The organism is Neolewinella marina, from assembly GCF_002631205.1.
Taxonomy (GTDB): domain Bacteria; phylum Bacteroidota; class Bacteroidia; order Chitinophagales; family Saprospiraceae; genus Neolewinella; species Neolewinella marina.
Genome location: NZ_PDLO01000001.1, coordinates 460,014 through 575,356, shown reverse-complemented (window position 1 = coordinate 575,356; position 115,343 = coordinate 460,014). Strand labels below are relative to the sequence as shown.

General features: G+C 63.0%; 90 protein-coding genes (1 of these 90 only partly in view). 47 read left to right on the top strand and 43 right to left on the bottom strand.

Translation table 11 applies throughout. The annotated features are described in order from the left end of the window. The 4 genes from CGL56_RS02255 to CGL56_RS02240 form a co-directional block, all read right to left on the bottom strand. Window positions 1-397 carry the 5' portion of a gliding motility lipoprotein GldH gene (locus CGL56_RS02255; RefSeq protein ID WP_099104866.1) on the bottom strand. The gene continues 74 nt to the left of window position 1, outside the view, so only the first 397 of its 471 coding nucleotides appear in the window; its start codon is at window positions 395-397; its stop codon lies off the left edge, out of view. Further along, window positions 394-1,557 (bottom strand): molecular chaperone DnaJ, encoded by a 1,164-nt coding sequence (gene dnaJ, locus CGL56_RS02250; RefSeq protein WP_099104865.1) that lies wholly within the window; start codon window positions 1,555-1,557, stop codon window positions 394-396. The genes CGL56_RS02255 and dnaJ overlap by 4 nt, the downstream gene beginning before the upstream one ends. A gap of 44 nt (window positions 1,558-1,601) precedes the next feature. After that, window positions 1,602-2,183, bottom strand: a complete 582-nt coding sequence (locus tag CGL56_RS02245; protein WP_245183942.1) for a nucleotide exchange factor GrpE — start codon at window positions 2,181-2,183, stop codon at window positions 1,602-1,604. 297 nt (window positions 2,184-2,480) lie between these two features. Then, window positions 2,481-3,185: an NUDIX hydrolase gene (locus CGL56_RS02240; RefSeq protein ID WP_099104864.1), complete on the bottom strand. Its 705-nt coding sequence runs from the start codon at window positions 3,183-3,185 to the stop codon at window positions 2,481-2,483. Window positions 3,186-3,369: 184 nt separating this feature from the next. Between CGL56_RS02240 and murQ the strand changes: the two genes are divergently transcribed. Continuing rightward, entirely contained in the window at window positions 3,370-4,167 is a 798-nt protein-coding gene (murQ, locus tag CGL56_RS02235; protein ID WP_222837657.1) for an N-acetylmuramic acid 6-phosphate etherase, read from the top strand. On the opposite strand, the gene CGL56_RS02230 is transcribed toward murQ, so the two are convergent. From CGL56_RS02230 to CGL56_RS02215, 4 genes are all read right to left on the bottom strand, one after another. After that, a complete protein-coding gene (locus CGL56_RS02230) occupies window positions 4,123-5,169 on the bottom strand; it encodes an alpha/beta hydrolase (protein WP_099104863.1) in 1,047 nt (348 codons plus the stop codon). The genes murQ and CGL56_RS02230 overlap by 45 nt on opposite strands. A gap of 81 nt (window positions 5,170-5,250) precedes the next feature. Continuing rightward, window positions 5,251-6,573: a cation:proton antiporter domain-containing protein gene (locus CGL56_RS02225; RefSeq protein ID WP_099104862.1), complete on the bottom strand. Its 1,323-nt coding sequence runs from the start codon at window positions 6,571-6,573 to the stop codon at window positions 5,251-5,253. Between the two features lie 14 nt (window positions 6,574-6,587). Continuing rightward, window positions 6,588-7,313 carry a hypothetical protein gene (locus tag CGL56_RS02220; RefSeq protein WP_099104861.1) on the bottom strand — a complete coding sequence of 242 codons (726 nt, stop codon included), beginning with the start codon at window positions 7,311-7,313 and terminating at the stop codon, window positions 6,588-6,590. Window positions 7,314-7,317: 4 nt separating this feature from the next. Beyond that, complete coding sequence (locus CGL56_RS02215) at window positions 7,318-9,684, bottom strand: P-loop NTPase family protein (protein WP_099104860.1); 2,367 nt, start codon at window positions 9,682-9,684, stop codon at window positions 7,318-7,320. Between the two features lie 142 nt (window positions 9,685-9,826). Between CGL56_RS02215 and CGL56_RS02210 the strand changes: the two genes are divergently transcribed. After that, window positions 9,827-10,255 (top strand): Dabb family protein, encoded by a 429-nt coding sequence (locus CGL56_RS02210; protein ID WP_099104859.1) that lies wholly within the window; start codon window positions 9,827-9,829, stop codon window positions 10,253-10,255. A 27-nt stretch (window positions 10,256-10,282) separates the two neighbouring features. Here the strand turns inward: CGL56_RS02210 and CGL56_RS02205 are convergent, their stop codons facing one another. After that, window positions 10,283-11,017 (bottom strand): DUF3891 family protein, encoded by a 735-nt coding sequence (locus tag CGL56_RS02205; RefSeq protein ID WP_099104858.1) that lies wholly within the window; start codon window positions 11,015-11,017, stop codon window positions 10,283-10,285. 153 nt (window positions 11,018-11,170) lie between these two features. Here CGL56_RS02205 and CGL56_RS02200 point away from each other — a divergent pair, with 153 nt between their 5' ends. The 9 genes from CGL56_RS02200 (at window position 11,171) to CGL56_RS02160 (ending at window position 27,368) form a co-directional block, all read left to right on the top strand. After that, window positions 11,171-11,929, top strand: a complete 759-nt coding sequence (locus CGL56_RS02200) for a bestrophin-like domain (protein WP_099104857.1) — start codon at window positions 11,171-11,173, stop codon at window positions 11,927-11,929. 21 nt (window positions 11,930-11,950) lie between these two features. Beyond that, window positions 11,951-12,709, top strand: a complete 759-nt coding sequence (locus tag CGL56_RS02195) for a bestrophin-like domain (RefSeq protein ID WP_099104856.1) — start codon at window positions 11,951-11,953, stop codon at window positions 12,707-12,709. 99 nt (window positions 12,710-12,808) lie between these two features. Then, window positions 12,809-13,825, top strand: coding sequence for an LLM class flavin-dependent oxidoreductase (locus tag CGL56_RS02190; protein ID WP_099105503.1), 1,017 nt, complete (start codon window positions 12,809-12,811; stop codon window positions 13,823-13,825). 136 nt (window positions 13,826-13,961) lie between these two features. Continuing rightward, window positions 13,962-16,700, top strand: coding sequence for an alpha-L-rhamnosidase (locus tag CGL56_RS02185; protein ID WP_099104855.1), 2,739 nt, complete (start codon window positions 13,962-13,964; stop codon window positions 16,698-16,700). 73 nt (window positions 16,701-16,773) lie between these two features. Then, entirely contained in the window at window positions 16,774-18,738 is a 1,965-nt protein-coding gene (locus CGL56_RS02180) for a ThuA domain-containing protein (RefSeq protein ID WP_167641512.1), read from the top strand. A gap of 30 nt (window positions 18,739-18,768) precedes the next feature. Then, complete coding sequence (locus CGL56_RS02175) at window positions 18,769-20,157, top strand: Gfo/Idh/MocA family protein (RefSeq protein WP_099104853.1); 1,389 nt, start codon at window positions 18,769-18,771, stop codon at window positions 20,155-20,157. A gap of 25 nt (window positions 20,158-20,182) precedes the next feature. Further along, entirely contained in the window at window positions 20,183-21,541 is a 1,359-nt protein-coding gene (locus CGL56_RS02170) for a putative oxidoreductase C-terminal domain-containing protein (RefSeq protein ID WP_209280259.1), read from the top strand. A gap of 63 nt (window positions 21,542-21,604) precedes the next feature. Beyond that, window positions 21,605-23,113, top strand: a complete 1,509-nt coding sequence (locus CGL56_RS02165) for a M20/M25/M40 family metallo-hydrolase (protein ID WP_099104851.1) — start codon at window positions 21,605-21,607, stop codon at window positions 23,111-23,113. Between the two features lie 46 nt (window positions 23,114-23,159). Next, the gene (locus tag CGL56_RS02160; protein ID WP_099104850.1) at window positions 23,160-27,368 is read left to right on the top strand and encodes an ATP-binding protein; all 4,209 of its coding nucleotides are present in this window, start codon (window positions 23,160-23,162) and stop codon (window positions 27,366-27,368) included. 6 nt (window positions 27,369-27,374) lie between these two features. On the opposite strand, the gene pelA is transcribed toward CGL56_RS02160, so the two are convergent. Then, window positions 27,375-28,412 carry a pectate lyase gene (pelA, locus tag CGL56_RS02155; protein WP_209280260.1) on the bottom strand — a complete coding sequence of 346 codons (1,038 nt, stop codon included), beginning with the start codon at window positions 28,410-28,412 and terminating at the stop codon, window positions 27,375-27,377. Window positions 28,413-28,617: 205 nt separating this feature from the next. On the opposite strand from pelA, the gene CGL56_RS02150 reads away from it, so the two are divergent. The 7 genes from CGL56_RS02150 (at window position 28,618) to CGL56_RS02120 (ending at window position 37,628) form a co-directional block, all read left to right on the top strand. Beyond that, window positions 28,618-30,048: a glycoside hydrolase family 28 protein gene (locus CGL56_RS02150; protein ID WP_099104848.1), complete on the top strand. Its 1,431-nt coding sequence runs from the start codon at window positions 28,618-28,620 to the stop codon at window positions 30,046-30,048. A 134-nt stretch (window positions 30,049-30,182) separates the two neighbouring features. Further along, window positions 30,183-31,589, top strand: coding sequence for a pectate lyase family protein (locus CGL56_RS02145; RefSeq protein WP_167641513.1), 1,407 nt, complete (start codon window positions 30,183-30,185; stop codon window positions 31,587-31,589). Window positions 31,590-31,623: 34 nt separating this feature from the next. Beyond that, complete coding sequence (locus CGL56_RS02140; RefSeq protein WP_099104846.1) at window positions 31,624-32,385, top strand: rhamnogalacturonan acetylesterase; 762 nt, start codon at window positions 31,624-31,626, stop codon at window positions 32,383-32,385. 159 nt (window positions 32,386-32,544) lie between these two features. Continuing rightward, window positions 32,545-34,197, top strand: coding sequence for a UxaA family hydrolase (locus CGL56_RS02135; RefSeq protein ID WP_099104845.1), 1,653 nt, complete (start codon window positions 32,545-32,547; stop codon window positions 34,195-34,197). Between the two features lie 38 nt (window positions 34,198-34,235). Continuing rightward, entirely contained in the window at window positions 34,236-35,690 is a 1,455-nt protein-coding gene (locus CGL56_RS02130; RefSeq protein ID WP_099104844.1) for a tagaturonate reductase, read from the top strand. A gap of 2 nt (window positions 35,691-35,692) precedes the next feature. Next, complete coding sequence (locus tag CGL56_RS02125; RefSeq protein WP_099104843.1) at window positions 35,693-36,589, top strand: alpha/beta hydrolase; 897 nt, start codon at window positions 35,693-35,695, stop codon at window positions 36,587-36,589. A gap of 91 nt (window positions 36,590-36,680) precedes the next feature. Continuing rightward, entirely contained in the window at window positions 36,681-37,628 is a 948-nt protein-coding gene (locus CGL56_RS02120) for an alpha/beta hydrolase (RefSeq protein ID WP_099104842.1), read from the top strand. 123 nt (window positions 37,629-37,751) lie between these two features. Here CGL56_RS02120 and CGL56_RS02115 read toward each other — a convergent pair whose 3' ends face one another. From CGL56_RS02115 to CGL56_RS02085, 7 genes are all read right to left on the bottom strand, one after another. Further along, window positions 37,752-39,410, bottom strand: a complete 1,659-nt coding sequence (locus tag CGL56_RS02115) for a DUF4957 domain-containing protein (protein ID WP_245183944.1) — start codon at window positions 39,408-39,410, stop codon at window positions 37,752-37,754. A 46-nt stretch (window positions 39,411-39,456) separates the two neighbouring features. Continuing rightward, window positions 39,457-41,277: a RagB/SusD family nutrient uptake outer membrane protein gene (locus CGL56_RS02110; RefSeq protein WP_099104840.1), complete on the bottom strand. Its 1,821-nt coding sequence runs from the start codon at window positions 41,275-41,277 to the stop codon at window positions 39,457-39,459. Between the two features lie 24 nt (window positions 41,278-41,301). Beyond that, window positions 41,302-44,568, bottom strand: coding sequence for a SusC/RagA family TonB-linked outer membrane protein (locus CGL56_RS02105; RefSeq protein ID WP_099104839.1), 3,267 nt, complete (start codon window positions 44,566-44,568; stop codon window positions 41,302-41,304). Between the two features lie 146 nt (window positions 44,569-44,714). After that, complete coding sequence (locus tag CGL56_RS02100; RefSeq protein WP_099104838.1) at window positions 44,715-45,980, bottom strand: glycoside hydrolase family 88/105 protein; 1,266 nt, start codon at window positions 45,978-45,980, stop codon at window positions 44,715-44,717. A gap of 29 nt (window positions 45,981-46,009) precedes the next feature. After that, window positions 46,010-47,245 carry a DUF4861 domain-containing protein gene (locus tag CGL56_RS02095; RefSeq protein ID WP_099104837.1) on the bottom strand — a complete coding sequence of 412 codons (1,236 nt, stop codon included), beginning with the start codon at window positions 47,243-47,245 and terminating at the stop codon, window positions 46,010-46,012. Window positions 47,246-47,248: 3 nt separating this feature from the next. After that, window positions 47,249-48,205 (bottom strand): pectinesterase family protein, encoded by a 957-nt coding sequence (locus CGL56_RS02090; RefSeq protein ID WP_099104836.1) that lies wholly within the window; start codon window positions 48,203-48,205, stop codon window positions 47,249-47,251. After that, the gene (locus CGL56_RS02085) at window positions 48,202-49,800 is read right to left on the bottom strand and encodes a glycoside hydrolase family 43 protein (protein WP_245851900.1); all 1,599 of its coding nucleotides are present in this window, start codon (window positions 49,798-49,800) and stop codon (window positions 48,202-48,204) included. Before CGL56_RS02085 ends, CGL56_RS02090 begins: the two co-directional genes overlap by 4 nt. Before the next feature lie 252 nt (window positions 49,801-50,052). Between CGL56_RS02085 and CGL56_RS02080 the strand changes: the two genes are divergently transcribed. The 8 genes from CGL56_RS02080 (at window position 50,053) to CGL56_RS02045 (ending at window position 59,470) form a co-directional block, all read left to right on the top strand. Next, window positions 50,053-51,072 carry an MBL fold metallo-hydrolase gene (locus CGL56_RS02080; protein WP_099104834.1) on the top strand — a complete coding sequence of 340 codons (1,020 nt, stop codon included), beginning with the start codon at window positions 50,053-50,055 and terminating at the stop codon, window positions 51,070-51,072. A 170-nt stretch (window positions 51,073-51,242) separates the two neighbouring features. Further along, window positions 51,243-51,935, top strand: coding sequence for a tRNA (guanosine(37)-N1)-methyltransferase TrmD (gene trmD, locus CGL56_RS02075; RefSeq protein ID WP_099104833.1), 693 nt, complete (start codon window positions 51,243-51,245; stop codon window positions 51,933-51,935). Window positions 51,936-51,994: 59 nt separating this feature from the next. After that, the gene (gene uvrB / locus CGL56_RS02070) at window positions 51,995-54,040 is read left to right on the top strand and encodes an excinuclease ABC subunit UvrB (RefSeq protein ID WP_099104832.1); all 2,046 of its coding nucleotides are present in this window, start codon (window positions 51,995-51,997) and stop codon (window positions 54,038-54,040) included. Between the two features lie 115 nt (window positions 54,041-54,155). Continuing rightward, window positions 54,156-55,007, top strand: a complete 852-nt coding sequence (locus tag CGL56_RS02065; RefSeq protein ID WP_099104831.1) for an EboA domain-containing protein — start codon at window positions 54,156-54,158, stop codon at window positions 55,005-55,007. Between the two features lie 81 nt (window positions 55,008-55,088). Further along, a complete protein-coding gene (locus CGL56_RS02060; RefSeq protein ID WP_099104830.1) occupies window positions 55,089-55,994 on the top strand; it encodes a TatD family hydrolase in 906 nt (301 codons plus the stop codon). 13 nt (window positions 55,995-56,007) lie between these two features. Next, a complete protein-coding gene (gene eboC, locus CGL56_RS02055; RefSeq protein WP_099104829.1) occupies window positions 56,008-56,883 on the top strand; it encodes a UbiA-like protein EboC in 876 nt (291 codons plus the stop codon). A 49-nt stretch (window positions 56,884-56,932) separates the two neighbouring features. Continuing rightward, window positions 56,933-58,099 carry a metabolite traffic protein EboE gene (eboE, locus tag CGL56_RS02050; protein WP_099104828.1) on the top strand — a complete coding sequence of 389 codons (1,167 nt, stop codon included), beginning with the start codon at window positions 56,933-56,935 and terminating at the stop codon, window positions 58,097-58,099. 6 nt (window positions 58,100-58,105) lie between these two features. After that, complete coding sequence (locus tag CGL56_RS02045) at window positions 58,106-59,470, top strand: alkaline phosphatase family protein (RefSeq protein ID WP_099104827.1); 1,365 nt, start codon at window positions 58,106-58,108, stop codon at window positions 59,468-59,470. Here CGL56_RS02045 and CGL56_RS02040 read toward each other — a convergent pair. Genes CGL56_RS02040 through CGL56_RS02030 form a run of 3 tightly spaced genes read right to left on the bottom strand, consistent with a single transcriptional unit; the run spans window position 59,467 to window position 62,900 of the window. Beyond that, window positions 59,467-60,336: an endonuclease/exonuclease/phosphatase family protein gene (locus CGL56_RS02040; protein WP_167641514.1), complete on the bottom strand. Its 870-nt coding sequence runs from the start codon at window positions 60,334-60,336 to the stop codon at window positions 59,467-59,469. The two genes, CGL56_RS02045 and CGL56_RS02040, sit on opposite strands and share 4 nt — an antisense overlap. Before the next feature lie 2 nt (window positions 60,337-60,338). Then, complete coding sequence (trhO, locus tag CGL56_RS02035) at window positions 60,339-61,397, bottom strand: oxygen-dependent tRNA uridine(34) hydroxylase TrhO (protein WP_099104825.1); 1,059 nt, start codon at window positions 61,395-61,397, stop codon at window positions 60,339-60,341. A gap of 21 nt (window positions 61,398-61,418) precedes the next feature. Further along, entirely contained in the window at window positions 61,419-62,900 is a 1,482-nt protein-coding gene (locus tag CGL56_RS02030) for a DUF5691 domain-containing protein (protein WP_099104824.1), read from the bottom strand. A gap of 75 nt (window positions 62,901-62,975) precedes the next feature. Between CGL56_RS02030 and CGL56_RS02025 the strand changes: the two genes are divergently transcribed. After that, window positions 62,976-63,422 carry a hypothetical protein gene (locus CGL56_RS02025; RefSeq protein ID WP_099104823.1) on the top strand — a complete coding sequence of 149 codons (447 nt, stop codon included), beginning with the start codon at window positions 62,976-62,978 and terminating at the stop codon, window positions 63,420-63,422. Between the two features lie 7 nt (window positions 63,423-63,429). On the opposite strand, the gene CGL56_RS02020 is transcribed toward CGL56_RS02025, so the two are convergent. From CGL56_RS02020 to CGL56_RS01995, 6 genes are all read right to left on the bottom strand, one after another. Further along, window positions 63,430-64,011, bottom strand: a complete 582-nt coding sequence (locus CGL56_RS02020) for a hypothetical protein (RefSeq protein WP_099104822.1) — start codon at window positions 64,009-64,011, stop codon at window positions 63,430-63,432. 49 nt (window positions 64,012-64,060) lie between these two features. Continuing rightward, entirely contained in the window at window positions 64,061-64,774 is a 714-nt protein-coding gene (gene msrA, locus CGL56_RS02015; RefSeq protein ID WP_099104821.1) for a peptide-methionine (S)-S-oxide reductase MsrA, read from the bottom strand. An 84-nt stretch (window positions 64,775-64,858) separates the two neighbouring features. Then, window positions 64,859-66,397: a 2,3-bisphosphoglycerate-independent phosphoglycerate mutase gene (gene gpmI, locus CGL56_RS02010; protein WP_099104820.1), complete on the bottom strand. Its 1,539-nt coding sequence runs from the start codon at window positions 66,395-66,397 to the stop codon at window positions 64,859-64,861. 89 nt (window positions 66,398-66,486) lie between these two features. Next, window positions 66,487-67,248 carry a DUF92 domain-containing protein gene (locus CGL56_RS02005; RefSeq protein WP_167641515.1) on the bottom strand — a complete coding sequence of 254 codons (762 nt, stop codon included), beginning with the start codon at window positions 67,246-67,248 and terminating at the stop codon, window positions 66,487-66,489. Window positions 67,249-67,250: 2 nt separating this feature from the next. Continuing rightward, on the bottom strand, window positions 67,251-67,943 hold the full coding sequence (locus CGL56_RS02000) for a hypothetical protein (protein WP_099104818.1): 693 nt from the start codon (window positions 67,941-67,943) through the stop codon (window positions 67,251-67,253). 164 nt (window positions 67,944-68,107) lie between these two features. Next, complete coding sequence (locus CGL56_RS01995) at window positions 68,108-68,725, bottom strand: 50S ribosomal protein L25 (RefSeq protein ID WP_099104817.1); 618 nt, start codon at window positions 68,723-68,725, stop codon at window positions 68,108-68,110. 187 nt (window positions 68,726-68,912) lie between these two features. Here CGL56_RS01995 and CGL56_RS01990 point away from each other — a divergent pair, with 187 nt between their 5' ends. From CGL56_RS01990 to CGL56_RS01980, 3 genes are read left to right on the top strand one after another with little or no spacing between them, the layout of a single operon-like run. After that, complete coding sequence (locus tag CGL56_RS01990) at window positions 68,913-69,269, top strand: c-type cytochrome (protein WP_167641516.1); 357 nt, start codon at window positions 68,913-68,915, stop codon at window positions 69,267-69,269. A gap of 5 nt (window positions 69,270-69,274) precedes the next feature. Continuing rightward, the gene (locus CGL56_RS01985) at window positions 69,275-70,369 is read left to right on the top strand and encodes an anhydro-N-acetylmuramic acid kinase (protein WP_099104815.1); all 1,095 of its coding nucleotides are present in this window, start codon (window positions 69,275-69,277) and stop codon (window positions 70,367-70,369) included. Further along, window positions 70,359-71,396 (top strand): NAD-dependent epimerase/dehydratase family protein, encoded by a 1,038-nt coding sequence (locus CGL56_RS01980; RefSeq protein WP_167641517.1) that lies wholly within the window; start codon window positions 70,359-70,361, stop codon window positions 71,394-71,396. The genes CGL56_RS01985 and CGL56_RS01980 overlap by 11 nt, the downstream gene beginning before the upstream one ends. A 3-nt stretch (window positions 71,397-71,399) precedes the next feature. Here CGL56_RS01980 and CGL56_RS01975 read toward each other — a convergent pair whose 3' ends face one another. Further along, window positions 71,400-72,593, bottom strand: coding sequence for an amidohydrolase family protein (locus tag CGL56_RS01975; protein ID WP_167641518.1), 1,194 nt, complete (start codon window positions 72,591-72,593; stop codon window positions 71,400-71,402). Between the two features lie 100 nt (window positions 72,594-72,693). On the opposite strand from CGL56_RS01975, the gene treF reads away from it, so the two are divergent. Further along, window positions 72,694-74,322: an alpha,alpha-trehalase TreF gene (gene treF / locus CGL56_RS01970; protein ID WP_099104813.1), complete on the top strand. Its 1,629-nt coding sequence runs from the start codon at window positions 72,694-72,696 to the stop codon at window positions 74,320-74,322. On the opposite strand, the gene CGL56_RS01965 is transcribed toward treF, so the two are convergent. After that, on the bottom strand, window positions 74,306-75,085 hold the full coding sequence (locus CGL56_RS01965) for a DUF3050 domain-containing protein (RefSeq protein WP_099104812.1): 780 nt from the start codon (window positions 75,083-75,085) through the stop codon (window positions 74,306-74,308). The two genes, treF and CGL56_RS01965, sit on opposite strands and share 17 nt — an antisense overlap. A gap of 61 nt (window positions 75,086-75,146) precedes the next feature. After that, the gene (locus tag CGL56_RS01960; RefSeq protein ID WP_099104811.1) at window positions 75,147-76,940 is read right to left on the bottom strand and encodes a sodium:solute symporter family protein; all 1,794 of its coding nucleotides are present in this window, start codon (window positions 76,938-76,940) and stop codon (window positions 75,147-75,149) included. 164 nt (window positions 76,941-77,104) lie between these two features. Between CGL56_RS01960 and CGL56_RS01955 the strand changes: the two genes are divergently transcribed. From CGL56_RS01955 to CGL56_RS01945, 3 genes are all read left to right on the top strand, one after another. After that, window positions 77,105-78,337: a M14 family zinc carboxypeptidase gene (locus CGL56_RS01955; RefSeq protein ID WP_099104810.1), complete on the top strand. Its 1,233-nt coding sequence runs from the start codon at window positions 77,105-77,107 to the stop codon at window positions 78,335-78,337. 62 nt (window positions 78,338-78,399) lie between these two features. Further along, the gene (gene pruA / locus CGL56_RS01950; protein WP_099104809.1) at window positions 78,400-80,028 is read left to right on the top strand and encodes an L-glutamate gamma-semialdehyde dehydrogenase; all 1,629 of its coding nucleotides are present in this window, start codon (window positions 78,400-78,402) and stop codon (window positions 80,026-80,028) included. Between the two features lie 353 nt (window positions 80,029-80,381). After that, on the top strand, window positions 80,382-82,190 hold the full coding sequence (locus CGL56_RS01945) for an acyltransferase family protein (RefSeq protein ID WP_099104808.1): 1,809 nt from the start codon (window positions 80,382-80,384) through the stop codon (window positions 82,188-82,190). A 36-nt stretch (window positions 82,191-82,226) separates the two neighbouring features. Here CGL56_RS01945 and acs read toward each other — a convergent pair whose 3' ends face one another. Beyond that, the gene (gene acs, locus CGL56_RS01940) at window positions 82,227-84,140 is read right to left on the bottom strand and encodes an acetate--CoA ligase (protein WP_099104807.1); all 1,914 of its coding nucleotides are present in this window, start codon (window positions 84,138-84,140) and stop codon (window positions 82,227-82,229) included. Window positions 84,141-84,332: 192 nt separating this feature from the next. On the opposite strand from acs, the gene CGL56_RS01935 reads away from it, so the two are divergent. Further along, complete coding sequence (locus CGL56_RS01935) at window positions 84,333-87,482, top strand: Kelch repeat-containing protein (protein WP_167641519.1); 3,150 nt, start codon at window positions 84,333-84,335, stop codon at window positions 87,480-87,482. On the opposite strand, the gene CGL56_RS01930 is transcribed toward CGL56_RS01935, so the two are convergent. Next, on the bottom strand, window positions 87,454-88,497 hold the full coding sequence (locus tag CGL56_RS01930; protein ID WP_099105501.1) for an acyl-CoA reductase: 1,044 nt from the start codon (window positions 88,495-88,497) through the stop codon (window positions 87,454-87,456). The genes CGL56_RS01935 and CGL56_RS01930 overlap by 29 nt on opposite strands. Window positions 88,498-88,892: 395 nt before the next feature. Here CGL56_RS01930 and CGL56_RS01925 point away from each other — a divergent pair, with 395 nt between their 5' ends. After that, on the top strand, window positions 88,893-90,290 hold the full coding sequence (locus CGL56_RS01925; protein WP_099104805.1) for a T9SS type A sorting domain-containing protein: 1,398 nt from the start codon (window positions 88,893-88,895) through the stop codon (window positions 90,288-90,290). Between the two features lie 25 nt (window positions 90,291-90,315). Here CGL56_RS01925 and CGL56_RS01920 read toward each other — a convergent pair whose 3' ends face one another. Together CGL56_RS01920 and CGL56_RS01915 are read right to left on the bottom strand one after the other, a co-directional pair. After that, a complete protein-coding gene (locus CGL56_RS01920) occupies window positions 90,316-90,831 on the bottom strand; it encodes a DUF1415 domain-containing protein (protein ID WP_099104804.1) in 516 nt (171 codons plus the stop codon). Continuing rightward, window positions 90,828-91,883 (bottom strand): RluA family pseudouridine synthase, encoded by a 1,056-nt coding sequence (locus tag CGL56_RS01915; protein ID WP_099104803.1) that lies wholly within the window; start codon window positions 91,881-91,883, stop codon window positions 90,828-90,830. Before CGL56_RS01915 ends, CGL56_RS01920 begins: the two co-directional genes overlap by 4 nt. 157 nt (window positions 91,884-92,040) lie before the next feature. Here CGL56_RS01915 and CGL56_RS01910 point away from each other — a divergent pair, with 157 nt between their 5' ends. Both CGL56_RS01910 and CGL56_RS01905 read left to right on the top strand, forming a co-directional pair. Continuing rightward, window positions 92,041-93,222, top strand: coding sequence for a trans-sulfuration enzyme family protein (locus CGL56_RS01910; RefSeq protein ID WP_099104802.1), 1,182 nt, complete (start codon window positions 92,041-92,043; stop codon window positions 93,220-93,222). 65 nt (window positions 93,223-93,287) lie between these two features. Continuing rightward, window positions 93,288-95,978 carry a valine--tRNA ligase gene (locus CGL56_RS01905; RefSeq protein ID WP_099104801.1) on the top strand — a complete coding sequence of 897 codons (2,691 nt, stop codon included), beginning with the start codon at window positions 93,288-93,290 and terminating at the stop codon, window positions 95,976-95,978. A gap of 30 nt (window positions 95,979-96,008) precedes the next feature. Here the strand turns inward: CGL56_RS01905 and CGL56_RS01900 are convergent, their stop codons facing one another. Further along, window positions 96,009-96,467, bottom strand: coding sequence for an RES family NAD+ phosphorylase (locus tag CGL56_RS01900; RefSeq protein WP_099104800.1), 459 nt, complete (start codon window positions 96,465-96,467; stop codon window positions 96,009-96,011). A 4-nt stretch (window positions 96,468-96,471) separates the two neighbouring features. After that, the gene (gene parS / locus CGL56_RS01895) at window positions 96,472-96,882 is read right to left on the bottom strand and encodes a type II RES/Xre toxin-antitoxin system antitoxin (RefSeq protein WP_167641520.1); all 411 of its coding nucleotides are present in this window, start codon (window positions 96,880-96,882) and stop codon (window positions 96,472-96,474) included. Window positions 96,883-97,147: 265 nt separating this feature from the next. Here parS and moaA point away from each other — a divergent pair, with 265 nt between their 5' ends. Genes moaA through CGL56_RS01880 form a run of 3 tightly spaced genes read left to right on the top strand, consistent with a single transcriptional unit; the run spans window position 97,148 to window position 99,637 of the window. After that, the gene (gene moaA, locus CGL56_RS01890; protein WP_099104798.1) at window positions 97,148-98,122 is read left to right on the top strand and encodes a GTP 3',8-cyclase MoaA; all 975 of its coding nucleotides are present in this window, start codon (window positions 97,148-97,150) and stop codon (window positions 98,120-98,122) included. Between the two features lie 14 nt (window positions 98,123-98,136). Then, window positions 98,137-98,610, top strand: a complete 474-nt coding sequence (gene moaC / locus CGL56_RS01885) for a cyclic pyranopterin monophosphate synthase MoaC (protein ID WP_099104797.1) — start codon at window positions 98,137-98,139, stop codon at window positions 98,608-98,610. Further along, window positions 98,582-99,637, top strand: a complete 1,056-nt coding sequence (locus CGL56_RS01880; protein WP_167641521.1) for a HesA/MoeB/ThiF family protein — start codon at window positions 98,582-98,584, stop codon at window positions 99,635-99,637. Before moaC ends, CGL56_RS01880 begins: the two co-directional genes overlap by 29 nt. Window positions 99,638-99,887: 250 nt before the next feature. Here CGL56_RS01880 and CGL56_RS01875 read toward each other — a convergent pair whose 3' ends face one another. The 3 genes from CGL56_RS01875 to CGL56_RS01865 are packed head-to-tail and all read right to left on the bottom strand — an operon-like array spanning window position 99,888 to window position 101,311. Continuing rightward, window positions 99,888-100,322 carry a molybdenum cofactor biosynthesis protein MoaE gene (locus CGL56_RS01875; RefSeq protein ID WP_245851898.1) on the bottom strand — a complete coding sequence of 145 codons (435 nt, stop codon included), beginning with the start codon at window positions 100,320-100,322 and terminating at the stop codon, window positions 99,888-99,890. Beyond that, window positions 100,315-100,554, bottom strand: coding sequence for a MoaD/ThiS family protein (locus tag CGL56_RS01870; RefSeq protein ID WP_099104795.1), 240 nt, complete (start codon window positions 100,552-100,554; stop codon window positions 100,315-100,317). Before CGL56_RS01870 ends, CGL56_RS01875 begins: the two co-directional genes overlap by 8 nt. A gap of 1 nt (window position 100,555) precedes the next feature. Continuing rightward, complete coding sequence (locus tag CGL56_RS01865; RefSeq protein ID WP_099104794.1) at window positions 100,556-101,311, bottom strand: sulfite exporter TauE/SafE family protein; 756 nt, start codon at window positions 101,309-101,311, stop codon at window positions 100,556-100,558. A 63-nt stretch (window positions 101,312-101,374) separates the two neighbouring features. Between CGL56_RS01865 and CGL56_RS01860 the strand changes: the two genes are divergently transcribed. The 3 genes from CGL56_RS01860 to hemC all read left to right on the top strand — a co-directional run bounded on the left by CGL56_RS01860 (window position 101,375) and on the right by hemC (window position 104,551). Next, a complete protein-coding gene (locus CGL56_RS01860; protein ID WP_099104793.1) occupies window positions 101,375-102,055 on the top strand; it encodes an endonuclease III domain-containing protein in 681 nt (226 codons plus the stop codon). A gap of 42 nt (window positions 102,056-102,097) precedes the next feature. Beyond that, entirely contained in the window at window positions 102,098-103,531 is a 1,434-nt protein-coding gene (gene asnS / locus CGL56_RS01855) for an asparagine--tRNA ligase (RefSeq protein WP_187305565.1), read from the top strand. A 129-nt stretch (window positions 103,532-103,660) separates the two neighbouring features. Next, window positions 103,661-104,551: a hydroxymethylbilane synthase gene (gene hemC, locus CGL56_RS01850; RefSeq protein WP_099104792.1), complete on the top strand. Its 891-nt coding sequence runs from the start codon at window positions 103,661-103,663 to the stop codon at window positions 104,549-104,551. Here hemC and CGL56_RS01845 read toward each other — a convergent pair. Both CGL56_RS01845 and CGL56_RS01840 read right to left on the bottom strand, forming a co-directional pair. Beyond that, window positions 104,541-105,212: a DUF5683 domain-containing protein gene (locus CGL56_RS01845; protein ID WP_099104791.1), complete on the bottom strand. Its 672-nt coding sequence runs from the start codon at window positions 105,210-105,212 to the stop codon at window positions 104,541-104,543. The two genes, hemC and CGL56_RS01845, sit on opposite strands and share 11 nt — an antisense overlap. Before the next feature lie 49 nt (window positions 105,213-105,261). Next, on the bottom strand, window positions 105,262-106,173 hold the full coding sequence (locus CGL56_RS01840) for a ParB/RepB/Spo0J family partition protein (protein WP_099104790.1): 912 nt from the start codon (window positions 106,171-106,173) through the stop codon (window positions 105,262-105,264). Between the two features lie 291 nt (window positions 106,174-106,464). Between CGL56_RS01840 and CGL56_RS01835 the strand changes: the two genes are divergently transcribed. Next, window positions 106,465-108,807, top strand: a complete 2,343-nt coding sequence (locus CGL56_RS01835) for a glycosyltransferase family 4 protein (protein WP_099104789.1) — start codon at window positions 106,465-106,467, stop codon at window positions 108,805-108,807. After that, window positions 108,804-109,817 carry a glycosyltransferase family 4 protein gene (locus tag CGL56_RS01830; protein WP_099104788.1) on the top strand — a complete coding sequence of 338 codons (1,014 nt, stop codon included), beginning with the start codon at window positions 108,804-108,806 and terminating at the stop codon, window positions 109,815-109,817. The genes CGL56_RS01835 and CGL56_RS01830 overlap by 4 nt, the downstream gene beginning before the upstream one ends. Here CGL56_RS01830 and CGL56_RS01825 read toward each other — a convergent pair. The 3 genes from CGL56_RS01825 to CGL56_RS01815 form a co-directional block, all read right to left on the bottom strand. After that, window positions 109,814-111,283, bottom strand: a complete 1,470-nt coding sequence (locus CGL56_RS01825) for a glycoside hydrolase family 130 protein (RefSeq protein WP_099104787.1) — start codon at window positions 111,281-111,283, stop codon at window positions 109,814-109,816. The two genes, CGL56_RS01830 and CGL56_RS01825, sit on opposite strands and share 4 nt — an antisense overlap. Before the next feature lie 388 nt (window positions 111,284-111,671). After that, complete coding sequence (locus CGL56_RS01820) at window positions 111,672-112,733, bottom strand: aldo/keto reductase (protein WP_245183945.1); 1,062 nt, start codon at window positions 112,731-112,733, stop codon at window positions 111,672-111,674. Between the two features lie 62 nt (window positions 112,734-112,795). After that, window positions 112,796-113,515 carry an NUDIX hydrolase gene (locus tag CGL56_RS01815; RefSeq protein ID WP_099104786.1) on the bottom strand — a complete coding sequence of 240 codons (720 nt, stop codon included), beginning with the start codon at window positions 113,513-113,515 and terminating at the stop codon, window positions 112,796-112,798. A 211-nt stretch (window positions 113,516-113,726) separates the two neighbouring features. Between CGL56_RS01815 and CGL56_RS01810 the strand changes: the two genes are divergently transcribed. Beyond that, window positions 113,727-115,325, top strand: a complete 1,599-nt coding sequence (locus tag CGL56_RS01810) for a carboxylesterase/lipase family protein (protein WP_245183946.1) — start codon at window positions 113,727-113,729, stop codon at window positions 115,323-115,325. Window positions 115,326-115,343: the final 18 nt, after the last annotated feature.

Below are 115,343 nucleotides of genomic sequence, written 5' to 3'. Positions count from 1 at the left end.
CCACCACGAGTCGGTGCTCCCCAAGCTGGGTAAAACGGGTGCCCGTCTGCAGGGAGATGTCGGCGGTACATTCCGTGCCACTGCATTCGCCGTACCAGTCGCCGAAGGTATCGGCCAGTTGCAGCGACAGCGGCTGGGTCAGCACGGTGCCGTCGGGCAGGTGGGTAGCGAGCCGGGTATAGAAATTCTGAAAGGGGAAGTCCTGGGTATGGGTAACCGAGAGGACCAGGTCGTAGCGGGCGGAAGTATCCGTTACCGGGAAAGTGAAGGCGACGCTGTCGGCGTAGGCCCAGCCCGCGGGGCCGAGATCGCTTTCCTCCTGGAAGGTGATCTCGGGCCCGCAAGCGGACAACAGCGCGAGCAAAAGGGGGAGTCCCGTCGTCAGCCGCAGGCTCACGAGAAGTACTCCTTCATGCGCTCGAAAAAGCCCTTGTCGCCCTTTTCGAGCTTGGGGTCGAAGTTCTCCATGCCGCGCATCTGTTCCAGCAGCTCGGTTTCCTCGCGGGTGAGCTTTTTGGGGGTCCAGATGTTGACGTGGATCAGCTGGTCGCCCCGGCTGTGGCTCTGCAGGGCGGGCAGTCCCTTGCCGCGCAGGCGGAAGATCTTGCCGGATTGGGTACCCGCCGGGACCTTGATCTTCACGCGGCCGGCGATGGTGGGTACTTCCACGGAAGTGCCCAGGGCCGCGTCGGCGAAGTTCAGGTAGAGGTCGTAGATCAGTTTCTGGCCGTCGCGCTGCAGCTCGTCGTGGGGCTTTTCCTGTACATTGATCAGCAGGTCACCGGGAGGGCCTCCGCGGCGGCCGGCGTTGCCTTTGCCGCGCATGCTGAGCTGCATGCCTTCCTCCACGCCGGCGGGGATGTTCACCTCGATGGTGTCCTCTCCGTAGACGCGGCCGTCGCCCTTACAGCTGTTACAGGTAGCCTTGATCTGGGTGCCCGTACCGGAGCAGGTGGGGCAGGTGGTGGTGGTAGCCATCTGGCCGATGAAGGTGGAGCGTACCTGGCGTACGACCCCGGCGCCGCCACAGGTGCGGCAGGTTTCTACGCTTTCGGCGTCCTTGGCTCCGCTGCCGTCGCAGACGTCGCAGGCCTTTTGCCGCTTCACCTTGATGCGCTTGGTGACACCCTCGGCGATCTCTTCCAGGGTCAGGGGTACCTTGATGCGCAGGTTGGAGCCGCGTTCCCCGCGGGGTTGCCGCCGGGCGCCGCCGCCGGCCGCGCCGCCGAAGAAGGACCCGAAGGCCCCGCCGCCGTCGCCGAACATGTCGCCGAACTGCGCCATGATGTCCTCCATGGTCATGCCACCGGGGCCGCCGCCGAAGCCGCCCTGTCCGTTCACGCCGGCGTGGCCGAAGCGGTCATAGCGGGCCCGTTTGTCGCTGTCGTTCAGGACATCGTAGGCCTCGGCGGCTTCCTTGAATTTCTCCTCCGCCGCCGCGTCACCGGGGTTGCGGTCGGGGTGGTATTTCATGGCCAGCTTGCGGTAGGCCTTGCGCAGTGTATCGGAATCGGCGTTCTTGCTTACACCGAGTACCTCGTAATAATCTCTTGCCATATGGCTTGTCTTGTATTGGTTGGAGAAAGTGGCACGGAGTGGTGCTACTTACCCACCACCACTTTAGCGTGGCGAATGATGCGGCCGTTGAGGGTGTAACCGCGTTCGATGGTGTCGACCACCTTTCCTTTCAATTCCGGGTGGGGAACCTCGGTAACGGCCTCGAAGAGGTCGGGATTGTACTCCTCGCCCGTACTTTCCATGGGCTTCAGTCCCTGGGACGCCAGGGCGGAGAGGAGTTTCTTGCGGACCAACCCGATGCCGTTGTTCCAGATTTCGGCCGTGGCCTCGTCCTTTTCAGCCAGCTGGGCGGCGCGGTCGAAGTCGTCGAGGACGGGCAGCAGCGCCTTCATGGTCTTGCTGCCGGCGGTGTCCATCATTTCCAGCCGCTCGCGCTGGGTACGCCGCTTGTAGTTGTCGAATTCGGCGTAAAGCCGCAGGTAACGGTCTTCTTTTTCCTGCAGCCGCTCCTGCAGCTCCTTGATGTCGACCTGCTCGGGCAGCTCCTCCTGGAGGTCGCCATCGGATTTGAGGTCCTGGTCCACCACCTGCTCTTCGGGGGCGGCGTCACTCTGGTTCAGCATTTCGTCGTCCACGATCGGCTGATCTTCGTTGTTCTTACTCATCTTTCTGAAAAATTTTAGCACTAGGGTATGCCGCAAAAAGGGGGCCACAAGGACAAGCGGTAATTATGTCAGGCCATAACGACAATTCCCGACAGCCCGTCACGTATCGCCTAGTTAATTTTTACCATGTAGGTTGCTAACGGCTACTTTTCGTCTGTCCTTCGTGGCTGAGCGAAGTGCGGGGCAGAGCAGCTGACAAATGAGGGGCTAAGCTATTCATGACCTTTGTACTTCCTACTTTGTCCTTCCCGCTTCGTACTTCTAATTTGGTCAGGACAGTGAAGCGCAAGCAAGCGCCTACCCCCGTACTTCAAAGTTGAAGCCCTGCTGGGTGAGGGCCCGGTAGCGGGCCTCATCGAAGCGGTAGAGGCGGGCCGGCCGGTGGGAGACGCCCTGCTGCATCCGGTCCAGGGGGATGATGAGTTGCATCGAGAGTATCTTCTTGCGGAAGTTCCGCTTCTCCAGCTCGGTACCCCAGATGGCCTCGTAGAGGTGCTGCAGTTCCGTCAGGGTGAATTCGGGGGGGAGGAGCTCGAAGCCCACGGGGCGGTTGCGGATGCTCTGCTGCAGGTGGGCGATGGCCGTCTCCAGGATCCGGGCGTGATCGAAGGCCAGTTCCCCTACCTCCTGGAGGTTGTGCCAGGCCACTTCCCGCGACAGGCCGTCGGCCCGGGGGGTAAAGTCGGCAATTTTCACCAGGCTGTAGTAGGCCACCGTGATGACGCGGCCAAAGGCGTGGCGGGCCGGAGCGCCGAAGGTGCGCAGTTGCTCCAGGTAGACATTCTGCAGGCCGGTGGTTTCCCACAGCACCCGCTGGGCGGCCTCATCCAGGTCCTCGTTCTGCCGCACGAAGTAACCCGGCAGGGCCCAGTAGTTGTCGTAGGGCTCTTCACTACGGCGAATGAGCAGCACCTTGAGCTCCCCTTCGTCGAAGCCAAAAATGACGTTATCGACGGTAAAAGCGGACTTGAAATAGTTGTCTAGATGGGACTTAGGCTGCACACACTTAATATTTCCGCAAATATACCCCAAGTCGCCGCCCCGTCCAGACTCCTCCGGACATCTTTTCCGGAATGCCGTCCGTCTGCAACTTTTCTTGCCGCCGCGGGGCGCGGGTGCCGTGCGGGAAAAAGCGGGAACCTTACCTTGCGTCCTTCCTGATTCACCTTACTCAATTGCCTACGCCGTGAAGATCACCGAACAGCCCGGACCCTACCGCCACCTGGAAAACCGCTCCGCCCAGGAGTTGCTCACCTTCATCAACGAGCAGGACCGCAAGGTGGCCCCCGCGGTGGGCGAGTGCATCCCCGCCCTGACCGAGCTGGTAGAGGGCATCGTGGCGCGCATGGAGCGGGGTGGCCGGCTGTTCTACATTGGAGCGGGTACCAGCGGTCGTCTGGGAGTGCTCGACGCCAGCGAATGCCCTCCGACCTACGGGGTACCCCCGGGTATGGTGATCGGGGTGATCGCCGGTGGTGATCGGGCCCTGCGCGACTCGGTCGAATCGGCCGAGGACAGCGATAACCAGGCCTGGGCCGACCTGGCCGCCTACGCCCCCAACGCCGACGATACCCTGGTGGGTATTGCCGCCTCGGGTACTACCCCCTACGTGATCGGCGGACTGCGGCGCGCGCGGGAAGCCGGACTGCTGACGGGCTGCGTAACCTGCAATCCCGGCGCGCCGGTCACCGAGGTCTGCGACCACCCCATCGTGGCGGTGGTGGGCCCGGAAGTGGTGACGGGCAGCACCCGCATGAAGTCCGGTACCGCCCAGAAGCTGATCCTGAATATGATCACCACCACCGTGATGATCCGCCTGGGCCGGGTAAAGGACAACCGGATGGTGGACATGAAACTCAGCAACGCCAAGCTTATCGACCGTGGCACGAAGATGATTGTGGAGTCCACCGGCATGCCCTACGAGGAAGCCCGGCAGCGGCTACTGGAGGCGGGCAGCGTCAGAGACGTACTCGACCGGTCGTAGGGGCTCCATATCCAGAATATCAGTACAGAATTCCACGATGACCCGCTGGGGGGCCATCCAGTCCTTTGACTTGATGTCGCTGGCGGCGAAGTGGCTCTTCGGGGTGGGCAGGGCCACCAGCAGTTTTTCCGCCTCCGGAGTGGCGAAGGCGTCGTGGACTTCCGGGAAACGGCTCACCTCCACGTGGTTGTCCTTTTGAAGAAAGTTCTCCTTGTAGTAGACGGTCAGCACCGGGCACTGCACCGCGGTGAAGGTGGCGTCCGTCATGGTCGTCTGCACCAGCACCTCCAGGTTGACCAGCGCCTCGGAGGGGTAGATGGTATCGAAGTACTGGGCGGCGCGGGGCTCGGAATGGTCGATCTTCTTGTTGCTGCCTAGGGAAACCAGGCGGGCGAGCTCGTGCCCCCAGGGGCTCATCAGCAGGGAAGCCCCCGGCTGGTCGTCCTCCACGTTGGGCCCGATGTTGATGAGGGCGTGTACTGCTTCCGGGAAGGTGGCCGCCAGCTTCAGCGCCAGGGTGCCGCCCGTTGAAGTCGACATCAGGATGACCTTGCGGCCGATCCGCCGCCCGATGGCCAGGGCTTCCCGGGCATCCGCCCAGGCGTCTTCGGGGGTGAATTCTTGCAGCGCAGCTCCGGCTTGCAGCCCGTGTCCCGACCAGCGCGACAAATAGATATTGGCGCCGAAGATCAGAGGTACGTTCACGTTCACGGGGTAGCCGTCGCGGTAGCTCCCAGCAAAGCCGTGGAGGTAGACGAAGGCGTACTCCGTAACCCGGGGCACGGAATCGTGCCAGACGATGCGGGCCTGGTTGTTGGGGCGGGTGGGCGCCTTAGCTTCCCGGGCGTTCACCTGTCGTTCCAGCGCGCGCAGGTCGTCAGGTACGTCCGGCAGCTTGTCCGGATAGGTGGGCGGATCTATGGTCGGGCCGAGAAAATAGGCCAGGGTAGCCACCACCAGGAAGGTGCCGACGCCGTAGAGAACTTTGGAGGAGATCGTCACGGTGTCCGAACAGCCAATCCGGCCGGATGTTAGGGGCGGGTGCCCGGCTTTTCAACGGCTGCCCGGCACCCGCGTCCGCGCCTAGTGGCCCGACGGCGATTCCACATCCGCGCCTTCGGCCAGGGTAGGGGCCTTCCAGCGCTCGTAGCCCACGGGGGCGTCCGCAACCTTGCGGATGGCGGAGGTGGTGCGCTTCTTGTCGACCACCATGGCCAGGGTCATGATTAGGCTGGTACCGATGATGATGAAGAGCAGCACGCCCGGTTCGAAATTCTCGATGGCGGCCTCGGTCGGGATGGCGTAGAAGAGCAGCACGGTGATGAGGCCCCGGGGCGCCACGAAGAGCTGCGGCAGGATGTCCGAACCGATGAAGATGCGCAGGATGACGAAGCGGATGAGGTAGATGCTGAGGATGATCAGCAGGCTGACGATGGCCACGTCGACGCTCAGCAGGGAGGAAAGCGTAATGGTCACCCCGAAAATGACGAAGAAGAAGGTGCGCACCACGAAGGCCGTCTCCACCGTGACCACGTGCAGGCCCTCGTAGATGTGCAGGGCCTTCTTGTAGTTGAGCATCTTCTTGAGTGGCCCGCGGAAGAACAGGCGCATGTTGGCGATGAGCAGTCCGAAGATCAGGATGATGATCAGGGACGACAGGTGAAGCCGCTTGCCCACTGCATACAGCAGCAGCAGTACGGCGATCAGCAGGAAGAGCTTGACGTGGCTCTTGATGTTCTGGAAGATGAGCACGATGGCGTAGCTGGCCACGAGCGACAGCACGATGGTGAGTACCACGTTGCCGGCGAAGGCCAGTCCGCCCCCCGTATGCTCCACCACGTCCAGGGTTTCGCCCGCGGCCTCGGAGATCGGCAGCTGGCTGGTGAGGAAGTAGAAGAGCATGATGCCGAGGATGTCGGAGAAGGTGCTTTCGTAAATGTGGAACTCCCGCTTGCTGCCCTTCAGCCCGGTGACGCTGGGGATGATGATGGCACTCGAGAGGATCGACAGGGGGGTAGCGTACAGCCAGGCGCTCTGGGTGGACATGCCGTCGATGAAGCGCTCCAGGATGATGGCCGCCACCCAGGTGGACGCCATCAGTCCGATGAGCGCTACCACCAGGGCCTTGCCGATGGCCAGGTATTTGTCGCGCTCGAGTTTCAGTTCCAGGGCGGCCTCCAGTACGATCATGATCAGGCCGATGATGCCCAGGATCTCCAGGATGGGAAAGAAATTGAGGTTGCCGAAGCCGAAGGCGTCGAGGCCGAGCTTGATCAGGATGCCCAGGACGATGAGCATCAGCACGGAAGGAATATTCGTACGCTTGGACACCTCCCCGAAGAAAAACGACAGGATGATGATGACCGAGGCTTCAATGATGAGCAGGTAGGGATCTACGGATTGCATGGTGGGGGGGGGGCTTAACGCTGGGCGATGGTGGCGGGGTAACCCCATTCCTGGAGGAGGGCAAGGAGTTCGGAGAGGTGCTTTTCCTCCCGGACGGACAGGCGGACCTGGATGTCGGGCGAGCCCGGTTCCGGGTGGGATACCTCGGGGCGGAAACCGCGGTCGAGGTAGGGCGTGGAGGTGAGGCGGTCCATAAGTTCGGTGAGGGGGCGTTCCCTTTTTTCGGTCGGCGAGAGGTGGAGCTGGTAGTAACCGCCAATGTCCTTGCCGGTGATGAGGCTGTAGCCGTTCGTCAGGAGGGTGGAGTAGTTGACGAAGTGGAGGCCTTCCCCCGTCTGGAGGTAAAGGCCGATGCGGTTGATGCGGCTGATCACGCCGGTGGACTGATCGGCCTGCATCCGCTTGCCCACGGCGATAAGGGGAGTGCCGAGAATGATGCGCCCACTGAGGTAGTCGCGCAACCGTCCGAAACCGGCGGCCACCAGCAGGATCAGGATAACGCCGTGGAGCACCGGGTTGATGAACACGAAGATGGTAGCCAGCAGCAGTACCGTGATGGGCTCGTAGTAGAGCAGGAAGGTGGCAATGACGCGGTGCGCCCGGGCACGCACGCCCTGGGTGCGCCGCACCCGCTCCAGGCGGTCGCGCAGCAGCGACAGCAGGGCGTAGACGCCGTAAAGGATTGCCGCGGCCAGGATCAGGTCCGCCCAGCTGAAATAGGCGTTCAGGTATTCGTCCATGGGGTTAGCTTGACTGGTTGAGGTAGGATTCGGCGTCGAGCATGCGGCCGATGTCGTTGACCACGCTTTCGGTAATTTCCAGCTGGCCGTCGGGTTGGCGGGTCACCAGGCCGATGCGGACGAGGCGCTGCAGGATACTGGCGTAACGCTCCTGGTAGGCCGGGCCAAATAGCTTGCGCAGCCGGTAGTCCCGCACCTGTTTTTCCAGCAGGATGGTGGTGAGCAGGGTAGCGGTATCCGGCGACAGGAAGGCCGGAAGGTTGTAGCGGCGCCCCCGGGCCTGGGTGACCCGCTCCTCGTCGTAACGGCGGGTGTAGTAGGCCCAGCGATTGATGGTTTCCCCCACGTTGCCGTCGGTAGCCCGGTAGATGCGTTTAACCATTTTGGCGAAGGCCGCCTCGCTCACGGGCTCGCCGTCGGCGTCGACCAGCAGCTTGTGGGTGGCCCCGTGGCGGATGCTTACCGCGCGGATCATGTCCTCCTGGGAGAACTTGTCGAGGCTGATCCGCGCCTGGAATACCCGGCCCAGCTCCTGAAAGCGGTTCAGGTGGTGGTAGACGGCGTTGCTGGTGGACACCAGGTAGAAGATCCGCCCGGAGTAGTCGTCGATGTGCTCCCCGAGCGCCCGCACGTTCGCGGCCAGGGTGTGGTCGCCGTCGGCCCATTTTTCCAGGTCGTCGATCCACAGCAGGGGGCGCTGCTGGACGGTGTATTTCTCCACGAAGTTGAGTGCCTCCCGCAGGTTGGCCGTGGTCTGGGTACGCCGCCCCTGCACCGTCAGCGGGGCGTGGGGCCGCAGGCGGATGGTCTTGCCGGCGAAGAAGCGGTTCGTGATGAGTTCGCCAAAAAGGGTTTTACCCGCCAGTCGGTTGCCGGTCAGCAGCACGGCTCCGCGAAAACCGAGTTTCCAGTTCTGGATCAGTTCCCGCAGGTGGGCGGTTTCGGCTTCCCGGCCCACGAGGAAGGATTCCCCGATGTAGCCCCGCGTCATCAGGATGTTGGTGTAGGCGGCGTTGTCGGGGGGCAGGCTGCGCTGGCGGATCACGCGGACCGTCTTCTCGCTCACGCTGAGCTTTTCCTCCCGGGCCGCGGCCCCGAGCAGGCGGCTCACGCCGGCGGCGTGGCGCTGCAGCCATTCCTGGGCGCTGGTCACCAGCCGGCCCTGCCGGCGGGTGAATACCCCGATTCCGGATTGCAGGGGCAAGGGCAGGAAGTCCTCCTCGGGGCGGTAGACGCTCGTCAGTCGCAGGTCACGCTCGATGAGGCTCTGCAGCCGCTGCCGCAACTCGCCGAACTGGGTGCTGCGCTCCTCGGTCTTGGTGAGGTAGGCGGCCAGCGGCTGGGCCAGCTGGTTGTTGTCGATGGAAACTTCCTGGCCGGCCTTGATCTCGGTGGCCAACAGCAGGGCGCGGTTGCGTACGTTGGCCACCGCCACCCGGAGGCCGTTGTTGATCTGTTCGCTCAGTTCCCAAAGCTCGTAGATAAGGGGCATCACTTCGGCGCTCACCCACTGGTCGGTGGCGCGGCGGAAGTTGACCTCCTTGTACTGCAGCAGTCCCCCCTCGCTGCCCACCGTGACGCGCTGCTTTTCCACGAAGCCCGCGATCAGGGCGTTCACGCGGTTGGTGTAGTGGTCCAGGCGGGCGGGGGTGGCTTCCTCGTTGACGTGGTCTTCCAGGCGGGCGGCCACCACTCCGGGGCGGTCGGCTTCCGTATCTCCCTCCCGGATGAAGGCGATGATTTCCTCGGCCCGCTGCTGGGCCCGCTGGGTCAGCTCATTGCTCACGGTGAGGATCTGCTGCAGCAGCTTGCGCAGGTCGGTGAAGCGTTCGGCCAGCTTCGTCAGCTCCGTGTACTCGGCGGCCAGGGAGGTGGATTGGCCGGCAATTTCCCGCAGCTGGTAGCGGTACAGGGGCCAGGGGTTGTGCTGCAGCTTCCAGGCGTTGAGCTGGCGCCGCCGCTGTTTATCGTTCCGCTCCAGCGCCTGCCGCCGGGCCTCGTGGTCGGCCTCCCAGTCGCGGAGGGCCTCGGCCAGGGTTTCCCGGGAACGGCGGTACAGGTCCTCCACGGACGCCTGGCTCGCCTTCCCTTCCTGCCGCCGCAGTTCGGCCATCTGGAGCTGGAGCTGCACGTCGCGGTACAGCAGCAGGAAGTGTTTGGCGCGTTCGGCCCAGACGAAGTGGGTCAGCCGGCACTCCAGGTCGGTATAGTCTTCTCCTTCGCCCACGGGGCAGGCCTCCCCCCGGGCGACCATGGCTTCGGACATCTCGCGGGCGTGGTGGGCCAGCTCCTCTACGGGACCGCTGGGGTCCAGGTCATGCAGGGCGCGCTCGGCGGTAGCGGCAAAGGAAACGGGCAGATCGGCGGTCATGGGGGCAATATAGTTCCCCCGGACAAGAGGGCGCGGACGCAGGTGCCGGGAAAGGGGAGAAGCCCGGCTTGCCCCGGATATTTCTCCTGAAAGCGGCCTTCCGTGGCGGAAGATTGAGGACCGATTCCCTACCTTTCGGGCCATGCGTACCCTTCTGCTTTTCCCCTTCCTCCTGCTGATGACCTTTTTCGCCTGCCAGGAAGAACTGCCCCCGCCCGCCGTAGAAACTCCCCCGAGTATGGAATCATCCGCCGAGGCTGAACCCGACAGCCTGCTGCGCCACGCCGTTTTCTTCTCCTTCAAGGAGGAGTCCACCCCGGAGCAGATCGACAGCGTCCTGCAAGCTTTCAGCGCCCTGCCCGGACAGATCCCCGAGATCCGCGACTACGAATGGGGCATCAACAACAGCCCCGAAGGCCTGAACAAGGGGTTCACCCACGCCTTCTTCCTCACCTTCCACAGTGAAGCCGACCGCGACGTGTACCTGCCCCATCCGGCCCACCAGCGGTTCGGGGAAATCCTGGGTCCCCACCTGAAGGACGTCTTCGTGGTGGACTACTGGACGCGCTGATCCGCGGGTAGCAGCCCCCGGGCCCCGTTACTTTTTGAATTTCCATTCCCGCACTTCGGGCAGGCCCTTCGCCAGGGCCGCGCCGAGGGCCGAGCCACTGGTGTAGGTGAGTTGGTCGAGGACGTAGGACTCCACGGACACCGTGGCTTCCGCTTCGGCCAGGCACCAGGGGGCGAGCTTCAGTTCCTCCGTTTCCGGATCCTGGCAGACGAAGGTGGGCTCGCCCAGTCCGTCGTTCACCTCCAGCCGCCGGCCCTGGGCGGGCAGTTCCTCGCCGCAGAGGATGAGTGACAGCCGGTCGCAAAACCTCATCCGGCCGTAGACCGTCTCCAGCAGCTCCGCCGGCCAACCCCGTTGTTGGAGGACCTGCTTGCGTTTAACGACAATGCCCTTAAGCAGTTTTTTAAGCCGGGCGTCCACGGATTCACCCTTGTAGAGATGCTCATAGTGGCGGCCGATAAGCAGTCCGGTCCACAGGTGTTTGCGGTAGGCGTCTTCCAGTAACGCTTCGGCCTGTTCACTGCGCTGGGCCTCATCCATGCGCAGCAGGGTGAAGTCCTTGGGGGCGCCGCGGTCGGTCAGGTAATCACCACTCGAAAAATCGACCTGGTGATCGTCGTGCTGGGCTACGGCCAGCAGGGTAGGGAGGGACAGCCCGGGGGGCGCGACGGACGGCAGGTGGGAGTAGATGTCGGCGGCAAGCAGGCCGTGGGCGGGGTGGAGGGTAATGCGCCATCCCTCGGGGTGGGGGCGTACGAGCATACGGTGGGGAATGAAGTGAGCCGATGCTGCCGGCTCCCCTGGTTAACCCCGAAACCGGTCTGGTTGATCGGTGGGCCACCCGGGGAGGTCTCCGAAAATGAATGGTTGTCCAGGTCGACCGGAAACCTATATTCGTGGCCGTAAAACCGCTGCATGTACCACCTGAATAGTTTGATTATCGTCGCGATCCTTTTTGTCCTGATTGTCGCGGCGGACGTAGTGGGCCTGTATCTGGGGCAGCGGGCGCGGGATAAATCCGACAACGACGTCAAGTCGCAGACCTCGGCCATCCAGGGTGGCATCATCGGCATGCTGGCCCTGATCCTGGGCTTCACCTTCAATATGTCGATCCAGCGGTACGATACCCGGGCCGGCGCCGAGGTGGAGGAAGCCAACGCCATCGGTACCGCCGAACTGCGGGCCGCCCTGTTGCCCGAGCCCTACCACGGGCAGGCGGCGGCGGCCATCGACGAGTACATCGAACTGCGGCTGGAGAGCAGCCATATGGACCTCACCCGGGTGGAGGAGCGCAAGGCTCTGAACGACCGTACGAGCCAGCTGCAGCAGCGCATCTGGGACATCGGGGTGGCGGCCGCCGATGCTTCCCCCAGTCCGGTACGCAGCGGCTACTTCCTGACCTCCGTCAATGATATGATCGACGCCCAGGGCCGCCGTCTTGACGTGCTCAACCGCCACGTGCCCCCGGCGATCTTTTACCTGCTCTTCGTTTTCTTCATCGCTACGGGGGGACTCATCGGGTATTCCACGGGATTGGGGCAGCGCCGCTCCCGGGTGCCCGCTCTGGTGCTCAACCTGCTGATCTGTCTGCTGGTCTTCATCATCATCGACCTGGACCGGCCGCGGCGGGGCATCATCGAGGTGAAGCAGGACAGCATGGAAGCCCTGCGCTAAATCCTTCACTCACCCATTGCCATGTACAGCCTGAACAGCATCCTTATTGCCGTCGTCCTCTTTCTCCTCATCGTTGCCGCCAATGAAATCGGGCTCCGCATCGGTGGCCACTACCTCGACCGCTCCGACAGCGACGTCAAGTCGCAGACCTCGGCCATCCAGGGCGGGGTGCTCGGTCTGCTCGCCCTGATCCTGGGCTTCACCTTCAGCATGTCGATCCAGCGCTACGACGTCCGCTCCGGTGCCGAGGTGGCGGAAGCCAACGCCATCGGCACCGCCGAGCTGCGCACGGCCCTGCTGCCGGCCCCTTACGACCAGGAGGCCCAGGGTGCCATCGACGAATACATCGCACTGCGCCTCCGCAGCGCGGGCGTTGACCTGACCCACAAGGAGGAGCGCAAGTCACTGAACGTGGAGACTACTGCCCTGCAGCAGCGTATTTGGGACATCGGGGTAGCGGCCGCCGAGGCCAATCCCAACCCCGTGAAGACGGGCTACTTCCTCACCGCCGTCAACGAGATGATTGACGCCTACGGCAGCCGCATTGACGCCCTTCAGCGCCACGTACCCCCGGCCATCTTCTACTTGCTGTTTACTTTCTTCATCGCCTCGGGGGGGCTCATTGGCTACTCCAGCGGACTGGGGCAGCGCCGCTCCCGTGTGCCCGCCCTGATCCTGAACCTGTTGATCTGTCTGCTGGTCTTCATCATCATCGACCTAGACCGGCCGCGGCGGGGGGTGATCCAGGTGCGGCAGGACAGTATGGAGGCCCTGCGGTAGGGGGGCGCCGCAGCTCGTGACGGAGAGCAGACAACCAAAGCGAGGGGCAAGTGTCTTCCTTTCCCCAAGTGAATGTGTCCCCCCTTTACCGAGTGCATGATGTCTGAAAATCCCCTCAACCGCCTTCCCTTCTCCGTCCTCGATCTGGCTACCGTAGGCGAGGGCACCACCCCGGCCGATACCTTCCGCAACAGCCTCGATTTGGCGCGGCACGTGGAGCGCCTGGGTTACACCCGCTTCTGGGTATCCGAGCACCACAACATGGCCGGGGTAGCGAGTTCGGCGCCCCCCGTGCTGATCGGCTACCTGGCCGGCGGCACCACCACCCTCCGCGTGGGGTCGGGCGGCATCATGTTGCCCAACCATTCGCCGCTGGTGGTCGCCGAGCAGATGGGTACCCTGGCTACCCTTTACCCCGGGCGCATCGATATCGGGCTGGGCCGCGCACCCGGTACCGACCCCGTGGCCTCCCGCGCCATCCGGGGCGTCCGCTTCGACGCCGGCCAGGACTTTCCCCGCGACATCCAGCAGTTGCAGGCCTACCTGTCGGCGGACAACCGCAACGCGCCGGTGCGCGCCATTCCCGGTGAGGGGCTCGACATTCCGATCTATATCCTGGGTTCGAGCACCGAAAGCGCCTACCTCGCCGGTTTGCTGGGCTTGCCCTACGCCTTCGCCAGCCATTTTGCGCCCACCCAGCTGTTCGCCGCCCTGAAGCGGTACCGCGACAACTTCCGCCCCTCGGCGGTCTTGCAGGAGCCCTACGCTATTGCCTGCGTCAACGTGGTCGCGGCGGACACCGACGCCGAAGCCACCCGCCTCGGCACCACCCTCCAGCAACTGATGCTCGGCGTGGTAACCGGCAAGCGGCAGCTGATGCAGCCCCCCGTCGATTCCATGGACCACCTCTGGTCGCCGGCCGAGCGGCAATACGTCGAGCAGATGCTGTCGGTTTCCTTCATCAGCGGCCCGGAGCAGCTGGCCAAGGACCTGCGGCATTTCCTGCGGCAGACCGGCGTCAATGAGCTCATGGCCGTCTCCCACATCTACGACCACCGGGCCCGGTTGAAGTCCTACGAATTGCTGGCCGGTGTATTGCAGGGGGTGGCGGCCTAAGCCATCCTGGCTGCTGGCTAACTTCCCCCTGGCGCCCGCGCGCCGACGCCAGCCAGGATAAGCGGGACAGAGCAGGACAGTCCATTGCGGTTTGATCGAATATATTAGGGGGTCGATCACTGCAACCTGAACTCACATGCCATACTTACTGCTGTTGTTTCTTTTTTCCCTCGGTACGCTCTGCGCCCAGGGGGTTACCGTTACGGACCTGCGCTTCGAGCAGCAGGACAATACCCTCGGGGTAGGGGAGACCCACCCCCGGTTCAGCTGGAAACTCCGGAGCGACGCCCGCGACGTGATGCAGTCCGCCTACCAGATCCGGGTAGCCACCGATGCGCGCGACCTCGCCCGGGGGCGCAAACTGGTCTGGGACAGCGGCCGTGTAGACGGGGACCAGTCGGTACTGGTACCCTATGCCGGTCCCGACCTGGAATCCCGCAAGCGGTACTTCTGGCAGGTACGCGTCTGGGACAAGCAGGGGAAGCCCTCGGAGTGGAGCGCGGCGGCCAATTGGGAAATGGGCTTGCTCAATCCCGCCGACTGGGTTGCCGAATGGATAAAACCCATGGAGGCGGGTGACCAAAGCCAGTCGCTGCCGACGCCCCGGCTGCGGCGGGAGTTTTCCCTCGACCGCCAGATCGCTTCCGCCCGCCTCTACGTGACCAGTCACGGACTGTACGCAGCGGAAATCAACGGAGAGCGGGTGGGCGACCAGCTACTGACCCCCGGCTGGACGGCCTACCAGGACCGGCTGCAGTACCAGACCTACGACGTCACCGATCAGCTGCAAGCGGGGCAGAACGCCATTGGCGTCACCCTGGCCGACGGCTGGTACCGCGGCAACCTTGGCTGGGGCGGACAACGCGCCGTCTACGGCGATGAACTGGCCCTGCTGTTGCAACTGGAAGTGACCTACCGCAACGGGCGGCAAGAGCGCATCGTAAGCGACGGCGACTGGCGCAGCAGCACCGACACCCCCTACCGTTCCGCGGACATTTATAATGGGGTAGCCTACGACGCCACCCGTGAGCAAGCCGGTTGGTCTAGCCGCGGGTTTGACGCCGCCGGCTGGCAGGGCGTTTCCGTGGCCAACCACGACAAGGAGGTACTGGTAGCCCCCGTGGGCCCACCCGTGACGGTTACGGAGGTGCTTGCGCCCCGGGAAATCTTCATCACTCCCGCAGGGGACACCGTCATTGACTTTGGCCAGAATCTCGTGGGCAGGGTAAGGTTCACGGTGGAGGGCCCGGCGGGGCAGACCGTGGTAATCCACCACGCCGAAGTGCTGGACAAGGACGGCAACTTCTACACCGCCAACCTGCGGACGGCGAAGCAGGAAACAAGCTACACCCTGGCCGGCGACGGTGCGTCCACCTTCGCCCCGGCCTTCACCTTCATGGGATTCCGCTACGTTCGCCTGAAGAACTGGCCGGAGATGCCACGGGCGGAGGACTTCCGCGCCGAGGTGATCCATTCGGCGATGGAGGAAACGGGAAGGTTTACCAGTTCGGATTCCCTGATCAACCAGCTGCAGCGGAACATCAAGTGGGGGCAGCGCGGCAACTTTGTCGACGTGCCGACCGACTGTCCGCAGCGCGACGAGCGCCTCGGATGGACGGGCGACGCCCAGGCCTTTGCCCGCACGGCAGCCTTCAATTACGACGTGAGTGGGTTCTTCCAGAAGTGGCTCAGCGACGTCTCCGCCGACCAACTGCCCTCCGGGGCGGTACCCCACGTGGTGCCTAACGTCCTGGGAGAGAATGCCGCCGCTTCGGCCGGTTGGGCGGACGTGGCTACCATCGGGCCCTGGACGATGTACCTCGCCTACGGTGATCAGCGCCTGCTGGAAGAGCAGTACCCGACCATGAAGGCCTGGGTGGGCTACATGAAGGATACGGCCGGCGACGACCTCCTCTGGAATACCGGGTCTCACTTCGGCGACTGGCTCTTCTACAGCGTGGGCAACGACCCCTCGGGAATTTCGGCCATCACAGACAAATACCTCATTGCCCAGGCCTTTTTCGTCCACTCCACCGACCTGGTCGCGCGGGCGGCGGAAGTTCTCGGCAAGACGGAGGAGGCGGCGGAATACCGGGAGCTTGCCCGGCGGCTGCGGCAGGCCTTCCGTGATGAATACGTCACCCCTTCCGGCCGGCTGGTCAGCAGCACCCAGACGGCCTACATCCTGGCCCTGGAGTTCGACCTGCTGCCCGAAGAAGTACGGGAGGCGGCCGCCCGGCGGCTGGTGGACAACATTGAACGCTATGGTCACCTCACCACCGGATTCCTCGGTACCCCGTATCTGCTGCACGTGCTGACGCGCTTTGGCTACACCGATACCGCCTATACCCTGCTCCACCGCAAGGAATACCCCTCCTGGCTGTACCCCGTCACCCGGGGTGCCACCACCATCTGGGAGCGGTGGGACGGCATCAAACCCGATTCCACCTTCCAGAGCGAGGGCATGAATTCCTTCAACCACTACGCCTACGGCGCGGTGGGCGACTGGCTCTACCGGCGGTCCGCGGGACTGGACACCGATCCGGCCGCCCCGGGCTACAAACACCTCGTCCTCCAGCCCCACCCGGGCGGCGAACTTACCCAGGCCCACGCTACCCTGGAAACCCCCTACGGAACGGCGGCCAGTGGATGGACGACTACGGCCGAAGGCCTGGAGTTCACCGTTACCGTCCCCCCGAACACCACCGCCGAGCTCCACCTCCCCAACGCCCGCCAGGAAAGCGTGCAACTGGACGGACAGCCCCTGGTCCAGGGCAACGGGGTGCGCAGTCACCGACAGTCGGCGGACCACGTCATGGTGGAACTCGGCTCCGGAACCTACCGCTTCTCCCTGCCGATAACTTCTTCGCGGTAGGTCAAAAATGAGTTACGCAATCGATTCACTAATTCGGTGTTTCGGGCTATCTTCCCCATCAAAGTCGATCCCCTTGCAGCTATTATCCCGTTCCTTCCTGGTCTTGAGTATCCTGTTTTTTCCCCTGGCCTGGGCTGCGGCTCAGGCTGGCGATTGGCCTTCTTTCACCGTTCATTCGGGCCCTTACGCACGGCAGCAGACGCTGGTGTGTGCCGAGGTGGACGAAGCCGTCGGCGCCCGCCACGACGCGTTGGCCCTGTATGAGGTAACCGGTGGGAGCAATCGCCGGCCGGTGACGGTTCAGTGGGAGGGCAACCGCCTCTGTTGGGTGCTCGAAGGCGAGACGCCCGCCGGCACCCAGCGGCGTTACGCCCTGGCTCTTGCAGCAAGTGGCGGGGGTTCGACGCCCGCGGGTGGGATTCAGGCCACCCTGGCCGACGGGCGGGTTCGCTTCGTGGCCGGTGACGACCGCACCTTGCTGACCTATCAGCGCGACCCCGCGCCCGTACCCGCCGGGGTTGATCCGATCTTCTCCCGCGGTGGCTTCCTGCACCCCATCCTTTCCCCGGCCGGGGATACGCTTACGCGTATTCAGCCGTCGGACCACTACCACCATTACGGCGTTTGGAACCCCTGGACGCACACTGAGTACCAGGGGCGGGAACTGGACTTCTGGAATCTCGTCCGCGGCCACGGAACGGTGACGGCCGATGGGGTAGATAACCTCGCCGGTGGCCCGCTCACCGCCGGACTTACCGCCCGGCACACCTACCTGATGTTCCCCGACAGCGCCGTCCGTGAGGGCGCCAAGCCGCTGCTGGAGGAGCAGCTCGACCTGGGAGTGCATTCCCTGGACCGGAACGCCTACCAGGTAGATTATACCACCACCCAACGAAACATCACCGACGAGCCCTTCGTGGTCAAGGCGTACCGCTACCAGGGCATTGGATTCCGGGCGCGGCCCGACTGGGACGACGCCACGGCCCGCCTGCTCACTTCCGGCGGCAAGAACAAGGCGGACGGCAATGCCACCCGCGCCCGCTGGATGATGGTCGACGGACCCACGAACAGCGGCCGGTCGGGCATCCTCTTCCTGTCGCACCCCGACAACTACGACGCTCCCCAGACCATCCGCATCTGGCCCGAGGGGGCCAACGGGGGTAAGGAAAACGTATTCCTCAACTTCAATCCCGCCCAAGAGGTGGACTTCCGGCTGCGGCCCGATGGCCAGTATCGGTTGAAGTACCGCATGGTGGTCTACAACGGCACCCTGGATTCGGCGGCCGCCGAGCGCTACTGGCAGGACTTCGCCCACCCACCGCGGGTGGTGGTGGACGGCGCCGGTAAGCTGCAGGGCAAGCGGGTACTGGTGTACACCCGCAACGGCAAGGGCTACGTCCACGAGAACATCCCCGCCAGCGTGGCGGCCATCGAGCGGCTGGGGGAGGAGAATGGCTTCAGCGTAGTGAGCTCGGATGACCCGGCCTACTTCACCCCCGAACGGCTGGCCGATTTTGACGTGCTGGTCTTCTCGAACACCAACAACGACATCTTCGAAACCCCGGCCCAGCACGAGGCCTTCCGCGGCTACCTGGAGGGCGGCGGCGGATACGTGGGCATCCATTCGGCCATCGGCTCGGAACGCGACTGGCCCTACTTCTGGCGGGTCATCGGCGGAACCTTCCACCGTCACCCTAAGCGGCAGGACTTCGATGTCGCCGTGATCGACCCTGACCACCCCTCTACCGATTTCCTGCCTCCCACCTGGCACATTCGCGACGAGGAGTGCTACTACATCAAGAAACTCAACCCGGCAATGCACGTACTGCTGGCCGCCGACCTGAGCACCGTCGACGATCCGGAAGGCAAGGCCGGTTACCCCGGCGAAACTTTCGGTAACAGCTTCCCGGCCTCCTGGTACCTCACCAACCACGGCGGACGGCAGTGGTATACCGCCCTCGGACACCGTTCCGAGCATTACTCCGACCCCCTCTTCATCCGCCACATCCTCGGCGGCATCGAGTGGGCCGCCCGCTAACTTTCCCTTTACTTCCTAAGCTAGTCAATCATGAACCGCAGGTCTTACCTCAAGAAATCAATGGCCACCGTGGCCGCTACCCTTTGCGTTCCCACCATCGTGCCGGCCTCGGTGCTGGGCAAGAATGCCCCGAGCAACAAACTGCAGATTGCCCAGATCGGCTGCGGCCGCATCGCCCGGGGCCACGACCTGCCGGAAACCATGCGACACGACAGCGCGCGGGTGATTGCCGTCTGTGACGTCGACAGCAAGCGCAAGGAACAGGGCAAGCAGTTCGTAGAGGACTGGTACCGCAAGGAGCGCGGCAGCGACAATTACGTGGACGTGAAGATGTACGACGACTACCGGGAGCTGCTGGCCAACCCGGAAATTGACGGCGTGCTCATCAGCACCCCCGACCACTGGCACGCCCAACCCGCCATCGAGGCCGCCCTGGCCGGGAAGGATATTTACCTGCAGAAACCCACTTCGCTGACCGTGGAGGAAGGGCGCATGATGAGCGACATCGTGCACCGCACCGGCGTGGTCTTTCAGTTGGGAAGCCAGCAGCGGTCGAACGACCCCTGGCCCCAGTTCCGCCGCGCCTGCGAACTGGTCCGCAATGGCCGGATCGGCAAACTCACCCGCGTGGATATCGGCCTGCCCAGCGACCCTTCCGGCGGCGAGATGGTGGAAATGCCCATCCCCGCCAACCTCAATTACGAGATGTGGCTGGGCTCCACTCCCTACGTCCCGTACACCGTAGACCGGGTGCACCCCCAGAATGATTTCTCCCGTCCCGGCTGGCTGCGCTGCGAGCAATTCGGCGCCGGGATGATCACCGGCTGGGGCGTCCACCACGTGGACATCGCCCATTGGGGCATGGGGACCGAGTTCACCGGACCAATCGAGGTGGAGGCTACCGCCCAGTTCCCGGAGAAAGGCCTCTGGAACGTCCACGGCCCCTACCACGTGGAGGCCAAATACGCCAACGGTGTCACCATGGTCATCGACGGTGAACTCCCCAACGGCGTTCACTTCCACGGTACCGACGGGTCGATCTTCGTTTCCCGCGGCAGCGTCGGGGTGACGGCCAGCGACCCCACCTTCGGCAACAGCGAGGCCTTCAAGACCACCCTCACCGACAAGGCGCAGCTGACGATCGGGCCGGACGACCTCCGCCTCTATGACAGCCACGAGCAACACGGCAACTGGCTGGACTGCATGAAGTCGCGGGCCCTGACCGTCTCCCCGGCCGAGGTAGCCCACCGGTCCTGCTCGGCCTGCCTCATCTCCCACATTGCCATGAAGGTGCCCGGCAAACTGCACTGGGACCCCGTCCAGGAACGCTTTAAGAACAACGACGAGGCCAACCGTATGCTGAGCCGCTCCCAACGGTGGCCCTACGGTTACGAAAACATCCCCGCCCTTGCCCGCTAGTCGAAGCCCAAACCCCCGATCCACCGTGTTGAAATCCTGTGTTGCCGGCCTGGCATTCCTGCTGTTGGCGGGCTGTGTATCCACTTCCTCCGATCCGATGCCCGATACCGATCCCGCTAAGGTCCGACTGATCACCCTCGATCCCGGTCATTTCCACGCCGCCCTGGTGCAGAAGAAGATGTACCCCCAGGTCGACTCCACCGTGCACGTATACGCCCCGGCAGGCGACGACCTGCAACAGCACCTGGCACGGATCGAACGCTACAATGCGGGCGACCCTCCCACGGCCTGGCAGCAGGAGGTGTACACCGGTTCCGACTTCTTCGAGCGGATGATTGCCGATCGAGCGGGTAACGTCGTGGTGCTGTCGGGCAACAACGCCCGAAAAACGGAATACATCCAGGCGGCCATCGACGCCGGCCTGAATGTACTGGCCGACAAGCCCATGGTGATCGACCCCGCGGAATACGAAACGCTGGAATCCGCCCTGATGGAAGCGGATGATAAGGGACTGCTCCTCTACGACATCATGACGGAGCGGTTCGAGATCACCACCATGCTCCAGCGCGCCCTTTCCCGACGGGAGGAGGTGTTCGGCGAGCTGCTAAAGGGCAGCGTGGAGGAGCCGGCCATTTCGAAGGAAAGCGTACACCACTTCAGCAAGCTGGTTTCCGGTCAGCCCCTCATCCGGCCGGCGTGGTTCTTTGACGTGCGGCAGCAGGGAGAGGGGATGGTTGACGTGGCCACCCACCTGGTCGACCTTATCCTCTGGGAGACCTTCCCCGATCAGCCCATTGATACCACCGAAGTGAAAGTCGTGGACGCCCGCCGCTGGGCTACCACGCTTACCCCGGAGGAGTTTGCCCACGTCACGGGGCAGGAGTCGTTCCCGGATTACCTGCAGCCCGCCGTCAGCGGGGGCAAACTGGAGGTCTACGCCAACGGAGCGATTGACTTCACGGTGCGCGGCGTACACGGCCGGGCGTCCGTCATCTGGAACTACGAGGCACCCCCCGGGGCGGCCGATACCCACTACTCGGTGATGCGGGGCAGCAAGGCCGACCTGGTCATTCGCCAGGACGCGCCCCAGAATTACCGGCCCACCCTGTACCTGGAGCCCAAGGCTGACCTCCCGGCCGAAACCCTGGAGGCGGCGAGCGCTTCCCTGCAGGAACAGTTCCCCGGCGTGGGCTTCCGCGCCGTGGAGGAGGGGTACGAGATCACCGTGCCGGATGCCCTGCGCACCAGTCATGAGGACCACTTCGGGCAGGTAACTGAGCAGTTCCTGAAATATCTCGCCGCCGGAGAAATTCCGGAATGGGAGCGTAAGAACATGCTCACGAAATATTTCGTGACCACCCAGGCCTACCGGATGACGCACTGATCGGGGAACGGTAGTCTTGTCTATCTTACGGACTCCAAGTTCTACCCCTTCCAAATCCGATCTATGCGCTACCCCCTGACCTTGCTGCTTTTATGCTGGCTCTGCACCCGCGTCCCCGCCCAGGACGGACTGTACGAACGTACGCTGGCCAGTTTGCCGGACTACGAGGCATTTTTGGCCATCCCCAACGATGCCCGCATCGAGGGGCAGCTGGAAGGTAACCTGCAGTGGCTGGAACGGGAATTCAGCCGTCGTGGTTTTGCCACCCAACGCCTGCCCAATGCCGGTATCGACCTCTTCCTGGCCACCTTCCCGGCGGAATCCGCGGCGGCGGAAACAGTACTCTTCTACGGCCACGTGGACGGGCAATCGGTGGACTCCTCCCGCTGGGTGCTGGCCCCGCCCTACACGCCCACCTACGGCCGTACGCGTTTCGACGCCGACGGTAGCGTGAGGTACGAAAAGGCCGCGCTTCCCGCCCGCCCGGATACCAGCGACGTGCGGCTGTTTGCCCGCTCCAGCAGCGACGCCAAGGCGCCCATCATGATGTTTCTGGTGGCCTGGGACGAGCTGATGGCCCGCGGCGAACGGCCGGGCTACACCGTCAAATTCGTCATCGACCCCATGGAGGAAACGAGCAGCCCCGACCTGCCCGGTGCCGTGGAAACCCACCGGCAGGCCCTGGCCGCCGATCACCTCGTGATCCTGGACGGGCCGGTGCACCTGGTCAACCAACCCACCCTGGTGGGGGGAGCCCGCGGTATTGCTACGGCCGAGATTACCGTCTACGGTCCCAAACTCCCGCAGCACAGCGGTCACTACGGCAACTACGCCCCGAACCCCGCCCTGCGGCTGGCCCAGCTGCTGGCAACGATGAAGGACCAGCGGGGCCGGGTGACCATCCCCGGATTCTACGACGGGATCGAGCTGGATGCGGCTACCCGCGAAATGATGGCCACCGTACCCGATGATCCCGCCGAGATCCGCGAGAAGATCGGCTTCAGTGAACCCGATGGGGTAGGGAAGAACCTGCAGGAAGCCCTGCAGTACCCCAGCCTCAACATCCGCGGCATGGCCAGCGGTTGGGTAGGCGACAAGGCCCGCACCATCATCCCCGCATCCGCCATAGCCGAGCTGGACTTGCGGCTGGTGAAGGAAAGCGACGGCGACCGGCTGCTGGAGCTGGTGCGCGTTCACCTGGAGAACCAGGGCTTCCACCTGATTCCCGCCGACCGGGAGCCCACCGACGAAGAGCGGCTGGCCTACCCCCGCCTCGCCCGTATGCAGGGCCAAACCAGCTACGGCGCTTTCCGCACCGACCTGGACGGCCCCACCGGCCGGTGGCTACGCCGCGCCCTGGAGGATACCTTCGGTACGCCCCCCGTGCTCATCCGTACCATGGGCGGATCGGTACCCATTGCCCCTTTCGTGAATACCCTGGACGTGCCGGCCGTGGTGTTGCCCCTCGTCAACCCCGACAACAACCAGCACAGCCCCAACGAAAACATCCGGTTGAGCAACTACTTCCGCGGGGTGGAGAGCCTCTACGGCGTGCTGCGCACCGACCTGTAGCCTGGTCGCCCAGGCGGCGCTGATTTTCCTTCCGTTTCGATCGATCATGCTCACACCCCCGCTTTTTCATCTGGTACCGTCGGACCTGTCTGCTTCCCGGTGGCGGGGAGCGGGGGAATACAGACTGGGGTGGTTGCTGGCGATCGTACTCATCGTCGGGGGGGCACCGGCCCTGACCGCCACGGAGCCCTATACCCCGGAGGTGGTCAACCCCCTGTCCGAGCCCTGGCGCTGGCGGCAATTCCCCGAAGTCGACGGTACGGGCATCCGCTGTCTGGTGGAAACTCCCGACCGCCGGGTCTTCGTCGGGGTCAGCGACGGCGTACTCGAATACGACGGGTATTCGTGGTTGCCCCACCAGGGGACCGGCAGTCCGCAGGGGGAGGCCGTGGAGCAGATCATGGCCACCCGCGACGGGGTGATTTTCGCCACCTCCCAGTGGGGTATTTACCGCTACGCGGAGGGGGAGTGGACCCGGCCGTTGACGGCGCCTAAGAACCTGCCCTTCACCTTTACTTCCCTTCAGCAACTTCGGGACGGTAGCGTCATGGCCGGTTCCAACCGGGGATTCGTCCACCTGCGTACCGATGGCACCCTCGTTTTCTATACCGCCACTGAGAAGATGCGGGCCCTGCGCACCGCCTTCCCCTTTGCGCAAACGGTACCCTTGCCGGTGGAAGCCCTGAACGCCGAGCAGAACTTCCGGGAAGCTTCCGACGTGCTGGAGGACCGCAACGGTGACGTGTGGTTTGCCCTGTCCACCGATATGGAAAACGGCACCCTGCTGCGCTTTCGCTGGTCGGATGTGACGCGGAGCGGCTTCCGGAAGTACGCCGTCATCACCAGTGGCGATGACCTCCACCTCGGTGAGGACCAGCGGCTGCTGGAGGCTGCGGACGGCCGCATCTGGGTCATCAATTCCAGTTCGGACCGCGGTATCCTGGTCTACGACGGCCAGGAGTGGGAGACCATTTACCTGAACCGCCGGTTCGGTGGAGATGAGTACATGACCGACATCGTGCAATCGGAAAACGGGATCATCTGGATCAGCACCATCGCCAAGCTGATGGCCTACTTCCCGGACGGGCAGTGGGCGATGTACAAATCGCCACAATACCCCATCCCCGCCAACCGGGTGATCCTGCAGCAGAGCGGCAGCGACCAGCTCTGGCTGGCTGGTTACAAGTCTAAGTTGCTGCTACTCGACTTATCCTTCGACCGCTGGCTCACGTACGACGGACTCAGCTTTCAATTCGCCGACGGGGACGAAGAGGAATGGTTCATTTCCTACGATAACCGCGTGGTACAGCGATCGGGCACCAACTGGACGGCCCACAGTACCGCGGACGGACTCATGGACGCGCCCGTTCGCCTGCTGCGTACTTCCCGCGGCCAGATCTGGGCAGCGGGTTCTCATCGGGGGCGGGCGGCTACCGCGGTCTGGCGGGGTGGAAAGTGGGAACGCCACCTGCACCCTACGCTGTCGTGGGGCATCGACTACCGGGCCGTATTTGAGGCCAGCGACGGCACCCTGTGGTTCGGCGGCAGCGTGGACGCCCGGGCGGAGGACGGATTTACGAGCGGCTTGCTGGAACTGCCCGATCCAACCGGCGAAGACCTGGAATGGGTGCGCCACGTGTACGGCGAGAACGGACTACAGCAGGCCAACGCCTACGGCATCGGCGAGTCGCCCGACGGGCGCATCTGGATCGGGGGCAGTCGGTTGCTCTTCTACGATGGTACCCGGTGGCAAACCGCCGAAGACGAAAGACTACAGGAGTACGTCAACTGCCTGCACACCGCCCCCGGCCGGCTGTTGGTGGGGTCGCGGTACTACGGGCTGTTCATCTACCAGGATGGCGCCTGGACCAACTACACCACCGCCGATGGGCTGATGGGTAACACCATCCTCAGTATTGATGCCCTGTCGGATTCCGTACTTATCGTGGCGACGGAAAACGGCACCTGCGCCTTCGACGGCACCTCCTGGACGCAGAACATCTTTCCCGAGCAGCTGAACCTGGATTTTGAAGGGGGAACCCTCCACCATACCCCGGAATTTCTCTGGATAGACCACGTCTCCCGCAGCTGGAAGCGGCAGGCCCTGGCTGGCGCCCCGCCGGAACGCGACCAGTACGAGTTCTTCTCTACCCGCTACGGACCTTCCCGGACTCCGCCGGAAACCACCATCTCCTTCTTTACCGAACGGGTGCCGGCCGATGGCAACGGCATCATCTCCTGGACGGGCAAGGACTACTTCGGCAAGACCCGGACCGAGCACCTGGTGTACTCCTACCGGGTGGACGACGGGCCGTGGCAGCCTTACTCTCCGGCGGAGGAATACTCCTTCACCCACCTGGGCGACGGCCCCCACCGGCTGGAAGTCAGGGCCCGTGACCTCGATTTCAACGTCGATCCCACCCCCGCGGTGGTCACCTTCGAGGTGCTGCCTCCCATCTGGAAGCAGGGGTGGTTCATCGGCCTCATTCTCCTCTTTCTCTCCATTTTCGGATTCTACGAATACCGGGTCCACGCCAAGAATGCGAAGCTGGAAATCGTCAACGCAACCCTGCAGGACCGCCACAAGGAGATCAGGCAGCAGCGCGACAAACTGGAGGGCATGCTGGTGCAGCTGGAAAACCTCTCTCGGGCCAAGCTGGGCTTCTTCACCAACATCTCCCACGAACTGCGCACCCCCCTCACCCTGATCCTTGGTCCCATCGATCAGCTGGTCGAGGAACGGGAGAAGCTCCCGCCGTCGCGACGGCAGCAATTGCAGGGCATAGTGCAGCGCAACGCCCGGCGGCTGCTCAAACTCATCGATCAGCTCCTCGAGATCCGCCGCATCGAGCAGAGTGCCCTGGAGATCAAGCTCAGCGACGTTCGGCTGCGGGAGTACCTGACAGGTATCACCTCCCTTTTTGAGGATCTTGCCCTTGAGCGGGAGATCTACCTGGCCTTTACCGGACCGGAAGAGGAGGCGGTGGTGGCGCTGGACCTCGACAAGGTGGAAAAGGTACTGGCCAACCTGTTGTCGAACGCTTTCCGGCACACCCCCCGCGGAGGCAGTATTACCGTTGACCTGTCCACCGTCTCCGCCGAAGCGGCGGGCCTCAACGGATTCTACCCGGAGTATATCCGCCTGGAAGTCAAGGACACCGGCAGCGGCATCAGTCCGGAGAAGATTGCCCTCATCTTCGACAAGTACTACACCTCGCCCAGCGAAACCTCCACGGAAGGGGGGACGGGCATCGGGCTCAGCTACATCAAGGACCTGATCTACCTGATGCAGGGGGACATTCGGGTGGAGAGCACGCCGGGGAGCGGGGCCACCTTCACGGTCTACCTGCCCTTCGTGGTTGGGCGGGAATCGGAGATTAATCCGTCAGATCACCAGCAGGAGGCCTTCCGTACCACCCGGCAGGAAGCCACCCTGCTGCTGAATGGCTACCAGGACACGGTGGAGAAAGAGTTTGCTCCAGCCGGTGAAGCCGAGCGGGTGTTGGTGGTGGAGGACAACCCGGACATGCTCCAGTTCCTGGCCCAGCTGCTGGGGAGCAAATACATGGTAGTGACGGCCACGAGCGGCCGGGAGGGCTTGCGGCTCGCGCAGGAGCTATCCTTCGACCTGGTCCTGAGCGACGTGATGATGGGCGAGATGGACGGCATCACCCTTTGCCACCGGCTGAAGGAGAACCTGGCTACCAGCCACCTGCCGGTCATCCTGCTCACGGCCAAGGTGCTGGATGAGAACAAGGCGTCCGGCTACGCGAAGGGGGCGGACGACTACATCACCAAACCCTTCAACCCGGAGCTGCTGCTGCTCAGGATAGAAAACCTCCTCGATCAGCGGCGGCGGTTGCGGGAGAAGTTCAACCTCGACTTCCGCCTCACCCCGGAAACGGAGGTGGTGGCCTCACCCGACGAGGAATTCCTTCAGCGGCTCACCGGACTGCTGCACGAGCACGTGGCCGATTCCGACTTCAACGTGCGGGCCATGTGTGAGGCGATGCACCTGAGCCATATGCACTTCATCCGCAAGGTGAAGCAGCTGACCGGCAAGAAGCCCATCGACCTGCTGAAGTCCTTCCGCATGAAAAAGGCCAAGGAATTGCTGGCCCAGGAGAGCCTGACCGTGGCCGAAGTAGCCTACCGGGTGGGCTTCGATTTGCCGAACTCGTTCAGCCGTACCTTCAAGAAGGAGTTTGATATGACCCCGACGCAGTACGTCCAGAGCCTGCAGGGAAATGAATAGGAGTAGCTAATCTTTTATCAGGGCTTCCCAGGCCGGGTAATCCTTCCGAATGAGGTCGCGGGGCCAGGAGCCGTAGAAGCCATAGCCCATGCGCCGCTCGTTCTCGATGTCTTCCAGCCGGTAGTGCACCACGGCATCCCGACCGGTGAAGACGGGCCGGAAGGTATCGAGTTCATAGAAGCGGGCCCAGAGGGTTTTGCTGCTGTCCGGCACGATGATGCGGTCGCGGCCGGTGGGCTGGCTGGGGTCGTCGATCCTGTCCATGCGGTACCCGTCGATCCGGACCGAATCCAGGAAATGTACCGCCGCGCGAATACTCCGCTTGATACTTTCGTCGGGGTTTTCCAGCCGCATCAGGAAACGGACGATGCCCACGCTCTCCGATCCACTCAGGGTGGCCGGCTCAAACTTCCGGGCCGCCGCCGGTGCCAGGGTGTGGCGGTCGTGCTGGGCTCCCCAGACGGTCAGCTGACCATTCCGGGCCACCACTTGGGTATTCAGGATGCAGGCTATTCCCCGTTGCACGGCACCCGCGGCCCGCGCGCGCAAATCCTGGTCCACGCTGCCGTACTTCCCCTCGCCCCCGGCGACCTGGAAGAGGAGGTTCATCACGTCGATCATGGCGTTATCGTTGTAGGTGATGTGGCCGTGGTAGCCGGAGGTGTCCGGGTATTTCTGGGGCCAGCCCCCGGCGGCATTCTGGGCGGTCAGCAGGAATTCAAGTCCGCGGATAGCCGCCTTCCGGTAGGCCGATTTGCCGGTTTCAGCGAAGGCCTCCAGCAGATAGTCAATTTCCCGCGTGGTACTGTGGTCGTCCAGGGTGGCATCCTCGCGGGATTTATCCTGGGCGATGGCTGCCCGTTCCTCCTCCGACAGTTCCGCCGAGTAGTCGATGGCGTCGCCGTGATCCTGCGGCCAGCCGCCGTTGTCCCGCTGATACAGCAGCATGCGATCGGCCACGGGGTCCCCCGACTGGGGAAACGACGGATGCGCGCGGCAGGAGAAAAAGAGAAGGCAGCAGAGGGGAAGAAGGAGGTGTTTCACGGGGCAAAATCTTGATGCCACCTAATGTAAAAAGGCCGGGTTCCCCTGGCCAACCAGGGGGTAGGGGATGTGAAAAGCGGCTAGGTCGATGATGATTTCTGCGTGATCCGGCTGGCGGGGCCCAGCCTACATTTGGGAATCCCGGAAGCACCGGCCGGTCCGGCTTCCAGAAAACCTTGTGATTCCCTTTATACGATTGTGCACCATGATCAGATACCTACCCGGATTTTTCGCTTTCCTGTTTCTCCTGCATTGCCAACCCGCTCCGGAAGCGGAGGATGCGGTAACCACCGTCGCCGATGACCCTTGGAACGGGGTGGAGGAAATCCTGGCGAACATCCAGCCCCCTGAGTTTCCCGACCGCGACTTTGACATCACGGCCGAGGGCGCCGTGGCCGATGGCCGCACCGACGCATTGCCGGCCCTCCGCCAGGCCATCGAGAAATGCACCTCCGCCGGGGGCGGTCGGGTGGTGGTACCGTCGGGAGACTTTTACGTAAAAGGTCCCATCCACCTGAAAAGTAACGTCAACCTACACCTGTCGGAAGGGGCCACCCTGAAATTCAGCACCACTCCGGAGGATTACCTGCCTGCGGTGCACACGCGGTGGGAAGGCGTGGAAACCTATAACTACAGTCCGCTCATCTACGCTTACGAGCAGGAGAACATTGCCATCACCGGCAGTGGTACCCTCGACGGGCAGGCCAGCAACGAGAACTGGTGGCCGTGGTCGGGCTCCGACCGCTACGGATGGCGGGAAGGAATGCCCAGCCAGGCCGACGCCAACAGTCGTCCCCGACTCTACGCCTGGAACACGAACGAAGTGCCCCTGGAAGAGCGGCGGTTTGAGGGCGTGAGCTACCTGCGGCCCAACTTCGTGCATACTTACCGGTGCAAGAATATTTTGATTGATGGAGTAACCATCCGCAATTCCCCAATGTGGGTCTTGCATCCTACCCTGAGCGATAACGTGACGATTCAGAACGTACGCGTGATCAGCCACGGACCGAACAGCGACGGCTGCGACCCGGAAAGCTGTAACAACGTGCTGATCAAGAACTGCTACTTCGATACCGGCGACGATTGCATCGCCCTGAAATCGGGCCGCAACCAGGACGGACGCAACAGCGGCCGGCCCATCGAGAACGTCGTCATCCAGGATTGCGAGATGAAGGACGGCCACGGCGGGGTGGTGATCGGCAGCGAAGTGAGCGGGGGCGCCCGGAACATTTACGCGGAGAACTGCGTGATGGACAGTCCGAATCTTGACCGTGCCATCCGGGTCAAGACCAATAAGGTGAGGGGCGGTACCATCGAAAATCTCTACTTCCGCAACATCACGGTCGGTGAGGTACGGGAAGCCGTGGTCCGCATCAACATGCGCTACGACATCTTCTCCGACACCACCCGGGGGTACATCCCGACCGTCCGCAACATCGTCGTCGAGAACGTCACTTCGAAGAAGAGCCGCTACGGCCTCCTGCTGGAGGGCTACAGCCCCGACCACCCCATCACCGGGGTGGAGCTTATCGATTGCCGCTTCGATGGCGTGGCCGAGGGAAACAAGATCGAGTTCGTGGAGGACCTGGACTACCAGGATTACTATCTCAACGGGGAACTGGTAGAGGCGCAATGATCATGCATAGCTATTTACCCTTATTAATTCTTGCCTTCCTGTTATCCTTGGCTGTCCAGGGACAACAAGGTCCAGTCGGCTGGGCTTCACTGAACGGGGGGACCACCGGCGGTGAGGGGGGAGAAACTGTTACCGTGAGCTCACGATCCGAGCTGGTGGCCCAACTGCGGAGCAACACCCCCCGGGTAATCCTGGTGCAGGATACCATCGAGCTCAACCTGTACGAACGGGTGAAGGTGTACGGGAACAAAACCCTGCGCGGGGCTACGCCGGAAGCCATGATCCGGTTCGGCGGACTGGAGGTGGTTGGCAACAACGTGATCATCCAGAACCTGTCCATCGGCGATTCATACGATGGCGACTGGTCGGGCAAAACGCACAGCACCGACGGCATCACGGTGTACGGGCAGAACGTCTGGATCGACCACTGCTGGTTGTACGCCGCCGCAGACGGCCTGTTGGACATCCGCAGTGGCAATGGTATGGATGCCGACTACATCACCATCTCCAACTGCCGCTTCAGCGATCACAACAAGGTGAGCCTGATCGGGTCCAGCGACGACCAGGTGGAAAGCCGGGGCCACCTGCGCACTACCTACTACAACTGCTGGTTCGACGGCAGCATTGGCAAAGGGTTGTCGCAGCGAATGCCCCGCACGCGTTTCGGTGACGTGCACGTCCTTAATACCTACTTCGAGGACATCAGCTCCTACTGCATTGCCGCCAATTTTGAATCCCACCTGGTGGTAGAGAACAATTACTTCCGCAATTCCAATGACCCGCATTCGGTCGGCGACCAGGGGAAAGGCATCCGGGAGCCGGAGCTCGTGAGCATCGGCAACATATACGACGGATCCATCGGCAAGCGGGAAACCAACGGCAATGCATTTGAGCCCGCCAGCCTCTACCCTTACACTGCCCTCCCTGCGGAGGCGGTGCCGGCCCACGTAATGAACTCCGCCGGACCCTTCAATCCGGATACCAATCAACCTCCCGTAGCGGTGACCGACAGCATTGATTTCAGCGACTACGCCGCACCAACCGTGGTGGACGTTACGGCCAACGATTACGACCCGGATGGCGGTGAACTGCGCATCAGCCGAATCCTCAATAACCCGCCGGGCCTGGCCATCGTACGCGACAACCGCATCACCTTTATCCCCCCCGCCGCCGGATCGGGCACTGATACCATCGTGTACGAACTGGTGGACACCCAGGGCGGCATCACCACCGGGCGCGTACTGGTTGCCTACGAAGGCTTTACTACCTCCACCCGGGATATCCTTCCCCTGGGCCAGGTTGCCATTTACCCCAATCCCGCTACTTCCACGGCCACCGTTTCCCTGGCGAAGGAAATTCAATCGAATGCGTGGGTGAGTGTCTACGACGGCATGGGGCGTCTCGTGAACCGTGCTGAATACCCTGCTGCTTGTGGAGGGGACTACGTATTGAATGCCTCCGTCCTGCCCCGGGGCATCTACCACATCGTGGTGGCCACAAGCCAGGGCAACCACACCGAGCGCTTGCTGATTGGCCGGTAACGCCGTTCGGTTTCACTACAGTCAATTCACCCACATGCATTTCTCATCTTTCCTGATCCGCCTGACTGGATTTATTCTGGTAGCTGCCGTGGTGGTGGGCTGTCGGTCCCTGCCCGCCACGCCCCCGACCGTATACCTGATTGGAGATTCTACGGCGGCCGATAAACGGGAGGACCGCCGACCGGAAACCGGCTGGGGAGAGGCCCTATCGGATTACCTCACCGCCGGGGTAGTCGTGGAAAATCACGCCCGCAACGGGCGCAGCTCCCGGTCCTTCCGTCAGGAGGGGCTGTGGCGGATCGTCTACGAGGCGATCCGGCCCGGAGATTATGTATTCATCCAGTTTGGTCACAACGACCCTAAGCCGGATACTTCCCGTTTTTCCTCTCCCGAAGACTACGGAGACAACCTCAAGCGCTACGTGGAGGAAACGCGGGAGCGGGGCGGTCGGGCCGTGATCCTCAGCCCCATCGTGCGGCGCAAATTCGATGCAGCGGGCGTGCTGCAACCCACCCACGAGGCGTACCCCGCTACCGCCAGACGTGTGGCCCGGGAGATGAAAGTGCCCTTCATCGACATGACCACCCTTAGCCGCGACCTGATATCCGGTTACGGCGATGCGCCTTCCCAAGCACTGTTCCTCTGGCTCGAAGCGGGAGAACACCCGAACTATCCAGAGGGCGTGGAAGACAACACTCATTTATCACCCGCGGGTGCCCGGGCCATCGCAGGGTTAGTTGCCCGGGGTATTCGGGAAGCCCGGTTGCCGCTGAGGCGACAACTCGTAGGCAAATAAATAGGGAGAAGCGAAGGTCCACCGACTCAGGAGGCAGCGAATCCAGACAATAAGTGTAATATAGACCTTTATAGGAAAGACTTTTTGGCCAAGCGCGTACCTTCCACTCCGCGTACCGCACCCCTGAACCGCCGTTCGCCACGATCAAAGCCTGAAGTAATGACTGAACTCCTGAAAATCCACCCCGCCGACAACGTCATCGTTGCCCTGCGCGACTTCCGCGCCGGCGAGGAGGTCGAACTGCCGGAGGGTGGCACCCTGCCGTTCCGCGAGGATGTGCCCACCAAACACAAATTTGCCGAGCGCGACTTCGCCGAAGGCGATACCATCACCATGTACGGCGTCACCGTCGGGAAAACCCTACGGCCCGTGCCCCGGGGCACCCGCATCAGTACCGAAAACGTGGTGCACGCCAGCAGCGATTACTCCGTCGGGCAGCGCAGTACGGAATGGGACGCCCCCGACGTTTCCGCCTTCCGCGGACGGACGTTCTCCGGCTACCACCGCGGTGACGGGCAGGTGGGCACCCGCAATTACTGGCTCGTGATCCCGCTGGTGTTCTGCGAGAACCGCAACGTGGAGGTGATCCAGTCGGCCATGCTCGAGAAACTGGGTTACGTCACCGATCGCGCCTTCAGCGTCGACGTGGATGCCCTCATTGCCAAGTACCGGGCGGGAGCAGCGGAGGAAGACATTCTGTCCACCGAAATTCTTCGCTCCGGAACGGAACTACATGGCAAGCGGGTCTTCCCCAACGTCGACGGCATCAAGTTCCTCACCCACCAGGGCGGCTGCGGCGGGATTCGCCAGGATTCCGAGGCGCTGTGCCGGTTGCTGGCGGGCTACCTCAACAACCCGAACGTTGCTGGTGGAACGGTGCTCAGCCTGGGGTGTCAGAACGCCCAGGCCGGCTTCCTGCAGGAAGCCCTGGACCGCATCGCCCCGGACTTCAGCAAGCCCCTCTATATCCTGGAGCAGCAGCGCAGCAAGTCCGAAAGGGAATTCATCGCCGAGGCCGTGAAGGTGACCTTCACCGGACTGATGCAGGCCAACCAGATCGAACGCCGCCCGGCGGGGTTGGAGCATTTGACCCTCGGCCTGGAATGCGGCGGCTCGGACGGCTTCTCGGGCATCTCCGCGAATCCGGCCCTGGGGTACGCCTCCGACCTGCTCGTCTCCCTCGGCGGGAAGGCCATTCTCTCCGAGTTCCCGGAACTGAACGGAGTAGAGCAGGAGCTGGTGAACCGCTGCGTCACCGAGGAAGGGGCCCTGAAATTCGCCCACCTCATGCGCAGCTACAGCCAGCGGGCGGAAGCGGTGGGGTCGGCCTTCTCCATGAACCCCTCCCCGGGCAACATCCGCGACGGACTGATCACCGACGCCATGAAATCGGCCGGAGCCGCCAAGAAGGGGGGCACCTCCCCGGTGGTAGATGTACTGGATTACACTGAGCAGGCCACCCGGCCCGGCCTGAACCTGCTCTGCACCCCGGGCAACGACGTGGAAAGCACCACTGGCCTGGCCGGTTCCGGGGCCAACCTGATCGTTTTCACCACCGGGTTGGGTACCCCCACCGGAAACCCCATCACCCCCACGGTAAAGATGGCCAGCAACACCGCCCTGGCGCAGCGCATGGCCGACATCATCGACATCAACGCCGGTACCGTCATTTCCGGCGAGGACACCATTCAGTCCAAGGGCGAGGAGCTGCTGGAATTGCTGCTGCGCGTTGCCAGCGGCGAACAGCTCACCCGCGCCGAACAGCTCGGGCAGGACGACTTTATCCCCTGGAAACGCGGGGTATCCCTTTGAACCCGCGGACCCGCCCCAAAGAAACACCCACAACGATTATGCACTCACTCAACCGAACCACTGCCAGCGTAGCCCCGCCGCCCCCCGAGAGGGTACTGCAGTTTGGCGGGGGCAACTTCCTTCGGGGCTTTGCCGACTGGATCATCCAGGTGTACAACGACACGCGTGACGCAGACCTCGGCGTCCTCGTCGCCAACAATTCCGACCGCCGCATTTATTCCGAATGGCAACAGCAGGACGGGCTCTTTCACGTCCTGACCCGCGGTATCCGCCAGGGAAAGACCGTAGACGAGGTGGACCTGATCACGAACGTAAGCCGCGTCATCAGTATGGATGCGGACTGGTCCGGATTCCTGGCATCGGCCGAGCAACCCGACTTCCGGTACATCATTTCCAACACTACGGAAGCCGGGATCCGCTTTTCCGAAAACGACCGACTCGACTCCGGCGTGCCCGACGAGTTCCCCGCCAAACTGACGGCCTGGTTGTACCGCCGCTTCACCCACTTCGCCGGCGTCGAATCCCGGGGCTGCATCGTCTTCCCCCTCGAGCTCATCGTCGACAATGGCAGCGTACTGCGGGACCTGGTGGTCAAGTACGCCCGTCACTGGTCGCTGCCGGAGGCATTCGTCGCCTGGGTGCAGCAGCATTGTACCTTCTGCAATACCCTGGTCGACCGCATCGTGCCCGGGGTAGGGGAGGCCGAGCAGGCTACAACCTGGGAGCGGCTCGGTTTCCGCGACGTAGCCGTAACCCAGGGGGAACCCTATCACCTGCTGGCGATCGAGGCACCCGCGGCTGTGCGCCAAGAACTGCCCCTGGACCAGATCGGACTGAACATCATTTACACCGACAACCTGACGCCCTACCGGCGCAGCAAGGTGGCCATCCTGAACGGGGCCCACACCTCCATGGTACCCGTAGGCTACCTCAGCGGCAAGGAGACGGTGCGGGAAACCCTTGAGGACGAAACCACCGGCGCCTTCGTTCGGGAGCTCCTCTTCGAGGAGGTGATACCTATTCTCCGCCTGCCCGAGGTGGACCTGGAGCGGTTCGCCGATGACGTGCTCGATCGCTTCCGCAACCCCTTCATTCACCACCGGCTGCTGAGCATCTCGCTGAACTCGGTCTCCAAATTCCGGGAGCGCGTCCTGACGTCCCTGCTGGCCTACCTCGAGCAACGGGGTACGCCACCGCCGCGGATGACGCTGGCCTTTGCGGCCCTGATCCGCTTTTACCGGGGCAAGCGGGCCGGACAGCCCATTCCGCTGAAGGACGACGACTGGGCCATCGACTTCCTCCAACGGGCGTGGGCGGAATGCAATTCCCTGGATGAACTGACTGGCCGCGTCCTGGGCTGGAAACGGGCTTGGGGCCGCGACCTGTCGGACCTCCCCGGCCTCGCGGAAGAATTGTCGCTGGCCCTCGATCGCATAGAACGGGAGGGGATGGCCGAGGCCGTGGAGCTCACCCTGACCTCCCAAACCCGCTAGTGATGCTGCGCGCTCTACTCGTCCTCTGTTTCCTTTACACGGCCATGATGCAAGCCCAGCAATCCCATCCCCTCTACCCGGGAAAGGTGCCGAACTCACGGGCGGTACCCAATCCGGAATCCGTAGAGCACCGCGCATCCGGCGGGCGGGCCATCAGCAACGTGGCCATACCGGAGCTGACCGCCTACCGGCCGGAGCACCCCAATGGGCAAGCGGTGATCATTTGCCCCGGGGGTGGATACGCCCGCCTGGCCTACGACAAGGAGGGCGTGTGGATTGCCAAGCAGCTGGTGAAGGACAGTATCACCGCCTTTGTGCTGAAGTACCGTATCCCCCAGGATGCGACCAACGTAAACAAATCCCTCGCACCGCTGATGGACGCCCAGCAGGCCATCCGCACGGTACGGAAGCAGGCCACCGACCACGGGGTCGACCCCAACCGGATCGGCATCATGGGCTTCTCGGCGGGTGGCCACCTGGCCGCTACCGCCGCTACCCAATTTGCCCGCCCGGCGGATCCGAATGAAACGGATACCACTTCGGTGCGGCCCGACTTCGTCGCGCTCATCTACCCGGTCATTTCCTTTGATTCGACCATCACCCACGCCGGTTCCCGCCGCAACCTCATCGGGGATGCACCTCCTGCATCCCGGGTGACCCGTTTCAGCGCCGAGGAGCAGGTGACTCCGCTCACACCCCCCGCTTTCCTCGTCCACGCCGCCGACGACCGGGCGGTGCCGGTGCAAAACAGCTTGCGGTTCTACGAAAGCTGCCTCCGCCACGGGGTAGCCGCCGAAATGCACCTCTACGCCGCCGGTGGCCACGGTTTCGGCCTCCGCAACCCCACGACCCCCGACCGGTGGCTGGAGCGCTTTACCAACTGGCTGCGCACGCTGTAATCGCCCGGCACCTGCGTTCGCGCATCATGGAAGTTTCCCGGGCGGGGACGCGGGTGCCGCGTTAACTTCTAACCGCCATGCTACGTCGCCCATGAAAATTTCCCTGTTCCTTCCCTTGCTGCTGGCCGGTGGGCTTTACGCCCAATCCGGTTACCAGCCCCGGGATACCAGCTACTCCATCCATTCTTCCTACGAGAAGATCCGCCGCAGCCATCCGGAGGTGAAGCCCGTTTACCCCCGGTTGCCGGTGGGCGTAGGGGCGGATACCAATGTGGTTTACGCCCGGGTGGGGGAGGACCGGCCCCTGCACCTTGATGTGTTCCGCAAGACCGCCATCGGTCCCCGACCGGGCGTGCTGATGATCCACGGCGGGGGCTGGACCACCGGGTCCAAGGAGAACCTCACGGCCATGGCCCAGCATCTGGCGGAACGGGGTTACGTCACCGTGGTGCCAGAATACCGCCTGAGCGCCGAGGCTCCCTATCCGGCGGGGGTGGAGGACCTGAAGCGGGCCGTACGCTGGATGCGGGCCCACGCCACTGAGTACGGCATCGATACGAGCCGGATTGCCGCCTATGGTTGCTCCGCGGGCGCCCACCTGGCCTCCCTTCTGGGCACCACGTATAACCTGGACCTTTACGACGGTGCCCAACCTCCTGCCGCCCCCTCCGCCGCGGTTCAGGCCGTCGTGAACGTTGACGGCATCGTTTCCTTCGTTCACCCCGCGGCGGAACCGGAATGGACGGGCCGCTCAGCCACGGCCTGGCTGGGCGACTACACCAAAAATTACGAAAGGTGGCGGGAGGCTTCCCCCCTGGAGTACGCCGATGAGCATACGCCGCCTTTCCTCTTCATCAACAGCTCCTACCCCCGCTTTCACGCCGGGCGGGATGACCTGTTCGCGGTGCTGGACCGCCACGGCATCTACCACGAAGAGCACACGTTTGCCGATACGCCCCACGCCTTCTGGCTGCTGGACCCCTGGTTCGCGCCAACGCTGGAGCTTACGGTGTACTTCCTCCGGCGGGTCTTTCCCTGAGTTGCGGACTGCTTACAGGGGTATGAGTTACCTGATGGCCGCCCTTCCACAAATACGAAGCGCCCGGATAAACCGGGCGCTTCTTTGGGAATAAATGCGATCACGAAAATCAAAAGCACAATCTTAGAACGGTCGCCAGCGGGGGTCACCCGCGTCGCGGACACCGGCAAAGCCGTTGTCCTGGAAGTTAAAGTTGAGCGCATCGGGGGCTACCCACAGGTCGTCGGCCGTGCCGTTGTACTGCAGGGCAGGGAAGCCCGGGATCTCCGATCCGGGGGTGAAGGCGAAGTCGGCGGTGGCGTAGGTATTGACGATGTTGAAGTTGGTGTTCTCCAGTCCGTCGTAGATGCCGCGCACGGCGGTATTGCCCGTTTCTCCTTCGTCCCACGCCGGGCCCCAGATGGTGTTGGTGATGGTGATGCCTTCGAGTACGTTGCTCAGCAGGCCATCTTCACCCCGCCAGCGGAAGATGATGCCGTCCGGGTCCCCCACTTCGGAGAGGGTACAGTTGTCGATGGTGATGCGTTGGGCGTTCTGCCGCGACTGCATGAAAACGTGGACCTTGGAAAAGGTGCTGTTGGTCAGCGTGATGTTGTCGAAGGCCGCGTTGCCTACGCCGTCGGTATCCGCGGTGAGGATGCCGTAGCCGCCGATGTGGTGGACAAGGGAGTTGTTGATCGTGTAATTGTGCACGAACACCTGGTTGCGGATGCGGATGATCCCGCGGAAATGGCTGATGATGCAGTTCTCGAAGGTCAGTTCGTTGACGACGGTGCGGGCGTCGCGCTTGGGGTTGAACACGTAGTCGCCACCGATGTCTTCACCCCGCAGTTCCACGTCAATGAAGCGGACGTGGTCGATGGTAGCCCCTTCGGCGAAATTCCAGTTGCCGGTAGTGTACAGCACCGTCTTCTGGCTGCCGAAGCCGTAGGCCGAGGTGATGGTGATGGACTTGTCGAGCGGCTCCCGCGGCAGGTTGTACTGGAATCCTTTCTGCAGGACGATGACCTGTCCGTCCTGCGCCAGGGCGATGGCCGCTTCCAGGGTATCCGGGTCGCTCGAGTTGCTCAGGTTGATGACGTTGGGATCGTCCAGGTCGATGGCGCTGGCGATGGTGGTGAAGAGATCCCAGCCGCGCAGGGTCTCCCCCTCACCGCCGCTGTAGATCGCGATCTGGTATTCCGTCTCCGCTTTGAGGCCACTTACGATGAAGGCACCGGTGTCCTGGGCCACGGCATCCACTTCATAGGTTTGCAGGGGATCCGTCAGTCGCTCGTCGCTGCCTCTGAACACCCGGATGTGGGTGATGGGCGCCCCGGCCACCTGCCAGCGTACCCGTGCCAGGGCATCGAGCAGGTCCCCTTCGGTCGGGCTGATCAGCACGGAAGGGAAGCGCTCGGTGCGCACGTCGCCGAGGTCGGAGGGGCGGCTGTCAAAGGCCTCCTCCGCGGCGTGGGCGGTGGCCCTCACCTGGTAGAGGGTGGCGTAGAGCAGGGATTCCCCGTTGAGGGTTTCCTCGTTGATGACCACGTAATGGGTGTCGGCCTCTATCGTGTACAGGACCGAAGCAAAGGAGTCGCGGCTCACCTCAATGGTGTAGGACGTGGCCTCCTTGATGTTGCCCATGTTGACGATGATGGTATTGAGTTCGGCCTCCAGGGGTTCGTTCAGGACCGGCCGGAACAGGCGGGTTTCCTCGTAGAGTTCCTCCTTCTCACAGCCTGAGAGGAGCAGCAGTGCGCCCCCCAGCAGCATAAGGCACAGTTTGGGCAGGATTGTCATGGACTGTTTCATTGGTATAGCTTGAATAAGTGAGTGGACCGGGGTATCAGAATGCATAGCCGTCGTTTGAGAGTGTGCCCTGGCTGTTGGTGATGGCCTCTTCCGGGATGGGGAAGATGTAGCGTACCGTACCCGGTTTCGGCCCTTCGTCGATGTAGTTCCTCCAGTCCTTCAGGATCCACTCGTCGTAGACGGTTACCTCATCGTTGAGGGCGAGCAGCCACGGTTCGCGGTTCCAGCTGTCGTCCGGTGGCACGGCCACGTCGGTGTCGGGATTGAGGACGACGAAGTTGCCGCTCTCGTCCACCTTCCAGTAGAGGTAGTCGGGCAGCTCGGCGTATTGTCCGGAGCCTTCCATGGCCGAATCGGCCATTTTCTTAAGGGTGGTGACGGTTTCGGCTACCTTTTCGGAGTAGTTGCCCCAGCGGATGAGTTCGTACTTGCGGATCATCTCACCGCCGAATTCCCAGGCCCGTTCGTTGACGATGGCCTCGAAGAAGGTTTCCTTGCCGGCGGACACGCCGGCTACGTAGGCGTCCACCTTTTCTCCCCAGTCGGCCTCGTCGAAGGCGCGGCGGCGGACCCGCTTCAGGCTTTCCTGGGCCAGGGCGGTGGGGCCGTTCAGCTCGTTCTCGGCTTCGGCGTGCATCAGTATGACGTCCGAGTAGCGCAGCATGGGCCAGTTGATGCCCGTTCCCTTGGCCGAGGAGGCGCCGGGGGGCGAATCGAGGTCCCAGCGACTCCATTTGCCCTGGGCGATGTTGCCTACGCCACCGCGGGCGAATTCCACCTCGCCGTCGGTGTTGATCATGTAGAAGGCACAGGTGACGTCGCGCCGGATATCGTCCGGATCAAAGGAGTAGAAGTAGGACACCGGCATGGCCATGTAGTTGTTGCCGGAGCCGTAGTCGTGGGAGGCCGTGGCCCCGCCCTGGACGGTGACCCCGATGTTCCAGCCCACGTCGCCGTTGCCGATGGCGAAGGGCACTTCGAAAAGGATATCGCTATTGACCGGCGAGATGAACTTGGCGTTGTTCAGGAACACCTGGCGGAAATCCTCCGGCAGCGGGCGATCCTTCAGGGCCATCAGCTTCTCCGTGTACTTCTTCGCGATCTGGTAATAGTCGAGGTAGTCGGCTTCCCGGGCCTGGGTGAGGTCGGGTTTGAGGTAGTAACCGCCACGCTGCAGCGACAGGCGGGCGATCATGCCGAGGGTGTATTCCCGGTTCACCTGCTCGATGCCGTAGGGCAGTTCCTCGGCCCACAGCATCTTCCCTTCGATGTCGATCATGTCCTGGATGACCTCGCTGAGGATGAAGTTGCGGTCGGTCTTTTCGAGAAAGAAGTCGTTGCCCGCCTTGGGGGCTTCACGGACGTAGGGCACGTCGCCCCAGTAGTAGGCCAGGATGCTGTACCAGTAGGCCCTCAGGGTGTAGGCTTCCCCCAGCAGGTGGTTCATGGTGCGGGTGGTGAGGGCGTCCTCCCCGGCCAGGGCGGGGCTGTTCTCGATACCGTCGATGGCAATGTTGGCATCGCGGATGGCCTGGTATGCGGCGTTCCATACGCGGCGCAGGTCGTTGTTGCTCGACAGGGCCTGGAGGTCCCAGATCTGGTAGCGGTCGGAAGAGCTTGTCCAGCCGCTCTGGTGCTCGATGTCGGTGTTCCCCGTCATGTTGTTCGACAGGCGGGAGCGGAAGGCGTCCTCACCGAAGGGGGCGTAGATGGCGTTGACCCCCTTGCGGGCGTCGTCCACGTTGGAGAAGACGTAGTTGGTGTCGAAGGTGGAGATGGATTCCGGTTCGAGGAAGTCCTGACAGGCGGTGAGGCAGGTTACCGCGAGTACCGCCAGTATAGCTTTATAAGGCATGATGGATCGATTGCTGTAGGCGAATTAGAAATTGAGGTTGACCCCGAAGGTGTAGGAACGGCTCCGCGGGAAGGAGGAGAAGTCCACCCCGGGGGTCAGGGCGGCGTAGGAGGAGCTGCGGGAAGTGCTTACCTCGGGGTCGTAGCCCGAGTAGTTGGTCAGCAGCCAGAGGTTATTGCCGGTCAGGTAGAAGCGCAGGCTGGAGATGCCGATCCGCGACGTCAGGTCGGTGGGCAGGGTGTAGCCGACGTTGAGGTTGTTGAGGCGCAGGAAAGAGCCGTCCTCCACGGCCCAGTCGGAGATGACGGCCTGGGCCACCCCGAAGCTGTTGTGGGACCAGATGTGCTTGCCCTGGTTCAGGGCGGCGAGCTGGTCGAGATCGGTCACGATGCCCCCCGGCGTGCCGGTGTAGGACCCGTCGACGTCCAGGTAAGTGAAGCGGTTGTCCAGGCTCATCGTTTCCAGCAGGTTGCCGTAGGTGACGCGGCGGAACTGGTTGTACTGGATCTTGCCGGTGTTGTAGACGTCGTTGCCGTAGGACCAGTTGAAGAAAACGGAGGCGTCAAAGCCCTTGTAACGGGCGTCGAATCCGAATCCACCCTGGTGCTTGGGCAGGGCATTGCCGATCACCCGGCGGTCGTCGCTGGTGATCAGCCCGTCGCCGTTGATGTCCTTCAGTTTCATGAAGCCGGGGCGTACGTCTGGGTTGCCGACGGTGGCTCCCGAGTTGGGCACCCCGTCCTTCAGGGTGTAGGAGCCGGAGGCGGGGTCGTAGCCGCTGAAGTCGTCGGTGCTGTAGTAACCGTCGGCTACGTAGCCGTAGATGTCGCCCAGGGTGCCACCTACCGTCAGCAGGTAGTCGTTCTGGTCTTTCAGGTCGGTACTGGCCCAGTTTGACTGGAAGAAGCGGCTTTCGGTGCCGCCGAGGTCTTCCACCCGCGCCCGGTTGACGCCGATATTGAAGGTGGCGGAGAGGGTGAACTCGGGGCGGCTCACGAAGTACCCCGTCAGGCCCAGTTCCACCCCGCGGTTGGAGGTGGACCCGATGTTGTCCCACTGGGTGGTGAATCCGGTGTTGGAGGGAATGGACGACCGCAGCAGCAGGTCCTCGGTCGTGTTCTTGTACAGGTCCAGGGCGCCGTAGAGCATCCCGTCGAAGAGGGAAAAGTCCAGGCCAAGGTTGCGGTTGATGGTCGTTTCCCACTTGATGAAGGGGTTGTACAGCGTACTGCCCGAAGGGGTGTAGTACACATTGTCCACGTTGTTGAAGCCCGGTCCGCGGTTGGAGGTACCCACGAAGAGGAACTGGGTGGCGGTGGCGTCCACGCGGTCATTTCCGGTTTCTCCGTAGCTGACGCGCAGTTTGAGTTCCTGCAGCCAGTCGGCGTTTGCCAGGAAGGCCTCTTCGGTCAGCTTCCAGCCCAGGGCCACGGCGGGGAAGTAACCCACGCGGTTGCCCTCGGCGAATTTGCTGGAGGCGTCGGAGCGCAGGGTACCGGTGATGAGGTAGCGGTCATTGAGGGAGTAATTAACGCGTCCGAAAAACGAGAGCCGGTTGGCGTTGGTGTACACCTGGGTCTCGTGGCGGTCGGTGCGCCCGAAGGTCATGTTGGCGAATAGTTCCTCCGGGGTGATGGACCGGCGGAAATCCTCGGCGCGCAGGAAGTCGGCTTCCCCGCCGTTGGAGTAAATTTCGTGGCCCGCCAGAAAGTCCAGGTTCTGGTTCTTCAGAGATACCAGGCGGTAGGAGACCGTATTCAGCCAGCGGTAGGAGGTGCGTTCGATGCTGGTCTTCTCCCCGAGTGGCAGGTTGCCGCCGTTGTTGAACGACTCGCTGGTTAAGGGGCCGAAGTAGCGCAGCCGCTTGTCGAAGCTGCGGGAGCCGGTGAAGGTGGACTTCGCGATCAGGTTGTCGGTGATGTTCCACCCCAGGGCGGCGTTGAAGATGTAGTCGTTATCGGTTTTCCGCCGCCAGTCCTGCTTGGCTAGTTCGGTGGGGTTGACGAGGCTGCGCAGGAAGCTCTGGAAGTCGTCGGATTCATTCACGGTGTTCAGGTCGATTTCCAGCTCGTCGGCCACGCCGTTGACCGGGCGGGTCTGCACGGCATCCTGAATGCGGATTTGGGCCGATCCGGAGGTGCCTGCCCCGTCGACCACCGTGTTGGTGATCCGGGCGCCGGCCTCGAGGATGAGGCGGTCGGAGAGGTCCTGCTCCAACTTGAAGTTGAGGGCGTTGCGGCGGAATCCGGAGCCGATCAGCAGTCCCTCGTCGGTGTTGTTGGTGAGGCTCAGACTCAGCTTGGTGGTCTGGCTGCCGCCGCTCAGGCTCAGGTTGTGGTACTGCGACAGGCGGGGATCACCGAAGAGTTCGTCCTGCCAGTTGGTGCCGGGTTTCTGCTGGTACAGTTCCAGGTCGTCGTACTTGCCGAAGAAGCGCTCGAAGTTGCGCACGTCGGCCTCGGATCTCACGGCGGCGTACTCGTAGTTGGCCAGGGCAAATTCGTAGGGCGACAGCACATCGTAGGAGCGGTTAGTGGGCAACTGCTTCGCCTGTACGTAGCCGTTGTAGTTGATGTTGATCTTGCCCGCTACCGGCCGCTTGGTGGTGATGACGATGACGCCGTTCGACGCCTGGGCACCGTAGATGGCCGTGGCGGCCGCGTCCTTCAGTACGCTGATGCTGGCAATGTCGGTGGGCGGGATGTCCCGGATGCTGCCCACGATGAAGCCGTCGACCACGTAGAGGGGGGAGTTGTCCTGGGTGATGGATCCACCGCCCCGCACCCGGATGACCACTTCGGCATCCGGCGAGCCATCCGTGGTCAACACGTTGACGCCGGGCAGCCGGCCGGTGATGGCCTGGGCGGCGCTGGCGTAAGGCGTGGCGGCCAGTTTTTCGCCCGATACGGAGGCCACCGAGCCGGTCAGGTCCGACCTGCGGACGGTACCGTATCCCACCACCACTACCTCATCGAGGAGGGAGGCCTCGGCGGACAGCTCCAGGTCGATGACCTGGCGGTTGCCTACCACCACTTCCCGGGAGCCGTAGCCGGTGTAGGAAAATACCAGGGTATCGGCGGGGGAGGCGCTGACGTCGTAACGGCCGTCAAAATCGGTGACCGACCCGGTACCGGTATGCTTGACCATGATGGTGACGCCGATCAGGGGCTCGCCTTCCAGATCGGTGACGGTACCCGTTATGGTACCCTCCTGGGCGGCGAGATCCTCTGGGAGGAATCCCAACACGCCCAGTAGTGCGGCAAATAGAATTCTGTACTTCTTGTTTTGCATGATGTTAAGTTTTGAAAATCGGGTGAGCCTAAAAGCTTGTATGGCAAAGGAATAGCATGAGGCAGCGCGGGGGGGCAGATCGGCCTATGCACGTTTTCACAAAGGCAGCGCAGTATTTCACCGAGGGGGTGTCGTGGCCCGGCACACTACAGTTTCGCGGTCGTGGCGGCCTTTTCGAACTCCAGGCTGGCCCGCATGAAGGGCCCGATCCCCTTGGGGTCGTTGTCGCGCACCGGTTCGCTGATGTAGTACTCGAAGGTGCCATCGCGGTAGGGGTCGCCCCCCAGTCCGGCGACCGAGCAACCGTCGGTCAGGTTTACGGAGCCGTCGGCGTCCACGCGGATGAAGGTTTCCAGGATGCCGTCGTAGCTCTCCTGGGCCAGCTGTCGGTAGCGCTCGTCCAGGTAACCTTCGTTTACCCCCTTGATCATGGCGTAGGCGAACATGGTGGAGGCGGTCGACTCGAGGTAGTTGCCCTCCCGTTCCGGCAGGTTGATGACCTGCCACCAGGTCTTGGTCTCAGGGTCGCGGACCGTCACCACGGCCTCCAGGGTCCGGTTCAGGATGGCCAGCAGTTCGTCCCGTCGGGGGTGATCCTCGGGGAAGAAGTCCAGCACGTCCACCAGCCCCATGGCGTACCAGCCGATGGCGCGCGCCCAGAAGTGCTCGGAGCAGCCCGTCTCGGGGTCCGCCCACCGCTGTGTCCGGCTTTCGTCCCAGCCGTGGTACAGCAGTCCGGTGGCCGGGTCGCGCATTTTCTCCTCCGCCAGGACGAACTGCTCGGCGATGTGGTCGAAGGCTTCGGGGTGGTCAAATTTGCTGGCGAATTCTGCCTGGAACGGCTCACCCATGAACAGTCCGTCCAGCCACATCTGCCAGGGGTAGCGGAGTTTGTGCCAGTACCCTCCCTCCGTGGTCCGGGGCTGCCACTCCAGCTGCCGCATCAGGGTGTTCATGGCCGTCAGGTACTTTTCTTCCCCGGTGGCTGCGTAGAGGTCCATCAGTAGGGGCCCGGGAGCAATGTGGTCAATGTTGAACTTGGTCAGCTCATAGTCGCGGATCTCTCCGGTAGGGTAGATCATGGTGTCCCCGTAGTCGCGGGCGTAGGCCAGCAGGGCCGGGTCCTGGTAGTAATCGCCCACTTCTGCCACCGATTGCAGGACCAGGCCAAGGGTGTAGTTCCACCGGGGGCGCTCCTGGAAGTCGTTCTGCCAGGCAACGGGCGCGCGCTGCATGATGCTCAGCGCCATGCGTTCCGACCAGGGACGGTCCTCCGTTATGGTTACCGTCATAGCTTCGGAAGCGGAGGGGGTGGCATCCGTTTCGGGGGCGGTGCACGCGGGTGCCAGGGTAAGCAGCAGGGTAGCCGTGGCCAAGCCGCCAAAAAAGGTGGTAAGTGATCTGGGATACATATCGTTAATCGTTTTGCGAGTGGGGTGGATTACCGCCGGGAGAAAGAGGGGGCGAGGGGGGAATTGAGTCGTTGCAGTTGGTCGTTCAGATAGGCCACGAAGGCTTCCCGCGTCCGGATGGGACGGGTGTCCTGCTCCCAGGTGGCCAGGAAGTAGTAGGTGAGTTGTTGGTCATGGGGCGTGAGGACGACCACGTGGCTGTGGTTGTCTTCGGTCACCAACTGGCGGTCGGCGGTGCGGTAGACCACGGCCAGCCCCAGCAGGTCACCGGCCAGGCTTTGGGGCCCCCAGGTGGCCAGGTAGGCCCACTGGCCGGCTTCTCCCTGCAGGACTTCCCCCTGCTCCAGCTTCACGATGCCGGTGGCTAGGTTGGGCAGGGGTGCGCTCAGGCTTACGTCGTGGCGTGTCAGCCGACTGCCGGCGGCGATGGAGAGTTCGGAGGTGACGTCGCTCACCCGGGGCCCCACCCGCCAGCCGTGGTAGCGGGTGCGGACCATGCTTTCCACCGGTCCACTAGCCACGATGGTAGCCGACACGGAGTCCGTTTCCTCCACCCGCAGGGCCCGGCCGTCATGCCAGGTGGCCAGGGAGCCCACGCCCAGGGCCTTGCCGACCTTGAGTACGTCCATCCCCCAGTCGGAAGCCTCGTGGTAGGAGTCGAATCCATCCTGCCCGACATCCTGGAGTGTGAGATCCGTCGTCTTCTTGCCGAATACATCGGTGGCGTTGCGCCAGTCAAGGTAGAAGCGGTATCCGACCAGGTCGGACTCCCAGCCCGGCCCTTCGTAGCGGATGAACCAGGAATGGTCGGTATGCTCCGGGGGTACCGCCAACGAATCGACGTTCACGAAGGAACCGCCCTGGTACTCCCGGTCCTGCCAGCGTCCGTCCACCTTGTGGGAGACTTCCGCCTGCGTCCGCCGGGGGAAGGTGGGGGCGGCTTCGCCCACGGCGAGATGACGCACCGCAATGGTCTGTTTTTCCCCCGCCTTCAGGTCCAGCAAAAGGGTAAAGGCTTCGGGGACGCCATCGCGATCGCGGTCCACCGGCTGGAAGGGGACGTCGCGGCCATCGTGGGTGAACCGCAGGCCCCGGGTGGGGTCCAGGCCAAGGTGGCCGCGAACATCGGTGGCGGTAAGCACAAGGGTGGCGTCGGGGCGGGGTACCGGAAGGGGGTTGGCCACCGAGAAGGTGGCCGGGGCCTGGGCCGTGAGGCCGAGGGTCGTTCCAAGGAACAGCAAGGTGAATGATATCGGACGTAGCATAGGTCAGTCTGCCATCGGAGGCAGGGCAAAGGGTTTGAGGATCTCGGATTTGCGGTAGCGTCGGGCTTCTCGCGGGCTCAGTTGCCGGCTCCACGGCACCCGTGCGCCGGCGGCGGCTCCCGGCCCCGTATTGCCGTATTCGGCGTAGAATACCGTGGCTTCGCGGGCGGGGTCGTTCCAATTGTCCCAGCCTGCCGGCAGGATGTGGGCGCCCAATTCGCTGTGGAGGAAGACCGTCCTGGCGTTGCTGCGCCAGGGGCGCCCGAGGTAGACGGCCGTGACCGCGGGGTCGGCGGTGAGTCGACAATTGAGGAAGACGAAGCCGTAGTCGCGCCCGGGCGGGGTGCTGGCCGCGGTGATGTAGGAGTCCGCCTTGCTGTGGAGGGTGCAGTTCTCGAACAGGGCGGTGGCGGCCCCGAAGATGAAGTCAGTGGTGCCTTCGATGTAGCATTCCCGATAGTACTGCCGGGTGTTGGCCTCGTCGGCGTAGAGGGTATCCTGGTGGCCGAGGAAACGGCAACGGTGGAACTCCGCCCGGTCCGCCTCGACGGCCACCGCTATGGCCTGGCCTACCGGCCCGGCGGTATTGGCCACGGTGAGGCCGGTTGCGCGGAAGTCGTCGCCCCGCACGCGCAGGGTAGGGGTGTGGAAGGTGCTGTTGCGGCCCCGCCCGATGCTGTCGAAGTAGGCCCCGAACCGGATGATGGTCGAGTCGGCGTGGGCGCCCGCGAGCGTGAGGCGGTTATTCCAGGCGTGGACCTCTACCTGCTCCTCGTAGACGCCGGCCTTGATGTGAATGGTGATGCGCTCGTCCGGAAAGGCTTTGGTGGCGTCAATGGCGTCCTGGATGCGGGTGAATTCCGCGGAACCGTCCGCGGCCACGTAGAGGTCGACGGCGTACTGGGCCGGCAGGGCAGCCGCAGTGATCATCAGCAGGAGAATGGGGAGGAGATGCTTCATGGTGTAACGCGGAACCAATCGTAATCGAAGTAGCCCCCGTCGTTCTCGTGGCGGGGCCGGTTGGCGAACAGCCCCATCTTGGCGCCGATCCATTTGCCCTCCCGGGCCTGGAAGGGCGGGCCGAGGGTGCGGAAGGATTGGCCGTCGGAGCTGTAGGCGAACTGGGTCAAGCCGCCGGGGGCCATGCTCAACCGCAGAAAGACCTCTTGGCCCTCCAGCGCGGCGGTAGCCATGATGCGCTCGGCGGCCCCGTTCTCGGCGCCGGGGCAGTGAACGAATTTGAGGCGCGGCTCCCCTTTGTGCTGCTCGACGGTGAGGTAAGCATAGTCGCGTCCCATCACAATCAGCCCGCTCTGCTCCCCGTCGTGGTGGGGAGAGAAGGCGAGTTTGGTGGTGGCGGTGAAAGACTCTGACGGCAGCTTGGTCAGCAGCAGGTTAGGGGCTTCCCAGAGATTGCGCCAGTCGCCGTTGATGACCGGGTTCAGGCGCAGGAAGCCCATAGCTGTCGGGAAGGCCCATTCCGCTTTTGGGTTGGCGTGCCACTGCCACTGCAGGGCCAGGCGGGGCTGGTTGAACTCGTCGTCGGTAGCCAGGGGGGTGACGCTCCGGGCAGGATGGGCCGTAGCCGGAACCGTGTACTCTGCTACCGGCTCCCCGATGCCATCGCGGTTGCGGTCCACACCGATGCGGAGCCAGTCGGCCTCCCACCGGGCGGGCTGCAGGTGGACGATGCGGCCGTAGGGTTGCTTCTCCTGAAAGTGAATGAACCAGTCGTCGCCGTTGGCTAATTCCACCCAGGCTCCCTGGTGGGGACCGTTCACGTCTGTATCCCCCTGATGAAGGACCACCTGCTCCTCGTAGGGGCCGAAGACCGAGCGGGAGCGGAGGACGGTCTGCCAGCCGGTGGCTACTCCTCCGGCGGGGGCCAGAATGTAGTAGTAGCCGTTGCTCTTGTGGAACTTGGTCCCTTCGATGGTGCCGTGGTGGGCGTGACCGTCGAAGACCAGCACCCCGTCGTCGAGCAAATGGGTACCGTCGGGCGACATTTCGTGCACGACTATCACACTCTTGAGGCCGGCGCGGCTGCCGGCGAAGGCGTGCACCAGGTAGGCCTTGCCGTCCTCATCCCAGAGGGGGCAGGGGTCGATCCACCCCCGGGCGGCCTGTACCAGCACCGGGTCTTCCCAGCGTCCGGCCGGGTCCTGGGTGCGGACCATATAGATGCCGAAGTCGGGGTCGCCCCAGTAGATGTAGAAGTAGCCGTCGTGATAGCGGATCGCCGGCGCCCATACCCCGTTGCCGTGCTGGGGGCGGGCAAAGGTGTCGAGGGGAACCTGCCGCGGCAGGGCATGGTTGATGAGTCGCCAGTTGACCAGATCGCGGGAATGCAGAATCGGCAGACCGGGGGCGGCGTTGAAGCTCGAGGCCGTGAGGTAGAAGTCATCGCCTACCCGGACCACGTCGGGGTCGGAGTAGTCGGCGTGGATAATGGGGTTGCGGTAGGTGCCGGCCGGCAGGTCCGGCTGCTGCTCCTGGGCGGACAGCGCCACCATGGGAATAACTAGCAGGATGAATAGGTAGCAGATGAGCTTCACGGCAGGTAGTTGGCCGCCCGGGGGGCGGTATAATCGACGGCCGGCGGAACGGGGAAAAGGCCCGAAAACGCCGGTGTCGTAAATGTATCTGCGGTCTCCGGCCACCCCGCTAGCAGGAATTCACAACCTCCGCTCCGTTTTTCACTTTCGCCGGATCCCGGGCGTTGGCAGCGGTCGGCGTCAACATCCGTACCGCCAATTGACGTTGCATCAGGGCCGGACGCGGAACCCGCGCCCCCGCCACTTGAAGCCATGGAATACCTCCTCAATCCCGACCTCCCCGTTCACCCCGCCCAGGCCGGCCGCTGGCGGGGGAATCCGGTCATCGACGGACAGTTCCAGTACCTCCGCCATCCCTTCCGCGCCAGCTGGCCCCCGGTACTCAAGATGATGCTGACCCGCAACCCCCAGCGGGCCCAGAAGAAGGCCGATTCCTGGCGGCCGCCGGTGCACCCCGACGTGGGTTACCTGGCGGACCGGTCCCGCAACTACATCGTGTGGCTGGGGCACGCCTTCTTTCTGATGCAACTCAATGGACTGCGGTTCCTGACCGACCCCCAGCTGGAAGATATGCCCCTCGTACCCCGTCGGGTACGCCCGCCCTTCGACTACCGTCAGCTGGAGGGCATCGACTACCTGTTGCTGAGCCACGACCACCGCGACCACGTGGACGAAAAGAGCATTCGCGCCCTGTGCGCCAACAACGCCATACGCAAGGTGCTGGCGCCTCTGCGGATGACTGACGTGATCGGCGATTGGGTAGGGGAGGTGCCAATAGAGGAGGCCGCCTGGTTCCAGCGCTATGATCTTTCGGGTACCGGCGTGGAGGTCTATTTCCTGCCTACCCGTCACTGGTGCCGGCGGCGGCTCACCGACTTTAACCGGCGATTGTGGGGCAGTTTCATGGTCACGGTGGGGGAGGGTGGGGCCGCACGCCGCATTTACTTCGGGGGCGACAGCGCCGCCACGCCATACTGGAAGGAGATCGGGACCATGTTTCCGGGCATCGACGTGGCCTTGATGGGCATCGGTGCGTATAAGCCCGACTTCATGATGCAGAGCAACCACGCCAACCCGGCGGAAGCCTTCCAGGGTTACCGCGACCTCGGAGCTACCTACTGGTGGCCGATGCACCACGGCACCTACGACCTCAGCTACGAACCCCCTTCGGAGCCCATCCTCTGGTCCGCCCAGCTGATGAACGAACACGGACTGGCAGACCGCCTGCTGCAGCCGGCGGTGAACGAGCCCTGGTGGTGGGGGGCGGGGTAGCTGGTCGGACCATTAAGTGGTCCGACCGGTTAGTCGTCGGACCACTTAATGGTCCGACCACTTTCCATTGGACCACTAAGTCGTCCAACGATTCAGCGTTGGACGACTTAGTGGTCCAATGATACAGCGTTGGACCAACCCTTACCTTTGCCCCCCCAAAGCCCCCAACCTTGCACATCGACATCATCTCCACCGTTCCCGAACTGCTCGACAGCCCGCTTTCCCACTCCATCATGCAGCGGGCCCAGGACAAGAACCTGCTCACGGTGCGCGTCCACGACCTGCGGCCCTACGGCCTGGGCAAGCACAACAGCGTGGACGATTATCAGTTTGGCGGCGGAGCCGGCATGGTCATGCGCTGCGAACCCCTCGCCGCCCTGATCGATGAGCTGCGCGCCGAGCGCGACTACGATGAGGTGATCTACCTGACCCCCGACGGGGAGCGCTACGCCCAGCGTCGCGCCAACCGCCTGAGCCTCTGCCAGAACCTGCTGCTGATCTGCGGCCATTACAAAGGCATCGACGAGCGCATCCGCGAAACCTACGTGACCCTGGAGATCAGTATCGGCGACTACGTCCTCTCCGGAGGAGAGCTGGCCGCCGCCGTGGTGGTCGACAGCATCGGCCGGTTGTTGCCGGGGGTGATCGGCGATGAAACCAGCGCCCTGACCGATACCTTCCAGGACGATCTCCTTGCCCCGCCGGTGTATACCCGTCCGGCCGAGTGGCGGGGGCGCGAGGTGCCGGCCATCCTGCGCAGCGGCGACACCGGGGCCATCGAGGCGTGGCGGGAGGAACAGGCGCTGGAACGGACCCGCCAGCGGCGGCCCGACCTGCTGGGGGATGAGCTGGCCGACGACTGACGGTAACCAACAATTACCCGCGACAGCGGTTCCCAAAGGACCCGCAACCCCTACCTCCCATGGCCTTCAACCTGACCTCGAAATTTTCCCCCACCGGCGACCAGCCCCAGGCCATCGAAAAACTGGTCCACGGCGTCCGCGAAGGGGAACGCGCCCAGGTCCTCCTCGGGGTGACCGGCTCGGGTAAGACCTTCACGATGGCCAACGCCATCGCCCAGTTGAACCGGCCCACCCTGGTCCTGACCCACAACAAGACGCTGACCGCCCAGCTCTACGGGGAGTTCAAGGAGTTTTTCCCGGACAACGCCGTGGAGTACTTCGTCAGCTACTACGACTACTACCAGCCGGAAGCCTACATCTCTACTTCCGATACTTACATCGAGAAGGACCTGGCCATCAACGAGGAGGTCGACAAACTGCGGCTGCGGGCCACCTCCAACCTGCTGAGCGGTCGCCGCGACATCATCATCGTGGCCTCGGTATCGGTGATCTACGGCATGGGCAACCCCGAGGATTACAAGTCGGGCATCATCCGCCTGGAAGTGGGGCAGACCAAAAGCCGGAACGGCTTCCTCTACGACCTGGTCGACAGTCTCTACAGTCGCACGGAGACGGACTTCCGCCGGGCCACCTTCCGCGTGCGGGGGGATACGGTCGACATCAACCTGCCCTACGTGGACTTCGGCTACCGGGTGGTGTTCTTCGGCGACGAGATCGAAAGCATCGAGCGCATCGAGATTGAATCCGGTAAGCGGATCGAAACCATGCGCAACGCGGCCATCTTCCCGGCCAACCTCTACGTGGCCCCGAAGGAGCGGCTGAACGGCATCATCCGCAACATCGAGGATGAGCTCTACGAACAGGAGCGCTACTTCGAAAAGGAAGGCCGCCTGCTGGAAGCCAAGCGCATCCACGAGCGCACCAGCTTCGACCTGGAGATGATGCGCGAGCTCGGCTACTGCAACGGGGTAGAGAACTACAGCCGCTTCTTCGACGGTCGCCGCCCGGGTACGCGGCCCTTTTGCCTGCTCGACTACTTCCCGGACGACTACCTGATGATCATCGACGAGAGCCACGTCACCGTACCCCAGGTGCGCGGCATGTTCGGCGGTGACCGCGCCCGCAAGCTTTCCCTGGTCAACTTCGGCTTCCGCCTGCCCTCGGCCATGGACAACCGTCCGCTCAACTTTACCGAATTCGAAAGCCTGATCAACCAGGTGGTCTACGTATCCGCCACCCCTGGCGACTACGAACTGGAGCAGACCGGCGGTGAGATCGTCGAACAGCTTATCCGGCCTACGGGACTGCTCGATCCGCCCATCGAGATTCGGCCGAGCCTCAACCAGATCGACGACCTCATCGAGGAGATCGACGAGCGCCGCAAGGTGAATGAGCGGGTGCTGGTGACCACCCTGACCAAGCGCATGAGCGAGGAGCTGACGACCTACTTCGCCAACATGAGCATAAAGGTGCGCTACATCCACTCCGAAGTCGACACCATGGAGCGGGTGGAGATCCTGCGCGACCTGCGCCTCGGCGAGTTCGACGTGCTGGTGGGCGTGAACTTGCTGCGGGAGGGACTCGACCTGCCGGAAGTTTCCCTGGTCGCCATCCTGGACGCGGACAAGGAAGGCTTCCTGCGCAACGAACGGAGCTTGACGCAGACGGCCGGCCGCGCCGCCCGGAACAGCAATGGCCTGGTGATCTTCTACGCCGATACGATGACGGACTCTATGCGGCGCACCATCGACGAGACCAACCGCCGCCGCGCCATCCAGATGGCCTACAACGAGGAGAACGGCATCACCCCCGTAACCCTGGCCAAGTCGCGGGAAGAAATCATCAACCGCAGTACCATCCTCGACATCCGTGGCCGCAAGAACCGGCAGGCCTACGTGGAATCCACCCAGCCCAGTCTGGCGGCCGACCCCGTCCTACAGGCCATGACCAGGGAGCAGGTCGAGCTGGCCATCCAGGAAGCCGAGCGGAAAATGAAGAAAGCGGCCAAGGAGCTGGACTTCATGAGTGCCGCCCAGTACCGCGACGAGGTATTCGCCCTGAAGGCGAAGCTCAAAATGGGCACCATGGCCCTCAAGGAGAACTAGTTATCCGCAGTGGCGCGCACGCGGGTGCCCGATCACCCGGTGAATGCCTGGTCGATGGGCCAACCTTCCGCCGCCGCATTAGTTCCTTCCCCAGGAAAAATAGCTAGCTTTCGACATGAACGGGACCATCCACCACATCCTGCTTCGCCACCTGTCGCCCGAAGGGAGGCGTTGGCTGGAGGGGAAACTCGCCGCCCTGGAGACGGACTTCAAGCCACGCAGCTTTTACCTCGCCTTCGGTGCCTGTCCCAGGTTTCTGGGCAAGGACGAGCTGCAGTTCACGGAGGCGGAGTACAGCTCCTTCAACGCCATCTACCCCAACTTCGGCGCCACCTCCTGGACGAACGATGAGCTGGGGCGCATCCTGCTGATGTGTGCCCTGCCGCCGTCCGACAACCACGCCGTGCTGGAGGAACTCTTCAATACCGCCGACTACCGGGAACTGATGGCCCTCTACCGGGGGCTCTATTTCCTGAGTAACGCCGGCGACTTCACCGACCGCGCCCGCGAGGGACTGCGCACCAACATGGTGGGCGTATTCGATGCCCTGGCCCTCGACAATCCCTATCCGGCCCGCTACCTCTCCGAGGACGCCTGGAACCAGATGGTGCTCAAGGCCAAGTTCATGCAGCGTCCCATGTACCGCATCTACCGCATCGAGGAGCGCAAGAACCAGAAACTGGCCGATATCTTCCTGGACTACGCCGAGGAACGGTGGTCGGCCCACCGCCCCGTCAGCCCGGAGCTGTGGCGCTTCGTGGCCGGCTTCGTCAGCGAGCGTTCGCTGCCCGGCTTGCAGAAGACCTTCCGGGAAGGCGACGAGCTGGAACGGGTCGCAGCCACCAAGGCCCTCCACGACAGCAACCACGCCCCGGCCCGGGAATGGCTGGCCGAACAGGGCGTCTCCACCGACAACCTCCCCCCCTGGAACGAGATCGGCCGGCGGCACGAGCGGGCCGGGGTATAAGGCATTCCCTATTTTGCCGTCGCTTTCCGGGACGAGCAGTTTTCAGTATCCGGTCCTCCAACCAGTAAATCCCCAGCAGTTATGCAGTTTATCGACCCCCACGTACACATGGTTTCCCGCACGACGGACGACTACGAAGCCATGCGCGCCGCTGGCATCGTGGCGCTGATCGAACCCGCCTTCTGGCTCGGGCAGCCCCGCACCGCCGCCGGCTCCTTCCGCGATTACTTCAGCACGCTGGTGGGGTGGGAGCGGTTCCGCTCTTCCCAGTTCGGTATCCGCCACTACTGCACGATCGGGCTCAACTCCAAGGAGGCCAACAACGAAGCCCTCGCCGAGGAGGTGATGGACCTGCTGCCCCTCTACGCCACCAAGGAGGGAGTGGTCGCCATCGGGGAGATCGGCTACGACGACCAGACGGCCGCCGAGGACAAGTACTTCCGCCAGCAAATTGAACTGGCCCTGGAACTCGACCTGCCCATTCTGATCCACACCCCCCACCGCGACAAGAAGAACGGCACCTACCGCAGCATGGACGTGCTGGAAGAGCACGGCTGCGACCCCACCAAGGTGATCATCGACCACTGCAACGAGGAAACTGCCCAGGAGGTACTCGACCGCGGCTATTGGACCGCCTTCACCATCTATCCCGGCACCAAGATGGGCAACGAGAGGATGGTCGACCTCATGAAACACTACGGCCCGGAGCGCATCATCGTCGACAGCTCGGCCGACTGGGGCATCTCCGATCCCCTTTCGGTGCCCAAGACCGCCGCCCTTATGCTCGAGCGCGGTATCTCCGAGGAGGATGTCCGCAAGGTCACCTACCAGAACGCCCTGACGGCCTACTCCCAGAGCGGACAGATGAAGGAAAGCGACTGGCTGGACGCCCCCGAGATCGACCGCAGCCAGCTGTTCAGCGGCAACAGCGTACTGCGCAACGGCCGCCGGACGACCTCCTCCAGCGACAACATCATCGAAAACTAAACCAACCGCTCCCGTGCCCCTGCGCCCCTATCTCACCCTGCTGCGGCCCGCCAACCTGGTCACCGCCGTGGCCGACATCCTCGCCGGAGCCAGCCTCGCCGCCGCGGTCACCGGGGGCTGGAGCGACGACCTGCCCTGGCTCTGCCTGGCTACCCTGGGCCTGTACGGGGGTGGGGTAGTATTTAATGACGTCTTTGACCTGGACCTCGACCGTGTAGAGCGGCCCGAACGCGCCCTGCCGAGTGGGCAGGTTTCCCTGGGTTCCGCCATCCTGATGGGCGGACTCCTCCTGCTGGGGGGCGTAGCCGCGGCGGCCCTCGTGAGCAGCGACAGCGGCAGCATCGCCCTGGCCGTGGCCCTGCTCACCCTGCTCTACAACGGCTGGGCCAAGCACCACTCCCTGTTCGGCCCCGTCGTGATGGGGCTGTGCCGGGGCGGCAACCTGTTGCTAGGCGTCAGCCTGAGCAGCATGGCGCTGATGTCCTACTGGTGGATCGGCCTGCTTCCCGTGGTCTTCATCGCGGCCATCACCCTCACCAGCCGGGGGGAGGTTGGCGGACGGAACCGGGCCTCCATTCAGCTGGCCCTCGGATTGGACGCTACCGTGGCCCTGGCCCTGCTGCTGTTGCCGCGGTGGACGGTCTCCGAGCTCTGGCCGGCGCTCCCCTTTTTCCTGCTGTGGTTCGGCATGAACCTGAGGGCCAAGGTGGCCGCAATCCGTGACAACCAGCCCCCGCTGATCAAGAAAGCCGTCAAAACCGGCGTCATTTCCCTGATTCCGCTCAATGCCTGTCTGGCCGCCGGTTTCATGGGCTGGCCCGCCGGCCTGGCCGTGCTGGCCCTGCTGCCGGTGTCTTTCGGTTTGGCCCGCTACTTCGCGGTGACCTGATCGCCGCTACCGGCCTTCCAACAAACCCTGCACCCGCGTCCGCGCCCCTATGGAAATCTTTCCCCACCAACACCTCACTTACTGCACCAACATCCACCCCGGCGAAAGCTGGGCCGAAGTCCGTGAAAGCCTGCGCCACGTGCTGGCGGTAAAGCAACTTTCGAGCCCCGACCGTCCCTTCGGCATCGGACTGCGGCTCTCCGGTCGGGCGGCCAGCGAACTGGCGGAGGCCCCCCGACTGATGGCCTTCAAGGAATGGCTGCGGGAGCACGACTGCTACGTCTTCACGATGAACGGATTTCCCTACGGAGGCTTCCACGCTGAGGTGGTGAAGGACCAGGTGCACGCTCCCGATTGGAGCACCCGTGAAAGAGTGGTGTACACCAAGCTGCTCTTCGACATCCTGGCCGAGCTGCTGCCCGAGGGCATGGACGGCGGCGTTTCGACCTCCCCCCTTTCCTACAAGCCCTGGCATCCGGAAGCCGGGGGCGGCGGCGCGCAGGTGCCGGGGTACGCCCAAATGGAGGCCCACATCCTGGAAGTAATCGACCACCTCGACGGAATTCGCCGGCGCACGGGGAAGGTCCTCCACCTGGACGTGGAGCCCGAACCCGACGGCCTTCTGGAAAACAGTACCGAATTCATCCAGTTCTACCGCCGTCTGGCCCGCGGGGAACGGGAAGCCGCGGTACGGGAACACCTGGCCATCTGCTACGACGTTTGCCACTTCGCGGTGGCCTACGAGGACCAGGCTAGCGCCCTCAAGGCCCTTGCAGAAGAAGGTATCCGGATCGGAAGGCTGCAGATCAGCGCCGCCCTCAAGGCCGACCTGACCACCGACCGCCAGCGGGTGCACGACAGCCTGCAGCCCTACGACGAGCCGGTCTACCTCCACCAGGTGGCGCTGCGGCGGAAAGACAGGAGTATTGACCGCTTCCCCGACCTGGCGCCGGCCCTCGCGGCCCTCCACGACCCCGACTACCGGGAACTGCGTACCCACTTCCACGTGCCGATCTACGCCGACAGCTACGGCGTACTGCAGTCGACGAACGACGCCATCCGCGAAACGTTGCGGTTGTGGAAGGCCGCCCCCTATACCCGCCACCTCGAGGTGGAAACCTATACCTGGGACGTACTGCCCGATCACCAAAGGCTGAGCCTGACCGACTCCATCCACCGGGAACTCGACTGGGTTCGCCGCCAACTTCAAGAATAAGCTCCCATGCGCCCCACCGCCATCCTCAATATCGTAGGCCTCACCGCCGACCTCATCGGCCCCGATACGCCCTTCCTGTCGCGCTGGTCCGCCAACCGCCGGGTCGCCGCCGTGGAACCGGCCCTGCCGGCCGTCACCACCACGGCCCAGACCAGCTACCTGACCGGCAAATACCCCCAGGACCATGGCATCGTGGCCAACGGCTGGCTATTCCGCGACGAGATGGAGCTGAAACTCTGGCGGCAGTCCAATCACCTGGTGGAATCCCCGAAGATCTGGGAGGTAGCCCGGGAGCGCGACCCAAATTTCACCATTGCCAACATCTGCTGGTGGTACGCGATGTACAGCTCGGTGGACTACACCGTCACCCCGCGGCCCCAGTACCTGGCCGACGGCCGCAAGTTCCCCGACTGCTACAGCTATCCTATGGAACTGCGCCACCGGCTGACGCAGGAGCTGGGAACCTTCCCGCTGTTCTCGTTCTGGGGCCCCCGAACCAACATCGTCAGCAGCCAGTGGATCGCCGACGCGGCCCGCCTGGTGCACGAGTGGCACCGGCCCACGATGAACCTGGTCTACCTGCCCCACCTCGACTACAACCTCCAGCGGCACGGCACCGACCACCCCTCGGTGCGGCAGGACCTGCGGGAAATCGACGGCGTGGTGGAAAAACTGATCAACTACTACGAAGCCAATGGCGTAGAGGTATGCGTGCTTTCGGAGTACGGCATCACCAACGTCGACCGCTCCGTAGCCATCAACCGGATCCTGCGCAAGGCGGGCCTCATCAGCGTCCGCGAGGAACGCGGTACCGAACTGCTCGATGTGGGCACCTGCCGCGCCGTGGCCCTCTGCGACCACCAGATCGCCCACATTTACATCCAGGACTCGGCCGACATCCCCCTCGTCCGCGACCTGCTCAAGGACGAACCCGGCATCGAACTGTTGCTGGACGAAGCCGGCAAGCGGGAGTACCGGATCAACCACCCCCGGGCCGGTGAACTGGTGGCCGTGGCCGATGAGCGCAGCTGGTTTACCTACTACTACTGGCTGGACGACGATCGCGCGCCGGACTACGCCCGTACGGTGGACATTCACAAGAAGCCGGGCTACGACCCCGTGGAGATGTTCCTGGATCCGGACAAGAAGCTGATGATCCCGCGGATCGGCCTGAAGGTGATCGGCAAGAAACTAGGCTTCCGTACCCTGATGGACGTGGTGCCCCTGCGACCGGAAATGGTCAAGGGCTCCCACGGCCGACTGGGTGCCGCGGATGGTGAACTGCCCGTCTTCATCAGCCGGCAGCCTACGCCGGACAAACTGAATGCCCCGGAGGTGTTTGACTGGTTGCTGAAGCAGACGTTCGACTAGGGAAGTACCAAGTCGGCCACCACCGGAAAGTGATCGGAGGGGAAGCGACGGTCCACCGCATCGGTCAGGGTGGCAAAGCGCAGCACCTCCACACCGGAGGAAACCATGATGTAATCGATCCGCCGGTTGGCCGGAGCATCGTAATCGAATCCGGTAAAGGTCCCCTCGGGTCCCAGGCGTACTGGGGCTTCGGCGTAGGCATCCTCCAGGTAGTCGGTCAGTACGGCGATGGCCTCCGTATCGGGGGTGAGGTTAAGGTCGCCGGTCACCACCACGGGTAGGCGGTCGCGGTTCAGCTGACTGATCATGTTCACCAGTAAGCGGGCGCTCTCGATCCGCGCCGTTTCACCCACGTGGTCGAAGTGGGTATTGAAGGCCATGAACGACTCCCGCGTATCGAGCCGCCGGAACCGCGCCCAGGTGACGATGCGCGGCAGGGCGGCATCCCAGCCGGTGGAAACCCGGCCCGAGGTAGGCGAAAGCCAGAAGGTGCCGCTGTCCTCCACCCGCAATTTGCGTTTGTCGTAGAACAGGGCGGAGTGTTCTCCCTCGTTGCCCCCATCGCGGCCCTCACCAACGTACTCGTAGTCGTCGAGTTGCCGGCGCAGGTAACGCAACTGGTTGGGCAACACTTCCTGGGTACCCATGACATGGGGGTGGTGGAAGAGCACCTGGTTCACGAGCATATCGCGGCGGTTCTCCCAGCGGTTGCGGCCGTCGTCGGGGGAGTCGTAGCGTACGTTGTACGACATCACCGTCAGGGGGGCGTCGGCAGAGCCGCCGTCCCGAAAGGGTACACAGGAGGAAAAAAGAAAGAGCAGAAGGGTAGTCACGGTCAGCGACCGCAGGGAAATCTTGAGTGTCATGACTACTGAATGCCCGCTCCGCTTTCTGGTTCGCTGCGGGGCGGCATTGCCTTGCCAAAACGCTGTCCGTTGAAGGTCCGTCCCGGGGCCAGTCGGGCCCGCTCGTCTTCCGGCAGTCGATTGAAATCCCGGCATTCCTCCGAGCAGCAATCCTCGTGGGCGTCCGCGCAATCCTCGCACTGGATGAAGAGGATGTGGCAGGAGGTATTGGCGCAGTCGAGTTGGCGGTCGCTGGGCCTACCGCACTGGTGGCAGCGGCTGACAACATCCTCGGTGATCCGCTCGCCCAGCCGCTCGTCGAAGACGAAGTTCTTGCCGAGGTACTTCTTTTCCAATCCCTGGGCCTCGCACTGCCGGGCGTATTCGATGATGCCGCCGTCCACCATGCTCACCCGCTCGAAGCCCCGGTGGAGGTAGTAGGCGCTGGCCTTTTCGCAGCGGATGCCGCCGGTACAGTACATCACGATCTCCTTGTCCTTCTGGTCTTCCAGCATCTCCTCTACCACAGGGAGGATGTCGCGGAAATTGGTGACCGCCGGGCGGATGGCGCCCTCAAAGTAACCGACCTCGCTTTCGTAGTGATTCCGCATGTCGACGACGATGGTATCTTCCTTCGCCAGCAGTTCGTTCACCTCCCGGGCGTTCAGGTGGCGACCCCGCTTGGTGACGTCGAAGGTTGCGTCGTTCAGGCCGTCGGCGACGATCTTCGGCCGCACTTTGATGATGAGCTTGAGGAAGGACCGCGCCTCGGCCTCGATGGCGATGTTGAGGCGGGTACCTTCCAGAAAGGGCACGCTGTAGAGGGCCTCGCGGAAGGCCTTGAGGTTGGGGGTGGGGACGGAGAGTTGGCCGTTGATGCCTTCGGTGGCTACGTAGATGCGTCCCAGTACGCCCAGAGGCTCCCAGCGGGCGTAGCATTCGTCGCGGAAGGCCTGGGGGTCTTCGATGTGGGCGTAGCGGTAGAACGACAGGGTGGTGCGGGGCGCCGTTTCAGCGTCGAGGCGGGCCTGCAGTACCTCCCGGGGCAGCAAATTGCGGAGTTCGTGTGGTTTACGGTCCATAAGCGGCCGCAAATATACGGCTCAGGGCTGGCGCAGCTGCCGCCGCAGGGAGGTGGTTTGCAGGAGTTCGGCAGCCAGCTTGCCGAAGGCGTCCGGGCGTTCCGCCGTGGTGTGGAGCTGCTGCCGCAGCCAGGGGAAGAGCTGGGGGTCGAGCAGGGGGATGGCCGACTGCCAGTGCAGTCCCAGGTCGCGTTGGGTGGCGTAGTCCAGCTGGCGGCTGTGGAGGTCGTCGACCAGCTTACGAATCATGGCCTTACTGAGCCGTTCATTCCAGCTGGTCCGCCGCTGCAGCGCCAGGAACCTCGGCAGCCCCCGCAACCGCAGGGCATCACTCCGCTGGGTAAGCACGGTGTCGTAGAGGGCATCGAATTCATCGCGGGAAATCCGCCGGATCAAGTCCGTGGCCAGGTCGCGGGGGAACTGGCCGGGCTCCTCCAGCAACAGGTAGCGGAGGAAGGTCAAGCGGGTATCCGAATCATCAAAGTCGCGGACCGCCCGCCCGGCATCCCGCAGCTCCAGGGTAGTCAATCCTCGCCAGAAGTCCGGTAATGGCTGTCCGGACACCGTGGCCCATTCACCAAGGGGCAGGATCTCCAGCAGGCGCTGCCGCAGGGTCTGGGGGGCTTTTACCCCGCCGTGCGCTTTCAGGGTCTCTTGGAGGTCGTGGTCCAAAGCACCCGTCTGCCACGTATGGCGGGCGATTTGGCGGAAGTCCTCGATAGCTGTGGGTTCCCCGGCGAGGAGCAGCAGGCGGGACAGGCTTCGCCTTACGCCTTTGCGCTTGGGAGCGAGGGCTTCCCGCAGCCAGGCGTGATCGTCCGGGGATAGGCCCACGACTAGCCCCTCCAGCAATACCTCCTGGTTGCGGGGGCTCAGCGCGTCCCACTGCCTGGCCAGGGCGGCCCGGGCCGCGGCGGGTTCGGCGTACCGCCAGCGGGCCAGCAGGGTAGCCCGCTTGCCCGGCTGTTCCTCCCGGCGCCAGGCCGCGGCGTAATCGTAGTCCGGGCCCAGCGGTGCCCAGTCCGGATGCTGCCGCGCCAGCCAGGGCCCCCGGTGGCCGGTAGCCCGCATCCAGCGGGAGGCCCGGGCGGGATCCTCGTCCAGCAAGGCGGCGGCGCGCGGGAGCAGGGCCGGCAGGAGACTGTGGGGGAGGTAACTGCCGCTCGACAACAGCAATTCCATGCCCTCCTCAAGAAGGGAAGTATAGGGGCCTTCCAGCATGAGTTGCAGCCCGCGGGCCAGGCGGGGTGATGGTGGCGAAAGGGTTTCGGCGGGTGCCCGATCAACGGCGTCGGGAGCAGCGGGGCTGACGGGGCGTTCGCGCAACCGGTGCAGCCGTTCGATCAGGGCCCAACTGGCCAGCAATTGCTCGGGAGCGTCGGCGACGGGGTCGATGGCCCCGCGCTCATCCAGCCATTCCATCCAGGCGGGGTCCACCGGGCGGCGCGCCGTGCCAAGCGTCAGGGCGTGGAGCAGGTCGGAGTAGGAAGGGGCGGTGGCCATCGGCGCAAGGTAAGCCGGACTGAACCGGACACCGGAAAATTTGCTTTACATTCCCGTTGCACCCCAAGTCCGAAGATGAAAACACTCCTGCTGTCCTTCCTACTCCTGCCGGTCTGCCTGAAAGCCCAGCCCGCCCTCGACGGCCTCTGGGAAGGTACCATGACGGTGGGGGGGCTCTATTCGGACCAGGCGCTGCCGATGCAGCTGTACCTCACCATCCGCGGACAACAAGTCACCGGCCGCAGCTACGTGACGCTGCCCAACGGCAACATCCTGCGGATGGACCTGCAGGGGTACCTCTACCACGACCGGTCGCTGGCACTTGCCGAGATCAATTTCGTTGGCGATTCCGACAATGACGTCATTCCGGAGTTCAGCCGGCAGTACCAGATCGTCTACAAGCCGGACCTCTGGGACAGTACCCTGAAGGGGTTTTGGCAGGAGATGTCGACGGAACATCTGGGAAAGGACCGGCGCCTCGGCCGGATCGTCCTCCGCAAGCAGAAACAGGAGCGGGCCTGAAAACCGGCTAAAACACCCGCCGCACTTCAGTCTGCAGCAGCCCCTCGATCGCTTCGTGTACCCGCCGGGGTTTCTGGGGCCGCCAGGTGAGGTGGTTCAGGTATTCGCCGTAGCGCAGGAAGCGATCCAGCCCCGAACCGTTCATCTCGTCGGCCACGTGGTCGTGGACGTTGAGCATGGCGATCCAGCCGCCGCCGTCCACCACTTCCTGGTACCACTCCTCGTAGTAGTCGTCGGTATCCGAGTGGAAATTCAGCACCCCTTCCATGATCAGGATGTACTGGTTGATCCCTTCGGCCATCAGATAGTCGATGACCTCCCGCTTCAGGAACATGATGTCGTTGTGCAAGGCGTCGTTCCACTCCCCGATGAGTTCAAGGATGGCGTAGCGCTCGTCGTAATCGACGAACAGGATCTTCAGGTACAGGGTTTCAGAGCCGAATTCGTCCCACTGCGGGTGCAGCAGGTAGTTGTAGACCCGGTTGCTGTAGCTGAACTCACTGTAGCGCCGCCCGTAGAAGGGGGAGGCGGCGTCGTCTTCTGCGCGGTAGTTGTCGCGCCATTGGAAGTGGGGCTCGATGTCGTGCATTGCGGCGAATATTTAGGGGAGGGGCGCCCACGCAGGTGGGGTGGACTACCTACCGGTACTCCGGCTTCAAGATGTCGCTAAACTCCTTCATCACCTTCTCCACCTTGGGCCGGCTCACGTTCTGCACGTAGCCCTGGTTGGGGTTGGTGGGGTCTTCGTAGTAGTTCTGGTGGTAGGCCTCGGCTACGTAGAAGTTTTCAGAAGATTCGATGGTGGTCGCGATCTCTTCGTCGAACTTCCCGCTGGCGTTGAGCTTGGCGATCTTCGCCTCGGCCTCCTGCCGCTGCTGTTCGTTCAGGGGGAAGATGGCCGAGCGATACTGGGGGCCGATATCCGGGCCCTGGCGGTTCACCTGGGTGGGATCGTGGGCCACGAAGAAGATGTCGAGTAGCTTATCGTAGGTGATCTCGTCGGGATTGTAGTAGACCACGATGGCCTCGGCGTAGTCCGTCTGCCCGCTGCTCACCTGCTTGTAGTTCGGATTTTCGGCCGTACCACCGGCGTAGCCGCTGTACACGTCGACTACTCCCTGGATGCGGGTGAAGGAAGCCTCCGTGCACCAGAAGCAGCCCCCGGCAAAGTAGGCCTTTGCGGCCTCGGGGTAGCGGGCGTCAAGCTCCTCGATGGTGATGTCCTCTACGGCACTGGGGGTTTCGGCCGCCGGGGTGGTTTCGGAGGTGGCCGTTCCGGCGCTGTTGCGCTGGCTGTCGCAGGCGGTCAGGCTCAGAAACAGCAGCAGGAAGGGCAAAAGGAGGTAGTTCATCGGTTCTCTTCAATAGTTACCCCCATCAAACAAGCAGATCCGGGATAGGTTATGGCCCCTCCCGTTTCTGTCGGCCACCGGCGGTCAGACCAATAAACTCTGACCGGTCATCTCCCTGGGCTGGGGCACGCCGAGGAACTGCAGCAGGGTAGGGGCCACGTCGCCCAGCTTTCCGTTGCCGCGGAACTTCACCTCGTCGGCCGCGGGGCCTACGTACACGACGGGCACCGGGTTGGTGGTGTGGGCGGTATTCACGCTGCCGTCTTCGTTGATCATCACGTCGGAGTTGCCGTGGTCGGCGATCACCAGCGTATGGTAGCCGTGGACGGTAGCCACCGCCAACAGGCGGCCCAGGCACTCGTCGACCGCCTCGGCGGCCCGTATGGCAGCCTCCCATACCCCGGTGTGGCCCACCATATCCGTATTGGCGTAGTTGAGACAGATGAAGTCGGGGGCGTTCTCCTCAATGTCGCGCACGATGGCGTCCGTGACGCCGTAGACGCTCATCTCCGGCTTCTCGTCGTAGGTCTCCACGTCCCGCGGGCTGTCGATGAGGATGCGGCGCTCGCCGGGGAAGGGATCCTCCTGCCCGCCACTGAAGAAGAAGGTGACGTGGGCGTACTTCTCCGTTTCGGCGATGCGCACCTGGGTTTTTCCGGCCTCGCTGACCACCTGTCCCATCGTCTTCGTCAGGTCGTCGGGGGTGAAGAGCACCTCCACGTCCTGGAACTTGTCGTCGTACTGCGTCATGCAGATGTAGCGCAGGTTGCGCAGGCGGTACATCTTCTGCTCGGGGAAGTCTTCCTGCGTCAGGGCCCGGGTGATCTGCCGGGGCCGGTCGGTACGGAAGTTGAAGCAGATCACTACGTCTCCCTCCTCGATGTTGGCCACGGGCTGGCCGTCGGCGTCGGTGAGCACGATGGGCTTGAGGAATTCGTCGGTGGTGCCGGCGTCGTAGTGTTGCTGTACCGTTTCCAGGACGTCGCGGGTCCGCTCTCCCTTCCCGTTCACCATGGCGTGGTAGGCCTCCGCGATGCGTTCCCAGCGCGTATCCCGGTCCATGGCGTAGAAGCGGCCGGTCACGGTTGCAAGCCGGGTGGGCTGGAACTTGATGTGGTCCAGGAGGGTCCGCAGGTAACCCAGTCCGGAGGTGGGGGCCACGTCGCGTCCGTCGGTGAAGGCGTGGATAAACACCTTCTCATTGCCCGCCTCGTGGGCGATGTCGCAGAGGCGCAGCAGGTGCTTGATGTGGCTGTGCACGCCGCCGTCGCTCAGCAGTCCCATCAGGTGTACGGCCTTGTCGTTCTCGCGGGCGTAGACCAGGGCGTTCTGCAGGGCCGCCAGCTGTTCGAGTTCCCCTTCGCGGATGGCCTTGTTGATGCGGGCAAAACTCTGGTAGACCACCCGTCCGGCGCCGATGTTGAGGTGGCCCACTTCGGAGTTGCCCATCTGTCCTTCGGGCAGGCCTACTTCTTCACCGTAGGTGACCAGGGTGGCGTGGGGGTTGGACTGATAGATGCGGTCGAAGTGCGGCGTTTCGGCCTGTGCCAGGGCGTCGGCTTCGGGGCGCTGTCCGAGTCCCCAACCATCGAGAATGACCAGCAGTGTTTTGGCGGCTTTCATGTCGTGCAGATATTTGCCGCGAAGGTAACCACCTTTGGCGGGGACGCGGGTGCCCGGGCGGAAGGGTTTTCGCCGGGGTTTCCGGTGCCTCAGCCCAGAAACTCCAGCCCGAGGGCCACGGCGGTGGTGGCCGCGATAGCGATCAGGTTGACCAGGTCGTTCGTCATCCACCGGCGGCCGCTGATGAGCTGGGTGTCGGGGAGGGCCTCATCACTCAGCCGCCCCGAGGCGGTGCGGTACCGCGCCTGAAGTCCGGCACCCAATACCGAATCCACCAGCATGCCGCCGAAGCCCAGGGCGGTGATGCTGAGGAATAGTGCGGTGGTGTAGTCCGGCAGCAGCACCCAGCCCAGCATTCCGACCAGCCCGGCACCCGCGGCCCCGCCCACAGTTCCTGCTACACTTACCCCTCCGCTCAGGCCCGGTGGAACGGCCTGGAACAGCAGGATGTCATAAGTAGGCTGGCGGTAATACTTGCCGATTTCACTGGCCCAGGTATCGGCCGTGGCCACGGCCATGGGGACGAGTAGGAGTACCGGATCCAGCCCGGCGGCGGCCACCAGTCCGTAAACGCCTCCGTTGCAGATCACCTGGACGGCGTCGCGGGGCTGGTGGTCCTTGGCGTCGGTGGTCGTCACCGCAGCCGGCAGCAGGCGGCCGAGGACGGTACTGCTGATGAAAAAGGCGAGCAAGGGCAGGAGCCAGGGCCAGCCGGCCGTGGCGATCACCGCGATACCCAACGCCCCGGCAGCCAGGGCGCCCCCCGGGGAGAGACTCCGCCTGCGTACCGCATATACGCCGAAGCCGACGGCCGCGAGCAGCCACCAGAGCAGGGTAGGGGCAGCGGCCACCGTCAGGGAGCCTGCTTGGCGATGCGCTTCTGCTCCATATTGCTGTCGTAGATGCAGTAGGCATCGTACTTGGCCCGGTCCGTTTCCGCCCAGATGTCCTTGCCGATGTCGCAGACGGTGATGAGCTCTTCATAGATGAGGTTACCGAGGTCGATGCGCGACTCCACGTGGATGTCGCGGTCGGCTACCTTGTCCTGCTGGATGTTCATGGCCAGTTCGAAGGCCTGGCAGGCCTTGGCCAGCCGTTCGAGGTGGCTTTCGTTCAGGCCGGTATCGGCCAGGAAGTCCCACTGGGCCCGCGCCACGCGGATGACCCGCCGGCCGCAGAACAGGAGCTGGGCATCGGTCATGTCGCCCATCTTGGCGGTGCCGAACTTGCGGTAGCGGCCGGTGCGGTTGCTGAAGGCCAGGCGCACCCTGGTCATCACCGAGCGGATGGCGTGGCGGAGCTGCTCGGCGGCTTCGTATTTCTTGTCGGTGACCACCATCTGGTCGCCCAGCAGCTCGTCGTCGTCGGGCATCTCCACGAAGCGCTGGCAGCGGTCGTAGTAGCCCTTGAGGCGATGGCCGTCGTATTGGTAGCCCCGCTTGAAGTGCTCCAGGTCGCGCTTGGCGAGCCGGATGCTGTCCATGGCCATCTGGTAGAGATCGGCGTCGGGGAAATTGTACTTGCGGTTTACTTTCTGTTTTTTCATGGGCCGGGCGGTAGCAGTAAGGATAAATCTCCAACAAAAATAGGGAAAATGTAAGCCCGCAACAAAATGTGTTTCCGACGGCAGCGCCCCAAATGAAGAAAGGGTAAGCTACCGGCTGGTAGCTTACCCTTGCAAAATCGTTGAGCCGTGAGGCGAGCGGGGGATTACCCGGCAGCCTTGGCTTTCTTGGCGTCCTTCTCGGCGGCCTTCTTCTCGGCGGTTGCGGCCGAGCGCAGGGCACGGGGAACTTCTACCGTAGCCACGGGCTGGCCACCGGGGTTGAGGATCTCAACGCCTTCGGCGGGCTGGATGTCGCGTACCCGGATGCTCTGTCCGAGCTCGAGCTTGCTGATGTCCAGGGTCAGGTGGTCGACCAGGTTCTCGGGAGTGGTCTTGATCTTGATCCGACGAACGTTCACCAGCAGTTTACCACCGCCGCGGACACCGGGGCTGGTGCCGGAGAAGGTAACGGGTACCTCTACCTTGATGCTGCGGCCGTCTTCCAGGGCGAGGAAGTCGATGTGGCGCAGCTCATCGGTGACGGGGTGGAACTGGTAGTCCTTGATGATGGCGCGGTGGGTAGCACCGGCTACGCTGAGCTCCGCGATCCTGAATTCAGGGGTGTAGACCAGGTCCCGAACGTCCAGCGGGTCAATGCTGAAGTGTACGGGATCGCCGGAGCCGTAGACGACGGCGGGAACCCGTCCATTGCGGCGGGCCTCCTTTGATGCTTTCTTTCCCAGGTTTTCGCGGACTTCTCCGCTTACTTTTACAACTTCCATTCGGTAATACTTTCGCGCTGTTTCGCTATCGGCCCGCAAAGATAGGGAGATTATCCCGGCTGAGGTACTATATCGGGTAAAAACTTTAGCGGTCGGTTTTCCGGCCCAACAATGTGGCAGCGCCCGGTTTATAGTTAACGCGGGTTGACTTACCTTGCCCGCAAGAAACTTAAAGATGCAAACAATTATGAAAAGGCTCCTTCCCCTCTTTCTGCTTACCCTGATTATGCTGGCCTGTGGAGGCGGTGAAGAGACGACCTCGGAAGCCCCCGCGGCGGAGACCCCGGCCGTTGCCGCGGCCCAGGATATTGACGTGAAGAAGATCTGGAAGATCCGCTGTATCGCCTGCCACGGCCTCTACGGAGATATGGGCACCAATGGCGCGGCCAACCTCCAGGAATCTACCCGCGACCTCGCCTACCGCGTGAACATCATCACCAACGGCAGCGAGAACGGCATCATGACGCCCTTTAAAGATATCCTTTCTCCCGAAGAGATCGAGGCCATGGCGAAGTACACCATGACCTTCAACGAAAACCTCTAGTCCGCGTGATCGGCGCCCGGCATACCGTTCTGGGCATCATGTCGGGTAGTTCCCTGGACGGGATCGACCTGGCCGTATGCACTTTCCAGCTGAACCCCGCCGCCACCGACCCGGTGGAGGAGTGGTCCGTCGTGGCCGCCGATACCGTAGCCTACCCGGCGGAGTGGAAGGATCGGCTGCAGCGGGCCACGGAGTGCACTACTGCCGAACTGCTGCGGCTGGATGCCGAGCTGGGAGACTGGATCGGGCAGCAGGCCGCCGCCTTTCTCGACGAAAAGCCGCGCCCGGGAATCGTCGGTTGCCACGGGCATACGGTGTACCACGAGCCTGAGCTGGGGTACACCCTGCAGATCGGTCACGGTGCCCGCATCGCTGGCCACCTCGGCGTGCCCGTGGTAACCGACCTGCGGTCGGCCGATATTGCGGCCGGTGGGCAGGGCGCACCCCTGGCCCCGGTGGCCGACCGCCACCTCTTCCCTCAGTACGCTGCCTTCCTGAACCTCGGTGGCATCGCCAATTTCAGCCTCCGCCTCCCCTCCGGCGATTACGCGGCCGGCGACGTGAGCGGCTGCTGTCAGATCATGGACCGCCTGGCCCGGGAAACCGGGGCGGAGTACGACGACGACGGTAAGCTGGCCCGTTCCGGCCATCCGCTACCCGAACTCACCGCTGCCCTCGATGAGCTGCCCTTCCACCGGCGGCCCTCCCCGAAATCCCTCAGCAACCAGTGGGTGGTGGAGGAGCTCTGGCCCGTGATCCGGGATTATCCCGCCTCCGCCGGCGACCGCCTCCACACCTTCTCGGTCTGGCTGGCCGGGGCGATCCGCCGCGAGATCAGCCTGCAGCAAGCGCCCGGTGCCGAGCCATTGTCCGTCCTCGTAAGCGGGGGTGGGGCCCACAACGGGTTCCTGATGGACCAACTGAATACGCAGGCGGAAAACCTGCACTTTACCGCGGAGCCGGGGCCTACCACCGACTTCAAGGAAGCCGCCCTGGTGGCCCTCTGCGCCCTGCTGCGACAGGAAGGGTTGCCCAACAGCCTGGCCTCGGCCACGGGGGCCGACCGCGATACGATCAATGGCGCCCTCTATGCCGCCTGATCTCCTCCTTACCGGCGCTACCGGATTCATCGGTTACTACCTGTCGCGCACCCTGGCTGCGGCGGGCCGTCCCTTCATCGCCCTGGTGCGCCCGGATTCGGATACTGACAAACTGGCCGAACTCGGAGAATGGTGTACCCTGCGGGAAGGCGACGTCACCGACCCCGAAAGCCTGGCCGACGCCCTGGAGGGTGTCGACACCGTGGTGCACGCGGCCGCGCGGGTATCCTTCCAGGCGGGTGACGAGGACGAAATGCTGAAGGTGAACGCCGGCGGCACCGCCAATCTGGTCAATATGATGCTCGAATGCGGTACGCCCCGGCTGGTCTACCTCAGTTCCGTAGCCGCCCTGAACCGGGTGGACGGCGGTCCGCCCACGGGCATCGACGACCGCTGGCCGCTGGAAGAAATCCCCACCGCCTACGGGCGGTCAAAATTCGCCGCCGAACGGGAAGTCTGGCGCGGACAGGCCGAGGGCCTTTCCGTGGCGGCCCTCTATCCCTCTATCGTGCTTGGCGCCGGCGACTGGAACGGACAGAACACTCCGGGCCTCTGGCGGCGGGCGGCGGACGGGGCGCGGGCTTACCCCCGGGGCGCAACGGGATTCGTGGACGTGCGCGACGTGGCCCGGGCCGTACTCACGGTGATCGACCGGCGCATCGACCGCGACCGCTTCCTGCTGAACGCAGCGAATTTGAGCTGGCGTGAAGCCCTCACGGCCATTGCCGAGAGCGTTTCCGCGCCGGCACCGGCCATCCCGGTGTCGCGCTGGCAGTCTTCTTTACTGTGGCCCCTGGAGGGACTCCGGTCGTTGGCCACCGGCCGGCCTCCGCTGATCACCCACGACAGCCACCGGAATGCCCAGGCTTCCTACCGCTACGACGGGCGACCCTACGTGGAAGCAACGGGTAACGAATACATTCCCATCGCCGATACCATCCGGGAGGTTGGCCAGGCCTTCCACCTCAGCCGCACCCTCGGGGAGGGGCTGCCGGCTACCTACGTACCGCTGCTTACGGCGGGCTAGGCGTTAGACCAACCGGCTTACCTGGGCGTCCGCGCCGATGCGGAAAGTTTCCGGGTCCGTCCCTTCCAACCCTTCGAGTTGCAACAGGCCAGGGCGCTTGCCCACTTCCAGGCTGCCCAGTTCACCATCGAACTGCAGGGCCTCGGCCCCGTTGAGGGTGGCCCACCGCAGCAGGGCGGGGAAGGGGACGTAGCTCTGGAACCGGCTGATGGTCCGCATTTCCTCCAGCACGCTCAGTTGCCAGTTGGAGGTCAGGCTGTCCGTGCCAATGCACACCCGCGCACCGGCATCCAGGAAGCGGTCGTAGCGGGGCAGGCGGTTCTCGATGTAGAGGTTGGCGTTGGGGCAGGTCACCCAGTACACCCCGTTCTCGCCCCAGGTTTCGGCGGCCAGGATGGCCTCCGGACGGGTCAGGGTGTTGTGCACGAACAGGGTTCGCTTGCGGGGATCCATCCGCTGCAGGGCATGGTAGATGGAAGGGGTACCCGGCGCCTCAAATCCGTTGAGGTTGGCACCGAACCCGGCGAAAAAGTCGGGGAACTCCCCATTTCCCGTGAGGAAGAGTTCGTCTTCAGCCTCCGTCTCCTGGTTGTGGATGCTCACCGATTCATTCCCCTCATTCAGGGCGTTGATCAGGGGGTAGAGGGCATCACTTACGGTGTAGGGGGCGTGGGGCACGGCGCTCTTCGGCTCCGGTTGGGCCGCGTAGGCGGGCTGGTAGAGGTCGTAGCTGGCCCGCGCCCGGTCGGGCTGGAGGAAGTCAAACATCTCCACGAAACTGTAGTAGTGGATCGGGCTTTCCCGTTTCACCTCCGCCGTATCCGCCTTGTTGCAGATGTCGCCGACGGCCTGGATGCCATTTTGCCACATCAGCCGGTCCTGTTCGCGGATCGCCGCGTCGATTTCCTCCTGGGGGACTTCGCGGAGGGTGACCACGTCAACCAGGAAAGGCAGCAGGGTTTTGCCCGTCTGGCTTTTTCCACTCAGGTGGCTGAGTTCCAGGTGGCAGTGGGCATTTACGAAGCCGGGGATCAGGAGGCCATCTACGCGGGTGGGCGCGGCCGCGGGTGCCGTGAACCCGGGAGCGCCGGGGTCCAGGACGTCGGTAATCCTTCCGGTGTCGTCCAGGACTACGATCCCGTCCTTGATGGGTTCTGAGGCAATGGGGTAGAGGTAGTCGGCGGTATAGCTGGGCATGCCGCGAAGGTAGCCACCCCCCGAACATCTGCCCGGAGACCACGCTTACTTTTCACGTCCCGGCCCCCGTCCGCGACAACCAATCACCAACCCCCCGCCCATGCGTTACCTCTATCTGCTGCTGTTGCTGCTGCCCCTCCTATCCTGCAACGTCGAACCCGACACCACCGGCACCCAAACCGTAAACGTTACGCCCGACACCCTGAGCGACGAGCGGCTGCGGGCCCCCGACGAGCTCTTCGGGGAACTCTTCCGGGAGGTGCAGATGCAGCAGCTCTTCGACGACGGCAAGACCTTCGTGGATATGGTGCCGCGCAGCAGCGCCGCGGAGATCATGCGCGACTACGAAAACCGGAAGGGAACGGGAGACTTCAACCTGCGGGCCTTCGTCAGCGGACACTTCGATCCACCGATGACCCCGGAGAGCGGCTTCGTGAGCGACGGAAACCGGTCCATCTCCGAACACATCAACGCCCTCTGGCCCGTCCTCACCCGCGAGGCCGGCAGCGACGAGGGCAGCGCCGGCAGCCTCATCGTGTTGCCGGAGGACTACATCGTCCCCGGGGGGCGCTTCCGGGAGGTGTACTACTGGGACAGCTACTTTACCATGCTGGGACTGGCCACGGCGGGGCGGGACACCCTGGTACGGGATATGGTAGAGAACTTCGCCTACCTGATCCGGGAGATCGGCTTCATCCCCAACGGCAACCGGACCTACTACCTGACCCGGTCACAGCCCCCTTTCTTTTCGTTGATGGTCGACGTGCTGGCCGGCATTGAAGGGGAAGAGGTCTACGCCGAGTTTCTGGAGGAGATGCAAACCGAGCACGCCTTCTGGATGGACGGGCAGGAACGAACGGGCCCGGACAACCGCGCCGTCAATCACGTGGTATGGATGGCCGACAGCACCTACCTGAACCGCTACTACGATGCGGGCGACCGGCCGCGGGCCGAGAGCTACCGTGAGGACGTGATGACCATCCGGGAGAGCGGGCGCGACAGCCAGTTGGTGGCCCGGCACCTGCGCTCCGCCGCCGAATCCGGCTGGGACTTCAGCGCCCGCTGGTTTGCCGATGGACAGAACCTGTCCACCATCATCACCACCGACATCGTGCCCCCCGATCTGAACGCCCTGCTGTACCACCTGGAAGTCACCATTGCCGAGCACACCGAACTGATCCCGGAGAAGGAAGCCTGGCAACGCCGCGCCGAACGCCGGAAAGCGGCCCTGGACACCTACCTCTTCAACCCCGCCAGCAACTGGTACGAGGACCTCAACTGGACCACCGGAGCATTCACGGGCTACCATACCCTGGCCGGGGTGTATCCCCTCTTCGTGGAAGCGGCCAGTCCCGATCAGGCCCGGCTAGTGGCCCGGAAGCTGGAAAGCGACTTCCTGGCCCCCGGAGGATTGCGCACGAGCCTGCGGGAAACCGGTCAGCAGTGGGACGCGCCCAACGGCTGGCCGCCCCTGCAGTGGATGGCCTACGCCGGTCTGCGCAACTACGGTTACGACGCCCTGGCGGAGACGATCCGCCAGCGGTGGATGGACAACAACGAGCGGGTGTACGAAAACGTCGACAAGATGGTCGAGAAGTACAACGTGGAGGACATCACCCTCGAGGCGGGTGGGGGAGAGTACCCCGTCCAGGATGGTTTCGGCTGGAGCAACGGCGTGTACCTGCGGATGTCGATGCCGCCGGCCGACGCATCTACGACGCGGCGGTAGTGGATTCCAGGCTGAGCGCGATCTCGTCCCACAGGCCGATGCGGCGGCGCAGGGCTTCGCGGGCTACGGCTTCGGCCTCGGCCCACTTCTGGGCGTCCTGTCCGCAGAGCTCGGCCACCATGGCCTCCGAGAGGGGTCCGTGGTCGTCGCCGTCCAGTTCGATGTGGCGCTCGAGGTAGTACACCAGCCGGGGAAAGCGGCTTTTGTCTTCGGGTGATTCATTCAGGATCTCGATGAAGAGTTCCGGAATGATGCTTTCGCGACCAAAGGTGAAGGCCGCGGCGATCTGGTGGACCTTCCCCGTGGTGATCAGTTCAAAGGTGTAGTCCACGAAGCGGGCAACACCGGGTAACAACTCCGCTCGCCGCAGTTGGTCGCGGGCGTCATCCAGTCCGTTGATCGACGCCACGAGCCGGCGGACGGAGGCCGTATCCGCCCCGATCTCTTCCATGGCATCCAGGTAGAGTTCGTAGTGGCTTGCCGGTACCCCGTGCAGGTCTACGTCGGTTTCCTCGCCGAGGACAATCTCGTTGATGAAGCGGGCGGTGCGTGCGTTGGGGCGGGGCTTCCAGGGCAGGGTGGTGCAGGTGAGCTCGTTCTGCAGGGCCTTGAGCAGCGACATGAAGTCCCACACCGCAAAGACGTGCTGCTCCATGAAGCCGCGAATGTCGTCGGTATCGCGCAGCATCCGGTAGATGCGGTGGGTGGTCAGTTGTTCGCGCAGGGGGGCCAGGGCCCGTTCAATGGTAGATATATCTGACATGCCAGTGGTTTTGGAAGTCAGGAAACGGCACCGGGCCCGATCGGTTGCGCCAGTGGCCGACCTAAACGATACGTGATTGGGGTTGATTCAGCCGCCGCCAGATGGCCAGCAGGGCCACGATGCCCACGGCGGCCACTACTCCGGCGATCAGCGTTGCACTCAGGTTTCCATAGAGGTAGAATCCGGAAGCGAACAGTATGGAGTAGATGGTGATGGCCCCCACCAGCATCGCCAGGAGCCGTAATGGGAGCTGTCCGTCGGCGCCGGCATCCAGCTGGGCGGGCAGGCTCTTCACGACCGGGTTCCAACCGGGTCCTCCAGGACGGGTAGTGGTATAAAAGTGCTGCAGGGTGGCCAGGTCGGTGGGACGGGTGGCGAAGGTCACCGTGAGCCAGCCCACGGTGGTGATGGCGATGCCCAGCAACAGTTTGGTGTATCCGGCCAGCTCGGGCAGGCCCAGGGGCACCCAGGCGAACTCCAGAAAGAGGGCCACGGCGAAGGAAATGAACATGCCCGCGATCTCGGTGTAGGCGTTGATGCGCCACCAGAACCACCGCAGGATGAAGATCAGTCCGGTGCCCGCCCCGATCTGCAGCAGGATGGCGAAGGCCTGCAGGGCGTTGGAGAGGGCCAGTGCCAGGAAAGCGGCCATAACCATGAGCAGGACGGTGCTGATGCGGCCGATGAGAACCAAACGGTCTTCGCTGGCCTCGGGATTTACGAAGCGGTGGTACCAGTCGTGGACCACGTAGCTAGAGCCCCAGTTCAGGTGGGTGGAGAGGGTCGACATCACCGCCGCGATGAGGGAGGCGATGACCAGCCCCAAAAGTCCGGTAGGCAGAAAACTGAGCATGGCGGGGTAGGCCAGGTCGTCGTTGATCACGCTGGGGGCTACGTTCGGGAACGCCTCGGCGATGCTGTCCAGGTCGGGGAAGACCACGATGGACGCCAGGGCAATGAGGATCCACGGCCACGGGCGCAGGGCGTAGTGGAAGGCATTGAACAGCAGGGTAGCGCCCACGGCGTGGTTTTCGTTTTTGGCGGCCAGCATCCGCTGGGCCACGTAGCCGCCGCCGCCGGGTTCGGCGCCGGGGTACCACACGCTCCACCACTGCACCGCAATGGGTACCACGAAGAGGGGGACGTACACCTCCGGATTGTCGAAATCCGGAATCAGGTCGAGTTTTTCCGTCACCTCGGGGTGAGAGAACAGCCCGTCCAGACCACCAATGGCCGGCAGGTTGATGACCACGTAGGCCGCCCAAATGGCCCCCACCATGGCGAAGGTGAACTGGACGAAGTCGGTAAGGATGACCCCCTTAAGTCCACCGGAAGCCGAATAAATGACCGTCACGACGGAAACCAGCATAACGGTGGTGATGGGGTCGATGTCGAGCAGCACGCCCGCAATCTTGATGCCCGCCAGACAGACGGTGGCCATGATCATGACGTTGAAGAACACCCCTAAATAGATGGCCCGGAACTGCCGCAGGAAGCGGGCCGGTCCGCCGGCGTACCTCAACTCGTAGAATTCCAGGTCGGTCATCACCCCGGAGCGCCGCCACAGCCGGGCGTAGACGAAGACCGTCAGCATACCCGTCAGCAGGAAGGCCCACCAGGCCCAGTTGCCGGCGACCCCCTGTTTGCGGACGATGTCGGTCACCAGGTTTGGGGTGTCGGCCGAGAAGGTGGTGGCCACCATCGATACGCCGAGCAACCACCAGGGCATGTTGCGTCCCGAAAGGAAGAAGTCCTGGGTAGACTTGCCGGAGCCGCGACTGGCCCACATGCCGATGGCGAGGGTGACGGCGAAAAAGAGGAATACGATGATCCAGTCGAGAGAGGTAAGCTGCATAGGTGGTGTAAAAGTGCGGGTTCAAGGTAGATAAAACGGCCGGATTCCGGCTAACTAATGCGCGGGAGCCCGGCGGGCATTTTACGACGGTGAAGGGGGGCGGTCTTGACATCCCGCATTTCCGGCTGAAAACAATTTGGTCGCTTTTGGGGTACCTTTACCTTGTGAAGTGGATCGTTCCGGTACTGATCTGTTGGTTGTTGGGCTCGACGAATCTCGCCGCCCAGGACGAGTTGCGCGTCGCCACGGCCCCGGATCCCGGCAGCACCCACCTGGTGCCCGCGGCGGCCTACCCGAGTTACGATTTCTACGAGCGTATTATGTACGACTTGTCGCGGCGCTACCCCGACCGCTGCCGCCTGGAGGTCTGGGGTACCCTCCCTTCGGGGCGCCGGATCCTGGTACTGCAACTGGCCCGCGGCCTGCGCGAGCGGCCCGCCCGCCCAAGGGTGCTGTGCACGGCGACGATGCACGGGGATGAGCTGGCGGGCTACTGGGTACTGCTGCGATTGGCCGAATCCCTTCTGGAAAAGGATCCCACCGGCCTGCTCGACGACGTGGCCCTCTACATCAATCCCCTGGCCAACCCCGACGGTGCCTTCCGCGCCGGCAATCATAGCCTGGCCGCCGCCCACCGCGGCAACGCCAACGGGGTGGACCTCAACCGGAACTATCCTGATCCGGACGACGGTCGCTATCCCGACGGCAACGACCACCAACCCGAAACCCGCATCTTCATGCGGGCGGCCGATACCCACGGGTTTGACCTGGCCATCAATTTCCACGGGGGCGCGGAACTCTTCAACTATCCCTGGGATACCTTCCGCAACCGCCACCCCGATACCGACTGGTGGCGGGAGGTGAGCCGGGAATTTGCCCAGCAGGCCCAGCAGGACAGCCACCTCGGGGAATACTTCAAGGACCGGGCCAACGGCACCACCAACGGCCACGACTGGTACCCCATCGCCGGCTCCCGCCAGGACTACATGAACTACTTTCACCGGACCCGGGAGGCGACGGTTGAAATCACCAATACCAAGCGCTTCCCCTCGGCCAGCCTGCCGAACCTGTGGCTGTCGATCCGGGGAGCCCTGCTCAACTACCTGAACGAGGCACGCTACGGTATTCACGGCGTGGTGACCGACCGCATTACGGGGCGCCCCCTGCGGGCCCACGTCACCATTCCCGGTCACGACGAAATGAACTCCTCCGTTTATACGGATTACGGCAGCGGCGATTTCTACCGCTACCTTTCGGCGGGTACCTACCGGCTGGTCATTGCCGCCCCGGGGTATCAGTCCCGCAGCCTTATTGTAAGTTTACGCGACAACCAGCGGCGGTTCCTGCAGGTAGCTTTGGAGCGCCTGCCGGATGCCGATCCCGCCCGCAAAAAATAGGGTAGTGGCCACCGGCCGCTGCCCGGATCAATTTTTCTTCCCTACACCAGATTCACCACCACATGTCTGACGCCATTTTCAATATTGCCATTCCCCAGAACGAGCCGGTGCTGGCCTACGCCCCCGGCAGTCCCGAGCGCGAGGAACTGCAGCGCGCCCTGGAGGCCGCCAAATCCGAGGTCCGGGAGCTGCCCGCCTTCATCAACGGCGAACGGGTACTGGAAGGGGAAAAGGTAAGCGTCCATCCTCCCCACGAGCGCAAGCACACCCTGGGCCACTTCTACCGGGGTACGGATGAGCACGTACACCGCGCCATCGAGGCCGCCCTGTCCGCCAAATCCGGCTGGGAATCCCTGCCCTGGCAGCAGCGGGCCGCCGTTTTCCTGCGGGCCGCCGACCTGCTGGCCGGCCCCTTCCGCGCCCGGATGAACGCCGCCACTATGCTGGGGCAGAGCAAGAATGCCTACCAGTCGGAGATCGACGCCGTAGCCGAGCTGTGCGATTTCTTCCGCTTCAACGCCTACTTCCTGCAGGAGATCTACCGTGAGCAGCCGCTGCACTCACCCGCCGGGACCTGGAACCGCCTCGAGTACCGGGCGCTGGAAGGATTCGTACTGGCGATCACCCCGTTCAATTTCACCAGCATTGCGGCCAACCTGCCCGCGGCACCCGCGCTCTGCGGCAACACCGTCGTCTGGAAGCCGGCCGAAACCCAGATTTACTCCGCCGTCGTCATCATGGAGCTCTTCGAGGCGGCCGGACTGCCCAAGGGGGTCATCAACCTGATCTACACCGACGGGCCGCAGGTGGGTGACATCGTCTTCAAGCACCCGGACTTTGCCGGACTCCACTTCACCGGCTCCACCGGCGTCTTCCAGCAGCTCTGGAAAGAGATCGGCAACAACATCGCCAACTACCGCAGCTACCCCCGCATCGTAGGGGAAACCGGCGGCAAGGACTTCGTGGTGGCTCACCCCTCAGCCCGGGCCGAAGAGGTTGCCGTGGCGCTGCTGCGGGGAGCGTTCGAATTCCAGGGACAAAAGTGTTCCGCGGCCTCCCGAGCCTATCTACCCGCCTCCCTGTGGCCCGCCATCAAAGAGCGACTGCTGCAGGACCTGGAAACGGTGAAGATGGGCACCGTGGAGGATTTCGGCAACTTCGTCAACGCCGTCATCGACGAGCGGGCCTTCGACCGCATCGCCGGGTACATCGACGGGGCCCGCGACAACGATGCCGTGGAAATCATTGCCGGGGGCGACTACGACAAGTCCGAGGGCTACTTCATCCCCCCCACCGTGCTGCTGACCACCAACCCGCGGTCCACGACCATGGTAGAGGAGATTTTTGGCCCGGTACTTACCATCTACGTTTACGAGGACGATCAGTGGGAGGAAACCCTCAAACTGGTAGATACGACCTCTCCCTACGCCCTCACCGGCGCAATCTTCGCCACCGGCCGCGACGTCATTGAATCAGCCTCCAAGGCCCTCCGCAACGCCGCCGGCAACTTCTACGTCAACGACAAGCCCACCGGTGCCGTCGTCGGACAGCAACCCTTCGGCGGGGCCCGGGCCTCCGGCACCAACGACAAGGCCGGCAGTGCCCTGAACCTTCACCGCTGGATCAGCCCCCGGTTGATCAAGGAGAATTTCGTGCCACCGGTCGATTACCGCTACCCCTTCCTGGGATAAGCGGAGGGCCTTCCTGACGGGTGCAAACCTGTCATGCCGCTGCCTTCTTTATGCCTTCGCGCCCCCCCGGCCAAGTGGCCGGGGGGGCGTGTTTGTACAGATAGGCCGGACGGTGTAGCTTTGTTGTACGGCAGTCGTGCCGTAAATCGTGGCGGCGGGCTGGTTGGAGCCAAATAAGCGGCCCCCCTCCAGCGTTCAGCTACCTGACGAAGGGAACGTCTTCGATCGCCACACCAGCCCAACCGGGATGCCCCCTCACCCCGGGGCCCCAGGCGGGATGCCGGCCCCCTCCCTTTCGGCGCTAACTCCTACAATTTGTCGGTTAGCTCCTAACTCCGTGAAATGAGCATGTTGTGAAGTATAGAACTGATATTGACGGTTTGCGGGCGCTGGCCGTGGTGGCGGTGATTTTGTTCCACCTCGGCTTTCTGCCCAACGGCTACCTCGGGGTGGACGTCTTTTTCGTCATCAGCGGCTACCTGATCACGAGCATCGTCTACGGGCGCTCCGAGAAAGGGAAGTTCTCCATCATCGACTTCTACGAGCGCCGCATCCGCCGCATCATCCCCCTCTTGTTGGTGGTATCTACCATCGCTTTTCTGCTCGGGCTGGTGTACATGCTGCCCGACGACCTGGAGAACCTCTGCCAGAGTGTCGTGGCCTCCAACGTCTCGGCGAACAACATCCTCATGTATCTGACGTCAGCGGATTACTGGGCCGTGAAGAACGACTACAAGCCCCTGATGCATACCTGGAGCCTGGGCATTGAAGAGCAGTTCTATCTCGTATATCCCTTCCTGTTCTACGTCCTGAGTGGTCCGCGCCTCAAGTACATCAAGCACGTGCTGATTGCGCTCACGGCGGTTTCCCTGATCGCTTTCCTGCTGCAGGACAGCGTGGCGGCTACCTTCTACTTCATTCAATACCGCTTCTTTGAGCTGGCCATTGGCGGACTGGGAGCCATTCTGTTCAGCAAGGTAGTGATCGAGCGGTACCAGCAGGGGCGTATGCTGCTGTACGGGCTGCTGGCCGCCTTGGCGCTCATTCTCTTCCTGCCCATCGTGCCGACCAACGAATTGCGGGTGCTGTTGACCACCATGATTACCGTCGGGATCCTCATCGTCGGCAAGCAGTACTTCGAGGGCGACCGCCTCTACGCCGCCCTGATGGCCAACCCCGTGGCGGCCTTCATCGGTAGCATCAGCTTCAGCCTGTATATGTGGCACCAGCTGATCTTTGCCTTTGCCCGCTACGCCTTCCTGGAAGAAATCACCCCCGGATGGGCGGTGGCGCTAACCGGCCTGACCTTGGTGATGTCGGTCATCACCTACTACGGCATCGAGAACCCCTTCCGCGACCGCAAGGTCATGTCGACGCGGACCGTGCTGCTGTTCACCGGGGGGCTGTTCCTGCTGAGTACGGGTTCCGCTTTCTACGTCTATACCATCGGCGGTATCGTCAAGGATTATCCCCAACTGGCCCTGTACCGCGACCAGCTGCCCGACCAGCGTAACTTCCTCAGTGGCTCGGACAACATCCACATCAGCTACAACGAGAATGTATGGGACCTGGACCGCGATTTCACGGCTGGTACCGACCGGATCAAGACCCTGGTGGTAGGCAATAGTTTCGGAAGAGACGCCACGAACCTGATGCTGGAATCTTCGATGAGCGATTCCCTCGAGGTGAGGTACGCAGAATGGAAGGAACTCCGCGAACGGCCGGAGATGAAGGCCCGCCTGCTGGCGGCCGACCGGATCATTCTGGCGGCCCAGACCTACATCGATCGCGACTACCTGACCTCCCTTGAGGAAGCCCACGACATTACGATCGACCGCGACAAGGTATGGATGTTGGGCACCAAGGACTTCGGATACAGCAACGGCATCCACTACAACCGTACGGACGGCGGGACCGATTTCCAGAACTACCGCACCGCCATGAAGGGCGACGTGCTGAGCATCAACGAGCAACTGCGCGAGGAGTGGGGCGACCGCTACATCGACCTGATTGCCCTGTTGGCCAACGACGAGGGGCGGATACTGGTCTTTACCCCCGATGGAAAGTTCATCAGCCAGGACACCGTCCACCTGACCCGTTCGGGGGCCCGCTACCTGGCGCAGCGGCTGGAAGACCGCTTTGCGGAGATCTTCCGCGGTTAGGTCGACGGCGGGCACCCACGAAAGGGGCCGACCCGGTTAAATCCGGCCGCGGGTAATGGATTCCACCGCCTCGGGGTTGAGCAGGGTAGAGGTATCGCCCAGTCCGTCGGTTTCCCCGCTGGCTACTTTTCGCAGGATGCGCCGCATGATTTTCCCGGAACGGGTCTTGGGCAGCTCCTCTACGAACTGGATCTTGTCGGGCTTGGCGATGGGTCCGATTTCGTGACGCACGGTTTCGATGATTTCCTCCCGCAGGCGGTCGGCATCGTGTTGGCCGGGTGACAGGATAACGTAGGCATAGATGCCCTGTCCCTTGATCTCGTGGGGGTAACCCACCACGGCCGTCTCCACTACCAGGGGGTGCTCGTCAATGGCATTTTCTACCTCCGCGGTGCCCATCCGGTGGCCGCTGACGTTGATGACGTCGTCCACGCGGCCAACGATGCGGTACATGCCGTTCTTGTCGCGCCGGGCCCCGTCGCCGGTGAAGTACATTCCCGGTACGGTACTGAAGTAGGTGTTCCGGCACCGCTCGTGGTCCCCCCAGGTGGTGCGCAGTATTCCCGGCCAGGGGAACTTCACGCAGAGCAATCCGCTTTCCGGATTGGCGGTGAGTTCTTCTCCGGTATTCTTGTCGACCAGGGCCATCTGGATGCCCGGCAGGGGGTAGCCGGCGAAGGTGGCCTTCTGGGGGCTCAGTCCGCCCAGCCCCGAGATCATAATACCTCCGGTTTCGGTTTGCCACCAGGTATCCACAATGGGGACCTGCCCCTTGCCCACCTTTTCGTGGTACCACTCCCAGGCCTCCTCGTTGATGGGCTCACCTACGGAGCCGATCACCTTGAGGGCGGACAGGTCGTGCCCTTCAACGAAGTCGTCGCCCTGGGCCATCAGGGCCCGCAGGGCAGTGGGGGCGGTGTAGAACTGGTTCACGCCGTGCTTTTCGCACACCTTCCAGAAACGGCCCGCGTCAGGGTAGGTGGGGACTCCCTCGAACATCATGGTGGTGGCACCGCACAGCAGGGGGCCGTAGAGGATGTAGCTGTGGCCGGTGATCCAGCCAATGTCGGCGGTACACCAGTAGACGTCGCCGTCGCTGTACTGAAAGACGTTGCGGAAGGTATAGGCGGTGTACACCATATATCCGCCGCAGGTATGCACCACGCCCTTCGGCTTGCCGGTGCTGCCTGAGGTGTAGAGAATGAACAGGACGTCTTCGGCATCCATAGGCTGCGGCGGGCAGTCCGTTGGCTGCTGATCCACCGCCTCGTGGAACCAGCAGTCGTAGCTGGGGTCCCAGGCAACGTCTTCGCCGGTATTGCGGTGTACGAGCACCGTCTCGACGCTGGGGCAGCCAATGGCGAGGGCTTCGTCGACCACCTCCTTGACGGGGATGTTCTTGCGGCCGCGGCGGTTGTAATCCGAGCAGATGATCACCTTGCAGTCCGCATCGTTTACGCGGTCGGCCAGGGCCTGGGCACTGAAGCCGGCAAAGACTACCGAGTGGACGGCCCCGATGCGGGCGCAGGCCAGCACCGAAACGGCCAGTTCCGGAACCATGGGCATATAAAAGCACACGCGGTCGCCCTTCGCCACGCCGAGCTCACGCAGGGCATTGCTCACCTGGCATACCCGGGCGTGCAACTGCCGGTAGGTGAGGCGGACGACCTCGTCGCCGGGCTCATTAGGTTCGAAGAGGATGGCCACCTGGTCACCGCGATCCACAAGGTGGCGGTCCAGACAGTTTTCCGTGATGTTCAGCTTTCCTCCGCTGAACCACCGGACCTCGGGGTCGGTAAAGTTCCAGGACAGCACCTCGTCCCAGGGCTTCTGCCAGGTGAAGGTGGCGGCCTCCGCGGCCCAGAAGGCTTCGGGGTCGTCGACGCTGCGCTGGTAGACTTCGCGGTACTCGTCAAAACTGGTAATCTGGTGGGGTAGTGTGTTGGGCATGATCTTCGAGGTTCGGCAGCCAAGATATAGAATGCCGACCGATGGGCCCGCCGGTACAATGCCGGGGAAATCATACCCACGGAGAATTATTTTTCTCAAATTCCGGAATCGTACAAACCGCAGGGACTATTTTCAATTGTCTACCGTAAGCAGATCAGCACAACAACACACATGGGGCCACACACTACACACTTGAACATCTTTACCCTCTTGCTGTGCCTTACCGGGGCTGGGCTAATGGGGCAAACGACCTATCCTTCCTGGACCACCATCGGACACGCGAACTATCCCCGGGCGGAAGGGCAAATGGTATCCCACCAGGGCAAGTTCTACCTCTTCAATGGCTTCACTACCGACGTAGCCTACTTGAACGAGAACGAGCGGTATGACCCCGTCACCAATACCTGGACCAAGTTGGCCAGCATCCCCCTGAACCCGGACGGGTCCTACCAGGGCACCACCCACGTAGGCATCGCCGTGGTGGACGACGACATCTGGTTGCTCGGAGGACGCTCGGGCAACTACGGATACGAGGTGTCGGAAAAAATCTGGATTTACAACGTCACCCGCAACGACTGGCGCCTCGGCCCGGAGCTGCCCGTTAAGCGCGGCGGCGGCGGGCTGGCCCGCCTGGGGCGCACCCTCCACTACGTAGGCGGGTTCGACTACCGTTCGGCCTGCGACGTGGACGACCACTGGGTGTACGACCTGGACAATCCCGCCGCCGGGTGGCAGGATTTCAGCAAGACTTCCCCCATGCCCCTGGCCCGCAACCACTTCGGGACGGCCACCCTCGGCGGCAAGCTGTATGCCGTGGCCGGCCAGCACGACCACGAAGCCTGTCTGAGGGGCAAGAACCTGACCTACGTGCACCGCTATGACCCCTACACCGACAGTTGGGAACGGCTCGCGGATCTACCCTTCGTCAACTCCCACACCGAGCCCAGTACCTTCGCGTACAACGGCAAGATCTACGTACTGGGCGGACAGGGGCAGGAGAGTCGCAAGGTATGCGAGTACGATCCTGAGACGAATACCTGGAAGATCCTGACCGATATGGAGCTGCCCCTGCGGCTGATCGCCCCGGGCGCCCGCGTCCACGACGGCAACCTCTTCGTGATGACCGGCGGTGAAGTGGCCGTGAACCAGGCCCGTTCGCATACCCGCGTGAAGACCTTCGCCCCCAATCAAACGGTACGCCTGGGCTTTCACCCCGCCACCCTGCCCGTAAGCGGTACGGAGCGGACTACCACGGAGGTGATTGTGGCCAACTTCAGCGCCGAGGATGAGATAGCCTACCAGATCGAGACCACTAATCTGCCCGCCTGGCTGAGCATCGACCGCAGCAGCGGTAAAGCCCGGGAGTCGATGGGTGAGGTGGAAATCACCGTGGATCCGCGGAACCTGCCTTTGGGCAGCTACCAGTACAACCTGCGCGCCACGGCGCCCGGTTACGAGGCGGCCACCCTGCCCATCAGCTTCACGGTCGGCCAGCCCGCCTCTTCGGCCGAACGCTACATCGCCTACCGGGAAGTGGAGTGCGCAACCGTCGGCAGCAATTGGGTGGTGGGACAGGCCAGCGGAGCCTCCAATGGCAACTACGTAACCATCAAGCCCGGCCTGAACAGCACCAGCGGTCCACCGGCCGACGTGGCCGCCAACCGCATCAGTTTCACCTTTAACCTGCCGCGCAGCGACCAGTACCAGTTCTTCGCCCGCGTTTCGGCCGACAATACCTCCGACGACTCCTTCTACTACCGCGTGAACGGCGGGAGCTGGGTCCAGTGGGGATCCGGACTGGTAACCGGCAACGGGACCTACGGCTGGCGACAGGCCCCCGTGACGGGATTCACCCTGCCGGCAGGCACTGCCACGATCGACTTCGTCTACCGGGAGGACGGACTGAAGTTCGACAAGATCCTGCTGACCTCCCTCAGCAAGATGCCTACGGGCATGGGCGGCTCCGACGCCACTTGTGGCGCTACTCCGGATCCCGGTACGCCGCCGCCCCCCCCGCCGCCTTCCGAATTTGCCGCCTACCGGGAAATGGAGTGCGCCACGGTGGGCAGTAACTGGCTGGTACAATCCTCCACTGCTGCCTCCAATGGTTCCTACGTCACCATCAAGCCGGGGCTGAACAGTACGGGAGGCCCTCCGACGGACAACGCCGCCAACCAGGTCCGCTTCCAGTTTGAGGTGCCCCAAAGCGGTCAGTTCAACTTCTTCGCCCGGGTTTCGGCGGACAATACCTCCGATGACTCCTTCTACTACCGCTTCAACGGAGGCAACTGGGTACGCTGGTATTCCGGCCTGGTGACCGGCAATGGCACCTACGACTGGCGTAAGGCTCCCACTTCTGGCTTCGCGCTGCCGGCGGGTACCGCTACCCTGGACATTGCTTACCGGGAGGATGGACTCAGGCTAGATAAGATCCTGCTGACCACCCGCACGGAAGCCCCCACCGGAATGGGCGATGCCGACGGTAGCTGTGGCAACAACCCCGCGCCGGAACCTGAGCCCGAACCGGAACCCGAGCCCACCCCGACCGAATTCACCAAATGGTGGGAGGCCGAGTGCGGTCAGAACGCCGGCCGCTGGACCACGGCCTCCGCCGCCGGGGCTGCCAACGGGAAATACGTCTACTGGCAGGGCGACCACCACTACGCCATGCCCGCAGCAACAACTTCCCCCGACCACCTGAACTTTACCGTGTCCTTGGCGGAGGCAGGAACCTACCACCTCTTCGCCCGCCTGAACGCCATCGACAACAGCCGCAATTCCCTGTGGATCAGGGTGGACCAGGGCAACTGGCTCAAGATGTGGAAGGATGAGGACGGTAGCAACATGCTTACCCAGGGCTTCGAATGGCGGAAGGTCAACGACGATACCCGTCCGGTAGCCCTTTCACTGGCCGCAGGCAACCACACCATTACGGTTGCGAACCGGGAAGCGGGCACCCAGCTGGACAAGCTCCTGCTATCAACTTCGGCCACCCTGCCCAGCGGTACCGGAGGCACCGACCCGAACTGCAGTCAACCCCAGGCCATCGCCGCTTACCCCAGTGCCGTGGCAAGCCCGGTCCGGGCCGCCAATTCACTGGAGGTTTTCCCCAACCCCGCCAGCCACGAACTGCGCTTCCACCTGGAAGGGGCGGTCACCGGGCGCACCGAACTGCTGCTGACCGACCTCAACGGCCGGGTAGTGGAGCGACGGAGCTACGAAAAAGACGGTGAAGTGCTGGCGGACGCGATCGACGTCAGTCGGTTGCCCGCAGGCGTCTACCAGCTTTACCTGATCAACGGGCGGGAGCGGCTTATCCGGCCGTTTGTGAAAGGCCGGTAGTGAGGAAACGGAGGGTATCCACCCCGTCAGCGTAGTCGGTCAGCTCCGGTCGCTGGGCCGTACCGAAGGCGTGGGTGGGTACCTCGAGAACACCGGGTTCCGCAACGACGAGCTGGATTTCTTCGGCCCGTTCCCGCAGCTCGCGTTCCACGTCGGCGGAATCGCGGTAATACGCATAGTAGAGTCCGGCAATGTGGCTGGCCATGTCCCCGTCCTCCCGCAGGATGATGCTGCCATTGTGCAGGAAAGCTTCCTTGTTCAGGGTGAGCAGGGCGAAGTTGTAGTCAAAATTGTTCTTCCACTTCGTGTGGTTCTGGTAGTGTTTCCACTCGTGCAGGACTTCCAGCAGGGGGGTGAAGTCGTAGCCCTCGGGAACGTACAACTTGGAAACATTACGGCAGCCCAGACCGAAGTAGGCGAAGATGTCGTCGCCAAGTGCCCGCAGCTGATCCTCCGTCTCCTGTCCCGTCAGTATCGCCACGGCATTGCGGTTGCGGCGGATAATGTGGGGGTAGTTGCCGAAGTAGGATTCGAAATAGCGGCTGCTGTTGTTGCTTCCCGTAGCGATGATGGCGTCGAAGCCAGACAGGTTTTCCACGACTCCGAAGTAGGATTCAGCCGCGGCATCGAAGCGCGTCAGCAGTTTGAGCAGGTACGGCAGTACGTAAGGGTCCTTGCTGCTGAGCTTGATCTGCGAACGGTGGCCGGCCACGAACACGCTGACGACGTCGTGGATGCCGACCAGGGGAATATTGCCCGCCAGTACCAGGCCAACCGTCCGATCGGGCGCGGACGCGGGTGCCGTGATGGGGTAATCCTGCGCCCAGGCCCGCAGTTTTTTGCCGTCAAGCAGATAATCCGCCACGGCCTGCAGCGCCCGCTGCTGCTGGGCCAGGGTAAACCAGCCATTGTTGAATTCCGTCCGCTTCATCAGGGCGGTAAGAAACTCATCCTCGCCATCGCGGAGGTGGTCGCCCAGGCGGGCCAACAGGTCAATACGTGCATCGAGCGTCATAGCAATGGGGTTGACCGGCCGGACCGACCGGTTCACTAGGGTACAAATTTATTTTGCCATGGTTGACCGATGGTGACCTTCTGCGTCTCAAAGGGAAAGGGGTGAGCAACGAGGAGTTTAACGACACCTTAGGATATGGTACCACGAACATCAACGAATCCGTCCCGTTGGAAATAAGTAGTACACCGAGCTGAAATTTGACCTGTTCCCTGACCCAAGCATCCGTATTTCCTGGAGGTAATGACCAACAAGGGAACACCGACGGCTCCAGCATCAGTTAAAACTTTACCTTGGCTACGGATGATTTGACCACGATCCTGCTTCCCTTTATATGGAAGGCAGCTCCTTCTCTACTCCCAGTACAAGTGTTTCTGACCCCCAAATAAAGCATATTGATGAACAACTCTACTTCCTTGTTTGGCAACCGCTGCGGCGGTGTTGCCACCCTCACGCTGCTCCTGCTTCTTGGAATAGCTTTTACTCAGTCGGCATTTGCCCAGAACGCCTACAAGGCACCCTTCGCCGCCTACCTGGAGGCGGAGTGCGCTGAAGTTGGCGACAATTGGATCTCCAAAAAAGATACCCTGGCTGCCCAGGATTCTTTTGTCGTGATCAAGCCCGGATTCATATCCATGACGGCCGCCCCCCAGGACATTCCTGCCAACCGGGTGCGGTTCCGGCTGAACGTGCTGGAAAGCGATGACTACCACATTTGGGGTCGCGTCCGCTCCGCCGGCCCCGACGAGGACTCCTTTTGGGTACGCATCAACGGCGGCAACTGGGTACAATGGTCCAACCGCCTTCGGGATAAGGACACCTGGAACTGGCGGGAAGTCGCCGGTAGCCCCTTTGCTGCTCCGGCCGGTGAAATGATCATCGATTTTGCCTTCCGGGAGCCGAATACCCGCCTGGACAAGATCTACGTGAGCTCGATGCGCGCTTCCCCCTCCGGACTGGGCGGGCCGGCCATCAACTGTGGTACGGAGACCGACTGTACCCGCTTCCCCGAAGCCTGTAAAAGCGCCGCCTGGATCGAAGCGGAATGCGGCTTCCTCGAAAGCGCGGTCAAGTACACCGTCAGCCCCAACGCTTCCAATGGTGGTTACCTGAAGGCCCTGCAACCCAGCAACCTGAAGGTGCCTACCTCCACCGGACTGAGCGACCAGATCACTTTTGATCTGGAACTGGAGGAAGCCGGTACCTACTACCTCTACTTCCTCATCAACGCCCAGGACGTAGGCTCGAACTCCTTCTGGGTAAAACTGGACGGTTACGACTGGATCGACTTTTCCTACGAGATTGGCGGTGCCGACCTGAAAACCAAGGGTTTTGAATGGCGAATGGTGAACGTTCTGGGTGATTCCACCAAGTTTGACCTTTCCCCGGGTATGCATACCCTCACCGTGGCCAAGCGGGAGGCCGATACCCAGCTCGACAAGATCTACCTGGGTCGGGAATCGACCAAGCCCACCGGTTTCGGCAAATTCAGCCTGAACTGCGTCGGCAACGCCCTGACGCCAACCCGTCCGCCCCTGGATGTTGCGAATGCCGTCTCCCTGTATCCCAACCCGGTGACCGACCGCGTGACCTTCTCGCTGGACAACCGGACCGCCGGACCACTTTCCGCCGCCGTTTATGACTTCGGCGGACGCCGGTTGCTGGAGCGCAGCTACGGATCCACCGCCGCCCGCTTTCAGGGTGAATTGGACGTGGCTACCCTGCCCGCCGGCGTGTACCGCCTGGTGGTCACTACGGACGCCGGTCTGGTCAGCCAGACTTTCGTGAAACGGTAACTACGGTTCTATACTCCGGGAAGACTCAGTCTTTCCCCTCGCTGGCGCGCTGCCTGAGCAAGGCCATATTCCGATCCGGAATACTGGCCGCTCCCGGGTAGCGCGCCAGTGCTTTTGCCACACTGTCCACCCGCAGCAACTGCACGGTGGGGTAGGGCGCCCGGTTGGTGGCGTTGGCCGGGTCGTCGGCCGGGACGTCGGCAAAGCGATAACGGGGATGGAAGTGGGCCAACTGGATCAGTTCCGCGGCCCCGGATTGGTCGAGCAGCTGTTCGAGCTCCTCCTCAAAGTCCAGGAAATCCTCAAAATCGTCCAGCCCGTCGGGAAAGATCAGCAGACTGGTGTCCACCACCGCCGGGCTCTGGTCCAGCAGCCATTGCACCTGCGCCCCCGCCCAGTAGAAAGCGGCCTCGGCTTCTACTTCGGGGCAAAGCTGGTAGACTACCTGGCCGGCGGACAGCACGGGAGCCGCAAAGGGACAAAGCCCCAGGCCCACCACGAAGTCCTCCACCCAGCGGCGGGTATCCTCGACCGGGCTCACGACTCCAGCAGGTTATTGTGGCGGCGGTGCCCTACGTAGGTGCGCCAGCGTTCCAGGCAGTCGTGCATATCCTGCGGCAGCTCGCTGTCGAAGTGGACGTACTCCCGGGTAGTGGGGTGGATGAAACCGATGCTCTTGGCGTGCAGCGCCTGCCGGGGGCACATCTCCATGCAGCGCTCCACGAAGCTTTTGTACTTGCTGTAGACCGTGCCCTTAATGATGCGGTCGCCGCCGTACTTCTCGTCCATGAAGACGGGGTTGCCAATACTCTTCATGTGGACGCGGATCTGGTGGGTGCGCCCCGTTTCCAGCTTGAGCTCACAGAGGCTGACGTAGTAGAGGTCTTCGAGGGTGCGGTAGTGGGTAATTGCCTTCTTGCCTTCTTCTTCCTCATCGAAGACCGTGTAGTTCTGCCGCACGCGGGGGTGGCGGCCGATGTTCCGGTCGATGGTTCCGTCGGCAGGGTCGGGGCTACCCCAGACGATGGCCTGGTAGGTGCGGTCGATGCTGTGATCGAAGAACTGCCGCGCGAGGTGGCTCATGGCCTCGTCCGTCTTGGCAATTACCAGGAGCCCGGAGGTGTCCTTATCGATGCGGTGTACGAGCCCCACGCGGTCGTCGTCGTTGCCGGGCAGGACGGGGATGTCGTCCTCGTGGCGCAGGTAGTGGGCCAGGGCGTTTACCAGGGTGCCGGAGGGGTTGCCTACCCCGGGGTGGACCACCATGCCGGGTGGTTTGTGGACGATCATCAGGGCGTCGTCCTCGTAGCGGATGTCCAGGGGAATGGCCTCCGGGATCAGTCCTTCGGGGCGGTCGGCGTGGCGGGGGATGATCACGGTGATGCGTTCCCCGGGCGACAACTTGTGGTTGGGCTTCACCTGCTGTCCGTCGACCAGGATGCTGCCGGAGCGGATGCCGTTCTGTACCCGGTTGCGACTGACGCGCGGGAGCTTGTCGGTGACGAACTTGTCGATCCGCACCGGCGACTGCTTCGGGTCAACCAGGATTTCCTGTACCTCGAACAGCTCCTCGTTGTCTGCTTCTTCTTCCATACGGCAAAGGTAGTTCGCGGCGCTTAACCCCGGTTGGTGGCCATTCCAATGGCAGCAGGATAACCCTCCATGGGGGAACCGTATATTAGTGCGCTCGATTCCCAATCCAATCCTCAGCGCCGCCCGGCCACGGTGGCCGCCTGCAAGAGAACACCCCATGAAACAAGCCAGCATTGCCGTCAAGGACCCCCGCGTGCCTACCTTCAACCCCGCCCACCAGGTACCCCTGGTAGCCGCTTCGAGCTTCGTTTTTGACACCCTGGAACAGGGCATCGACATTTTCGACGGGGTAGAGAAGGGGCACATCTATGGCCGCTTCGGCAACCCCACGGTGGACGCCGCAGCCGACAAGATCGCTGCCCTGGAAAACCATGGGCTGAAGGGGGAGGCCTACGGGCTGTTCTGCTCCAGCGGAATGGCGGCCATCGCTACCGTGCTGACGGGACTCTGCCAGCCGGGGCAGGTTATCCTCACCCAGGCTGATCTCTACGGCGGCAGCAGCGCCCTCATTGACAATATGGCTACCCGGGGCATCCGCCGCATCACGGCCGACCTGCGCGATATCGAAGGCGTGGAAGACATTCTCGCCGACCAGCCGGAGGTGAGCGTCATCTACGTGGAAACGCCGAGCAACCCCACCCTGCGGTGCATCGACCTGATGGTGCTGGCCAATCTGGCCCACCATTACGAAGCCCGGTTGGTGGTGGACAACACCTTCGCCACCCCGATCGCCCAGCAGCCGCTGCGCCACGGGGCCGACGTGGTGCTGCACAGTACCACCAAATACCTGAACGGCCACGGCACCGGCGTAGCGGGCGCCATCGTGTGCCGCGACCGTGAGCTGCTGGAAAATACCTTCGTGCCCATCCATCGCCTTTACGGGGGTACCGGCAATCCCTGGGACGCCTGGCTGGTGCTCAACGGCCTAAAGACCCTGAGCCTGCGCATGGAGCGCCATTCGGAGAACGCCCAGCGGGTGGCGGAGTACCTGTACCGCCACCCTCGGGTGCGGGAGGTGAACTATCCGGGACTGCCCGACCACCCCGACTGCTCCACGGTTGGTAAACAGATGACCCTCAATGGAGGCATGCTCAGCTTTGAACTCGACGGCGGGCTGGAGGATGCCAAGCGGTTCATGAACCGGCTGAAGTTCTGCACCCTGACGCCGACCCTCGGCGACGTGGATACCCTGGTGCTCCACCCGGCCACCATGAGCCACCGAAGCATCGACCGCGAGACGCGGCTGGCCCACGGCATCACCGACGGACTGGTGCGGCTCAGCATCGGCATCGAAGCGGTGGAGGACATCCTGGTCGACCTGGAACAGGCGCTGGACTGACCCGCTCTGCTGGCGCTTCGCTACCGCAGCGGTACTGACTATCTTTGCCGGTCCAAATACCCCTTATGTCCGCCAAAGCCACATACGACAGCCGCCAGGTAGAAAAGAAATGGTACGCCCACTGGATGGAGCACGACTACTTCCGCAGCGTGCCCGATGAGCGGGAACCCTACACCATCGTGATCCCGCCACCGAACGTGACCGGAGTGCTGCACATGGGGCATATGCTGAACAACACCATTCAGGATATTCTCATCCGCAAGGCCCGCCTGGACGGAAAGAACGCCTGTTGGGTGCCCGGCACGGACCACGCCAGCATCGCCACCGAAGCCAAGGTGGTCCGGAAACTGCGGGAACAGGGAATCAAGAAGTCGGACATCGGCCGGGAAGAGTTCCTCAAGCACGCCTTCGCCTGGAAGGAGGAGTACGGCGGCATCATCCTTCAGCAGTTGCAGCTGCTCGGTGCCAGCTGCGACTGGTCGCGCACCCGCTTCACCATGGAGCCGAAGCTGTACGCCGCCGTCATCAAGGTCTTCGTGATGCTCTATAAGCGGGGCAAGCTCTACCGCGCCCAGCGGATGACGAACTGGGACCCCGAGGCCCAGACCGTGCTCAGCAACGAGGAGGTCATCCACACCGAAGAGAACGCAAACCTCTACCACGTGCGCTACCGCATGGAGGGCACCGACGATACCTACCTGACCATCGCCACCAGCCGCCCGGAAACCATCATGGCCGATACGGCCGTGGCGGTCCACCCCGACGACGAGCGCTACAAGAAATTCCACGGCCGCAAGGTGGTCGTGCCCCTGGTGAACCGGGTGGTCCCCGTCATCCCCGACGACTACGTCGACCCCGAGTTCGGCACCGGAGCCCTCAAGATCACCCCCGCCCACGACCCCAACGACTACGCCCTGGGAGAGAAGTATGGCCTGGAGGTGATCGACACCATCAACGCCGACGGCAAGATGAACGAGCTGGCCCAGTTTGCCGTGGGCCTGAGCCGGGAAGACGCCCGCGTGGAGATCATCAAGCTGCTCAAGGAAAGCGGCGACCTCATCAAGATCGAGCAGTACCGCACCAAGATCGGCCGCAGCGAGCGCACCAACGCCGTGGTGGAGCCCCGCCTCACCCTGCAGTGGTTCATGAAAATGGATGAGACGGCCGCCACCGCCCTGGAGGCCGTGGAGTCCGGAGAGGTGAAGTTCCACCCCGACAGCATGGTCAATATGTACCGCTCCTGGCTGCAGGAGGACAACGTCCGCGATTGGTGCATCAGCCGCCAGCTCTGGTGGGGACAGCGCATTCCGGCCTGGTACCACGGCGATGAGGTCTACGTGGCCGAAACCGTCGAGGAAGCCCTCGAGGAAGCCCGCCACCACCACCCGGGCCTGACGATCGACGACCTGCAGCAGGACGAGGACGTGCTCGATACCTGGTTCTCTAGCTGGCTCTGGCCCATGTCCGTCTTCGATGGCTTCGGGGAGGACAAGACCGAGCTGAAGTACTACTACCCGACCAATGACCTGGTGACCGGCTGGGACATCATGTTCTTCTGGGTGGCCCGCATGATCATGGCCGGCTACGAATTCAGCGAGGACCTCCTCGGCAAGGAGTTCGTGGAAAAGCATGGTCGCCAGCCCTTCCGCGACGTATACTTCACCGGCATGGTCCGCGATGAAAAGCGCCGCAAGATGTCGAAGTCGCTCGGCAACAGTCCCGATGCCCTGGAACTGCTGGATACCTACGGGGCCGACGGCGTCCGCTACGGCATGCTGTCCAGCGCCGCGGCCGGCAACGACATCATCTTTGATGCACCCATCTCCGACGGTGAGGTGCTGAACCAGAGCCAGCTCTGCGAGCAGGGCCGCAAGTTCTGCAACAAGATCTTCAACGCCAACCGCCTCATCCAGAACTTTGCGGTCGCCGACCGGACCCCGGATCCGGCCGCGGAGCTCGCTACCCGCTGGATCGAGGCACGGCTCAACGCCACCATCACCGAGGTAGATCGCCTCATGGCCGAGTACCGCCTCAGCGAGGCCATGGTCACCCTCTACCGCCTGATCTGGAGCGATTTCTGCAGCTGGTATCTGGAGGCCATCAAGCCCTCCGACGGCACCCTCAGCCGTACCACCTACGACGCGGCAATCGGGGTGTTCGAGCGGATGATGACCCTGTTGCATCCCTTCATGCCCTTCGTCACCGAGGAGGTCTGGCACCAGCTGCGGGACCGCAACGAGGGGGAGGACTGCATCGTCAGCCGCTGGCCGGAAGCCGGGTCGTTCGACGCCGGACTGCTGCGCGACTTCGGCCGCCTGCAGGACGCCGTCAGCCATATCCGCGACGTCCGCAACCAGCGGGGGATTTCCCACGGGGAGGCTCTTTCCCTGGCCGTCAAGCGCAGTCCGGAAAGCGAGCAGTTGCTGGGCGCGGACGCGGGTGCCGTAGCCTTTCTCAAAAAAGCCGGGGTGTTGGGCTCCGTGGACCTGGTGGACACCGCCTCCGACAATGGCCTGCCTTTCTTGCTGGGCAACGATACGGCCTACCTCATCCTGAACGAGGAGGTGGACCTGGCCGCCGAACGCGCCAAGACCGAGGAGGAACTGAACCGTCTGCGCGGCTTCCTCAAGGGGGTGGAAAAGAAACTGGGGAACGAACGCTTCGTGGCCAACGCCCCCGCCGAGGTCGTGGAACTGGAACGTAAAAAGCAGGCCGACGCCCGCGCCAAGATCGCCAGTCTCGAGAAGATGCTGTAAGGTAGACGCCTAGCAGGCCGAGTCATCATACTACCAAATGAAAAACCGCTCGTCAAAAGTGAAGGGCTCCAGTGCCTCGAGCTGAATTTGGTCAGCGGTATGGTGTGAAGGATTGATGAGGATGTTGTGCTCACCGGGGATAAGGACGGAAGGAACCTTCCAGGCCAGACAGGCTCGGGAATCCAGCCAGGCTTTGCCCGCTTCGGCAAAAAAGCGGTGGGTTGGCGGGTCCGGGTTTGCAGTAGAGAGGGCTTCCCCCTCATAGTCACTCACCTCACCGTCGGGCAGTCGCAGGGTGGCGATTATGAGGTCATCCGGAACGGTGCCGGGGCTCAGGTGGACCAGTACTTCGAGCGCGGCCAGCGACTTGTTCTCAGAGGTGTACAGCATGGCGTACCCCTTGGGGTTCCACCGGCCGCCGTAGAGCTTGGCTCCGGTGCCGCTGAGGTCACGGATGTATTGCTTCTTGGCGATGCGGTAAACGAGCATCCCGTTAACTGTATACGCCGTGGGCTACCCGTCCGACGATGTCATTAATCAAGTCGATGCCGATGGGGGTGTCCATAAGGTCTATCGGCCGGTTGTTATCAATGGCCCGGTTCTCCGTACGTACCCACCGGTCGAACTTCTCCTTGCCGAAAACTGCGTAACCCTGCTCGAACAGTTCCACGAGCTGGATCAGGTGGCTGGACAAATCCTTGCGCAGGGTATCGTCGTCGCGGTAACGGTTGAGTTGTCGCTCAGATACGGGCAGAATGCGCGAGATTTCCCGCAGGGTCAGCGACAAGGCGGCCAGCAGCCGGTGTACCTCCTTCATGCTGATGCCGCCCCGGCTCAGTGCGATCAGGTCGGCGCGGGAGTCAAGCGGCTGACCGGGAAAGATGTCTTGCAGCAGTGATTCCATGGTGGACATTTGACCTTAAGATACGGACATTTGTCGTACTGCTGGGTTGTTTCCCAGGAGAAGTAGCGTTTACTCAGGCTGAGGAAGCACCCTGGCCGGTAGTGGGCGGTGAAGATCCGCATTCCCGGTGGCCCCGGCACCCGCGCACGCGCCCATGTCTTCCCTGATCGGTAGAAGAAAGTGGAATATCGCAGCAACGCTTGTCCGATAACTGGATGACTGGTCACCATGCAACCCCGAGTCGTTTCAGTTGTACCTTTAGCGTATGCTCATCGACCAACACGGCCGGCAACTTACCTACCTGCGGCTGGCGGTAACCGACCGCTGTAACCTGCGCTGTCGCTACTGCATGCCGGAGGAGGGCATCGCCTTCGCCCCGCGGGAGGCCTTGTTGAACTACGACGAGATCCTGACCCTCTGTGGGGTGCTGGCCGACATGGGCATCACCAAGGTACGTTTGACGGGCGGGGAACCGCTGGTGCGGCGCGACCTTCCCGTGCTGGTGCGGGGATTGGGGGAGCTCTTCCCCCGACTGGCCATGACCACCAACGGCATCCTGCTGCCACGCTACCTCGACGAGCTGGCCGCAGCCGGCCTGACGACCTACAACATCAGTCTGGATACCCTGCGCCCGGAGCGCTTTTTCCGGATCACCCGCCGCGACAATTTCACCGAGACCCTGGCCGCCCTCGACCTGGTATTGGACCGCGGATACCGCGCCAAGGTGAATGTGGTGGTGATGCGCGGCGTGAACGATGATGAACTGCTGGACTTCGTGGAACTGACGCGCGACCGCCCTCTGGACGTGCGCTTCATCGAGGCTATGCCCTTTAACGACGACGACGGTAACCACGACGTGTTCCTGTCCTACGACGCCATGCTCCGGCAGCTCCTGGAAACCTATTCTACCCTGGAACAAACGACTGCCCAGGGGGGGAGTGCCGTAACATTTACCGTGCCCGGCTACCGGGGCAAGGTGGCGATTATTCCAGCTTACAGCCGGAGCCTTTGTGGTAGCTGCGACCGCCTGCGGCTGACGCCCCGGGGTACGATGCTGAATTGCCTGTATTCAACCCAGGGACTGGAGTTGCTGCCCCTACTGCGGGCGGGTATCCCACGCGACGAACTGGAGGAGTTGATCCGGCTGTACGTCCACGGTAAGTACGCTACCGGGCAGGAAACCGAACGGCGGGAGCAGCAAGGAAATGTGTTCGCCAGTATGACCAGTATTGGCGGCTAATCAAAATAGAACGTATGCCTCTTTCCCATCTGGACGATGCCGGACGGCCCGCCATGGTCGACGTCGGCGACAAGGCCATCACCCAGCGTACCGCTACGGCGGGTTGCCGCGTAGTGCTCGGCAAGGAGATCCTGGATGAACTGCGCCGCGGGGACTTCAACACCAAAAAAGGGTCGGTGATCCAGACCGCGGTGATTGCCGCAACGATGGCCGTGAAACAGACCTCGGCGGTCATCCCCCTGTGTCATCCCCTCCCGATCAACGGTTGTAAAGTAGCCATCGAGGAAGCTGGTGAAGACACCCTCGAGGTGAGCTGCACCGTGAAGACGGAGGGCAAGACCGGGGTGGAGATGGAGGCCCTGCACGGCGCCAGCGTGGCAGCCCTGACCATCTACGATATGTGCAAGGCGATGTCGCACGACATCGAAATCCAGGACCTGCGCCTCGAAAGCAAGCGGGGTGGCAAAAGCGATTACGACCGTGGGTGAGGACCGTTACGCCCGGCAGACCGTATTGCCCGAAATCGGGAAGGAGGGGCAGGCCCGCCTGGCCGCCGCCCGGGTGGTGATCGTGGGCTGTGGCGGACTGGGCAGTCCAGCCGCGGCCTACCTGGCCGGCAGCGGGGTAGGGGCCCTGCGACTGGTAGACGGCGACCGCCCGGAATCCACCAACCTCCACCGACAGGTATTCTACGCCGACGGGGCGGAGGGCGACAAGGTTACCCAACTCCAAGCCCACCTTCAGCGATTGAACCCTTCGGTGAAAATCTCCGCCGTAGCCAAACATCTCACCGCTGCCAACGCCCGCGCGCTCCTGACGGGAGCCCACCTGGTGCTCGACTGCACCGACGACGCCCGCACCAAGCACCTGCTGAACGACGCCTGTGTTCACCTGGGCGTTCCCCTGCTCTACGCTGCCGCCCAGGGTTACAGCGGCTACCTGGCCCTCTTTGAAAACAAACCGGGAGGCATCAATCTGCGGGATCTCTACCCGTCGCCCGACCCCAGTCTGCCCGACTGTGCTACCGCCGGCGTACTGCCCACCGCGGTGGGGGTCATCGCCCTGCTTCAGGCCAATGCCGCCCTTTGCTACCTGCTGGAAATCGGCGACCCGCCCATAGACCGGCTGCTGACCTACCACGCCCTGGACAATACCCAGCACCGCATCAAACTGCAGAAGACTTACCAAGAAGAGATTCCCGCTCCCTGGGCTACCAACAACGGAGAAACCGACCGCGCTGCCCTGGAGGTAGCGAGCGATACCCTGACCCCTCCGGGTTATGACGGCATCTTCAGCATGCTCTCCGAAACCCGGGAACCGGAGCTTCCCGCGGGCGTACAGCGGTTGGACCAGCGCAATCCGCTCGGCCAATGCCTGGAAGTTATGGAAGAAGGAGGCAAATACCTTCTTTACTGTAATTCCGGAAAACTGAGCCTGGTCCTTGCCGCCCAGATCAAAAAAGAACGGCCGGGGGTGGAGGTGGTGAGTTTGCGGGGTGGCATTAAGGGGTTGTGAGGTTTACGATATACCCCATAGCTCTTTGTGCACCTCTGTGTCTCAGTGGTGAAAATGAATCGGGCCGGGAGGCCCTCCACCCCGGTACCATAACCGCCAACGAGCCAAGACGTCAAATCCACGTCGTACCTCATAAATCACAAATCGTAAATCTTTTCCGGCCCTGGAAGGGACGGCGTCGAACTAGCGGGGTCAATTCCGAGGGGACCGAGGAATGGGCCTCGCGGTCATCAGGCACCTCGTATATCCCCTAAGGATGAGCATTCAGCCAATGGCTCCCATCCGCCCGGAATTCCCGCTTCCAGATGGGGACGGTCTTCTTCAGCTCGTCGATGATGAATTCGCAGCCAGCGAAGGCGGGTTTGCGGTGGACGCTGCTCACGGCGATGATGACGGCCGTATCTCCGATGGCGAGGTCGCCGGTGCGGTGGTGGAGGGCTACGGCGTGGAGGCCAAAGCGATCGCGGGCGGCGACGGCGATCTTGGTCATTTCCTTGACGGCCATGGGGGCGTAGGCTTCGAATTCCAGGTGGGTGACGGTGGCGCCCAGGTTCAGGTCGCGGATGGTGCCCTCAAAGAAGCAGAGTCCGCCGCAGGAGGGGTGAACGACGAAGTCGCGGCACGCCTGCAGGCTGAGGGCCGTGGCGCTCAGTTGCACGTCGATATGGGAATTGGAATCAGCCACCGGCCACGGGGGGGATGATGACGAGCTGGTCGCCGGCTTCGATGCGCTCCTCGTCGCTGGCGTACTCTTCGTTGCGGGCGATGGCGAAACTGACCAGTTCTCCGAAGGCGGGGTAGGCTTGCAGCAGGGCTTGCCGCAGTTCGGCTACGCTGCGCCCTTCCAGTTGGTCGAGGGAGAGGTAGGGGCCACCGGCGATGTCGCGGGCCACCCCGAAACATTGGATCTTCATCATGCTAAAATACCCAGTTAGACCAAACTAACCGCAGGCCGACCAAAAGGATGAGCAGGGCAGCCACTTTCCGGATCACGGCGGGCGGGAAACGGTGGAGGGTCAGGTGGGTGCCCAGGTAACCGCCGCCGGCCACGGCTACGGTCAGCAGCAGGGTGAGGGATATGTCCAGGTCTACGCCGACGCTGAATTGTCCGGCCAGCCCCGCCACGGAATTCAGCACGATGAACAGACTGGTGGTGGCCGCGATGGCCCGCGCCCCGTCCCAGCGGCTCAAAAAGAGGATGGGGGAGAGGAAGATGCCCCCGCCAATGCCCGCTACGCCAGAGAGGAAACCAACGATGGTACCGATGCCCACGGCCACGGCACCCGCGCCCCGCCGCCGGCCGAGGGCTTCTACTTCTTTTACTCCCGTACGCTGCCACAGCATGAGCACCGCCGCCAGCAGCAGGAGTCCGCCCAGCATCAGCAAGTACTGCTGCCGCGGCAACTGCACCCGTCCGCCCAAAAAGGCCGCCGGCATACTGGCCACCACCAGGGGAAGCGCCCGCCGCCAGGGCGTCACCCCCGCCCGGGCGTAAGTCAGCGAGCTGCCCCCCGTGACCACGAGGTTGCACACCAGGGCGATGGGCCGGATCGCACCAGTGGGTAAACCGGATAGTGCCAGCAGGGCCAGATAGCTGCTGCCACCTCCGAAGCCGGCCGAAGCGTAAAGCGCCGCCACGAGAAAAAAGGAAAGGAAAAGCCAGAGGTACTCCACGCCAGCAAAATTAACCCACCGGGCCCAGCAAACTTTCCCCCGCTTGAGCCACCTTCTTCAAGCATGACCACCCAAGAACGCGCCCTGCGGATCGACGAACTCCTCTGCGCCGAATACGGAGCCCCCTTCGTGCCCTTCAGCTTCCGGGATCCACTCAGCGAACTGGTGAGCGCCCTGCTGTCGCACCGCACGAAAAACGCCGTGACCCGCGCGGCTTTCCTGCGGTTAACGGAAACCTTCCCCACCTGGGAGGAGGTGGTGGCCGCCCCGACCGAGGCCGTGGAAGCGGCCATCGCCGCCGTAACCTACCCGGAGGTAAAGGGCCCCCGCATACAGGAGGCCCTGCGGCGGGTGAAGGAAGGCAACGGCGGAGCGCTGAACCTCGACTTTCTGGCGGAGTGGCCCGTGCGGGAGGCCCGCGACTGGCTGGAGGCCATACCCGGCGTGGGCGCAAAGACCAGCGCCGCCGTGCTGAACTTCAGTGGCTTGCGCCGCCCCGCCCTCGTGGTCGATACCCACCACCAGCGGGTGGCCCAGCGGCTGGGTATCGTGCCGGCACGCGCGAGCATCGACAAGGCTTCGAAGATCTTGCAGGAGTACCTGCCGGCGGAGTGGGATGGGCAGCGGGTGTACGACAGTCACCAGGGTTTCATGCGGCACGGGCAACGGGTGTGCCACTGGCGCGAGCCCGACTGCGAACGCTGCGTGGTGCGCCAGCTTTGTGACTTTGGGCGGAAGGGCTAGCCAGTCAGATGTAGTACCTTTGCGCGCTAAATTCAGCACCGCATGATCGAACGCCAAGAAATCAAGACCCTGCTGCAGGACCCGCCCATCGGCAGCCAAGTAACCGTCATGGGATGGGTACGCGCCTGGCGCGGCAACCGCTTTATGGTCCTTAACGACGGCAGCGGCCCCGAAACCCTGCAGGTGGTGGTGGACGGTAACCGCATCGACGAGGCTACCCTGCGCGGCATCGGATTTCACGCCTGCGTGAGTGCTACGGGCGTCCTGACGGAGAGCCAGGGCAGCGGCCAATCGGTGGAAGTGATCGCGGACAGCGTAACCATCTTTGGTGAAAACGAATTGAGCCGTTACCCGCTGCAGCCCAAGAAGCAGTCGATGGAGTTCCTCCGCGACAACGCACAATTCAGGATGCGGACGAACACCTTCAGCTCGGTGTTCCGGGTGCGCCACGGACTGGCCTACGCGGTGAACAAGTACTTCCACGACAGGGGCTATTACAACCTCCATACGCCCATCATCACCGGCAACGACGCCGAGGGGGCCGGGGAGATGTTCCGCGTTTCTACCCTCGATCCCCTGAACCCACCCAAAACCGAGGACGGGCAGATCGACTACCGCCAGGATTTCTTCGGCAAGGCCACCAACCTGACCGTCAGCGGACAGCTACAGGCCGAGATCGGCGCCCTGGCCCTGGGCAAGGTGTACACCTTTGGCCCCACCTTCCGCGCCGAGAACAGCAACACCAGCCGCCACCTGGCCGAATTCTGGATGATCGAGCCCGAGATCGCCTTTGCCGACCTCGAGAACGACATGGAACTGGCGGAGGACTTCGTCAAGTACCTCATCAACTACTGCCTGGAGCACTACGCCGGCGACCTGGAATATCTCGACGCCCGCATCCAGGAGGCGGAAAAGAACATGAAGGCCACCGACCGCCGCCCTATGGGCCTGATCGATACGCTGAAGTTCGTAGTAGGCAACGATTTCGCCCGCGTCACCTACACCGAAGCCCTGGACATCCTGATGCGCTCCAAGGCCTACAAGAAGGGCAAGTTTGAGTTCCCCCTGGAATGGGGCACCGACCTCCAGGCCGAGCACGAACGCTACCTGGTGGAAAAGCACTTCCAGCGCCCCGTCATCGTGCGCGACTACCCCAAGGACATCAAGGCCTTCTACATGCGGCAGAACGACGACGGCAAAACCGTGGCCGCCATGGACGTCCTCTTCCCCTACATCGGCGAAGTCATCGGTGGCAGCCAGCGGGAGGAGCGGGAAGACAAGCTCCGCCAGCGCATGCATGAAATGAACATTCACGCCGAGGAACTCGACTGGTACCTCCAGCTGCGCACCTTCGGCGGTTGCCCCCACGCCGGCTTCGGGCTGGGCTTCGAGCGCATCGTCCAGTTCATCACCGGTATGGGCAATATCCGTGACGTGATTCCTTTCCCACGGGCGCCACGCCTTGCACAGTTTTAAATTATTGAATTATTGAATTGTTGAATTATTGAATACGTGCCGGGAGCTAGTCCTGGGAGCAAATTCACCTATTCACTAATTCAGGCATTCACTAATTCAGGCATTTACCCATTCACCAATTGACCCCTTATGATACGCATCGGCACCCGCGGCTCCCGCCTGGCCCTCTGGCAGGCCCACTTCGTCCAAGCAGAACTGCGCAAGCACGGACTGGAAAGCGAACTGGAGGTCATCAAGACCCAGGGCGACCGGATCCAGCACCTCGGTTTCGACAAACTGGAGGGCAAGGGCTTCTTCACCAAGGAGATTGAAGACGCCCTGCTGGAAGGGCGGATCGACTGCGCCGTCCACAGCCTCAAGGACCTGCCCACCAATGCGCCCGACGGACTGGTGCTGGCGGCCCTGAGCTACCGGGCCTCGGTGGAGGACGTGGTACTGATCCACCGCGACCGGGTGGTGAAGGGACAACCCCTCTGGCTGGGTGACGGAGCCACCATCGGCACCAGCAGCAACCGCCGCAAGGCGATCCTGAAGGACCTTCACCCCGGCCTGGAAACCGTCGACATCCGCGGCAACGTGCCCACCCGGATGAAGAAAGCCCTGAGCGGCGAACTCGACGCCGTAGTACTGGCCGCCGCCGGCCTCGAACGGCTGGAGCTGGACCTGAGCGAACTGGAGGTGATACGACCTTCCCCCCGTGAGTTCGTACCCGCTCCCGGACAGGGGGTGATGGCCGTGCAGACCCGAGAGGAGGACATCGAGATGCGCAAGAAACTTTCGCTGCTGCACCACCCCGTGGTGGGCGAGTGTACCAACGTGGAGCGCAAGGTGCTGAACCTGATGGAAGGGGGGTGCTCCATGCCGCTGGGCGTCTACTGCGAGAAAGACCAATTGGGGAACTTCCACGTCTGGGCGGCGTACGCACCGGATGCTACGGCACCGCTGCGGCGGGTACAGCTGAGCCAGTCGACCCGCGCCGGGCTGCCCGAAGCGGTGGTCGAGCAGTTGCTCAACGCGTAGAAAGTGATTTCGCGGCAGCTTCCTCCAGCCGCCGCTGGCGCCCGCTCCCCAGGGGGACGGTTATGCCCGCGCCCGCACCTGTCTGCGGCGATACCACCGGCCCGATCTGCAAACTGAGGTCGTCGCTGATGTCAAAATCCTGCAAGTGGGCGTCGGTGAACGCTTCCACCGCCTGCAGGACGTAGCCGGCAATGACGAAAATATAGGCCGTCTGCCGGTTTCGGTTCACGCCGTCGCGGGCCTGTACCAGGGCGGCGGTGCTGACCCCGGCGAGGGTGGGCTCGTTTTCGGTGGGGATGCATTCCGCATTGGGGATCACGATCACCTTGCCGTCGCCGAGGCAGCGCTGTTCCAGGGCCGTCACGTAGCGGGAATAGAGCGTCTGGTTATAGTCGGCCACGGCCACGATACCGAGCAGCCCCCCGTACACCAGCGGCACCTTCCACCAGGCCTTGTTGAATACCTGTCCGCCCCCCGGGATCAGGGCCCAGAGCAGGGCCTGCTTGGGTTCGCGGTTGAGTTGCTTTAGGGTGAGTAGGGTGGCTGATTCCCCTTCCGGCACCGTATCGCGGATGAGGTCATACTGCGCGGACGCGGGTGCCATGGCCAGTAGCAAAAGCAGGGCAATCAGGCAGGCTCGGCGGTGCGGGGAAAGCGACATATGCGGTAAGGAGGCCGGCGGGCGGGGAATGGTTGCCGGGGGCGGGTTACTACTCGACGGCTTTGTAGAACTGGTCGAGCTGTTCCTTGCTCTCGAAGCGCAGGGTGATGCTGCCCGAGCGCCCTTCACGGTTGTCCACCTTCACCTTCACCTTCTTGGTGCCGAAGAATTCGGCGAAGGCCTGCTCCACGCGGCGGGCGTCGTCGTCGGAGGGTGGGGCACCCTTGGTCACCTTGTTCTTGTTCTTGTACACCCGGCTTTCGCGCTCGATGTCGCGTACCGACCAGTTGGGGTGGGACAGGATGTCGTCGAGGAAGGTTTCCTGCTGGCCAATGTCCTTGATACCTGAGAAGGTCTTGGCGGCCCCGATGCTGATCTTGCGGTCCTTGATGGCCTGCCGCACCCGGTTTGAGGTGCTCAGGATAGTGAGGTAGTTGGTGATGGTAGACCGCTTCTTGCCCACCCGCTTGGCGAGTTGCTCCTGGGTGAGGTCGAACTCCTCCTGCAGCCGCAGGTAGGAGTAGGCTACTTCCATGGGATTGAGGTCCTCCCGCTGGATGTTCTCGATGAGGGCCATCTCCAGCAGGGTCTGGTCGTTGGCCGTACGGATAAAGGCGGGTACCTCCCGCAGTCCGGCCAGCTGGCTGGCGCGGTAGCGGCGCTCGCCGCTGATGATCTGGTAGGTGCCGTCGCCCATGTGGCGGACGGTCATGGGCTGGATGATGCCGTGGACGCGGATGCTGTCGGCCAGTTCCTTCAAGGCTTCCTTTTCGAACTCCTGCCGGGGCTGGTCGGGGTTGGCGGAAATCTTGTCGATGGGGAGCATCGCGAAGTTGCGGCTCAGGGTCTTGATCGTTTCCTCTTCGCTGGCCTTGTCGAGCCGCTGGCCGGGAAACAAGGCGCTCAGGCCGTTCTTCAGGTCGCTGCTGCTGGGTTTGCCTCGCTTTAATTTCTTGGCCATAGGGTAGGGAGAAGGTTTGGCCCGCAAAGATAGCAAAAACAGCCGCCCGACATCCCGTCGCGCTTGCCACGGCACCCGCGCGCCGCCGCCACCCCGGCCCACGCAGGAATGGTCAGTTGCATTCTTTGTCTGAGAAAAAAATTACCACTTGAGAATGAGCAAAACAAGAGGATGTAAGGGAGATCGCATGAAAGCCGGCATCCCTGATGCTGAATTCCCGAACCTCCCCGATAAAATTATAGTTAAATTCAAACGGGGCGTTGCGTCCTGACCAAACACTTTGAACCACTAATGAAGATTGCATTCCTGGGGAATTATCCGCCCAAAGCCTGTGGCATTGGCACCTTCACGAACAGTCTGGCCCGTGCGGTACTGAGCAACCTGCGGGCGACTGAGATACGGGACTATGCCGAAATCATCGCCATGGAAGACCCGGCGGATGCCCACGCCTACCCGGTGGAAGTGACCCGCCGCATCCGGCCGCGGGTGATCCAGGACTACCGCGATACGGCCGAATACCTGAACGAGGGGGGCTTTGACCTGCTGGTGCTCCAGCACGAATACGGCATCTTCGGAGGAGATGACGGGGCCTACCTGCTCCACCTCCTCGACGGACTGCGCATCCCCCTCATTGTCACCTTCCATACCATACTGCGCAACCCCAGCCTCGGACAGCGCAACGTGCTGAGGCGCATTGCCGACCGCGCCCAGGCGGTGGTGGTGATGACCGAACTGGCGCGAAAATTGCTGGAAGAAGTCTTCGCCGTCGAGCCCCAGAAGATCAACGTAATTGAACACGGGGTGCCCGTGATTCAGTCGCCCGACCGCGCTACGCTGCGGCGGCAGCTCGGGTGGGGTGACCGGCGGGTACTCTTCACCTTCGGATTGCTGGGGCGGGGGAAGGGCATTGAGACCTCCATCCGGGCCCTGCCCGCCATTGTGCAGGAATTTCCCGATACCCTCTACGTGGTGCTGGGCAAGACTCATCCCCACGTGGTGCGCGATAACGGAGAAGAATACCGCGAATACCTGGAGGGGCTAGCCGAGGAACTGGGCGTAGGCCCCAACTTGCGGATGGTCAGCAAATTTGCTTCCGAACAGGAATTGTTCGACTGCCTGCGGGCCGCCGACGTTTACGTGGTACCCTATCCCAACGAGGCCCAGATCACCAGCGGTACCCTGGCTTACGCCGTAGGCGCCGGGGCGGCCATTGTGAGTACCCCCTTCTGGCACGCCCAGGAGCTCCTGCAAGAGGGACGGGGGCGGCTGTTCCCCTTCCACGACCACCAGGCCCTGGCTCGGATCGTGACGGAACTGTTCCACCATCCCACCGAACTCGAGGAGATGAGAAACAGGGCGGCGGCCTACGGAGCTACTCTGCTCTGGCCCCGTATCGGCCGTCAATACCTCCGGGTTTTTGGCAAGGCCCGGGTAGCCTTTAAGGCCTTCCGCAAACCGGCGGCCGCCCGGGTGGAGTTGCCGGAGCTGAACCTGGACCACCTCTTCCGCCTCACCGACGACTGCGGACTGCTGCAGCACGCCAAGTATGCGATTCCCAACCGGACGGAAGGGTATTGCCTGGACGATAACGGCCGCGCCTTGTTTCTCGTGGGCATGCTGCTCAAGCGAGGCCTGGGCAACCGCCAGCGGCTGCTGCGGCTGGCCGACACCTACCTGGCCTATATCTACCACGCCCAGAACCCCGACGGCACCTTCCGCAACTTCATGGGATATGACCGGCGGTGGCTGGAGGAGCAGGGCTCCGAAGACAGCTACGGCCGCGCCCTCTGGGCCATCGGGTACTGTCTGGCCCATCCCCCCCGGGCCGAGCAGCGGATGCTGATGGAAGAGATCTTTCACCGTGCCATCGGCCACCTCGACGACATGCGGAGCCCCCGGACCGTAGCCTATGGCGTGATGGCCCTGAGCTACTTCCTGGACTACAAGCCCACCGACGAGGCCATGCTCAACCTGCTGGACCGCAGCTGCAACCGCCTGTTGGACCACTACCGCGACAGCCGTCGGGAGGGCTGGGAATGGTTCGAAAATTACCTGACCTATAGTAACGCTATCCTGCCCCTTTCCCTGTACTGCGCTTTGCGCCACCTGAGCAAGGAGGAACTGCTGACGGTGGCCGGCCAAACCACCGAATTCCTGGTGAACCAGACCCTGCGCGACGGCATCATCAGTCCCGTAGGTTGTGCCGCTCCTTACGTCTGCGACGGGGAGCGTCCCCGGTTCGACCAGCAGCCCGTTGATGTCATGGGTATGGTGCTCTTGTTCAGCGAGGCTTGCCGCTACCAAGGCCTGCAACCCTATGGCGCTCACCTCCAGCTGGCCTTTGACTGGTTTACCGGCCAGAACGAGATGAAGGCCACCCTGTACAATCCGGAAACCGGCGGCTGCTACGACGGACTGATGAGCAGTGGCATCAATCACAACCAGGGAGCGGAAAGCCTGCTGGCCTACCTGATCAGCCGGGTAGAGATGGAAAACTTCTACGCCAACCACCTCGTAGGCGAGGGGGATGGAGAGGACCCGGACCGGGCCCTCAAGCAACTGCTCAACGGCTTTGCCATACCGGAGTTGGCCGTCCGCGGCGGCAGCCGGCTGGACAAACTGACGGGCTCATGAGGGTAGCCATGCTGGCGCCCATCGCCTGGTCAACACCACCTGCCGCCTACGGCCCCTGGGAGCAGGTGACCAGTCACCTCACCGAAGGACTGGTGCAAAGGGGCATCGACGTCACCCTTTTCGCTACCGGCAGCAGCCGTACGGCGGGAAAGCTGGTCGCCACGGTTCCGGCCGGCTACGCCGAGCGGGAGGGGCAGGATCCCAAGGTGCTGGAGTACCTGCACATCGGCCAAGTCATGCAGGCCGCCGCCGACTTTGATATTGTACACAATCAGTTCGATTTTATGCCCCTCGGATACAGCCCCCTGATCTCTCCTCCCATGGTGACGACGGTCCACGGCTTCAGCAGTGAGCATATCGTGCCAGTGTACCAGAAGTACAACGACACCACCGACTACGTATCCATCAGCAACGCCAACCGCGACGAGCGCCTGGACTATATCGCCACTGTTTACAATGGGGTCGATACCCGGCAGTTCACCTTCCGCGACCGACCGGGGCACTACCTGCTTTACTTCGGGCGGATCCACCCCGAAAAGGGTACGGCCGAAGCCATTGCCATCGCCCGCCGCGCCAGGATGCCGCTATGGATCGCGGGCCTGATCCAGGATCACCGCTACTTCGACGAGCGGGTTGCTCCCCACATCGACGACGAGTCCGTGCGCTACCTGGGTAATGTTGGGCCGGCCGATCGCGACCGCATCCTGGGTGGAGCTCACGCGCTCTTGCACCCCATCTCCTTTGACGAGCCCTTCGGACTCAGCGTGGCGGAAAGCATGGTAACGGGCACCCCCGTCATCGCCTTCGACCGCGGGTCCATGCCCGAGCTGATCGACCACGGCCGGACGGGTTACCTCACGGATAGCGTAGAGGAGGCGGCCGACCTGGTGGGCTGCATCACCGATCTCGACCGCTTCTTCGTGGCCGAGGTGGCCCGCGACCGCTTCAGCGTGGAGGTGATGGTGGACAACTACATCGACGTGTACCAGACCATTTTGGCCCGGGCCTAGCCCTGCTTGAGCAGGGTGTTCAGCAGGGTTTCCAGGTTTACCGTAGCGAAGCGGGCGGCCTCGTCGCTGATGCCGTAGGGGATGAACAGTTCTCCGTTGTGGATGATGCTGCCGCAGCTGTAGACCACGTTGGGTACGTAGCCTTCCCGCTCGTCGTCGAGCGGACTGATTAGAGGCTCCTGGAGCTGACCGATCACCTGGGTGGGGTCGTCCAGGTCCAGCAGCATGGCCCCCAGGCTATAGCGCCGCATGGGGCCTACGCCGTGGGTGATCACCAGCCAGCCCTTGTCGGTTTCTATCGGGGCGCCGCAGTTGCCCACCTGGTAGAGTTGCCAGGGGAATTTGGGCTCGGTGAGCTTCACCGCATCGTCCCACACCTGCAGCCGGTCGCTGCTGATGATGTAGTTGTTGATGCCGTCTACCCGACATAGCACATAGTACTTACCGTTGATCTTGCGGGGGAAGATGGCGTGGTTCTTGTTTACCGCGGCGTCGCCGTAGACGGGCCGGATGACGAAGCTGTAGAAATCCTCGGTTTCGATGATCATCGGCCGTATCTGCTTGCCGTTGTAGGCCGTGTAGGTGCCGTAGTAGATCTTGCTGCCGTCGTCGTTGACGAACTGCAGGAAGCGGGCGTCCTCCATCCCTTTCATCTCGAAGTCGATCATGGGGTAGAGCACCCGCTCGCTGATGTCGGTATCCAGGCTGAAGTGGAGCTCGTAGTAGCGGTCGGCGACCGTCATCAACTGGTTGAGCTGGTCGCGTTCCGGACTTTCCTCGGCGTATTCGTTCCAGAGGGCCCAGTAGCGTTCGTAAAGCTCCCGGTGGTTGAAGTTGTCGGGCAGGTCCCCGACCAGCTGGTTGTACACTTCCTCGTTGATGGATTCGCGGGAGTGGCACCGCTCGTAGAACGCCTCCTTGGTGTACTTGGAGTAGTAGATCCTTTCGGCCAACCCGACAAAGGGATTGGTGGGTTCGGCCAGGGGATTGTTGTCCGCATCTAGAATGATGTTGCGGAAGACGATGCTTGAGGTATGCCCTTCACCTACGGCCCGCATGCTCATCACGATGCGCATCTGCCCTTCCTGGAGGCCCGTCTGGTCGAGGGCGGGTACCACCGAGGGGTTGAAAAAGGCCGCAGATTCGATGCTGTACTCGTGGGTAAAGTAGGCCCCGATCAGGGCCTGTTTTTCCTCGCTCAGGGCCAGTACTTTCTCCCGCTGCTCGGGCACCCGTTCAAGGGCGGCATTGAGGTGGCGGCGGTAGATGCCAATGGTATTGCGGTGGCGGCGCGCGAAGTCCCTCAGGGTGCGCATCAGGCTGTCGTGGGTCTCCTGTTCGTCCAGGTCGATGATCCGGTCGATGAGTTGGTAGGCCCGGCTTTTGCCGGCCCAAAAGAACCGGCCGATCACGCGGCTGGAATCGCCATACATGCGCAGGGGCTTGCGCTCTACGGGTAACTGCATACTGGGGGGATGGGTAGGGCGTGAAACTACGGCGGGAAGATTACTTCCCGTCAGGGTTACGCGCCCGGGCTGAATAATGAGTGAGGACACCGTGGTTGTACTGGGACTGGCAAAACGTAGCGACTGATGGCTGGGCCAACAACCGCTCTATGGCACTAACGCGATCCGTAGCTGGTTAGTGCTATTACAGGAAAAAGAGGCGGCAAAAGCAGTGCGGGCCGGTTTATTGTGCGGTTCAGCACATTTAAACGAAGATCCGGCGGAAGTTTTAACAAGTTATTCCATTGGCGGGAATTGCTGCGCGCTGTGGTTTAACACGTAACCGCCCGGGCTGCTTCCCGCGGAACAGCTCACCGAGCGGTTGGTGGTTATCGAATAGTTAGAACCATTACACGGCAGGATTGGGAAATGCCGCCTGTACCTTCTCCAGATCAGTCAGCACCTCTTCGGACAGCCGCAGGTTGATGCTGTCGATGTTCTCCTTGAGTTGCTCCAGACTGGTCGCTCCGATGATGTTACTCTGATTGAAGGGCCGGTCGGTGACGAAGGCCAGCGCCATCTGTCCCATGTTCAGGCCGTGCTTTTCGGCCACTTCGGCGTAGGCTCTGGTGGCCTCCAGGCAGTTGTCGCTGTTGTAGCGGGTATAGTGGGTGAATTGGTTCAGACGGCTGTTGGGGGTATCCTCCCCCCGCAGGTACTTGCCCGTCAGCCTGCCCATGGCCAGGGGGGAGTAGGGGAAACCCGCCACCTTTTCCCGCAGGCAGACTTCCGCCAGGCCGACTTCAAAGCCGCGGGCCAGCAGGCTGTAGGGGTTCTGAATGCTTACCGGGCGGGGCAGACCGTGCTTGTCGGCCAGGTGCAGGGCGTGCATCAGTCCCCAGGGCGTTTCGTTGCTCATGCCCCATTCCCGGATCAGTCCTTCCCGTTGCAGTTCCTGCAGGGCTTCCATCATCTCCTGGAAGTTGTCTTCCCAGCCGTCGAGCTCCTGGAGCCCGCGCTGCCCGAAGAAGTTGGTTTCCCGTTCCGGCCAGTGAAGTTGGTAGAGGTCTACGTAATCGGTCTGCAGCCGGTCCAGGCTCTTGCCGATGGCTTCCCGCAACTGCGCGCGGCCGAAGCCAAGGTCCGGGCGGATGTGGGCGGCCATTTTGCCGGGACCCGCAATCTTGGTGGCCAGGTAAAAGCGGTCGCGCTGGTTACGGGCACGAATCCAGGTACCGATAATCCGCTCGGTGCTGCCCTGGGTTTCCGGCCGCGGGGGTACGGAGTACATCTCGGCCGTGTCGATGAGGTTGATGCCCCGCTCTAGGGCGTAGTCCAGTTGCCGGTGACCTTCCTCCTCCGTGTTTTGCTGGCCGAACGTCATCGTGCCCAGACAAAGCTTCGATACCTGCCAATCGGTAGGGCCAAAGGGTCCGTACCGCATCCCGCTGTTGTAATTCTTTATTTCCATGCCCCCTGTAACGCCCCGAAAGGATAAAGTTTCAGCGCAACCCCTTCTGCTTGCGCCTACGATTAACCGATTTCCTCGCTTTCCCTGCGGAAACGGTACTGGTAAGGTGCCTTATGGGCCCCACCCAGCAGTCGTTTTTCCCGTCGCTCGAGGAGGCCGGACGCCAGCATCTTGCGCTGGAAGCTGCTCCGACTCAGCTTTTCTCCCAGGATGGCCTCGTACACCCGCTGCAGTTCCTTCATGGTGAACAGGGGCGGAAGCAGGTTCATGCCCACCAGTTTCTTGCCCAGGTTTTCCCGGAGGGTTTGCAGGGCCCGGCGGACGATCTTCTCGTGGTCGAACAGCAGGGGAGGGAGTTCGTCCAGGGCGTACCAGTTGATGGAATCCGACAGGGCGTCGGGGCGGGGTACCACCGTGTTGTAATCGATCAGGGCGTAGTAGGCCACCGAAATGAAGCGGTCGAGCAGCCAGTGGTCCGGTGGAACCACCAGGTCGTTGGCCTTCAGGATGGCATCCATAACCGCGGGGCGAAAGCGGTCCGCGTCCCCAAAAGTGTAAAACTGCTCCAGGTATACATCGTCGAGCCCCGTGCGTTCGCTCAGCCCCCGGCGGACCGCATCATTGAGGTTCTCGTCGCGGCCCACGAAGCCCCCCGGCAGGGCGAACCACTTGGTCTGGTGGTACTCCATGATCAGGATCTTCAGCTGCTCCCCGGAGAATCCGAATACGACGGAGTCGTAGGCCAGGTGGGGGAGGTAGTCATCGGGAGGAGGCGCCTGCATGCCGTCAAGGTATCAAAAGCCGGATGTTTTTCTTGGCAGTCCGGCGAATTCCTTATTATTGTCTCAAAGTGCGACAATAGCGAATACCTTGTTCGCGGTCGTGCCCCGGGGCTGGTTGCTACAGCGATGTACAAAACCCCCAGCACCTGGATCAAATTACACCTGACACATTGCCATGCCACTCATTCCCGCGCTACTATTACTGCTGCTAATGCCCTTTACTTCGACCTTCGCCCAGGACAACGACGCCTTTCCGCACCGGGTCACTACCCGGTCGGGCATAGTGGAGGGCAGTTTCAACGTCCACGACGGCATCCAGTCTTATCTGGGTATTCCATTTGCCCAGCCGCCGGTGGGGGAACTCCGCTGGAAGGCGCCCCAGCCGGTACGGCCGTGGGAAGGCGTGCGGGAAGCCAGGGCGTTCGGTCCCCGCGCCGTGCAGCCGCCGGTCTTTGGCGACATGGATTTCCGGTCAGACGGGATGAGTGAGGACTGCCTCTACCTCAACGTCTGGTCGCCCGCCACTCGCAATTCCTCACCGCTGCCCGTGTTGGTGTACTTCTACGGCGGCGGTTTCGTGGCCGGCGACGGTTCCGAGCCCCGTTACGATGGGCGCAGCATGGCGAAGCAGCGTATGGTGGTGGTCACCGTGAACTACCGGCTCAACATCTTCGGCTTCCTGGCTCACCCCGAGCTGAGTGCCGAGGCCCCCTACGGTGCGTCCGGCAATTATGGCTTGCTCGACCAGCAGGCCGCCCTGCAATGGGTACACGACAACATTGCCGCCTTCGGGGGAGATCCCGGTCGGGTCACCATCGCCGGAGAGTCCGCGGGCTCTATCTCGGTGAGCGCCCAGATGGCCAGTCCGCTGTCCCGTGACCTGATTCACGGCGCCATTGGAGAGAGTGGGGCGGGCATTCACCCTACCTTGCCCCCGGTTCCCCTGGCGGAGGCCGAGGCGACCGGCAAAGCCTTCGCCGAGCAGGCGGGATACGGCAGCCTGGCCGAGTTGCGGAAGCTGAGTACCCGCGACCTGTACCAGATCTACGTCGAGTCCCGCCGCTTCGGTTTTCCGCTGGTCGTCGACGGCTACTTCCTGCCCGCCACCCTGCCGGAGCTGTTTTCCCGGGGCGAACAGGCGCAGGTGCCGCTGCTGGTGGGCTGGAATTCCGCCGAGATCCCCGGCGGCGCATTGATGCAGGGGCAGCCTTATGCCGCGGAACCTTACCAGCAGAAGGTTCGGGAAGCCTTCCCCGACCGGGCCGAGGAGGTGCTGGCGCTGTATCCTTATAATAACGCCGAGCAGATCGAGCACTCCGCCACCGACCTGGCCTCTGACCGCTTCATCGTGTACAGCAGCTGGAAGTGGTTCGACCTCCACCGCAAGAACAGCTCCCAACCCGTCTACCGCTACCTGTTCAGCCACATCCGTCCGGAACTGCGCGACACGGACAAGGTGGCGGGTTTGGCCGGTGGCACGGTTGAGCGAACCGAGGATGCCCCGCCGCCGCCGCGCCCCATCGGTGCCCCCCACGCCAGCGAGATCGAATACTGCATGGGCAACCTTCACCTGGTTGACGACTACGCCTGGACGGAAGAGGACTACCATGTGTCGCGGCAGATGCAGCAGTACTTCGCCAATTTCGTCAAGACCGGTGATCCCAATGGCGGAGAATTGCCCAACTGGCCCTCCGCTCCGGCGGACGACGAGCAGCCGCCGGTAATGGTCATCGACGCCGACCCCGAAGCCATCCCGGCGCCCCACGACGCCCGCTACCGATTACTTGACGCCTTTTACACTCCCCGCTAACTGCCCACCGGGCCAGAT

Excerpts from the sequence above, each read along its gene's own strand:
- CGL56_RS02025 (WP_099104823.1), top strand. The coding sequence starts at position 62,976 with ATGAAAACACTCCTGCTGTCCTTCCTACTCCTGCCGGTCTGCCTGAAA.
- CGL56_RS01905 (WP_099104801.1), top strand. The coding sequence starts at position 93,288 with ATGTCCGCCAAAGCCACATACGACAGCCGCCAGGTAGAAAAGAAATGG.
- CGL56_RS02125 (WP_099104843.1), top strand. The coding sequence starts at position 35,693 with ATGCTGCGCGCTCTACTCGTCCTCTGTTTCCTTTACACGGCCATGATG.
- msrA (WP_099104821.1), bottom strand. The coding sequence starts at position 64,774 with ATGAACTACCTCCTTTTGCCCTTCCTGCTGCTGTTTCTGAGCCTGACC.
- asnS (WP_187305565.1), top strand. The coding sequence starts at position 102,098 with ATGATCGAACGCCAAGAAATCAAGACCCTGCTGCAGGACCCGCCCATC.
- CGL56_RS02095 (WP_099104837.1), bottom strand. The coding sequence starts at position 47,245 with ATGCTACGTCCGATATCATTCACCTTGCTGTTCCTTGGAACGACCCTC.
- CGL56_RS01870 (WP_099104795.1), bottom strand. The coding sequence starts at position 100,554 with ATGATGAAGATCCAATGTTTCGGGGTGGCCCGCGACATCGCCGGTGGC.
- CGL56_RS01820 (WP_245183945.1), bottom strand. The coding sequence starts at position 112,733 with ATGGAAATAAAGAATTACAACAGCGGGATGCGGTACGGACCCTTTGGC.
- CGL56_RS02105 (WP_099104839.1), bottom strand. The coding sequence starts at position 44,568 with ATGCAAAACAAGAAGTACAGAATTCTATTTGCCGCACTACTGGGCGTG.
- CGL56_RS01930 (WP_099105501.1), bottom strand. The coding sequence starts at position 88,497 with ATGACGCTCGATGCACGTATTGACCTGTTGGCCCGCCTGGGCGACCAC.
- hemC (WP_099104792.1), top strand. The coding sequence starts at position 103,661 with ATGATACGCATCGGCACCCGCGGCTCCCGCCTGGCCCTCTGGCAGGCC.
- CGL56_RS01910 (WP_099104802.1), top strand. The coding sequence starts at position 92,041 with ATGAAACAAGCCAGCATTGCCGTCAAGGACCCCCGCGTGCCTACCTTC.
- parS (WP_167641520.1), bottom strand. The coding sequence starts at position 96,882 with ATGGAATCACTGCTGCAAGACATCTTTCCCGGTCAGCCGCTTGACTCC.
- eboE (WP_099104828.1), top strand. The coding sequence starts at position 56,933 with ATGGAAATCTTTCCCCACCAACACCTCACTTACTGCACCAACATCCAC.
- CGL56_RS02135 (WP_099104845.1), top strand. The coding sequence starts at position 32,545 with ATGACTGAACTCCTGAAAATCCACCCCGCCGACAACGTCATCGTTGCC.
- CGL56_RS02150 (WP_099104848.1), top strand. The coding sequence starts at position 28,618 with ATGATCAGATACCTACCCGGATTTTTCGCTTTCCTGTTTCTCCTGCAT.
- CGL56_RS02100 (WP_099104838.1), bottom strand. The coding sequence starts at position 45,980 with ATGTATCCCAGATCACTTACCACCTTTTTTGGCGGCTTGGCCACGGCT.
- gpmI (WP_099104820.1), bottom strand. The coding sequence starts at position 66,397 with ATGAAAGCCGCCAAAACACTGCTGGTCATTCTCGATGGTTGGGGACTC.
- CGL56_RS02080 (WP_099104834.1), top strand. The coding sequence starts at position 50,053 with ATGGAATACCTCCTCAATCCCGACCTCCCCGTTCACCCCGCCCAGGCC.
- CGL56_RS02215 (WP_099104860.1), bottom strand. The coding sequence starts at position 9,684 with ATGACCGCCGATCTGCCCGTTTCCTTTGCCGCTACCGCCGAGCGCGCC.
- CGL56_RS02175 (WP_099104853.1), top strand. The coding sequence starts at position 18,769 with ATGAACCGCAGGTCTTACCTCAAGAAATCAATGGCCACCGTGGCCGCT.
- CGL56_RS02190 (WP_099105503.1), top strand. The coding sequence starts at position 12,809 with ATGTCTGAAAATCCCCTCAACCGCCTTCCCTTCTCCGTCCTCGATCTG.
- CGL56_RS02120 (WP_099104842.1), top strand. The coding sequence starts at position 36,681 with ATGAAAATTTCCCTGTTCCTTCCCTTGCTGCTGGCCGGTGGGCTTTAC.
- CGL56_RS02020 (WP_099104822.1), bottom strand. The coding sequence starts at position 64,011 with ATGCACGACATCGAGCCCCACTTCCAATGGCGCGACAACTACCGCGCA.
- moaC (WP_099104797.1), top strand. The coding sequence starts at position 98,137 with ATGCCTCTTTCCCATCTGGACGATGCCGGACGGCCCGCCATGGTCGAC.
- CGL56_RS01925 (WP_099104805.1), top strand. The coding sequence starts at position 88,893 with ATGAACAACTCTACTTCCTTGTTTGGCAACCGCTGCGGCGGTGTTGCC.
- CGL56_RS02160 (WP_099104850.1), top strand. The coding sequence starts at position 23,160 with ATGCTCACACCCCCGCTTTTTCATCTGGTACCGTCGGACCTGTCTGCT.
- CGL56_RS01980 (WP_167641517.1), top strand. The coding sequence starts at position 70,359 with ATGCCGCCTGATCTCCTCCTTACCGGCGCTACCGGATTCATCGGTTAC.
- CGL56_RS02130 (WP_099104844.1), top strand. The coding sequence starts at position 34,236 with ATGCACTCACTCAACCGAACCACTGCCAGCGTAGCCCCGCCGCCCCCC.
- CGL56_RS01860 (WP_099104793.1), top strand. The coding sequence starts at position 101,375 with ATGACCACCCAAGAACGCGCCCTGCGGATCGACGAACTCCTCTGCGCC.
- CGL56_RS01975 (WP_167641518.1), bottom strand. The coding sequence starts at position 72,593 with ATGCCCAGCTATACCGCCGACTACCTCTACCCCATTGCCTCAGAACCC.
- CGL56_RS01900 (WP_099104800.1), bottom strand. The coding sequence starts at position 96,467 with ATGCTCGTTTACCGCATCGCCAAGAAGCAATACATCCGTGACCTCAGC.
- treF (WP_099104813.1), top strand. The coding sequence starts at position 72,694 with ATGCGTTACCTCTATCTGCTGCTGTTGCTGCTGCCCCTCCTATCCTGC.
- CGL56_RS02040 (WP_167641514.1), bottom strand. The coding sequence starts at position 60,336 with ATGACACTCAAGATTTCCCTGCGGTCGCTGACCGTGACTACCCTTCTG.
- CGL56_RS01995 (WP_099104817.1), bottom strand. The coding sequence starts at position 68,725 with ATGGAAGTTGTAAAAGTAAGCGGAGAAGTCCGCGAAAACCTGGGAAAG.
- CGL56_RS02030 (WP_099104824.1), bottom strand. The coding sequence starts at position 62,900 with ATGGCCACCGCCCCTTCCTACTCCGACCTGCTCCACGCCCTGACGCTT.
- pruA (WP_099104809.1), top strand. The coding sequence starts at position 78,400 with ATGTCTGACGCCATTTTCAATATTGCCATTCCCCAGAACGAGCCGGTG.
- CGL56_RS02245 (WP_245183942.1), bottom strand. The coding sequence starts at position 2,183 with ATGAGTAAGAACAACGAAGATCAGCCGATCGTGGACGACGAAATGCTG.
- trhO (WP_099104825.1), bottom strand. The coding sequence starts at position 61,397 with ATGGACCGTAAACCACACGAACTCCGCAATTTGCTGCCCCGGGAGGTA.
- CGL56_RS01960 (WP_099104811.1), bottom strand. The coding sequence starts at position 76,940 with ATGCAGCTTACCTCTCTCGACTGGATCATCGTATTCCTCTTTTTCGCC.
- CGL56_RS02045 (WP_099104827.1), top strand. The coding sequence starts at position 58,106 with ATGCGCCCCACCGCCATCCTCAATATCGTAGGCCTCACCGCCGACCTC.
- CGL56_RS02165 (WP_099104851.1), top strand. The coding sequence starts at position 21,605 with ATGCGCTACCCCCTGACCTTGCTGCTTTTATGCTGGCTCTGCACCCGC.
- CGL56_RS01915 (WP_099104803.1), bottom strand. The coding sequence starts at position 91,883 with ATGGAAGAAGAAGCAGACAACGAGGAGCTGTTCGAGGTACAGGAAATC.
- CGL56_RS01840 (WP_099104790.1), bottom strand. The coding sequence starts at position 106,173 with ATGGCCAAGAAATTAAAGCGAGGCAAACCCAGCAGCAGCGACCTGAAG.
- CGL56_RS01835 (WP_099104789.1), top strand. The coding sequence starts at position 106,465 with ATGAAGATTGCATTCCTGGGGAATTATCCGCCCAAAGCCTGTGGCATT.
- CGL56_RS01815 (WP_099104786.1), bottom strand. The coding sequence starts at position 113,515 with ATGCAGGCGCCTCCTCCCGATGACTACCTCCCCCACCTGGCCTACGAC.
- uvrB (WP_099104832.1), top strand. The coding sequence starts at position 51,995 with ATGGCCTTCAACCTGACCTCGAAATTTTCCCCCACCGGCGACCAGCCC.
- CGL56_RS02115 (WP_245183944.1), bottom strand. The coding sequence starts at position 39,410 with ATGACAATCCTGCCCAAACTGTGCCTTATGCTGCTGGGGGGCGCACTG.
- CGL56_RS02195 (WP_099104856.1), top strand. The coding sequence starts at position 11,951 with ATGTACAGCCTGAACAGCATCCTTATTGCCGTCGTCCTCTTTCTCCTC.
- CGL56_RS02110 (WP_099104840.1), bottom strand. The coding sequence starts at position 41,277 with ATGCCTTATAAAGCTATACTGGCGGTACTCGCGGTAACCTGCCTCACC.
- CGL56_RS02220 (WP_099104861.1), bottom strand. The coding sequence starts at position 7,313 with ATGGACGAATACCTGAACGCCTATTTCAGCTGGGCGGACCTGATCCTG.
- CGL56_RS01845 (WP_099104791.1), bottom strand. The coding sequence starts at position 105,212 with ATGTCGCTTTCCCCGCACCGCCGAGCCTGCCTGATTGCCCTGCTTTTG.
- CGL56_RS01810 (WP_245183946.1), top strand. The coding sequence starts at position 113,727 with ATGCCCTTTACTTCGACCTTCGCCCAGGACAACGACGCCTTTCCGCAC.
- CGL56_RS01830 (WP_099104788.1), top strand. The coding sequence starts at position 108,804 with ATGAGGGTAGCCATGCTGGCGCCCATCGCCTGGTCAACACCACCTGCC.
- CGL56_RS02060 (WP_099104830.1), top strand. The coding sequence starts at position 55,089 with ATGCAGTTTATCGACCCCCACGTACACATGGTTTCCCGCACGACGGAC.
- acs (WP_099104807.1), bottom strand. The coding sequence starts at position 84,140 with ATGCCCAACACACTACCCCACCAGATTACCAGTTTTGACGAGTACCGC.
- CGL56_RS02140 (WP_099104846.1), top strand. The coding sequence starts at position 31,624 with ATGCATTTCTCATCTTTCCTGATCCGCCTGACTGGATTTATTCTGGTA.
- dnaJ (WP_099104865.1), bottom strand. The coding sequence starts at position 1,557 with ATGGCAAGAGATTATTACGAGGTACTCGGTGTAAGCAAGAACGCCGAT.
- CGL56_RS02185 (WP_099104855.1), top strand. The coding sequence starts at position 13,962 with ATGCCATACTTACTGCTGTTGTTTCTTTTTTCCCTCGGTACGCTCTGC.
- CGL56_RS02205 (WP_099104858.1), bottom strand. The coding sequence starts at position 11,017 with ATGCTCGTACGCCCCCACCCCGAGGGATGGCGCATTACCCTCCACCCC.
- CGL56_RS02000 (WP_099104818.1), bottom strand. The coding sequence starts at position 67,943 with ATGAAAAAACAGAAAGTAAACCGCAAGTACAATTTCCCCGACGCCGAT.
- CGL56_RS02065 (WP_099104831.1), top strand. The coding sequence starts at position 54,156 with ATGAACGGGACCATCCACCACATCCTGCTTCGCCACCTGTCGCCCGAA.
- CGL56_RS02210 (WP_099104859.1), top strand. The coding sequence starts at position 9,827 with ATGCGTACCCTTCTGCTTTTCCCCTTCCTCCTGCTGATGACCTTTTTC.
- CGL56_RS02225 (WP_099104862.1), bottom strand. The coding sequence starts at position 6,573 with ATGCAATCCGTAGATCCCTACCTGCTCATCATTGAAGCCTCGGTCATC.
- CGL56_RS01990 (WP_167641516.1), top strand. The coding sequence starts at position 68,913 with ATGAAAAGGCTCCTTCCCCTCTTTCTGCTTACCCTGATTATGCTGGCC.
- CGL56_RS02090 (WP_099104836.1), bottom strand. The coding sequence starts at position 48,205 with ATGAAGCATCTCCTCCCCATTCTCCTGCTGATGATCACTGCGGCTGCC.
- CGL56_RS01965 (WP_099104812.1), bottom strand. The coding sequence starts at position 75,085 with ATGTCAGATATATCTACCATTGAACGGGCCCTGGCCCCCCTGCGCGAA.
- CGL56_RS02200 (WP_099104857.1), top strand. The coding sequence starts at position 11,171 with ATGTACCACCTGAATAGTTTGATTATCGTCGCGATCCTTTTTGTCCTG.
- moaA (WP_099104798.1), top strand. The coding sequence starts at position 97,148 with ATGCTCATCGACCAACACGGCCGGCAACTTACCTACCTGCGGCTGGCG.
- CGL56_RS01825 (WP_099104787.1), bottom strand. The coding sequence starts at position 111,283 with ATGCAGTTACCCGTAGAGCGCAAGCCCCTGCGCATGTATGGCGATTCC.